This window comes from Streptosporangium sp. NPDC050148 (genome assembly GCF_055586505.1).
Genome location: NZ_JBVJIA010000007.1, coordinates 111,681 through 205,805, shown reverse-complemented (window position 1 = coordinate 205,805; position 94,125 = coordinate 111,681). Strand labels below are relative to the sequence as shown.

The window sequence follows — 94,125 nt, the reverse complement described above, 5'->3', positions numbered from 1 at the left end:
TTCTCCCCCCCCCCTCCCCCCCCCCCCCCCCCCTCCTCCCCCCCCCCCCCCCCCCCCCCCCCCCCCCCCCCCCCCCCCCCCCCCCCCCCCCCCCCCGGTCCCGTCGTTCCGCGCCCGGTGCGGCGGGATACGGTGAGCGGTGCCCGCCGGGCCGGCGTCCCGCGGAACGGGAACCCGCGCGGCGGGACCCGACGGGACAGGGCCGGTCCGGGAGCACGGAGCCGGGTCGCGAGAGGCGGGATGCGATGAGACGGGTGCCGTTCCTGACGTCGGGGATGTGCAGTGTCACCTACCGGCCGCTGAGCGCGGACCGGATCGTCGAGCTGGCCGCCGGTGCCGGGCTCGACCGCGTCGAGTGGGGCCAGGACGCGCACGTCCCGCTGGGCGACGAGGCCGAGGCGCGGCGCGTGGCCGAGGCGACCAGGGCCGCGGGCCTGGAGGTGTCGGCCCTGGGCTCCTACTACCGGGCGGGCGTCGTCACCGACCCGCAGGAGGACCGGCGCGTGTGGCGGCAGGTCCTCGGCGCGGCGCGCGCGCTCGGCGCCCCGCGCATCAGGGTCTGGGCCGGGAACACCGCCTCGGCGGCCGTGGACGCGGCCGGGCGCCGCCGGATCGTGGACGGCCTGAGACGGTGCGTCGACAGCGCGGCGGAGACGACGACGGACGGCGGGACCGGCATCACCGTCGCCACCGAGTTCCACGACGGCACCCTCACCGACGAGATCGTCTCGGCCCGGTCGATGCTGGACGAGGTCCCGGGCCTGCGGACCTACTGGCAGCCGCCGAACGGGATGCCGGACGAGCAGGCCCTGGCGGGGCTGGAGGCCGTACTGGACCGGGTGGACGGGGTGCACGTGTTCAGCTGGTGGCCGACGCCGCGGGAGCGGTGGCCGCTGGAGCACCGGGAGGCGCTGTGGCGCCGCGCCCTGGCCATGGTCGCGGCGACGGGACGGCGGATCGACACGTCCCTGGAGTTCGTCCCGGGCGACGATCCCGCGGTGCTGTCGCGGGAGGCGGCGACCCTGCGGCGCTACCTGCTGGACGTCTCCGCGGGAGACGACGCGGGCCGTCCGGCCTGAGGAGACGACACGGGCACCCCGGCCTGAGGCCGGGGTGCCCGTGTCGTCGAGGTGCGCCGCCAGGGACTCGAACCCCGGACCCGCTGATTAAGAGTCAGCTGCTCTAACCAACTGAGCTAGCGGCGCGTGAAGCCCTTGAAGGATAGCGCACATCGGGCAGGGCTTCGAAATCCGGGACGATCACCCGCTAAGCTAGAACAAAATTCGGTCCTGTACTGGGAGCTCACATGTGGTTCGCCTCGCCCTCCGACGCCGGTGAGCGGCTCGGCGCCGTCGACTACCTCTCCGACGACTCCATCTCGACCTCGGTGTTCCTGGCGGGCGCGCTCGGCAAGCCACTCCTCGCCGAGGGGCCCGCGGGGGTGGGCAAGACCCAGCTCGCCAAGGCCGTGGCCGAGACCACCGGCGCGCGGCTGGTCAGGCTGCAGTGCTACGAGGGCCTGGACGAGGCCAGGGCGCTGTACGAGTGGAACTACAAGAAGCAGCTCCTGCGCATCCAGGCCGGGCAGGGCGAGGACTGGGACTCCACCCACGACGACATCTTCACCGAGGAGTTCCTGCTGGAACGGCCGCTGCTCGCCGCGATCCGGTCCGAGACGCCGGTGGTCCTGCTGATCGACGAGATCGACAAGGCCGACGTGGAGGTCGAGGGGCTGCTGCTGGAGATCCTGTCGGACTACCAGGTCACCATCCCCGAACTCGGCACGATCACCGCCGTGCGCAGGCCGTACGTGGTGCTGAGCTCCAACGCCACCCGGGAGCTGTCCGAGGCGCTCAAGCGGCGCTGCCTCTACCTGCACCTGGAGTATCCGACGCCGGAGCGCGAGCGGGACATCGTGCTGGCCCGGGTGCCCTCGATCGAGGCGAGCCTGGCCGAGCAGCTCGCCCGCACGGTCGCCACCCTGCGCACCCTGGAGCTGAAGAAGGCGCCCTCGATCGCCGAGACGATCGACTGGGCCAACACCCTGCTCGCCCTCGGCAGGACCGAGCTGGACGAGGAGGCGATCGGGGCCACCCTGGGCGTCGTGCTCAAGCACGCCTCCGACCAGACCCGGGCGCGCAAGGAACTCGCGCTGTGACCCTCGGACCGGGACCCGGACCTCGGGTGGAAGCGGGAACGGGGACGGAGCCGGGACCTCGGACGAGGCCGGGGACGGGGGCGGGAACCGGGATGAGGACGGGACCCGGGACGGGAGGGCCGCGATGAGCCTGCTCGACCGGCACGTGGGGTTCGTGCACGCGCTGCGCGAGGCCGGGCTGCCGGTCTCACCGGCCGAGGGCCTGGACGCGGCCAGGGCGCTGGAGGTGATCGACCTGGCCGAGCGGGAGTCGCTGCGCGCCGCGTACGCCGCGACGCTGGTCAAGCGGCCGTCGCACCGGCCGGGCTTCGACACGCTGTTCGACCTGTGGTTCCCCGCCTCCACGACCGGCCTGCAGGCCGCGCGCGAGGGCGGGCCGGACCTGGAGACCGCCGGGGTCCCCGAGTTGCGCGACCGGCTGGCGGAGCTGCTGCTGGAGGCCGAGGGTCAGGGCCAGGGGATGAACGCGTTCGCGCGGGCCATGGTGGGCCGCTTCGGCCGCCAGCCCGCCGGGCCCGGCAGGCAGAACTGGTTCTCCTACCCGGTGATGCGGGCCCTGTCCCCCGAGACGCTCATGGCGCGGCTGCTGGCCGAGGTCCTGGCGGGCCGGGAGCGCGGCGGGCTGGCCGAGAAGGTCGCCCGGCAGCGCATCGGCGAGAACATCGAGCGCTTCACGGAGGCGGTCTCCACCGACGTGCGCCGCCGGATCGCCGAGGACTCCGGGATCGAGCGGATCGCCCGCTCCTCCGTACGCCCGCCGCTGGAGCAGCTCGACTTCCTGCGCATCACCAAGGCCGACCTGGCCAGGCTCCGCCGGGAGGTGCACCCGCTGGCGCGCCGCCTGGCCGCCCGGCTGACCGTCAAGCACCGGCTCGGTCACCGGGGCCGGCTGGACTTCCGCCGGACCGTACGGGCCTCGCTCTCCAGCGGCGGGGTGCCGCTGACCACCTTCAACAGGCCGCGACGGCCGCACAAGCCCGAGCTGGTCGTGCTGTGCGACGCCAGCGACTCGGTCGCCTCCTTCGCGCACTTCACCCTGCTGCTGACGTACGCGCTGCGCGAGCAGTTCGCCAAGGTGCGGGCGTTCGGGTTCGTGGACACCGTCGACGAGATCACCCGGTTCTTCGTGCCGGGCGCCGACGTGGTGGAGGCGATGACCCGGCTGACGAAGGAGGCCGACATGGTGCGGTTCGGCCGGACCGACTACGGCCACGCGCTGGAGGCGTTCGCCGAACGCTACGGCGACAGCGTCGGGCCCAAGACGTCCCTGCTGATCCTGGGCGACGCCCGGTCCAACTACCAGCCTCCCGCCCTGGACACGCTGAAGCGCCTGGCCCGGGACGCCCGGCACGCCTACTGGCTCAACCCGGAACCGACCGCCCAGTGGGACACCGGCGACTCGCTGGCCACGGCGTACGGCGGGGTCGTGCCGATGTACGAGTGCCGCAACGTCGCGCAGCTCGCGGCCTTCATCGAGGAGCTCGCCTGAGCGGGTCCGCGCGGGACGCCGTCCTCCCGAAAGGACGCATCGGCTGACGCGAACGGCACCGGCCGGTCCGGGGCGCCCTCGCGGGCGGGCGGTGTCAGCTCATCCGGCGCAGCACCCGGGCGGCGGTCCTGGCCAGCAGCTCCACCTGGGTCTCGTCGAACTCGGCCCGCGGGCCGTTGCGGATCCAGCGCGCGACCAGGCGGGGCTTGAGCAGGGTGATCCCCTCCGCGGTGACCGACCGCCGAAGCCGGCCGCCGTGCACGGCGATCAGCGGCTCGATGGTCACCGGGACGCCCGACTCGCGGGAGAGCACCTCGGCCAGCGCCTCGGACACCTCGACGAGCGCCTTGGCCGTCTTCGTGCCGTACCTCTCGCCCAGGAACAACCGATCGCCGTACCGGGCGATCTCGGTGTCGGGGTCCCACGCCTCGTTGTCGACCACCCAGACGCCGCCGGGGCCGATGACGAGGTGGTCGATCGAGGCCTTGCCCGGGACGGAGCGGCCGTCCAGGATCCGGTACCCGGCCCTGCGCAGCCTGCGGCGGAGCAGCTTGCCGGTGATCGTCGCCCCCCTGCGCCTGCCGCGCCAGACCGCGGTGGCGTCGTACTGCCTCCAGGCCCACAGCGCGTCCCCCGCGGCGACGAGCAGGCCGCAGAGCAGGCCGACGACCGGCATGGACAGGTCGAACCGGTAGGCCAGCGCGACGCCTGCGACCAGTCCGGCCACGGCCTTGACCGCGCGCATCTTCCTGCGCTCGCCGGCCTCTTTGATCCAGAACTGTTCGTACATGACCTGGGGCGACAGGCCGTGGACCTGGTCGACCGGGGTGACGTAGATAGATCCGCCGGGCATAGCGAACCCCCATGATTGAACGGTCAAGAAAGAAAGAAGGCGGATCTGCCACGCTGAAGATCCCTGCGCTATGAAATACCCAAATTGGAGCTCCAGCTATCCCCGGCCCGCGAAGGTGACGCAACTAACACGCATTCGCCAGAGACCCACGGTGGAACCGACCAGTCGGTATGCTTTCCCTCACCACATCATGGGGGACGTATGACTCAGGACCAGGAGCCGGTACGGCAGCGACTGCTCGGCGAGGCCACCCGCCTGTTCGCCGAGCAGGGCTTCGAGAGCACCTCCGTGCAGGAGGTCGTCTCGGCGGCCGGCGTCACCAAGGGCGCGATGTACCACTACTTCGACTCCAAGGACGACCTGCTCCACGAGATCTACGGGCGCGTGCTCCGCATGCAGATGGAGCGGCTGACCCACATCGCCGACGGCCCCGGGTCGGTGTCCGAGCGCCTGCACGCCGCCGCCGCGGACGTCGTGACGACCACCGTGGACAACCTGGACGACTCCAAGATCTTCTTCCGCTCGATGCACCTGCTCGCCCCGGACACGCGCAAGGTCGTCCGGGCCGAACGGCGCAACTACCACGAGCGTTTCCGCGACCTGGTCACCGAGGGGCAGCGCGAGGGCACCTTCAGGAACGACGTGCCCGCCGACATCGTCGTGGACTTCTTCTTCGGGTCCGTGCACCACCTGGGCACCTGGTACAGCCCCGACGGCCCCCTCTCGGGCGCCGAGCTGGGAGCCCACTTCGCCGACCTGCTCCTCACCTCGCTCCGGCCGCAGTAGCCGGTCGCGGTGACCGGCCGGGGCCGCCCCGGGCGGGACGGCCCCGGAACGAACCGGTCAGGCCGGCGCGGGCAGGTCCGCCAGGGTCGCCAGCGCCTCCCGGTGGGCCCCGGGGGTGCCGAGCGCGATCTCGGTGGCCTTGGCGCGCTTGAGGTAGAGGTGCACCGGGTGCTCCCAGGTCATCCCGATCCCGCCGTGCAGCTGGACGCTCTCCTCGGCGACGTGCACCGCCACCTCCGAGCACCACGACGCGGCCACCGCGGCCGCCGGCTCGCGGTCCTCGGGCGTTTGGGCCACGTCCGCGTCCTCGGCCAGCAGGTCGGCGGCGTTCCTCGCGGCGGCGCGGGCGCGCACCACGTCCAGCCAGAGGTCGGCCATGCGGTGCTTGATCGCCTGGAAGGACCCCACCGGCCGGGCGAACTGGTGGCGCTCCTTGATGTAGGAGAGCGTGGTGTTCAGGCACCACTCGGCGACGCCGAGCTGCTCCGAGGCGAGCAGGCCCGCGCCGAAGCTCAGCAGCCGGCGCGTGTCGAGCGCGCCGACCTCCTCCCCGGCCACGCCGGAGAACGTGAGGGTGGAGACCGGCCTCGTCAGGTCGAGCGACGGCACCGTCTCGATCCGGACGTCCGCGGCCCTGACCCGGTAGAGCGCCGTCCCGACGGGCACGAGCAGCACGTCCGCCACCTCCGCGCCCGCCACCGCCCCGACCTTCCCGTTCAGGGCACCGTCCGTGACGGTGACGGTCCCGGGCAGCGGCCGGTACGGCGAGGCCGCCAGCGACACCGCGAGGGCCGCCGTCGTCTCCCCCGAGGCGAGCTCCTGGATCAGCTCCCCCTCGCCCGCCAGCAGCAGGGCCTTGGTGGCGAGCACGGAGCTGGTGAGGAACGGCAGCGGCGCCACGGCCCGTCCCAGCTCCTCCAGCACCACCGCGACCTCCCGGGCCGACGCCCCGGCGCCGCCGTGCTCCTCCGGCACGAGCAGTCCCGCCACCCCGATCTCCCGGGACAGCGTCTTCCACAGGTCAATGTCGTACGGCGTCCCGGACTCGACGCGCCTCAGCACCGCGTCGGGCCCGCAGCGGTCCGCGAGGAGGTCGCGCACGGAGGCCCGGAGCTCCTCCTCGACCTCGGTGTACAACAGCGTCATAGGTCGCTCCCCGCTCCTCGTCCATCACGCCGGCCGTTTCCACCGGTCGCACCCGATCCGCTCGTCACCGAACCCCGCGCGTCCCGCGCGCCCGTTCCGCCCGCCGTCACCGCGGCAGGTCCTTCCAGGGCACGTCCTTGTCGACGCGGGGTTCCGAGGGCAGCCCGAGCACGCGCTCGGCCACGATGTTGCGCAGGATCTCCGAGGTGCCGCCCTCGATGGAGTTGCCCTTGGCGCGCAGGTAGCGGTACCCCGCGCCCCGGCCGAAGAAGTCGACGGTGTCGGAGCGGCGGAAGGTCCAGTCGTCGTAGGTCAGCCCCTCCTCGCCGCGCAGCTCCACGTCCAGCCCGGACAGGGCCTGGTTGAGGGAGGCGAAGGCGAGCTTCATCCCCGAGCCCTCGGGGCCCGGCTGCCCGGCGGAGAGCTGCTCGCGCAGGCGCGTCCCGGCCAGGCGGGTCACCTCGGCCTCCACCCAGAGGCGGAGCAGCCGCTGGTGCAGGTCGTGGGTACGCAGCTCGGGCCGGGAACGCCAGGTCTCCGACACCAGGCCGACCACGCCGCCGCCCCGCTTGACCGGCGCGCCGCCGATCGCGACCCGCTCGTTCATCAGCGTGGTCTGCGCGACCCGCCAGCCGTCACCGACCTCACCCAGCCGCAGGTCGTCACCGAGCCGTACGCCGGTGAGGAAGACCTCGTTGAACTCGGCCTCGCCGGTGATCTGCCGCAGCGGCCTGACCTCGACCCCCGGGGCCTGCATGTCGCACACGAAGTAGGTCATGCCGCGGTGCTTGGGCACGTCCACGTCGGTCCTGGCCACCAGGATCGCCCACCGGGAGTGGTGCGCGCCCGAGGTCCACACCTTCTGCCCGTCCACCACCCACTCGTCGCCGTCCCTGACCGCGCGGGTGCCGAGCGTGGCCAGGTCCGACCCGGCGCCGGGCTCGCTGAAGAGCTGGCACCAGATCTCCTCGCCGGTCCACAGCGGGCGCAGGAACCGCCTGCGCTGCTCCTCGGTGCCGAACGCCAGGATCGTCGGCGCCGCCATGCCCAGCCCGATCGTCTGCAGTCCCGGGTTGATCTGCGGCGTCCCGGCGAGCTCCTGCTCGACGACGTTCTGCAGCTCGCGGGCGGCCCCGAGCCCGCCCAGGCCCTCGGGGAAGTGCACCCAGGCGAGCCCGGCGTCGAACCGGGCCCGCAGGAACTCCAGCCGGTCCCCGGCCGGGTCGTGCTCGGCCAGGAACGCGGCGACGCGCTCCCTGACCGCCTTCTCGTCCAGCGCCACGGGCGCTCCCTTCGTCGATCTCCGTCGATTCGCGCGCCCCGCGGCCCCGGGACGCCCTGCCGTCACCGCCCCCGCCTCACCGCCCCGGTTCCCGTACGGCCGGGGGAGGCGAGGCGGTCAGGGCATGTACTTCTTGAGCTCCCGGTAGGCCAGGGAGCGCTTGTGGACCTCGTCGGGCCCGTCCGCGAGCCGCAGCGAGCGCGCGCCCGCCCACAGGCCGGCCAGCGGGAAGTCCTGGCTGACCCCTCCTGCGCCGTGCGCCTGGATGGCCTTGTCCAGGATCCACTCCACGTCGCGCGGGGTGGCGATCTTGATGGCCTGGATCTCGGTGTGGGCCCCCCGGTTGCCGACGGTGTCCATCAGCCAGGCGGTCTTCAGCACGAGCAGCCGCAGCTGCTCGATCCTCACCCTCGACTCGGCGATCCAGTCCTGGACGACGCCCTGCTGGGCGATCGGCCTGCCGAACGCGGTCCGCTCCAGGGTGCGGGTGCACATCAGCTCGACCGCCCGCTCGGCCATCCCGATCAGCCGCATGCAGTGGTGGATGCGTCCCGGGCCGAGGCGGGCCTGGGCGATCGCGAAGCCGCCGCCCTCCTCGCCGATCAGGTTGTCGACCGGCACCCGGGCGTCCTCGAAGACGATCTCGGCGTGCCCGCCGTGGTCGGAGTCGGAGTAGCCGAAGACGTGCATGCCCCGCCTGACGTGCATCCCTGGCGTGTCACGCGGGACGAGGATCATCGACTGCTGCCGGTGCGAGGACGCCTCGGGGTCGGTCTTGCCCATCACGATGAAGATCCTGCAGTTGGGGTTCATCGCGCCGGAGGCGAACCACTTGCGGCCGTTGACGACGTACTCGGAGCCGTCCCTGACGATCGACAGGGCGATGTTCGTGGCGTCGGAGGAGGCGGTGTCCGGCTCGGTCATGGCGAACGCCGACCGGATCTCACCGCGCAGCAGCGGCTCCAGCCACTGCTCGCGCTGCCACCGGTTTCCGAACATGGAGAGGACCTCCATGTTGCCGGTGTCGGGGGCGGCGCAGTTCGTCGCGGCCGGGGCGATCCTGGGCGAGCGGCCCATGATCTCGGCCAGCGGCGCGTACTGGAGGTTCGTCAGACCCGCGCCGTGCTCGCCGGGCAGGAACAGGTTCCACAGGTCCCGTTTGCGCGCCTCCTCCTTGAGGTCCTCCAGCAGCGGCGGGGCGGCCCACCCGCTCTCGGCGGCCTGGGCCTCGAACGCCTCCTCCGCCGGGTAGACGCACTCGTCCATGAAGGCGAGCAGCCGTTCCCTCAGCTTCTCGGTCTGGGCGTCGAACGCGAAATCCATGGGGTCTCCTCACGGTCTCCCGTGAGCGTACCGACCGGACGGTATGAGTGTCGACAGGTCGCGAGGCCGAACCCGGCCGGTCCGTCCGCCGAGTGGTCCTCGCGAACGTGCTGCGAGTGGACCTACGGACAGGTCCACTCGGGATCCTAGAGTCGCCCCATGACCGCGAAGATGCCCGACCCCGTCGTTCTCGAGGGCGACACCGTACGACTGGAGCCGCTGACCACCGGCCACCTTCCCGACCTGTTCCTGGCCGGGGGCGGCGACGAGGAGATCTGGCGCTGGGTGACCTACGCCCCCCCTCGCACCGAGGCGGAGCTGGCCGAGATCGCGACCGGCCTGATCGAGGCGCCGGACCACGTCCCGTTCGCCGTGATCCTGCGCGGGACCGGCCGCGCGGTCGGCTGGACCACCTACATGGACACCCCCGGGTACGCCGAGAGCATCGAGATCGGCTGGACCTGGTACGCCAGGTCCGTGTGGCGCTCCGCGGTGAACACCGAGTGCAAGGTCCTGCTGATCGACCACGCCTTCGACGTGCTGGGCATGAGCCGGGTGCAGCTCAAGACCGACAACCTCAACGTCCGCTCGCAGAACGCCATCGGGCGCATCGGCGGCGTCCACGAGGGCACGTTGCGCCGCCACCGCCGCCGCGCCGACGGCACCTGGCGCGACACCGTCTACTTCGGCATCCTCGACGACGAATGGCCCGCCCACCGCGCCCGCCTCACCGGCCGCCGAGGCCGTGGGGTCGCGGGGTCGTGAAGCCGACGGTTCCCGATCGTCGATCCCCGATCCGTCCGGCCTGCGGCTTCCGGCCACCGGGGCCCGTCAGGTCGGCGGTTCCCGGCCGAGCACGCCGCGCAGCAGTTCCCCGACCCCCAGCCGCAGGTCGTCCAGGCTCGGCTCGACACCGGCACCGACGACGGCGTCGAACATCACCCCTTCGCTGAAGGCGACCAGCAGGCGGGCGTGCCGTACCGGATCGGACGATCCCGCGGCGGCCAGGATCGCGACCGCGGGATCGCGGAACCGCTGCCCGGCCAGGTCGTAGATCGTGCGCAGCTCGGGACGCCGGGTGGCCTCCAGGGCCAGCTCGTAGCGGGCGATCAGCATCTCGCGGCCGACGGTCAGCTGCGTCCGCAGCGCCTGGGCCGTCATCTCCACCAGGACGTCCACGACGTCCGTCTCCGGGGCGTTCAGCAACGGCGCGAACGCGCCGGCCTCCAGCCGGGCGAGCCGCGCGAGGGTCAGCTCCAGCAGGGCGGACCGGGTGCGGGCCAGGTTCGAGGTCGACCCCGGCGGCAGGCCCGCCGCCTCGTCCACGGCCCGGTGGGTCAGACCGCGCATGCCTCGCTCCGCCAGCAGGGTGATGGCGGTGTCGGCGACCAGGTCGGCACGCGATGACGTCACCCTTCCATACTACATTTGTAGTTGAACTACGGATGTAGTAAATTTCACTACATCCGTAGTGAGGGGATGGGTCATGGCACACGCAGTGGTCATCGGGGCGGGCATCGGCGGGCTGACGGCGGCGGTCGCGTTACGCCGCCGGGGCTGGGAGGTGACGGTGTTCGAGCGGGCGGCGTCCCTGGAGCCGGTCGGCTCCGGCCTGGGCATCGCCGCCAACGCGCTCAGGGCGCTGGACACGATCGGCGCCGGCGACGACATCCGCGCGCTGTCGGCGGTCCAGGGCACGGGCGGCTTCCGCCGTTCCGACGGCCGGTGGCTGCTGAGGACCACCGTGGAGGCGACCGCCGCGCGCAACGGCGGCGACTCGCTGGTGCTGCTGCGCCGCTCGGACCTGGTCGACGTGCTCTTCTCCCGGCTGGAGGCGGGCACGGTCCGGCTGGGCACGCCCGTTCTCCGGGTCGATCCGGACAACGGGCTGGTGGTCCTCGCGCGGGAGCAGGTGACGGCGGACCTGGTGGTGGCGGCCGACGGCATCCACTCCCCCGTCCGGTCCGCGCTGTTCCCCGGCCACCCCGGCCCGCGCTACGCGGGCGTCACCAGCTGGCGGCTGCTCGTCCCGGCGGACCACGTCCCGGGCCGGGCCCACGAGAGCTGGGGACGCGGGAGGGTCTTCGGCGTCATGCCGCTGGCCGCGGGAAGGGTCTACTGCTACGCCACCGACACCGTCCCGGCGGGCGGCGGCCGCGCGAACGGTGACGCGAACGGTGACGCGAACGGTGACGGCGGGGATCAGCTGGCCGAGCTGCGGCGGCTGTTCGGGGACTGGCACTCCCCGATCCCGGAGCTCCTGGCCGCGGCCTCGCCGCGGGACGTGCTGAGGAACGACGTGTACCACCTGGCCACCCCGCTGCCCGCCATGCACCGGGGCAGGGTCGTCCTGCTGGGCGACGCCGCGCACGCCATGACCCCCAACATGGGACAGGGCGCCTGCCAGGCGATCGAGGACGCGGTGGTCCTGGCCCACGCGATGGGCTCCCCCGGACACGCCGTGCCGGACGGCTCGCACGGCGGGCGGGAGGGGACCCTGGGCGGGGAGAACGGCGGGCCGGCCGCCTACACCGCCGCCCGGCTGGAGCGCACCACGAAGATCATGAACAGCTCCGCGAGGATCTGCCGCGTCAGCCGGATGCGCAACCCCCTGGCCGTACGGCTGCGTGACACCGCGATGGCGGTCGGCTGGCGGCTCGCCCCGTCGCGTGTGAACGGCGCCATGGACGAGGTGCTCGGCTGGACGCCGCCCGCGGGCTGACCCCGATCGGGAGTACCCGGGGCGAGAGGGACGCCTTCGGAAGGGAGACGTCCACGGCGGGACGGGCGTGCCTTCACCGCGGGTTCGCACGGGTTCGGCACGGGGGCGGCTACGGGGAGACGGGCTCCTTCTCGCGGACCGCGGCGGGGACGCCGTGGTCCGGCGAGAGCCTTCCCAGGGTGACCGTCCCCCAGACCAGCAGCGCGGCGGCGCCCAGCGCGGGGATCACGTTCGCCCAGCCGCGGGGGACGGCCTCGTCGAGCAGGAGCGTGCCCGCCAGGATCGAGGTGACCGGGTCCACCACCTGAACGGCCGCGTACGAGATCCCAAAATATCCCACCTCGTACGTCTTCTGCAGCAGCACGACCGCGACGATGAGCAGCACCGGGATCGCCAGGGCGAACCAGTGGACCAGCATGGACAGGTCACCCTCGAAGGTGCCGCCCACCACCCGGACGAAGGTGGAGACGCTGGCCGTCACCGCTCCCGCGCCGACCGACAGCACGAGCGCCTGGGGGGAGCCGGTCATCCTCCGTCCCAGCAGGTGCGTGACCAGCACGACCAGCCCGACACAGCCCAGGAAGCCCAGCGCCTCCTGGTTCGTCATGTGCGGCCTCACCGGATGGGACGGGACCAGCAGCATCAGGACGAGCAGTCCCACGGCCACCGCCAGCGAGCCGAGGATCTCCGCCCGGTGCGGGCGCCTGCCGTGCAGCAACGCCGCCAGCGGCACCGCGAACACCAGCGTCGCCACGCTGATCGGCTGCACCGCGATCAGCGGCGCGAAACTGAGGGCGACGGCGTGCAGGGAGGCCCCGGTGAAGCCGATGACGCCGCCGAGCCACCAGCGGGGCCGCTTCATCAGCTTGAGCGAGGCGCCCTCGGAGACGGCCTCGAACTGCTGGAGCGCGGCCCCGAGCGCGTAACCCAGCGCACCGACCAGCGCGATCGATATCCCGACCCAGGTCATCGCCACCCCCCAGAGCGGACAGGGCATACGGAAAGAAGCGATTCTCGGGTCATCCCGCAAGCTTAGGGCGCCGGAGGAACGGGTACGGACCCCCCTTCCACCAATCGTGCGATGTCCGAGCCGTCGTCGACGGCCTCGCCCCACCCGCCCGGCCAGGACCGCTGCGTACCGGGCACCGTGCGGGCCCTCGCCTCCGCGAAGGAGGGGCCGGTACGGAACGTGGCCGTGCCGAAGAACGCCGCCCCCTCGAACGTGACCTGGCGGAAGACGGCCTCACCGGTGAAGGCGGCACCGCCGAACAGCGCGGCCTCCGCGAAGACGGCCCCGCGGAAGGTCGCCCGGTCCTCGAAGCCCGCGCCGCCGAACAGCGCCGCCCCCTCGAACGTCGTGCCCGCGAAGTTCGCCCGCACCGCGAACACCGCGTCCCGGAACACCGCCTCCCGGGCGAACCGCGCGTTCCTGAAGGTCGCCGCGCGGTCGCCGTACCCTGCCGGGCCGGAGACGGCGAAGCCGGCTCCCCCGAACACCGCCCGTTCCGCGAAGAGGGCCCCTTCGAAGCGGGCACCCCCCTCGAAGACGGCCCCGCCGAACCCCGCCCGGCGCATCCGGCAGTCGCCGAGGTCGAACTTCACCAGCCGCGCGCCGGTGAGGTCGAGGTCGATGCCGGGCCAGAACCGGGCGGGCGGCACCGGTTCCGATCCGCTCCAGCGCAGGTGCTCGCCGAGGATCCGCTGTGCCGTGACGCGGACCTGGAGCTCCTGCGGGTCGACGGACGGGTCGGTCTCCCGCTCCTCGCCGGCCGGTTCCGCCGGTCCGGCCCAGGGAGGCATCCGCAGGTAGCCGCAGATCACGTCGACGACCGTCTGGCGATGCTCGGGGTTGTCCTGGGCGACCCGCTCCAGCGCGTACAGCCCGGCCAGCCGCACCGCGGCCCGCTCGTGGCCGAGCTGGCCGGTCGCCCCGATGTAGAGCTCGGTCACGCGCTTCTCGGCGGCGTCGTACTCCTGGTGGGCCTGCGTCCGCTCCCCGAGCCACTGCCGGCGTACGCCGAGCAGGAGCGCCACCAGCCCGGCCGCTCCCGCGCCGACGGTCAGGCCGGTCTTCACCGCGTCCAGCCGCAGTTCGACGCGCCTGGCCGCGTCCGGCGCCGTGTCGGCGAGGGAGAGCAGGAGGGCCGTGGTCCCCCAGACGGACACGGCGACGAGCACGGCTCCGGCGAGGACCCACCATCGGGACAGGACGCGCAGCACCGCGCGCCCCTGTTCGCCGGGTCGCCTCACCAGGCCCGCTCCCGCGGCCGCGAGCACCACGGCCGTCAGGGCGAGCACACCGGGCAGCGGCACGTAGGCCGCCACGTCCGGCGCCCCGGCCAGGGCCGCCACCGGCGTGGCCGTCGCCGCCGCCCCCGCCGCGACGAGCATCCCCACGCCGGCCGCCCGGCGCCCCGGCCGCCACCCCCATCGCCTCATGAGGGAAACTTCACCGCATCCCACCGGAAACGTCCACGGGAACGCCCCGGCCCGGTCATCGCGGGGACGTCCGGAAGAGCGGCCCGGTCATCCCGGGAGATCTGTCCGGCCACCGCGCGAGACGTCCGGAGGAGCGGTGCGCGGGCGGGCCGGCTACTCGGCGGCGGGCGGGCAGATGCAGAACAGATGCCCCTCCGGGTCGGCCAGGACGATCCAGTTCCCCTCGCCGGGCTGGTAGTCGGGCTTGGTGGCGCCGAGCACCAGGTAGTCCTTGACGGCCTGGTCCACGTCGGGGACGCGCACGTCGAGGTGGAACTGCTTGTCGGGGCCGGGCCAGGCGGACGGCTTGCGGTCGAGGTTCTGCTGGAAGTAGATGGTCATCGTGCCGTCGCCGATGCCGGCGTAGGTGTCCTCGGCGTACTGGACCTCGTAACCGAGGACCGTCGCGTAGAACTCGGCCAGCCGCCTGGGGTCGGCGCAGTCGATGTTCACCGCGACGAATTGCGCTTTCGTGGTCATGTGCCGATCGTCCCGCCCGTACCTGTCACCTGATGTCAGGTTCCCGGAGGGGAACGGCGGGCGGACGGCCCCCTCCCCCGCGACCCCGGCCGTCCGGCGGACCCGGTGGCCCGGCGCGGGCGGTGGCCGGATACCTCCTGGCTCCGGGGAGGCGGACCCGGTTATGGTGGCCCCGTGTTCCTGATCGTCTCTCCGCCCCCCGCCCGCTAGCGGGCGGCCCTCTCCTGACAGACCGGACCCGGGCGGTCCGGTGGGTGCTTGCCGTCCGCATACGTGCGACCTGACGACGAACACCTCATCTGGAGAGACCCTCATGACGCATGTCTCCGTACGCCGGGGCCTGCTGTACGTTTCCATCGCGGCGACCGCCTGGGGCACCGGCGGTGCCGCCGGCGCGCTGCTCGACCTGAGCGGCGGGATCGGTCCCGTCGCCGTCTCCTTCTGGCGGTTCGCCGCGGGGGCGGCCATGCTCCTGCTCGCCACCCGCCTGTTCGGCCTGGGGGGAACCCCGGAGCGCCCCTCCGGCCGGCCCCGCAACCTCGGCGGGATCCTGCTCACCGGCGCCGGGATGGCCGTCTACCAGACCGCGTACTTCGCGGCGATCGCGGACTCGGGCCTGGCCGTGGCGACCGTGGTCACCATCGGCGCCACCCCCGTCCTGGTGGCCGCCGGGGGCCGGCTGCTGCTGGGCGAACGGCTCGGCGCGGCCGGGCTGGGTTCGGTCGCGGTCGCGCTGGCCGGTCTGGTCCTGCTGACCCTGGACGACGGGTCGGGGTCCTTCTCGGCGTCCGGCACCTGGTGGGCCCTGCTGTCGGCGGCGGGCTACGCGGGGGTGACGCTGCTCAACCGGGCCTTCGCGACGGAGCCGTACGCCACCGCGACGGGCGGCTTCGTCGTCGGCGGGCTCTGCCTGCTGCCGATCGCGCTCGTCCAGGGCCTGCTGCCCTCCGGTGACCCGCTCGTCTTCTGGACGATCATCGTCTATCTCGGCGCGGTCCCGACGGCCCTGGCCTACGGCCTGTTCTTCATCGGCCTGGGCGCGGTACGCGCCACCACCGCCTCGGTGATCACGCTGGTGGAGCCGGTGGGCGCGGCGCTGCTGGGGGTCCTGCTGCTCGGTGAGCGGCTCACCCCGGCGGCGGTGTGCGGCGGGTGCCTGCTGCTCGGCGCGGTGGCCCTGCCGGCCCTGAACGAGAGGGCGCGCACGGGCGTCCCGGCCTGAGGACCGGCCCTGCCGGGCCTCGGCCGAGGCCCGGCAGGGACACCGGCCGCACGGGACCTCAGCCGAACAGGTCGGGCTCGGCGGCGGTGATCTGGTCGTACAGCGGCTGGAAGTTGATCCAGCCGACCGTGTCGTTGCCGATCTGGCCGTGGGTGAGCTTGGCGTTCTCGTGGCTGATCGGGACCGTCGGGCCCGCCGCCTTGGCCAGGAGCTGGGCCTGGCACGAGCGCTCCAGCGTGATGAACCACCAGGCGGCGGCGTCCACGCTAGTGCCGACCGTCAGCAGACCGTGGTTGCGCAGGATGACCGCCTTGTTGGAGCCGAGGGCCTGGGCGATGCGGCGCCCCTCCTCGGTCTCCAGCACGACGCCGGTGTAGTCGTCGAACAGGGCGATGTCCTCGTAGAAGGCGCACGCGTCCTGGGTGAGGGGTTCCAGCAGGGTGCCCAGCGAGGACAGCGCCTTGCCGTACACCGAGTGGCTGTGCGCGGCGGCGACCACGTCCGGCCGGGCCTGGTGGACCATCGAGTGGATCGCGAACGCGGCCTGGTTGACGTGGTAGCGCCCCTCGACCACCTGGCCCTCGTGGTTGACCAGGATCAGGTCGGCGATCGTGATGTGCTTGAACGACATGCCGAACGGGTTCACCCAGAAGTGGTCGGTGTGCTCGGGGTCGCGGACGGTGATGTGACCGGCCACGCCCTCCTCGAAGCCGAACCTGCCGAACAGCCGCAGTGCCGCGACCAGGCGCTCCTGCCGGTGGCGGCGCTCCTGGTCGGCGGTCGCGAACGTCTGCGGCGACCGGAAGATCAGCTGGTCGCCGGGGATCGGCTGCAGGTCGGACAGGCTCATGATGCCTCCAGGGCGGAAGGGTCGAGGCCGGCGGGGCCGTCGTGGCCCGCCAGGCCGAGGGTGAGGTCGAGTTCGGCGAGCAGTGAGCGCAGGACGTGGCGGACGCCGTCCTCCCCGCCGACCGCCAGCCCCCACCCGTACGGGCGGCCCAGCAGGACGGCCCGCGCGCCGAGGGCCAGGGCCTTGACGACGTCGGAGCCGGTGCGCACCCCCGAGTCGAACAGCACGGTCAGCCGGTCGCCCACGGCCGCCGCGATCGCGGGGAGCGCGTCCAGCGACGCCGTGGCGCCGTCGACCTGGCGGCCTCCGTGGTTGGAGACGACCACGCCGTCCATGCCCGCGTCGGCGGCGCGCAGCGCGTCGTCGGCGTGCTGCACGCCCTTGAGGACGATCGGCCCGTCCCAGTTGTCGCGCAGCAGCGACAGCCGCTCCCAGGTGTGGGAGCGGCCGTTGAACATCGGCGCCCACTGGATGATCGCGGCGTTCAGGTCCTCCTCGACCGGCCGCTCCAGCCGGGAGCGGAACACCGGGTCGGAGAACGGGATCGCCAGGCCGGTGCCGCGCAGGAACGGCAGGTAGGCGAGGTCGAGGTCGCGCGGGCGCCAGGCCAGCGTCCAGGTGTCGAGGGTGACGACCAGGGTGTCGTAACCGCTCCTGGCGGCCCGTTGCAGCAGGCTGAGCGTCACCTCGTCGTCGTGCGGCCAGTAGAGCTGGAACCAGCGGGGCCCTCCGGCCTCGGCCACCTCCTCGATGGTGTGCGAGGCGGCGGTGCTGAGCACCATGGGGACGCCGAGCGAGGCGGCGGCCCTGGCGGTGGCCATCTCCCCGTCGGGGTGGACGATCGACTGCGCCCCGATCGGCGCCAGCAGCAGCGGCGCGGGGTACCTCCTGCCGAACAGCTCCACGCCCAGGTCCCGGACCGAGACGTCGCGCAGCATCCGGGGCACGATCCGCCGCCGGTCGAACGCCTCGCGGTTGGCGCGCTGGGTCGCGCCGATGCCGGCCGACCCCGCCACGTACCAGTACGGTCCCGGCTCCAGCCGCTCGCGCGCCACCCGCTCCAGTTCCGCGAACGAGGTCGAGTACGGGGGCTGCCGCCCGGCGAGGCCGTCGAGGTAGATCTCGTACTGGTAATCGGAGAACGACATGTCCCAACCTTTGTGCCGATCGAGGAGAATGTCCACGCCTGGGGGACAGGTCCGGCTTCCGATCCGTTCCCGGGCGGGCGGGCCTCGGCGTGTCCGGGTCCCGTCCCCGCGCGGGCGGGGATTCGGCTCGCGCGGGCGAGCCTCCACTCTGTACACGACCGATCTTTACACCACAATGTCCCAAGAGACGGAACGCGAGCCCGGGAAAGGGCGTTGGAGGGAACGTGGCCTCGATAACTCAGCTCTTCCGGCGTTTTCTGGAACGCCCCGGCACCGTGGACCTGTCGAAGTTCGAGCGGGTGGTGGCGGAGGCGGGGGCCCGCGAGGAGCGGATCCGCGCGCTCGACGAGCTCCCCCGCGCCTCGGTCGACGACCTGGCCGAGTTCTGCGCGATCGTGCGGGAGGCCGCGCGCCGCTCCCTGGACCTGCGTCCGTACGACGTGCAGCTGGTCGGCATGCTCGCGATGCTCTCGGGCAACGTCGCGGAGATGGCCACCGGCGAGGGCAAGACCCTGGCCGGCGCGATGGCCGCGGCCGGGCACGCCCTGCAGGGCAAGCGCGTCCACGTCATCTCGGTCAACGACTACCTGGCCCGGCGCGACGCCGAGTGGATGGGCCCGCTGTACGAGACGCTCAGCGTCTCCTGCGGCTGGATCGGGCAGACCTCCACCCCCGAGGAGCGCCGCGCGGCCTACGCGGCCGACGTGACGTACGGCTCGGTCAGCGAGATCGGCTTCGACGTGCTGCGCGACCGGCTCGCCACGGACGTGGACGACCTCATCGTCCCGGCCCCGGCCGTGGCGCTGGTCGACGAGGCCGACTCGGTGCTGGTCGACGAGGCCCGGGTGCCGCTGGTGCTGGCCGGGGCCGCCGACCCCGGTGACGCGGTGCCGGAGATGGCCGCGCTGGTCAGGCAGCTCGTCAAGGGCTACCACTACGAGCTCGACGACCAGGCGCGCAACGTGCACCTGACGGGCAAGGGCATCGACACCGTCGAGCAGGCGCTCGGCGTGCAGCTCTACGACACCCCCGCCACCCTCACCGAGGTCAACCTCGCCCTGCACGCCCACGCGCTGCTGACCAAGGACGTCGACTACATCGTCCGCGACGGCCGGGTGCACCTGATCAACCCGTCCCGGGGCCGGGTGGCGCTGCTGCAGCGCTGGCCGGACGGCCTGCAGGCGGCGGTGGAGGCCAAGGAGGCGCTGTCGCCGTCGGAGACCGGCGAGATCCTCGACTCGATCACCGTCCAGGCGCTGATCACCCGCTACCCGGAGAAGTGCGGCATGACCGGCACGGCCGTCGCGGTCGGCGACCAGCTCCGGGAGTTCTACGACCTCAAGGTCGCGGTGATCCCGTCCAACCGGCCGTGCGTGCGGACCGACGAGCCCGACCGGCTCTTCGAGTACCGGATGGAGAAGGACCTCGCGCTGGTCGACGAGATCGCCGAGGTGCACGCGACCGGCAGGCCGATCCTGGTCGGCACGCTGGACGTGGCCGAGTCCGAGCGCCTGGCGCTGACGCTGAGCGGCCGGGGGCTGGAGTGCGTGGTCCTCAACGCCAAGAACGACGCCGAGGAGGCGGCCATCATCTCCCGGGCCGGGGAGCGCGGCGCGCTGACGGTCTCCACCCAGATGGCCGGGCGCGGCACCGACATCCGGCTCGGCGAGGGCGTCGAGGAGCTCGGCGGCCTGTACATCATCGGTTCCGGACGGCACACCAGCAGCCGCCTGGACGACCAGCTCCGCGGGCGCGCGGGCCGTCAGGGCGACCCCGGCGGCTCGGTCTTCTTCGTCAGCGGCGAGGACGAGCTGATCACCCACTACGTCGCCGACGAGTACGCCAAGGGCGTGCCGGAGCGCTCGCTGGTGGGTCACGCCCAGCGGGTCGCCGAGGGCGTCAACATGGAGATCCACCGCAACACCTGGCGCTACACGCGGCTGCTGGAACGCCAGCGCGGCCTGCTGCTGGAACGCCGCGACAGGGTGCTGCGCGAGCGGACGGCCGGGGACGCCCTGGCCGCCGCGGCCCCCGAGCGGTGGGCGGAGCTGTCGGAGAGCGTCGGCGAGGACGTGCTGCACGAGGCCGCCCGCCAGATCGTGCTGTTCCACATCGACCGCTGCTGGGCCGACCACCTGGCCTACCTGGGAGAGCTGCGCGAGGGCATCCACCTGCGGGTGCTGGGCCGGCTCAACCCGATCGACGAGTTCCACAAGGACGCCGTCCCGGCCTACCAGCGGCTGCTGGCCGAGATCGAGACGCGCTCGGTCGAGACGTTCGAGACCGCCGAGGTCACCGCCGAGGGGCTCGACCTGGAGGGCGCGGGGCTCAAGCGTCCCACCGCCACCTGGACCTACCTGGTGCAGGAGAACCCGTTCGGCACCGAGTGGGACCGCATCCTCAACCGCCTCACCAACAAGGTCCGCCGCCGCTGACCGGACCGCCGCTCACCGCGACCGGTAGGCGTCCGCCCGATGGCGAATGGTGATCACCTGGACCACGACGTGGCCTTCGTCGATCAGGTAGAGCACCCTGTAGTCGCCTCGGCGCGCGGACCATTGCGGGGCGAGTGGCTCGTCGAGCGGCTTGCCCACTCGACGAGGGTTGTCCAGAAGCGGACCGGTGATGAACTCCCAGACCGCCGGTACCGCCTTCGCCGGCAACCGCTCGGTGAGGTCCTGCCGGGCGCGGCGGGTGAGGCTGAGCTCGTACCGCTCGCTCACAGGCGACCGGTCCGGCGGAGCTCGGCCTCCACCTCCTCCTGCGAGAAGGTACGTCCCGCCTCCAGATCGGCGAGGCCGTCGCGGATGGCCTCCACGGCCTCCGTGGAGGCGAGAATGTCGATCATCTCGCGCATCGTCTCGTAGTCGTCGGCGGCCAGCAGCACGGCCGCGGGCACACCGTTACGGGTGATCTCGAATCGTTCATGGGTGGTGACGGCGGACTCGATGAGGCCGGAGAGCCGGTTTCGTGCCTCGGCCAGCGGAAGAAGCGTCATGTACATAATTCTAGCCAACTCACCAGGCCGAGACCAGCGATCCAGGCCGTTCCGGAGAGTGCGGAACCTTCCGCGCGACCGACCGGCACACCGCCGTACACGACCTGCGACAGGTCTTCGCCGTGAAGACCGACATCATGATCCTCGTTACGTCTCCGGTAATGGTTTCACCGCCCGGTGACGGTTATCGTGGCGTACGTGACCACCACCAGCGCGTCCCGGCCGGTAGGTGAGCTTCTGCGCCAGTGGCGCGAGCGCCGGCGGATGAGCCAGATGGACCTCGCGATCCAGGCCGACATCTCCACCCGGCACCTGAGCTTCGTGGAGACCGGGCGGTCCAAACCGAGCAGGGACATGATCCTGCACCTCGCCGAGGAGCTGGACCTGCCCCTGCGTGAGCGCAACCACCTTCTCCTGTCCGGCGGGTTCGCCCCGGTGTACTCGGAGACCCCGCTCAACTCCCCGCACATGACCTCCGTGCGGGAGGCCCTGGGGCAGGTGCTCAGGGGGCACGAACCGCACCCGGCGGTGGTCGTGGACCAGCGCTGGAACCTCATCGACCGCAACTACGCCACCGGGGTGATGCTGCGCGGGGTCGCCCCCGAGCTGCTGACCCCCCCGGTCAACGTGCTCCGGCTGAGCCTGCACCCCAAGGGCATGGCGCAGCGGATCATCAACCTGGGCGAGTGGCGGGCCCACCTGCTGCACCGGCTCCGCCGCCAGATGAGCCTGACCGCCGACCCCGAGCTGGCCGCGCTCTGGCGTGAGCTCGACGACTACCCCTGCGACCAGCCCGAACCCGAGATCGACCGGCCGGGTCCCGGTGACATCGTGATCCCGCTCAAGATCCGCCGGGGCTACCGGGAGCTGACCTTCTTCAGCACCATGACGACCTTCGGCACCCCGCTGGACATCACCGTCGCCGAGCTGGCCATCGAGGCGTACTTCCCCGCCAACCCCGAGACCGCCGCCTACCTGCAGCAGCAGCACCACCCGGACTAGAGTCCCGCCGGACGGACGCGGGACGTCCGACGGGGTCATCGCCCCCGGCCGGTGACCCGCGGGACCGGCCCGGCGCGCCCGGAGAGCCGGGCGCGCCGGAGTCCTGGAGCCCTACCCGTCCACCCGGGACCGGCGGGCCCGCAACGCCGCGGTCCTGGCGAGGACGACGTCGACCACGAGGAAGGCGAGCAGCGACAGTCCCAGCAGCGGGAGGAACACCCCCACGGCGATCGCCACCGCCCCCAGGAGCAGGGTCACCCCCACGGGCAGCCGGCGCAGGCCGCCGCGCTCGTAGGGCGCCGCGAAACCGCGGGTCGGACGGCGCAGCCACCACATGCGGTACCCCCACACGATGACCGAGACGAGCGCCAGGGCGAGCACGGCCAGCAGGATCTGGTTGGCCGGGCCGAACAGCACGCCCATGTGCCCGTCGATGCCCCAGCGGGTCAGCTTGGCCGCGAGCGGGTAGTCGTCGAAGCGCAGCTCCGCGGTGACCCGGGCGTCGACGGGATCGACCGCCACCTGGTCGTTGCGCTGCGGCCAGAGCCGGTCGATCTCCTTGACGACGTACGGGCTCCCGGGCTCGGCGGGCCAGACGATCTCCAGGGGGCCGGACAGCCCGCCGCCCGCGGCGGCACGGACGACCTGGTCGGCGTCGGCGGACCTGGCGGCCGCTCCTTCCGCGTCACCGGCGGCGTGACCCCCGTGGTCACCGTGCCCACCGGAGGGGACGGGCAGCGACGGGGTGGACCAGCCGAACGACCTCTGGAGCACGTCCACGTTGGCCCCGGCGTACTTCGACCAGGTCAGGCCGGTGGCCGAGAGCGCGAGCAGGCCCACCAGCGCCCACAGGCCGACCGAACCGTGCCAGGAGAGCGTCCCGCGCAGGCCGCGGACACCGCGTTCGGGGGCGACGATCCGGCGCAGCCGCCGCTCGCCCCGGCGACGGCGGGAGAGCCAGAGCACCAGGCCGCCGAGCCCGACGAGCCAGAGCCAGCTCGCCGCCATCTCGCTGTAGACGCGTCCCGGCTCGCCCAGGTGCAGGTGACGGTGCAGCTGGGAGATCCAGGTCCGCACGGGCAGGGCACCCGAGCTGCCGTAGCTCTCCAGCGCTCCCCGGACCCGGCCGGTGTACGGGTCGACGAACACCGCGAGACGGGTGCTCTCGGCCAGGCCGGGCACGTCGAGCAGCACCTGGGTCGTCACGCCGGGCTCGTCGGAGGTGCGCACGGCCCCGACGGTCCCACCGGGGTGCGCGGCGGTGGCCGCGGCGACCTGCCGTGCCAGCGGCACCCTCTGCGCCCCGGCCGGTACGGGAGCCGTCAGCTCGTGGGAGTGGATCACGTTCTCCAGCTGGAAAGAGGCCGCGTACAGCAGGCCGGTCGTGGCCGCCACCAGCAGGAAGGGGGCGACGAGGATTCCGGCGTAGAAGTGCAGGCGGAGCAGGAGGGCGCGCAGCGTCGCCCAGGGGGAGGTCGCGGGGGGCGGGGCGGGAAGGGACGGCCCGGCCGCCGGTTGGATCTCGACGTCAGAGGTCACGGGGTTCTCCTCGGCAGGGAGCGCGCGTACCGGCAGGTACGCGCCATCGCGATACGGGGTCCGGCCCGGCTCGGGGGTGAGGACCCGGGCCGGGGGTGTGTCGACGACAGGGGAAGGAACGAAAGGACGTACCGGGGCGTACAGGGACGTACAGGGACGTACAGGGACGTCCGGGGACGCGTGAGGACACGGATAAGGTCCGCGCGGCCGGGCACGGTGACACGGGCGCGCGAGCGGGCACGGCGGTACCGGGTCTCACCCGCCGGAACGACGCGGCGTCACCCGGGCACGGCCCGCCCCGGCGACGGCCACGGCGGCGTCCGGGCACAGGTCCCGACGACAGGACCGGGACCGATACCGGTGGCCGGACCGGTGGCGTTACCGGCGACGGTGCCGACGACGGTGCCGGTGACGCGTCCGGTGCCAGGGTCGGTGACGGGACCGGCACCGGTGCCGATGACGGGGCCGATGACGGGGCCGATGACGGGGCCGGGCGGCGGCCGGTGACGCGGCCCCTCGGGGCACGACGGCGTCCGGGCGGAGCGGCCCGATGTCAGATGGCGTACGAGGGCGCGGGCGGGCCGCGGCGGGAGACGGCGGCGGCGAGCAGCCGCGCGACGAGCGGCACCCGGTCGGCGGGTGCGGCGGGCGGGGCGACGGGATGGTGGACGGCGGGCGCGTACCGCCACAGCACGGTGAGGATCGAGGCGAAGAGCAGGTACAGGAGCGTGGCCAGGCCACGCTCCCTCCGCTCCAGCCAGTGCGCCGACAGCAACGCCGTCACGGTGTGCACCAGCAGCATGAACAGGCCGGCGGACAGGCCGCCGTCACCGTGCTCGTGCCCGGTCGTCGGCGGCGGGACGGCGCCCGCGGTGAACCACAGGTGCATGCCGTACTGGGCGGCGAAACCCGCCCCCATCAGAACGCCGAAGCCGCACTTCCTCCGGGCGAGGACGAACGCCCCCGCCGCGGTCGGCAGCACCGCCCAGGCCAGCACGTCCGCCCCCACCGGGGCGCCACCGGCCAGCACGTGCATGGCGAGCGACACCGTCACGCACACGACCGCGAACACCGCGGCGCGAACGGAGCGGAGGACGTACATGCCGTAATGGTGACAGAGAATGGCGAATTCGCCAGCCCCTTGATTGTTTTGACGAACATGGACCGTTGCACGGTGCACGTTTCACATCGACCGGCGGCCGGGCGTTCCTCACCACCACGCCCGGCCGCTCCGTGTCACCGGGGAGACGTGACCGCCAGGGGCTCGTGCCGCCAGGGTCCCGTCGTCGAGATCCTCGCGGCAGGGATCCCCGCTGTCGGGGTCCCTGCTGCAAAGACCGACGCGATCGGGAGTGATTCCGCGGGGATCGGACCGTCAGGGCCGCATCGCCGGGACGTCCTCGGACACGCCGTGGGAGACCTCGGGAACGCCTTCGGAGGCCGTCCCGGGAGCGGTCCCGGGAGCGGTCTCGGGAGCGGTCTCGGGAGCGGTCTCGGGAGCGGTCTCGGGAGCCCTGTCGGCGACCGCCACCTTGAGCAGCGCCGTCGAGGTCAGGACGCTCCCCGCCGGGGCCCCGGCCGTGGCCGCGTCCACCACGACGACGCGTTCCCCCAGGTAGCGGTAGGTGACGGGGTCGAAGATGTACTCGTGCCGTATCCCGCTCTCCGGGTTGGACATGGCCGCCGCGACCCCCCTGCGGCCCGTGGCGTCCTCGACCCCCTCGACGGTCCGGACACCCGGGATCGTCCCGATCGCCCGGAACAGCGCGGCCCGCTGCGCCACCGGCATGTACGCCTGCGTGATCATCGCGCCGGCCCTCCCCCATGCCTCGTAGTGGTCGACGGCCCCCCCGGTCAGGCCGGTGAAGAGGTGCTCACGCATCCCGGCGGGGTCGGCGGGCAGCCGGCTCAGGTAGGCGTAGTCGGTGCGCAGGTGGCCGGGACGGTCGTCGCGGCCGGTGACCCTGGCGGGTTCGGACCGGCTCTCCGCCCGTCGCAGCGCCTCGGCGGGCAGCGACTCCCCCGGGTACGGCTCCGGCGGCAGGTGCCGGACCGACATGACGCCCCCGTCCAGCGGGGAGCCCTCGGCGGGGAGCCAGATCCTGTGCACGCCGCGGTCGAGGTACCGGCGTGTCCGCCCGTCCTCCTCCACCTCGACCGGGAACATGACCTGCGACTCCAGGAAGAGGAACTGGCCGGGCCGCGGGCGCAGGTCGCCCTCGGCGCTCACGGTCTCGGCGGCGCGCCGCAGGACCTCCGTCACCGCCACCGGCGCCATCCGGACGGACGGCGCCACCCGGTCGGGCCCGGCGGACGGGGAACGGACCGCGGTGACGTACACGGTTCCCGCGAGCGCGACGACCGCGGCTCCGGTCCCGACGGCCAGGCTCCGGCGCAGGTTCCCCGGCAGTGCCGCCCGCAGGCCACCGGGCCGCCTCGAACCCTCCGGCCGCTCCCCGAGGCGGCGGGTCGTGCCGGGCCGCTCGGCCGGGGAGCCGGAGGCGCGCCCGGCTCCGGGGGCGGACGCGCCCCTCGCCGCAGCGGACGCGTCCCTCGCCGTACGGGCCGGTGCGCGCGTGGCCGTACGGGCCGACGACGCGACGGTGGCGACGGAGGCGGCGATCTCCGCGAGCAGTCGCGACTCCTCGGCACGCAGTTCCGCCGGGCCGGGCAGCGGCACCTCGGAACGCAGCCGGTTCACCTGGGTCATCTCATCCATGGACGCTCTCCTCGCTGACGGATGTGGGATCGACCCCGCCGAGATGCTCGCGCACCTTGTCCCTGGCCCGGCTGACGCGCGAACGGACCGTGCCCACCGGGACGCCCAGTGCCTGGGCCGCCTCCGGGTAGGTCAGGCCGCCCCACGCCACCAGCAGCAGCACGTCCCGGTGACCGGCGGGCAGCCCCGCCAGGGCCGCCGCCAGGCTCCGCCGTACGGCGCCCGCGCTCACCCGTTCGTCGCTGCGCTCGGTGAACGGCTCGGTCACCGGGTCGACGCCGGTCCGTTCGAGAACGCGCAGCCGCTGCAGCTCGACACGCCTGTGCCGTCTGATCAGGTTGGTCGCGATGCCGTACAGCCACGGGCGCGCGCTGGGCCGGGACGGGTCGTACCCCTCCCGGCCGCGGAACGCCACCAGGAAGGTGTCCGCCACCACGTCCTCGGCCACGTCGGCTCCCAGCCTGCGGGTGACGTAGCGCTTGATCTCCGGCGCGTGCCGGTGGAAGACCGCGGCGAACGCCTCGGGCTCGTACCGGGACCGTTCGATGACGGAGGCGTCGTCGGCCTCCGGCCCGGTCCGGCTCGTGTCGCTCATATCCGGCCTCTCGGCTCTCGGTCAGGTCACCCGTTGTTGCCTTCCCGGGCGGCAACGGTTCCCCGGACCGACACGGCGCCCCTCCGGCCGATCCCGGCCGGTCCCGTCGGCTCGTGCGCGTCCCCCTCTTCCGAACGATCCATTCTCTTCCGGTCGTACGGGCCTCTTCAGGTCGTACCGGCTCTTCCAGTCGTACCGGTCTCTTCGAGTCGTACCGGCGCGCGGGTGTCAGCCGTGGCCGACGGGGGTGGTGCCGAACATCAGCGTGCGACGGCGGACGTCGTAGAAGACGGTCCCCGCGACCGAGAGCAGGTCCTGCAGGTTGTCGGCGTCGTCGGGGTCCAGGGTCAGCACCTCCTCCCAGGCGCCCTGGTCCAGGACGAGCTGCAGGGTGTACGTGCCGGACTGGCCGGGGTCTCCCGCGACCCAGCTGAACTGGTAGTGGCTCAGCTGGCGCACCGCGATGCTGTCGTCGGTGACGGGCTGGCGAACTTTGGCGGCCATCGGGTTCCTCCCAAGGTCGAGGTCGGCGGAGCGTCGTCGAGCCGGTGGCGCGGTCCCCGGAGCCCCAGGGTCCGCACCACCGGCTCCACGTGCCGGGTGACGTGCCCGCTTCCCGCTCCGCCACTCCGGCGAGGCGTCCGCCCGTACGCGAAAACCTCCCCATCACGCTTTACCGGCCCTTGGCGCCGCCCCCTTTCCCACGCGTGGTCTCACCATGGGGTCCGGCGACCTCCGCGACCTCCTTGAGCACGGCAGGCGCGGCGGGCACGGCGCCCGCGGTGACGCCGGGGCCGTCGCGCACGGGCCGGCCGCACAAGGCGGCCGCACAGATCAGCCGCACAGGGCGGTCTCGAAGGCGGCGATCAGGTGCTCGCGCTGCGCGGCCGTGCCTGCGGAGCCCGTGGTGTAGACGGTGACCTGACGTCCCCTCCGGTCGCGTCCGCTGACGACGGACACGCCGGGTACGTCACCGCCGTGGAACCAGGCCCGGCCACAGCTCAGCCGGGCATCGGCGATCCCGAAGCCGTACCGGGCGCCCGCGGGCCAGTCCGCGTTTCCGATGGGCACGGAATCGCCGATCATCGTCCGCAGCGCTCCGCGCGACAGCGTCCTACCGGCGAACACTCCCCGCCAGAACCGGTTGAGGTCGCCGGGCGTGGAGACCAGGCCACCGCCGGCACCGAACTCGTAGCCGGGCAGCCGGGTGAGGTCGACGACCCCGCCCGCGGGATCCGCGGGATGCACGCCGTACGTGCGCGCGTGCTCCCCGCGAACGTCCGTCTCGCCCCTGGCCGGCCAGTAGGTGTCCCGCATGCCCAGCGGCTCGATGACCAGATCGCGGCTGACCTCGCGGAAGTCCCGGCCGGTCACGGCACGCACGACCATGCCGGCCACCAGGTAGTTGGTGTTGGCGTAGGCGAAGCGACCGGCGGGCGTCGGCCTCCGGGTGAGCGCGAGCCCGAGGTAGTCCTGGGGGAGCTTGGACCAGTCGACCGCGTCGACGTACTCCGGCAGGCCGCTGGTCTGCCGGAGGAGATCGCGCACCGTGATCCTCCGCCCGTCGATCGCCGCGCCCGCGCCCTTTCCGCGTACGACGCCGGGCAGGTAGCGGTCGACGGGCACGTTCAACCGGATCCTGCCCTGCTCGACCAGCCGCATCACGGTCACCGCCATGACGGGCTTGGTCATGCTGCCGATCCTGAACCTCCCGTCGGCGCCGACCATCGGCCGCCCGGTGCCGCGCTCCGCGGTACCGGAGACGGTGGTCACGTCCCCGCCCCTGCGATCACGGACGTGGGCGAGTGCGCCCGGCAGCCCGTCTTCGCCGGTGAGCCGGTCCAGCCGTGCCTGGAGGGAGGCGGGGCGAGACGCCTCCGGCTCGGTGCGGGCGGACGCAGGGCTCGACGGGACCAGGGACAGGAGGAGTGCTCCGGCGACCGCGGTCGCGAGCAGCCGACGGGAGTTCTTCTGGGACATGGGTTCGCCTTAGAGATCGAAGCGCGGATGGCGCCTCCGACTCTGGCCGGTGCGGCGGGAGGGGGCAGTGACGCCCGCACCACACTTGGGGGGAGGCCTTCCCTACCGCCCCGGGTGGTGCGGGCCCACGGTGAACCGGCCCGCTCCCCAAACCGGCCTGACCTTCCGGACCGGCCGGACCGCACGACCCGGCCGGACCGCACGACCCGGCTGACACGCCAGAACCGGTTCAACCGGCCGAACCGGCGGCACGACGCCCCGAGCGGACGTTCGTCCCGGCCCGGTCGTTCACATTGCGCAATACTCGATCACGCATCGTAACCGAACGAAGGGGGCCTCCCATGCGTGTTCATCTCGTCCTGGTCGCCGCCGCACTGCTCGCGACCACCTCCCCGGCCCTGGCGATTCCCGCCTCGGCCTCCGCGTCCGACCCGGTCCGGCCCGGCACCTATGTGATCACCAATCCCGAGGGGCGGTGCCTGCACACCGGCGGTGACTTCAACGAGAAGGTCACCATCGGCGCGTGCGACACCAGGTGGAAGGTCGCCCCCGCCGACGACGAAGGGGCCGTCGTGATCCGGCACGCGGACACCGGCAACTGCATGGCCTACGCCCTGGAGCGGATCTATCCCCCCAGGGTCGCCACGGTGCCGTGCGAGGTGGGCGGCACGACCAACAACTGGCTCGTACGCGAGGCCGAGGCCGGGCGGGTCACCATCGCCACCCCGCAGGGAGGCGGCTACGTGACCGATACGGGCGCCGACCGGCCACTGGTGGTGCTGCCCGGCGACGAGGAGGACCGGAGGCTGTGGACGTTCACCCTCGCCTGAGGGTGCCGGTCCCGCTCCGAGAAGCTCCGAGAGCGCCGCCCCCGGGTCGGGCCGCACCCGGGGGCGACCTCGATGTCATCACCGATCCGGTGAAGAGGTGTACAAAGGTCGGCATGCCATGGTGTGACATTTCCGCAGAAGGTGGGCGATCGTGACGGCCGGCCCGCTCGACCGTCGTGACCGGGTGCGCGGCTGCCTGCTGGGCGGCGCGCTCGGCGACGCGCTCGGGGCGCCCGTCGAGTTCGAATCGATCGGAAGGATCCGCGGGCAGTACGGCTCCGGCGGCCTGACCGGCCCGGTCCCGGACTGGCGGGGCAAGGTCGGCCTGATCACCGACGACACGCAGATGACGCTGTTCACCGTGGAGGGACTGCTCCGCGGCGGGGACGTCGACGCGGTCCGGCGGGCCTACCTGCGCTGGCTGGACACCCAGGAGCACCCCTCTCCCCCGCCTCCCGGCACCCCCGCGGGTGCGGCGGACGACGCGTTCCGCACCGGCGCGCTGCGCGAGCAGGGCTGGCTGTACGCGCAGCGGGCCCCGGGGAACGCCTGCCTGTCGGGCCTGCGGGGCCTGAGCCGCCCGCGGGCCGGTGCCCCGGCCTTCGTACCGGCGCCGTTCGGCGAGCCCGGCCCGGTGAATCCGCACTCCAAGGGCTGCGGGACCGTGATGCGCTCGGCCCCCTTCGGCCTGTGCGCGCCCGACGCCCGCCGCGCCTTCGACCTGGCCGCCGACTGCGCCCAGATCACCCACGGCCACCCCACCGGCTACCTCGCCGCCGGAGCCCTCGCCGCCCTCGTCCGTCTCCTGGTGGAGAACGAGACCTCGGGCCGGGACGAGCCACTGGCCCGGGCCGTACGGGAGACGATGGACCTGCTGGCGACGTACCCCGCGCACGAGGAGACCACCGGGGCGCTGCGCGACGCCGTCCGTCTCGCCGCCGAGGGGGACCCGACCCCGGAGAAGGTGGAGTCGCTCGGGGGCGCCTGGGTCGCCGAGGAGGCGCTGGCGATCGCCGTGTACTGCGCCCTGCTGAACCCGGGGCCCGGCGACGTCGGGCGGGCCCTGCTGCTCGCGGTCAACCACTCCGGGGACAGCGACTCCACCGGCGCCGTCTGCGGCAACCTGCTGGGCGCCCTGCACGGCGAGGCCGCCCTTCCCGGTGACTGGCTCGCCCACCTGGAGGGCCGCGACGCCATCGCCGGACTGGCCGACGACCTCGCGGCCCGCTTCGGGGACGGCCACCGGGTCACCGACGCCTGGCTCGCCCGCTACCCGGCCGGCTGACCCCTGGGCCGATCCGGGAGCCGCGTCCCCGGCCGGCCCGGTGCCCCACCGGCCTACCCCGGTTCCGGCCCGCGTGCCTCGCCCCCGGCGCGTCCCGTCCCTCCGGAGCCCTTCGGTCCGCGACAATGGCCGTACCGCCCACGGATCGTCGGCACCGGCCCGCGGAGCGGTGGCACCGACCTGCCCGGCGACGGCACCGGCCCGTGGAACGAGACCGCGGGCCGCTGTGTGCACCAGTACCTTCTCGTTCCTTCCTCCCACGGTCATGGTCGGACACGACCCTGAGGAGATGAGCATGGAGAAGACAACCGAGGAGTTCACCGAGCGGATGTTCGCCTCGGCGCTCGGGACGATCGAGATCCTGTCGATGCACATCGGAGACCGGCTGGGCTGGTACCGGGCGCTCGCCGACCACGGCCCGGCCACACCCGCCGAGCTCGCGGCCCGCACCGGCTGCGCCGAACGCTACGCCCGGGAATGGCTGGAGCAGCAGGCATGCTCGACCGTCCTGACCGTCCGGGACGACGGCCGTTTCGCGTTACCGCCCGCCGCGGCGGAGGTGCTGACCGACACCACCAGCCTGTCCTACCTGGCGCCGGTGGCGCGGATGCTGGCCGGAGCCGCCGTCCAGTTGCCCGCCCTGCTGGAGGCGTACCGGACCGGCGGCGGTGTGGGCTGGTCACGGTTCGGCGCCGACGTGCGCGAGGCGGAGGCCGACATGAACCGCCCCTGGTTCGAGCGGGAGCTGGCCTCCGCCCTGGCGTCGGTCCCGGACCTGGACGCGGTGCTGGCCCGGCCCGGCGCCCGTATCGCCGACATCGGCTGCGGCGCCGGGTGGTCCACCGTCGCGCTGGCCCGCGCCTACCCGGACGCACTGCTCGAAGGCTTGGACGTGGACGCACCCTCGGTGGAGGCGGCCACCGCCAACGCCGCCACGGCCGGGCTCACGGACCGGGTGTCCTTCGCCCTACGTGACGCCGCCTCGCTGGAGGCGGGCCGCTACGACGCGGTCTTCGCGTTCGAGTGCCTGCACGACATGTCCCGTCCGGTGAGCACACTGGAGGCGGCACGCCACGCGCTCCGGCCGGGCGGGCAGGTCGTCATCATGGACGAGGCCGTCGGTGAGACCTTCACCGTGCCCGGAGACCAGACCGACCAGTTGATGTACGGGTTCAGCCTGTTCATCTGCCTGCCCGACGGGATGGCGGAGCAGCCCACGGCCGCGACCGGCACCGTGATGCGGCCGGACACGCTCCGCCGCTACGCCCTGGAGGCCGGGTTCGCCAGCATCGAGATACTACCGATCGAGGGATTCGGCCTCTGGCGCTTCTACCGCCTGCTGCCGTAGACGGCCCCGGCCCGCCCGTCCATCGCTCTGCCGACACGGACGATCCCGGCATCGTCCTCCGCTCACAGCCGTGGACGGCCCCGGCCTACCCGGGATCACCGCCGCGAACGGCCGGGGCGTACCCGGCGGCACGGGTGGTGAAGGTCCCCCGGCCCCGCACCACGCCCTCGCCCGTACGGGTCAGGTCGCGCAGCGCGGGGGCCAGGGTCGGCTCGGAGATCGCCGAGTCCGCGCAGAACTCCTCCAGCGCGAGCGGGTGCAGCTCGGCCACGGCCTCCTCCAGCGACCGGCGGCGCCGGAGCGCCTCGGGCAGCAGGGCGCCGGGCACCGGCCTCTCCTCGAACGTGCCGCCGTCCCCGGCCCAGACCAGCGACCGCAGGCGCAGCAGGTCCATCACCCCGGTGAAGGCGTCCTCGCACCCGATCGGCAGCTGGATCACCAGCGGGACCACGCCCAGCCGCTCGCGGATCGACGCGACCGCCGCGTCGAGGTCGGCGCCGGCGCGGTCCAGCTTGTTGACGAAGGCGATCCGCGGCACGCGGTCAGGTCACGCGGCCGGCCCGGGATCGCCGTGGTCGACGAAGACCAGCCCGTCGGTCCCGTCCAGGTGACCGGGGTCCAGCGGGAAGTAGCCGTGATCCGCCGACGTGTCGGTGCGCGGGGCCGGTCGCGTCCCGGCGGCGCCGAGGGCCGCTGCCAGGCCCGCCGGGTCGATGACGTGGCGGTTGCCCGGGAGCGCGGACAGGATTCCCTCCAGGGTGTCCGGACGCGGAGCCCCGAGCCCCTGGTGCGGCGCGGTTCCCAGGGCCGACGCCACGAAGGCGTACGCGTCGCCCAGCCGCGCGGAGACGATCGCGCCCGCGCTCCACCATCTCAGCGTCCGGCCCTCCAGCGGTCCCCAGCCCGGCGGCAGCCGCCAGACGCTCTCGTCCCGCTGCAGGTGGCGGTTGTGGGCGTGGACCAGCGTCGGCCCGATCCGCGACCGCTGCTCCGCGACGGCCCGCAGGTTGTCGGCCATCATCGCGTCGCGCAGGCCCATGAGCCGCACCATGCGCGTCTCGGACGTGTCGGCCATCGCGGCGTGGTAGCGCAGCAGCCCCGCCGCGCTGCGCCCGTACAGGCACGCCCGCCACCAGTCGTCGTGCGAGGTCGCGTGGATCAGACGCGGTGACTGGGCGGTGAGCGACGCCAGCAGGTCGTCCGCGACGAGACGCAGTGCCCCGGCGTCGGCGGACAGCCCCACGGAGCGGGAGGGGTCCGTGAGGATCGCGGGGTCGGTCCACCGGTCGTCGGAGCCGATCAGGTTCTCGACGACGTCCATGGTGTGCGGGACGAGGTCGGCGTCCAGCCAGGTGGAGAGGTGGTCGTGCAGCGCGACGAGCGCCCGCCGGGGGCCGTCCGGCCCGGTCATCTCGATCGGGGCGTCGAACCCGAAGAACCTGATCCTGTCCGGCACGGGACGGTCGCGGTTGTACTCCCTCATCCACCGCACCAGCTCGCGGTTCTCCGCCGACCCGGCGAACCCGGGGCTGAACCCGCGGGCCATGACGTCGTCGAGCGTTCCCGTCCCCTCCGTGACGTACGCGTCGACGATCAGGCCCGACAGGCAGTCGCTCTCCAGCGCGATCGACCGGTAGCCCTCGTGCTCGACGAGATGCCGGAAGACCTCGTTGCGCAGCCGCGTGAGCGCCTCCTCGCCGTGCATGGGCTTCCCCAGGCCGAGCAGGCGGGGCCTGGCCGGGAGCGACCGGAGCAGTCTCGTGATCGCGGAACCGAGATCGGCGTCGCTCTCGGCGGGGAAGGCCCACGCGCCGTCTCGGATCGGGGGGTCGGCGGCCATGGCGGCTCCTGTCCGTTCGATGGTCCTGGCAGCACCTTCAACCGTATCGCCGAACCTTCTGTTGAGACTTTCGTCGCTCACTGCTTGGTGAAGAGGGGAAGACCTTCAACACCATGGGGAACCCGAGATCGACGGGTGGCCTGCACGGCTCGTCCTCCGCACGGTCTCGATCGCACGGTCTCGATCGCACGGTCTCGGCCGGGCGCTCTCGGCCGGCCGGGCCTTCACGACGGGTTCTACGACGAGGCCGAGGACGCCTCGCGCGCGTCCAGAAGCTCGTCCCAGTGCTCCCGCGTCCAGGCGCACGCCGCGTCCATCGGCCCGATCATGCTGCGGCCGAGCGGCGTCAGCGCGTACTCGACCCTCTGCACGGGAGCGGGATGGGCGGTGCGGACGATCAGGCCGTCGCGCGCGAGCGTCCGGAGCGACCCGGCGAGCACCTTCGCGGTGATGCCGCGCAGCGGGACCCGAAGCTCCGAGAACCGCCGCGGACCGTCCTCGAGGCAGCGGATGATCATGCCTGCCCACTTGTCGCCGAAGCGGATCGGCGCGAGGCCGGACGGGCAGACCGGGTCGAACATGTCCGGATCAAGAGGCTCTGTCACGACTCCACGGTAACCGGTATCCCATCGGTAACCACCTGCTCAGGTACCTTTCCGGCAGTGGCCGGTGATCGGATCCGGCCGGGAACACGGGGTGGTCGAATGAGTGACGTCATCGTCTTCGGAGCGGGCGGCAGGGCGGGCCGGGCGGCCGTCCACGAGGCCCGCCGACGTGGCCACCGGGTCACCGCCGTCGTCCGCGACCCGGCCAAGTACGACGACCTGGCGGCGGGCGACGGTCTGTCGGCGGACGGCGTGCGGGTCGTCGCCGGCGACATCCTGGACGCGGACGACGTCGCGCGGCTCGCCAAGGGCCACGACGCCGCGATCGCCGCCGCCTACGACTTCGGTACGCCGCCCGACGTCTTCTTCACCGGTGCCGCTCGCGCCCTGCTCGACGGGCTGTCCTCGGCGGGCGTCCCCCGGCTGCTGGCGGTCGGCCTGGCGTCGGTGCTGGAGACCGCGTCCGGGATGCTCCTCATGGACACCCCCGGCTACCCGCAGGAGTACCGGTCGTTCTACCTGGGGCACGCGGCCGGGAACGAGGTGCTGCGCACCGCCACCACCGGGCTCGACTGGCTGGTCGTCAGCCCCAGCGGTGACTTCGACCACGGCGGTCCCCGCACCGGCCGCTACCGTACGGCCCCGGCCGAGGCGGGCAGCCGCATCTCCTACGCCGACTTCGCGATCGCGCTGCTCGACGAGATCGACTCCCCCGCCCACCACCGCGTCCACCTGGGCGTCGAGCGCGACCCCGGCACCGAGGAGAACCCTGGCGGGAGGGAATCCGGCACCGGCGAGAACCCCGGCGGCCGGGAGGGCTCCGACGCCGAGGAGAACCCCGGCGCCGGGGAGCGCTGATGGAAGAGGAGATCGTCGACAGCCCGAACGAGTGGGTGGCCCAGCACATCCGCCGTTTCGTCGAGACCGGCGGCCAGGCCCGGCCGGGCATGAACGACCTGCTGCTGACCACACGCGGCCGCAAGTCCGGCAAACTCCGCCGTACCGCCCTGGTCTACGCGCGCGACGGCGACCGCTACGTCCTCGTCGCGTCCAACGCCGGGGCGGACCGTCACCCGGCCTGGTACCTCAACCTGGTCGCCGACCCCGCCGCCACCGTCCAGATCGGCACCGAGACGTTCGCCGTGACCGCGCGGACCGCCACCCCCGAGGAGAAACCCCGCCTGTGGCGGCTCATGGTCGCGACCATGCCGTCCTACGAGAGGTACCGGGAGACCACCGACCGGGACATCCCCGTGGTGATCGTCGAACGCACGGCGTGACGGCCCCTCCGGCTCCCGCCTTGTACCGTGTCCTCCCATGACGGAGCTTGAAGAGCTGGCCGGCAGACTCCGGCGGTTCGCCGAGGCGCGGGAGTGGCAGCGCTTCCACACCCCCAAGAACCTGGCCATGGCGCTGGCCGGTGAGGCCGGTGAGCTGGTCGCGGAGTTCCAGTGGCTGACGCCCGAGGAGTCGGCGGCCGTCATGGGCGACCCCGAGGCCGCCGCGCGCGTCCGCTCCGAGATCGCCGACGTCATGATCTACCTCTCCCGGCTGGCCGACACGCTGGGGATCGACCTCGTCGAGGCGGCCCACGCCAAGCTCGACGAGGGCGACCGGCGCTACGACGTGGAGACCTACCGGGGAACCGTCAAGAAGGCTCCGCCGCTCCCCTGATCTCGCCGCGTCGCTCCGCGGCCGGGCAGGTCTCCCGTCTCCACGCGTAGGACCACCGGGCAAGACGGTGTCGGCGGCCGGTGATGTCCCCGGCGGCGGCACGGTCACCGGCGATCGCGGCGGGCCTGGGCACGGTAGTGATCCAGAATGTCCTGGCGGAGGAGGTGGCCGAAGCCCGCGGCCTCGATGCGCAGGCCGAGCTGGGGCTCGGTCACGCCGAGCGCGACGGCGGTGTCCGCCAGGTTCCAGCCGGTGGCGGCGAGACCGGTCAGCAGGTGACCGCGCCGGACCTGGTTCTCCGACAGGCGGAACGTCTTGAGGTACGCGAGCCGGCCGGCGCCGTCGGTGATGAGCTCGCCGATGTGGTTCTCCCGCCGCCGTTCGAAGGACGGCAGGAAGCGCGACAGGCGGTATCCGCCCATCTCGTAGACGCGCTGGTAGGTGTGGTCCCCGTCCAGCAGCGCGCCCGCCATGACCCGGTCGTGGAAGGCCGCCCACTCGTCCCGCTGCCGGCGTGCCCCCGCGCGCAGGTCGGCGAGCGAGCGCACCGTCGCGCCCTCGATGCGGGCATGGAAATCGGCCACCGGGCCGCCGAACATCGCGTAGTGATAGATCAGCTCGCCGTACAGGTCGTGCACGAGGGTGGTGTGCAGGGCGCGGTAGTCGTCGGGATGCGGCACCACGAACGCGGCGGCGAGCGCGTCCGCGACGTAGACGAGGACGCCGCACTGGCCGGAGTGGATCTCGAAGACGCGAAGGGCGTCCTCCAGGCCGCCGACCTGCGCGCCCGTGTAGGCCTCCTCGGCGCGGGGCGAGAGCCCGTGGCCGACCGCGCGCTGCGACCACTCCTCCCACACGATCTCCGGCCCGCCGAAGTGCAGCGCCAGGTACCCTTCGAGCGCCAGGTGCAGGGGCAGGAAGCGCAGCCGGTTCCTGTCGGCTCGGCGGGCCATCCGGCGGTGGAACCGCAGCGGCATCCGGCCGGGCGGGCGGTCACGCTCCCGCGGGCCCCGCAGCTGGGTCCCGTACGCCGAGGCCGGGGTGCCGTCGTCCGTCCAGGTCGCCACGAACCCGTGCGGGATGTAGGAGACGTACTCGGTCCGCGGGCCCACCTCGACGACGCCGAGCCCGGTGTCGTAGAGGCGGGCGTCGAGCCGCAGGTCCTCGATCGGCTCGGCGCGGACCAGCGGGACGAGCCGTACGCCGCCCCAGGCCTGCGCGGGGTGGGTGGTGAGCCCGGTCAGGGCGAGATCCGTCACGCGTCCTCCCCCGGGAACCCTTCGGCACGGCACGTCAGGTGGGCGGGCCTCGTCACGCGTCCTCCCCCGGGGACCGCTCGGCACGGCGCACCAGGTGAGCGGGGGGCTTCGTCACGCGTCCTCCCGCAGGAACGCCTCGACGCGGCGCGCCAGGTGGGCGCGCAGCTCGGAGATCCCGGTACGCCCCTCCGCGAACCGGGCCAGCTCCACCAGCGCGACCAGGTTCTCGGCGTCCCGGATCCCTGCGGTCGGGACGGTGGGCGCCAGCCGCCGTACGTCGAAGCCTGCCGCGTCGTACACCGGGTTGAGGTGCACGACGCCGCAGGTGTGGTCCGGGTCGAGCCGGGTGCGCCAGATCCGCAGCACCTCTCCCGCGAGCCCCGGCGGTGAGTTGTCCCATCCGTCGGAGACGATGACGAGGCGTCCGGGTCCGCGTTCGAGGGCGTCGAGGATGCGCTCGCCGAGCGGCGTCGCCCCGTACGGACGGACGAGCAACGAGTCCGTACGGCCCGACAGCCACAGCGGCGTGTACTCGGCGGCCAGCGCCTCCAGCAGGAAGTGGCAGGCGAGCGCGACGGCCAGCGGGCGGCGGCGCTTCTGCCCCGAGCCGTACGCGGAGAAGCTGTCGTCGAGGACGGCGGCCACCGAGCCCCAGCTCCCGGCCTGGTCACCCGCGGCCCGCCGGGCCGCCGCGCGCAGTGCCTCCGTCAGCTCGGCGCGGCGGCGTACGCGATCGTCCACCGGGAGGGCGAGCGTGTACGACGCCAGCCGGGTCAGCGGCATCGCGGTGAGGTCGGCCCGCACCGCGTCGGCCTTCAGGTCGCGCGCGGACTCCTGCAGGCGCAGCCGCTCCAGCCGGGTGAGCCGGGGCGCGATGCGCTCCAGGAAGGTGGCGCGGGCGATGCGGTGCTTCGCCGCGAACCCCTCCGCGACCGTGTAGGGCAGCTCGTACAGCGCCGCCTGCTCGTAGTGGGCGCGCCGCCAGGTCTCCAGGATCGGCGTGGCGTAGGCGGCCTTTCGGTGCGGCGTGAACAGGAACGGCCCCAGCTCCCCGGGCGGGCTCAGGTGGGCGTGGCGGACGGCGTCCTTGACGGCGCCCCGGTACTTCACCGCGTCGAACGCGGGGTCGGGGCGGGCCGCCAGCCAGTCCCGCATGATCGCCCTGGTGCGCCGGTTGTTGACCCTGGCGCGGCGCAGCGCGCGGAACAGCCCGTACACCCGCTGCGGCGGGAGCAGGGCCAGCCGCCGGGCGATCAGGCGTCCCTCGGCCCGGCGCTGCTCTGCACTCGCCTCCCTCGCCGTGACCAGCAGGTTCTTGACGATCAGTACGGCGTTGTGGTCGTTGACGTCCAGGGCGAGGGTGGCCGCGTACAGGTCGCGGTAGTTGCCGATCAGGTAGTCGTGCAGGAAGCCCAGCGACAGGCCCTGCTCGTCGGCGCCGGAGTGGAACTCGCGCTGGCCGGTGGAGGTGATCGCCGCGTTCACGAACAGCAGGACGTCCTCGGCGGCGACGAGGTCCGCGCCGGTCTCGATGTGCGCTTCGATCGCCGCCTCCGGGGTTCACGTACGAGGCCGGCCGGGGAATGGGGGAACGAGCTGCGAATCATCGCTTCAAAGACGGGTTCCGGAAGTCGCACCGAAGTCCCGCGGCCGACCTTGGGAAGGCTAGCACCGACATATCGCCTTCTTCTCCCGCTTATTTCCCGCGCTACGGCAGCCGAGACCGGGGAACGCGCCCGCGAGCGCGCTGTGCGGTCCCGGACGAGGGCGAACGGGCCGGCCACGCACACCGCCCGGGGATCCGAGTAAGGCGTGATCATCGGGTCCGATCCCGTCGTCCGGGGGCAGCGGTGGAGGTGGCCGAGTGATCGACCCCACGTCGACACGATGGGCCGCTTCTCCTTCCGGCCTCCGAGACGCCCCGGCGGGCTCCACCCGCTCGTCCCCGTCCCGTGAGAGCCGGTGCCGGTGTTCACGGGACGGGGCCGTCCGGTCTACTTCCTGCCGGCGAGGGTGTGGGCGACCAGGGCGTTGGCGTGACCGTGGCCCAGGCCGTGTTCGGTCTTGAGCCAGGCGACGAGTTCCATGTGCCTGGTCAGGGGTGAGGCGTTGATGAGGTCGATCCACTCTTGGACGGGGCGGCCGTACTTGGCCTCGATCGAGGGGAAGTAGCTGGCGGGATTGCCCTTGGCCGGTGTGGTCATGTCCTGCGGTCCCGTTCTGTCGGTGCTGGTGGGTCGGAGTCGATGGAGATGAGGCCGGAGCCGGTGGTGGCGTCGGCCACCGGGCCCCGGTGGTCGGCGGGGAGGACCGGTGGTGCGGTGCCGGGCCGGTCGGCCGGCATCCGGGCCGACGTGGCCGGGGCTCCGTCACCGGAGTCACCGGAGGTGACTTCGATGCCGACGGTGATCGGGACGGAGCCGAAGCGGGCGCAGCGTATCGGAACACGGTCACCGTCGGAGTGCGGCCCGCTTGTCCGCCGCCGTCACAGCGACCCAGGTCATGGCGGTGATCGCGCCGACGGCCAGGGTCAGCGATCCGGCCCGCCCGCCCGACATGGCCCAGCCGTCGCCGAGAGCGAAGATCAGGCCGCTGAGCCGGGAGGCCGCGGCGAACCCGGGTCGTCCGGCGCGGGAGAAGTGACGGCCCAGGACGAAGCAGGCGGCGATCAGCGCGGTGAAGGCGATGGATCCCGCGACCATGTGCATGAGGGCGTGCCAGCTCAGCGTGCCGGTCTGGCCCAGCGGGGTGCCCGCGGGGAAGCCGTCGCCCGGGTCCATGACGAAGACTCCGGCGGCGATCATCCCGACGCCGTTGACCAGGATCAGCCGGGGTGCCCAGGTGCCGCCGGGCGTACCCCGCATCGCGCGGCGCAACCCGAGCGCTCCGGCGATCGTCAAGGCTCCGCTGACCAGGAAGTTGGCGATCTGGAGCCGGCCTAGGTCACCGGTGGCGAGCATGCTGAGCGGGTGACGCGTCAGGTCGAAGCCCTCCCGGGTGAAGGCCTGCGTCAGCGACACGATCGCGAACAGGGGCGCGGCGGCGACGCCTCCGGCGAGCAGGGCCCGCGTCACCGAGCCCGCGGGGCGGGCGGTGGAGCCGTGGGCAACGGAGTCGTGGGAGGTGGGGGGCTGGGTGACGGTCATGGTCGTTCCTCTCTGCTGCGACGGGGTCCCGTCGCTCTCCTTCGTCCACCGGCCTCGACCGGCGTCGTACTGATGTCCACCGGTCTCGCCCGGCCTCGCTGACGCGTCGAACGAGCCGGGCCGAACTCGACACCGTCACCCGTCAAAGCCGTGACCTGCGGATACGCGTTTTCTTGCGCATTCCCTGTCACATTGCATTCCCTGTCACATCGAGCCACCGCCCTGGTCAGGACGTTCGTGTCGATATGGGGGTGCCCCGGTCGACGCATGGCCGAGGACCGGCGAGGATCGGTCCTGCGAGCACCAGAGGGAGATATGACGATGCGATTCCTGATGACCACCAAGGGCGAGATGGCTCCCCCGGACGAGGCGACGATGGCCGAGATGGGCGCCTTCATCGAGGAGATGACCCGGGCGGGGGTGCTGCTGGCGACCGGCGGCCTGGACCCGGCCGGTACGCGCCTGACCTCCTCGGGAGGCAAGGTCACCGTCACCGACGGGCCGTTCACCGAGGCCAAGGAGGCGATCGTCAGCTTCGCGCTCATCGAGGCCCGATCGAAGGAGGAGGCCATCGAGCTCTCCCGCCGCTTCTGGAAGATCATCGGTGACGGTGAGGGCGCCATCCAGCAGGTCTTCGGCCCCGAGAACTGACCGGGCACCCCCGGGCCGGACGATCACAGGGAGAAGATCTCTCGCCGCCCGGCCCGGCCCCCTGTCCGCACGTCCGGCCGGGCGGCCGTTCCCGCGGACTACCCGGCCGGACGCCCCGGTGAGCGGGTCGCGCAGCATCACCACCCCGCTGAGCGCGACCGTTCCCGCAGGCGATCCGGCCGGACGTCCCGGCCGGGCGCTTGCGTACCCGGTCGGACGGGTGCTCTCATCGAGCGGTGACATCCGGGGACGCCCACCGCGCGGTCGACGCGGTCTGGAAGATGGAGTCGGCGAGAATCGTCGCCGGGCTCGTCCGGATGGTGGGCGACGTGGGGCTGGCCGAGGAGTTCGCGCAGGACGCACTTCTCGCCGCCCTCGAACAGTGGCCCCGGACCGACGTACCGGACAATCCGGGTGCTTGGCTGATGGCCGTCGCCAAGCGCCGCGCCGTCGACCACCTGAGGCGCGGCGAGCGGCTCGACCGCAGGCACGAGCAGCTCGCCCACGAGCTCACCACCCGGCAGGACACCTCCGAGGCCGAGGTCGACGCGGCTCTCGACGACGAGGTGGGCGACGACGTCCTGCGGCTGATGTTCGTCTCCTGTCACCCGGCGCTGCCGGCCGAGGCGCGGGTGGCGCTGACGCTGCGGCTCCTCGGTGGCCTGAGCACCGAGGAGATCGCCCGCGCGTTCCTGGTCTCCGAGTCGGCCGTGGCGCAGCGCGTCGTCCGGGCCAAGCGGACCCTCACCTTCCTCGGCGTCCCCTTCGAGGTTCCCGAGGGTGCCGACCGTGCGGGCCGCCTGTCGTCGGTCCTGGAGGTCGTCTATCTGATCTTCAACGAGGGGTACGCGGCCGGCGCCGGTGACGACTTGATGCGCCACGACCTCTGCCATGAGGCCCTGCGCCTGGGACGCCTGCTGGCCGGGCTCGCGCCCGGAGAGGCCGAGGTGCACGGCCTGGTCGCGTTGATGGAACTCCAGGCGTCGCGATCGGCCGCCCGGACGGATCCGTCGGGCCGTCCCATCGCGCTGCACGAGCAGAACCGCGGGCGCTGGGACCGGCTTCTCGTCCACCGTGGCATCGCGGCCCTGCTGCGCGCCCGGCAGTGCGGCGGCCCCCTCGGCCCGTACGTGCTGCAGGCCGCGATCGCCGTGTGCCACGCCCAGGCCCGTACGGCGGAGGGGACCGACTGGGCGCGGATCGCCGCCCTCTACGAGGCGCTCGCCCGGGTGCTGCCCACCCCGGTCGTGCAGCTCAACCGGGCGGTCGCGCTGGCCATGGCGTACGGTCCCGATCGGGGGCTGGAGCTCGTCGACACGCTGTCCGGCGAACCGGCGCTCCGGACCTACCACCACCTGCCCAGCGTGCGCGGTGACCTGCTGTTCCGGCTCGGCCGCCACGAGGAGGCCCGGCGGGAGTTCGAGCGCGCCGCGGCCCTCACCCTGAACCTGCCCGAACGCACGATCCTGCTGGAACGGGCCGCGGCCTGCGCCGACGAGACCGTGCGGAAGGCGATCCCCCGAAAGGGGAGCGGGCCGGCGGGGCCCGTCACCCTGGCCGAGGCCGCGGAGGCGTTCCTCGCCCGTGACGATCTGGACGCCTCGACCGTCCGGTCCTACACGCAGACGATGAACCGGCTCCGCCGCGATCTCGGCGACGACATCCCGCTGGCCGGGGTGAGCGCCGGTCGGGTCGCCGAGGTGTTCACCTCCGCGTGGGGCGGTGCCGCCGCGGCGACCTGGAACCGGCACCGCGGTGCCGTCCGTTCCTTCTCCGCCTGGACCGTCGCCCGGGGCCTGAGACCCTCCGATCCGGACCACGACCCGGGTCACTCCCTGGAGCACGATCTCGCCGCCGGCCTCGTCCGCCGGTACGAGCCCCGGGGGCGCACCCGTCCCCTCGACCGGTCCCGCGTCGAGGCGCTGTGGGAGCGGCAGGACATCGCCTTGCGCGAGCGGACCCTGTGGCTGCTGCTCCACGAGAGCGCGGCCGGCCCCGGTGCGGCGCTCTCCATCGACGTCGAGGACCTCGACCTGCCCGGGATGCGCGCCAGGACGGCCTCCGGCTGGGTCCGCTGGCACTCCGGCACCGCCGGGCTCCTCCCCCGCCTCGTCGCGGGCCGCCGCCGGGGGCCGCTGTTCCTGTCCGACCGCAGGCCGGGACCGGGCCGTCCCCCCGCCCCGGGCGACCTGTGCCCGGAGACCGGCCGCCGCAGGCTCTCCTATGAGCGGGCCGAGTACCTGTTCAAGCAGGCCACCGGCCACACCCTCGACCAGCTCCGGCCCGGACGGGAGAACGCGCGGGCGGAACGTCCTCGACGAGGAGATCCGCCACCGGTCACGACCACGGACTTCGACACGGACGAGGGCACGGGCGATCATGTCGTCCCCGGGATGGCCGGTTTCCGGTGATCGTCCTGCGGGGCCCCGCGTTTAACCACCGGCGTGGCGCGCAGGGGCCAGGCCGGTGCGACACGGGAACGAGCACGGGGAGCGGTGATCGATGTGACCGACGGGGAGAGCGTGCCCAGGCTGTGCCAGGTGGTGCTCGACTCCACCGACGCCAGGTCTCTGGCGGAGTTCTACCGATCTCTGCTGGGCCTGGTCTACCGGCCCGGTGACGAGCCGCCGGAGGAGGGACACGCGGACGAGCGTGGCCGCGACTGGCTCGTGCTGAGGACCCCGGACGGCGCCCCGCAGATGGCCGTCCAGCAGGTCGACCGCCTGCCGGAGGTGACGTGGCCGGAGGGCGGGGTGCCACAGCAGCTGCACCTGGATCTGACCGTGGAATCGGTCGAGGACCTGCGGGTCCAGCACGAACGCGTCCTGCGTCTCGGTGGCCGGTTGCTGCTGGACCGCATCGACGATCCCGAGGAGCCCCTGCGCGTGTACGCCGACGTGGCCGGTCATCCGTTCTGCGTCTTCGTCACCCGGCGCCGTGACCGGAGAGGGTTCGCCGGGGCGCCGGGACACGGCTCGCGGTGACGGCATTCCGTACGTTGCGACACCTGAACACGAAGCACCCATGCCCAGATTTATGATGAATTTTCCTCAAAGCATCACCATTCTCTAATGGTGCATTAAAGGGATATATCAGATAAGTCACAAAGGCCCGGTTCCATTGAATAACCGCATGTCAACCGGCCGAACGAACATTGCCGATAACGGTCTTTCCATTGACACGGCAGGGCGGAAATGACACGTTTACCAATGTCCGGCGCCATTCATGTGAGATCGGAACCGCGCCCTTTCTCGGCCACCGGACGAGGTTCGCAGAACGACCTCTGCCCACGCTCCACCCAGCTCGGAGGTACGATCATGCGTCGATCACTTCGTACGATCTCCATCACGGCCGGAATCGCAGGCGCGATGTTCCTCGGGGTCTCGCAGCCCGTGGCGCTCGCGGCCCCGGCGCGGTCCTCCCCCGCGCCCCCGCCCACCCCCGCCCCGGCCCCCGGTTCCGAACGGTCCGCCGCGAGAGGCGAGGCGCGCCTGGAGAACAGGGGCCCCTCCTCCTCACGGGACGCCCGGTCGGCGTCCGCGTACTGCGTCTTCCAGACCTACGGGGACTACGTCCACGTCTCCTCGTCCGCCTTCGAGGCCTCCGGACACGGCTGGTGGGTGAACGGTGACTGCAGCGCGACCCTGGCGGTCGTCACCGTGCAGCTCCAGCAGTACTACTCCGACGGTGTCTGGCGGAACGCCGGAGCGGCGGGCAGCCAGACGGTGCGATCCGGCGGTGGCGCGGGCAACCGGGCGACCGGGCGCGCGGCCTGCGTCAACGGCGGCCTGACGGGATGGCGTAGCGTCGTCGACGTGGACCTGGTCGGCCTGGCCGACGACCCGGGCAAGCTCTACACACCGAGCCGCAACATCTACTGCAGGCGATAACGGACGAGGGCGCCGTGAGCATCGGACCCGACGACACCATGTCCGTGGCCCTGCGCGGCGAACCGGTGTCGCATCCGTGGCGAGATCCTCTCGGCGCCTCCCCGGACACCTGCAGCCCGTTCCTCGCCAGATCGTCCGCGCCGAACGGCTCCCCCGGGCGAGGCGGGACGCGTCCGGCGGCGTCCAGGGGACGAACGACGCCGAACGGCGTTCTCACGGTCCCGTGGACCACCGGCCGGCACGGAGGGCAGCGATACGGCGGCAGAGGATCAAAATACTTTCAACTTTTGATATCACTCTATGTGTCATCAATTTCACTATAAGTGAAAATGGGTAGTTTGACGGTGTGACGGACACGATCGACACCGGCGGCTCGACGAGGCTGTCGAGCCGTGCGTGCGGCCACTCCCACTGCGAGCGCCATGCCACCTGCATCGGTGCCGGACCGTTCCGGGAGTACCACGGGCCGCTGGAGCAGATCCGTCCCGACGAGGAGACCTCCGAGCGGGAGGGCCGTCTGGCGGCCGCCGAGCGGAAGGCCACCGACCAGACCGCGTTCGCGACGTACGCCCTGAGCCTGCAGCAGAAGGAACGGCGGCGCGCCGAGAGCCTGGCCACGACCAACCAGAGGTTGCGGGACGCCCACCGCGTCCTGGAGCAGGAGCTGGCCAGCGCGCGCGAGGAGGCCGTGGCCGCGAGGATCCGCGCCCACCAGCTCGACTACCAGGCGGTCGCGCTGCGCGAGCGGTACGTCAGCGAGTTGCGCCAGTTCCACCAGGAGGCCGCCGAACAGGCCCGGGCCCTGCGCGCCGAGCTGACCATCGCCAGAAGGGAGATCGACGACCTGCGCGTCGCCCTGCTGGAGGTCCGCGAGCAGGCTCACGCCGCGAGCGAGCGGACCCGGGTCGCGGGCGAGCCGCCCTGGACCATGGACGAGCCGGCCTGGACCGCGCACGAGCCGGGCTGGACCGCGGACGAGCCACCGCGGGTCACACGGGCGCGGGTCACACGGACGCGGATCCCGCGGACGCGGATCCCGCAGGCGCGGATCGCGCGGGTACGGGTCCCGGTCGCGCGCGGCAGGTCCGGCGTGGCCGCATCACCCCGCGGGCGTCATCGTAAAAGCGCGCCGAGGCACAGGGCACGTGGGCGCGGGCTCTGGCCGGTGTCGCGCCCGGCCGGGTTGTCCTGGATGAGGACACGTCCGGCAGGCGTCCTCGATGCGATGCTGACATCGATCGTGATCTGGCTGGCCCGCATCCGGTAGCCGGACCCGGCCACCGCACCGGCCTGGAGGCGTCGCTCCGGGTCACGTCATCGCCCTGGAGACGACGTCCCGCCGTACCGGGCGAGGTGCCCGATCAGGAGGCGTGCCAGCCCTTCCGGATCCTCCCGGTGCGGGTCGTGCCCGGTGGGCAGGGACACCGCCCGCACCGGCGGCGTCTCCCGCACGGCCGCCTCCAGCTCGTGCTCGACCCACGCGCAGTACGCGTTCCAGGCGGGGACGAGACGGCCGGGGAACACCCCCGCGAAGGCGCGCGCGTCACCGCTGACGACGAGCAGCGGGCAGCGGGCCGCGCGATAGGCGGCGAACCGGTCGAGGGCGTCGATCTCCCGCATGACCTGGAGGAACGACTCCGGAAGCCCTCGCCCCTGACCGTGCTGCCCGACTCCACGGCCTCCTGTACCCGCGCCGACCTGCAGGTGGGCGGCAGCATCCAGGTCACGCTGCGCGGCCCCGAGGTCGCCAATCCGTAGCCCCCCTCACCGGTCCTCGCCGTCGTGACGGCGAGGACCGGCGGGAACCGGGGCCGAGGGACAGGGCTGGAGGCGGGCCGGGGCACCCGCGCAGATCGCCGCCGTCCCCCGGCCCGGCGCTACGTCCGCGACCTCCTCAAAGGGCTCGACCACCCGCACACCGACGACGCCCCGCTCCTGCTCACCGAACTCGTCACCGACTCCGTACACCACTCCGACTCCGGCCGCCGCCCGAGCGGGCGGATCACCATCGCCGTCGCCCACCATGATGGAACACTCCACATCGATGTGACCGACGCAGGCTCGACGGCCGGCACCGCCCCTGGTCTGCGCGGATGTCACCGCCGACAGCGGCGGAGGACGCGGGCTCTGGCCGGTGCGGGAGCCGTCGTCGGCCTGGGGCCGGTACGGGATCCTCACCGGACGCGTCGTCCGGTCCCGGCTGGGCGGAGGCTGATCCCGTGATTCGCTGGGAGTGCCCGCCCCACTGCCTCACCAGGTGGATCGCCCTGCCTTACGGGCTGGTGCGATGAGCCGGACTCCCCCTTGGGCCGCGTCCTGTCCGGTGGCCGATCGCCGGTTCGATCAGGACGACGTTCGCGGGGCCCGCGGGACGGTGACCTCGGGAGAAGGGACGGTGAGTCCCGGAGAAGGACAGCCCGGCCTGGTCAGAGCGTAGTAGGACACGGCAGCGGCGAGCAGGCCGAGGCCCCACACGGTGTAGCCGAACATCTCCATCGACACCTTCCAGAGCGGGGCCTGGGCCAGGTTGCCCCTGCCGAGGAGCCATGCCGTCATCCCGGCCACGCCGAAGTAGCCGGCCATGCTCGCGCCGACGAACAGGGCGGGTCCGAGCACGAGCCATCGCGGCACGTCGCGTCCTGCCAGCGGCACCACCCAGCGTGGCCAGATCCTGCCGAACCGGTGGACCAACGCCAGCGGCAGAAGGGTGCCGGCCAGGATCAGCAGGACGATGAAGACCCCGAAGGAGAAGCCCAGCGTGAACGGCAGCGGTTCACCCGCCGTGATGGATTCGATCACCAGCACGCTCACACGAGCCGCGCAGCCGGTGATCGCGGCGTAGGCGGCGAGACAGGCCCACCGTGGTGCGGGATCGGTGCGCCGCTCCGGCGAACGGCCGTGGACCCGGGCGCAGTGAGGGCAGGCCCGCCGGACCCTGCGCTGCTCGGCGACGGCACACGCCAGCGTCAGCGCTCCCGCGGTCACTCCGGCCGCGCGGGTCAGCAGGCTCCCCCAGTGGCCGGCCTGGCCGAACAGCACGGTGGCGAGGCTGATGGCGAGCATGTACGAATAGGCGATCAGCCCCGCCCCGGCCACCCACGCCAGCGCCACCAGCGTCCACCGCACGGGCGCCCCACGGTGGTGCCCGATCCCGGTGGCGATCACCGAGCACACCGTGGCGGCCGTGAGGGCGAGCGTCACCGCCACCCACCGGCCGGGTGAGAACACCTCCTCGGGAGGAGCCCATGACGCCCCCGGGTCCGCCAGCCACCACACGTGGGCCGCACCGTAGAGCGAACACCAGATCGCCGCCACGCGCGGCCACCCACGCCCGCCGCTCAACGTCTCGGCTCTCATCCGTACTCCTCGGTCCTGCGGCGCGATGACCCGGTGAAGCCTGCTACGCCGGACCTGTGACCTCGCTGAGAGACGCTGAGGATCCGCTCAACCGTTGACCGCCCACCTACGGGACTTCGTCGAGGCCCCGGCGCTCGTCAGGCGACGCGGGAGGCCGGCGCGCTCCAGGTGTTGCACGCGGACGGGGACGCGGCGGCGAAACCCCGCTGCAGCCAGGCGGCCCGGTTCTTGCCCGTGCCGTGGCTGCGTTGGGTGTTGACCTTCTCGTCGCCGCTGCCCCGGTAGTGGTCCACGACCTGCTTCCAGTCTTCATCCCGGTAGTTCTGCGAGGACCAGACGCTGGACAGGAACGCCGCTCCCAGGCAGTCGGCCTGTAGCTCCAAGCGGCGGCTCTGAGCCAGCGCCTGCGATTCGGTGGCGGCCGGCATGTTCTTGTAAGCACTCCACACGCCGGTGAGGTTCTGCACATGGTGGGCGTACTCGTGCGCGATCAACTGCAACATCACCGGATCGGCCGGCGCTTTGACGGCATAGTCGCTGATCATGATGACCAGCCGCCGCTCATCGGTGCAGTAACGGCCGGTGTGATACCTGCCCCACTCCGATCCGCACGCACGACCGGGCTTGGTCATGAACTGGATCGTCGGTTTCCTGAACGTCACGCCGGTCTTCTTCAGTTGCTTGGACCATGAGGCGTTCAAGCAGCTCAGTATCACCGTCAGATGCTTCTTGGTGACGGCGACACTGCCGGAGCCTTCGGGGGCCCGGCCGCAGGGCAAAGTCAGCTTGCCGCTGCGGTACAGCGGATTATGGGTCAGCGCCTTGGTGCCGGTGGGGACCGGCGCGCTGACGACGGCTCCGGTGATGGTGCCGGTGGTGACGTCGGCATGGGCGGTGCCGGTGAGCAGCAGGCCGGCCAGCATCCCGACCGGCAGGGTGATACGGGGGGTACGCATGGAGCAGAACAGTACAGAAGGAACATGGACGCTAAGGATTGACGTCTATCTGTAGCGATACCGCTGCGTGACGATGTTCGCCGCCGGAGGCATGATGCTTCGGAGACGAAGCGGGGACACCTCGACTCCTGCTGGTCGCAAGCTCGACACACACGTCCAGCGGACCGGCAGGAAACCGGTCGACGACCTGATCAATGTCCTGGCCGCCGGCAGGATGCCCCGCGACCGGCCATGAGCGAGCGTCCGTCATGGCGGTCACAGTGGTCAGAGCCGGGTCCGCCTGCGGTGGACGATCACGTCGTCCCCGCCCCGGGTAGGCCATGATCAGCAACCGCTGACCGGCGCGTCTCTCGCCCTTCCACGGCGGTCAGGCGTGGTGGACGCGGATCCGGTAGTCGCCCCTGCCCCGGAAGGCGAGGTTGGGGAACACGGGATATCCCATCGAATCCCCCAGTTCGAGCCTGCCGGTCGGACTGCGGTGGCCGACCTCGACGACGTGACCCCACGCCCTGGTCTCCACGGGCGGGCAGCGGGTGTACGGCTCGGTGGTGGCGCAGATCGAGAAATCGGAGTGGACCTGGATCACCGGGTGCCCGGGCGACGCCGCCACCCTGTTCCCCCGCAAGAGGCCGTCGTCGCCGGTCACCGGCGCGGCGACACCGGCCACGACGACCACGGTCAGGTACCCGGCCGCGGCAGGGGCGGCGGAGCGGCCGAAACGACGGCGACGCACGGGTGCTTCCCCGGGGGAGAGGAATGATCAAGCCGGGGAGGGGTCCATCCTGGTGCGGCGGACCGACAGACGACGCTCACCGGCGCATGTACCGGTAGTGGTGGACGATCAGGGCCGTGGCGCACGCCAGGGCGGCCAGCCCGAACCCGATGCCGGCGAGGACGTCGGTGTCGGTGGACGAGAAGACCACGTTGAGGACCACGCTGACCGCCAGCAGCAGCCACAGCACGGGACGGGCCATGCCGCCCCGGGTGCCGGCCGGGCGTGCCGGACGTCGCGTCCCGGGGGTCCTGAAGGTCTCGGAGGTCTCGGGGGTGTGCCGGAGATCGGTCATGATGCGCTCCTCGCTCGGGGAATCGGCAGGTCGGCTGCCGTACCTCGACGCTACGGACGACCGTCTCCGGCGACGATCCCGTCAGGGGGACGACCGGGGTACAGCAGGCTGTACTTCTCGGGCGGCGACCCCGTGACGGGGCGGTGGGTGCCCTATCGTCTGGCTGAGGAGGGCCGAGGAAGGCCGAGGAGAGCCGGCAAGGGCCGACGAGGGCCGAAGGAGGTGCGGATGCCGATCCCCGATCCCGCGGCCGGCCGCGGGCCGGTTCGCCGATGGGACGTGGTCGCCCGTGCCCGTCTCACCCTGGACGCGTTCGAGCACCTCGCCGGTGGGCTCGGCACCACGCTCCTGGCGCTGCTCGCGTTCCTCATGGTGGCCGCCACCGCGCTGGCCTGCCTGGTCGGCGTGGGCCTGCCGCTGGTGCCCGCCGCGCTGCGCGGGCTGCGTTCCGTCGCGAACCGGGAACGCGCGCGGCTCTCCCGCTGGGGTCCGGAGCTCGTCGAACCGGGGCCGGTGCCGCCCGGCCTGCGTTCCGCCCTCACCGACCCGGCCACGCGCCGGGAGGTGGGCTGGGTGGCCGTGCACGGCACCCTCGGACTGGTCCTCACGCTGGTCGGCCTCACGCTGCCCCTCAGCGCGGTCACCAACCTGACCTTCCCGCTGTGGTGGCGGTTGCTGCCCCCGGAGGAGGCCGCCACCTCGGCCATGGGCCTGTGGATCGTGCGGGACCTGCCCGGCGCCCTCGGGGTCGGGCTGCTGGGGCTGGGATGGGCCGTCGTCTCCATGATCCTCACCCCGGGGATCGCGCGGCTGCAGGCCTGGCCCGGCCGGCGCCTCCTTGGGCCCGAGCCGGGCGGTGACCTCCTGCTGCGGGTCGCGCAGCTGACCGCGACCCGGGCCGCCGCGCTCGACGCGCACGCCGCCGAGCTGCGGCGCATCGAGCGGTCGCTGCACGACGGGACGCAGAACCGCATCGTCGCCGTCAGCGTCCTGCTGGGCGCGGCCCGCCGTGCGCTGGCGCGCGACCCGGCGGGCGCCGGGGAGATCCTGGAGCGCGCGCAGGACGCCGCCGAACAGGCGCTCGCCGAGCTGCGCGGGGTGATCCGCGGCATCCTGCCGCCCGTGCTGACCGACCGGAGCCTCGCCGACGCCCTCACCGGCCTGGCCGCGGCCTGCCCGGTCCCGTGCAGGATCGACGCCGACATTCCCGTACGATGTGCCGCGTCCGTCGAGGCCACGGCCTACTTCGTGGCGGCCGAGGCGCTGACCAACATCGCCAGGCACAGCCGGGCCCGGCACGCCACCGTCAGCGTCCGCCGCGACGAGGACCGGCTCCACCTCCAGATCACCGACGACGGCGACGGCGGGGCGGACGAGCGCACCGGGTCGGGGCTCGTCGGCATCCGCCGCCGTACCGAAGCACACGATGGGACGTTCATGCTGACCAGCCCCGCCGGGGGACCCACCACCCTCACCGTGAGCCTGCCGTGCGGATCGTGATCGCCGAGGACGACCCGCTCCTGCGCGAGGGGCTCGCGCTGCTGCTGCGCGCCGAGGCGCTCGACGTCGTGGCCACCGCCGCCGACGCCGACGGCTTCCTGGAGGCCGTGGACGCCCACGAGCCGGACGTGGCCATCGTCGACGTGCGGATGCCGCCGACCCACACCGACGAGGGGATCGTCGCGGCGGTCGAGGCCAGGCGCCGCCGGCCGGACCTGGCCGTGCTCGTGCTGTCCGCGTACGTCGAGCAGGCGTTCGCCACCGAGTTGCTCGCCCAGGGCGGTTCCGGCCTGGGGTATCTCCTCAAGGAGAGGGTGGGGCGGGTCGAGGAGTTCCTGACCGCGCTGCACCGGGTGGCGGACGGGGGGACGGCCATCGATCCGGACGTGGTCGCGCAGCTGCTGACGCGCTCCCGTCCCGACACGCGGCTGGAACGTCTCAGCCCCCGCGAGCGTGACGTTCTGGCCCTGATGGCCGAGGGACTGGGCAACGCGGCGATCGCCGAACGGCTCTTCGTCACCGACGGCGCGGTGCACAAGCACATCCGCAGCATCTTCGCCAAGCTCGACCTGCCCCCCACCGACCGGGCGGACCGGCGCGTCACCGCCGTCCTGCACTACCTGCAGGACGCCCACCGGCGGGCCTGACCGGCCGCCCGGTGCCGTGTCGTCGCGGCGGCCCTCACCCGTCGCCAGGGCACCACGCCGGAGCGCGCGGGAGCGCCGGAAGGGGCGGGAGGGGCCGCGAGGACATGGCCGGACGGACGGGGATCCGGCGATGTGGGACATGGAGACCGCTCCCGGAGGAGTTTCCAGGGCTTCGTTCTGACCCCTGCGAGCCTCGCGTCCGGATCGCCTCGTGATCGATCCCCCTGCCCGGAGGAGCGAGGTGCCGCAGGCTGTACCTCGGCCCCGGGTGCCGGGACGGCCCGGAACGTTTGCGGCCTTTCCCCCGCGGTAGGGGACATGGCCCGAACAACGTGATCATGACGAGCCCGGCTTCTCGGGGGCGAAGGGGGATTGACATGGAAGATCGTCAAAGGCGTGGGTGGCGAACGGGCGTCCTCGGTCTCGACGAGCCGAAGGACCGCAGAATGCCGCTGTGGCAGGTGAGCCTCCTCGGTCTCGTGGCGGGTCTCGTCGCGGGTCTCCTGGTGACGCTCCTCGTCGCGTGGCTCGACACCTTCGGCTCCGGGTCGCAGGGCTTCGTCTTCGACTGGCGGAGCGCCGTCGGCTACATGATCTTCACCGGTCCGATGACCGCCCTGATGTGGTTCCTCACCGTGCGCAGGCGCCGGGAGGCGGCGGACAGGAAGGCGCAGGGGACGGCGTCCGGCGCGGCGGAGCACGTCCCGACCGGCGGGAGCCGATGAGCGTCCCGACCGGCTAAAGCCGATGAGCATCACGACCGGCGGGAGCCGGTGAAGGTCCCGATCCCACAGGTGGGTCCCGGCCGCGCTCTCCGGGTGGTCCAACGGGGGATCCAAGTATGCGGCCGGGACGGCCCCTCACCGGACCTCGGGAGCGCCTGCCGAGCACGGCGGCCCTGAAATGCCCTTTTGGCGAGACTCGTCACGGAAGCCCGAGAGATCGCTTTTACAGAAATTCACCGAACAACACCATTGCGTAAGGGGAAAAACACCCTCCGGAAAGATCCCCGACCGGGGGGCGGGATCGAATTCCCGAACCCGATCGAGACCGGCCGGAAACTCATAAGCCCCAAAACCGCCGGACCCCTCTCCCCAATGCCGGCGCAGCGGTAACCATGGCCGGAATCTGCCACTCCACCTGGGCCGGAGGCCTTGCGCCCCTCCTGTCGTCAATGGTTAGCTCGCTCCCATGAAGCGCGCGCCACGATATACGGCGGACGAAATTCAGGGTGAATCAATCGTGATTCGGCCACGACGGTTCCCCCTTCTGTCTTGATCGACGGCGACATCGCCACCGGACCGATTCGAACCATGTGACCAGGGCGCGAACGGACGACCGCCCGCCCCCCTCCCTCTCCCCCGGCATCACCGATCGACATCGAATTTCGATGTTGGAACGTTCCACGAACCGGAGCGGCACGAATTCCGTCTCGTTTCCCCGGAGACGGAGGATGTCCTCCCCGCTCGGCGCAATACCCGGATCACGCGTTCATCCGCGAGAGCCCTGACGTGATCGCCCGGGAGTTCGGTTCGCCACATCCGATCTCCCGTCCAGGCGCGACCATATGTGCGTTCCGTACGCCGGATCGTTTGGAGCCCCCCGTGACGAGTTCTCTTTCCGATGTCCACAGTCCCTTTCCCGAGCCCGCGACCGGCGAGGGTCCCCGATCACCCACGCCGGACCTCGCCGCCGCCTTCGACCCCGGACGTTTCCACGACGGCGCCGTGGACATCGTCGGCCGTCTGACGACGTACCTGGGCGACCGGTCGGTCCGGGGGCTCGACCTCCTCGACCCGGCCGTGCTGCTGAAGGCCGCGCGGGGGCTGATGACCCCTGAACGGCAGCGCATCGCCGACTTCGACGCCGACCGGGTGAACCGGATCGTCGACCTGTACACCGAGACCGGCATCCCGGTCTACTCGCCCGGCTACATGGGGCGGCAGTTCTCCGGCGTGGTGCCGCTGGCCGGCCTCATCGACCTGGTCGGCTCGGTGGTCAACCAGCCCTCCTCCTTCTACGAGGCCGGGCAGCTCCCCAGCGTCGCCGAGCGGCTCATGGCCGAGGAGCTCAACCGCTTCATCGGCTGGGACCGCGACCGGTTCGCCATGGTGACGACCTCGGGGGGCTCCCTGGCCAACCTGACCGCGCTGCTGGCCGCCCGCAACCGCGCCTTCCCGCAGATCTGGACGCGCGGGGCCGCGGACATGGCGGGGCGTCCGGCCATCGCGGTCAGCGAGGAGGCCCACTACAGCGTCACCCGGGCGGCCGGGGTGCTCGGCATCGGGGAACGGCAGATCATCCGGCTCCCGGTCGACCGTGCCGGGCGGATCCGCCCCGATCTGGCCGGTCCGGCGCTGGCCGAGGCGCTGCGGCGCGGCCTGCGGCCGTTCTGCCTGGTGGCCTCGGCCGGGACCACGTCGATGGGCGCCTTCGACCCGCTGGAGGAGCTCGCGGCCGTGGCGCACCGGTACGGGCTCTGGCTGCACGTGGACGGGGCGCACGGGGCGAGCCTGCTGCTGTCGGACCGGCACCGGGACAGGCTCCGCGGCATCGAGCGGGCCGACTCGCTGACCTGGGACGCCCACAAGATGCTGTTCATGCCGGCGCCGTGCACGCTGCTCTTCTACCGCGACGGCTCGGCGGCGCGCGACGCGTTCCGGCAGCGCGCCAGCTACGTCTTCGACGAGGAACCGGACGTCTACAGCGCCTACGACAGCGCGGGCAAGAACCTCGAGTGCACGAAGCGCCCCATGATCATGCCGCTCTGGGCGGTCTGGTCGGTCTACGGCCCGGCGCTGTTCGCGCAGAAGATCGACCGGTTGTGCGCGACGGCCCGGCAGGCGTACCGGATGATCGCCGCGGAGCCGGACTTCGCCGTGGCGCACGAGCCGGAGTCCAACATCGTGTGCTTCCGGTACCTGCCGGACGACCTGGACCCGGTGACCGTGCACCGGTTGCAGCTGGAGATCCGCAACCGGGTCCGGGGTGACGGGCGCTTCTTCATCTCCAAGGTCGACATCGAGGGGGTGGCGGCGCTGCGCGTGGTGGTGATGAACCACCTCATCGACGCCGGCCACCTGGCCATGCTCATCGCCGAGATCAGGGACATCGGGCGACGGGTGCTGCGCGCGAGCGCCGGTGCCCGCCACGACCAGCCGAACGGGAGTCATTCATGACCATGACGGGTTTGGACATCGCCGCCTCGGCGGAGCTGGCGGAGCGGCTGATCCCCGAGGAGGAGCTGCGGCCCCGCTCGGTGGACGACGTCGTCCGGCTGCCGTCGTTCGCGGGGAGGCTGGAGGAGTGCGGGCGGCTCACCGGGATCCCGTACTGCGAGTCCCCGCTCGACCTGCAGAACGCGCTGGTGTTCCGGCGTCTGCGGCAGCTCGTCGGCATCGCCCTGCTCAACCCGCTGTGGCGGGAGCGGCTGCACCACTTCGGGATCCGCGACGTCCCCGCCGACATGTCCGAGTGGGAGCGGATCCCCCTGTCGGACAAGACCGTGCAGCGCGACATGTTCATGGGCGCGCGGGCCGGGATGGTCGTGCCGCTGGAGCGCGGCGGGTTCGAGGTGGTGGCCAGTGGCGGCACCGGTGACGGCATGCCCCTGGAGATCGTGTACTCCCTGCGGGAGCTGCGCGACACCTACCGCATCTCCGGGGCGTTCATGGGCGCCTACCAGCTCGGCCGCTACCTGCGCGGCCCCGCGCCGCGCTGGTTGTTCACCACGCTGGCCGACTACCAGATGTGGAGCAGCGGGACCATGGTCGGCGGCGTCCTGTCGCACGTCCCGGGGGTCAACTACATCGGCGCGGGGCCGGTGAGCGCGCCGGTGCTGGAGCACATGTTCTCCTACCCGGGCCACAAGGCGCTGATGGGCATCACCGCCGGCATCGCGCTCCTGCCCGAGCTGGGCGCGGGCCTGCCCCCGCACGCCAGGGCGAGCTTCCGGGTCGCCATGTACGGCAGCGGCTCCCTGCCGCAGCGCAAGCGCGACGAGCTGCAGGCGTTCTTCCCCAACGTGTCGATCCTCAGCTACTTCGCCGCGACCCAGGCCGAGTGCGTCGGGCTCCAGCTCGACCACACCTCGCCTGCGCTGTCGGCCGTTCCGGGGCTGCACCTGGTGGAGATCGTGGACGAGCACGGCCGGGCCGTCGCCGAGGGCGAGGAGGGCGAGCTGGTCGTGACCCGGCTGCACGCCGACGAGACGCCGCTGCTGCGGCTCAAGCTCGGCGACCGGATGATCCGCCGTCCCGCCCTGGACGGGCCCGGGGCGCGTACCGAGCGGTTCGAGTTCGCCGGGCGCAGCGCCGACGTGCTGCACCTCAACGACAGCCAGTACTCGGCGACGCTGGCGTACGCGGCCCTGCGCGGGCGGCTGCGCTCGGCGGCCGGCGTCGACCTGGACCTGATCGCGCACGAGGTCCAGTTCCACAACCACCGCGAGGACCGGATCCTCACCCTGCTGGCGGCGGTGGACGATGCCGAGGGCACGACCGCGGCCGTCGAGCACGCCCTCGGGCCGGGCGGGACGCGGCGGCTGTTCACCCAGGCGCTGCCGGGCTCCCTGTCGCTCTTCAACGACCGGGAGGCCAACGCCGCGGCCATCGAGCAGACCGGGTACGGGTTCCGGCTGGAGTTCGTCCCGCGCTCCTCGTCGCAGATCGAGCGGACCGCCGTCGGCAAGACGCCGCTGGTCCGCGACCGGGGCTGAGCGCCCGGTGGCCCGTGCGCCCGAATGACATCCGACAAGGGAGGATCGATGAAACACAGGATCAGCATCGTCGTGATGGTCGACGCCGTCGGGGCGTTGTCCGACCGGACGTTGCACAACGGCAACCTCTCGCTGGTCGACGACGGCTCGGCGGGGAGCAAGAACCAGGGGACCCCCGACCTCGTCACGGTCGTGTCCCCGGGACAGGTCGTCCAGTGGACCCCCATCCACGTGGACGTGCAGACCCCGGTCGAGATCCAGGCCATCGAGTTCCTGTCCGGCGCGACCGTCCGGGCACCGGCCGACCGGGCCGTGGCGCCGCGCCCGGCGGGGTCCCCCACCGCGGCGGCGGCCGGTGCCGCGCACGGGACGGGCGCAGTGGCGCCCGGTGCCGTGTCCGGGGCGGGGGTCGACGCCACCGGTTCCAACGGGCGCGAGAACTACGACCTGCTGGTGTGGGAGGGGATCGTGCCCCACGACATGACGCCCGGCGTCCCCTACCGGTACCGGCTCTCCCTGCGGCTCCACGAAGGGCCCAACAGCGTGCTGCACATCGACTCGCCCGCACTGCTGTGCGCGTGAGCCACGTTCCCCGAAAGGCGGTTCCATGGCACAGCAACACGGGATCATCGTGCTCTTCGACGTCGAGAACGCGCTCCGGACGCGATCGCTCGAGGGCAACACGTACTGGTTCGACAACATGAAGCTGTTCGGCTCGGAGGGGGTGGGCACCGAGCGGCTGGAGACGATCGTGCCCGGCACCCACTACCTCGACGGGTCGCAGGCGACCGAGCAGGTGCTGAACTGGCTGCCCGCGGCGCTGGGGTCGATCCCCCCGACGGTGCCGCGCAACTACCTGGCCGAGCAGGGACGCGCCGACGACCGGCGCACGCTGGAGGAGCTGGCCGGGCTCGACGCCGCAGGCGGGGTGAACGAGACCGACGTCAGGCGGCTGCAGGGACGGGTCGGCAAGCGGGCCCGCAAGCAGGCGAGCGGGCGCGGCCTGACCGACTCCAAGCTGCTGGACGTCACCGGCAGGACCACGACCAGCTCCGACGCGTACAACTACCCGGCTCCGGTGATCACCGACATCACCGGGCCGGCCGTCACCGAGAAGATCATGTACCCGGCCCAGTACGGGTCGCCCGACATGGTCTACGACGGCTGGTACTGGGCCGCGACCGTGGACACGAGCCGGCCCGGGGTCTACCGGTACACGATGCACGTCCAGCTGCACGAGCTGGTCGAGCGCAACGACGAGCTGGTCTGGGAGTCGGTGGACCTGACCTGCGAGTCCAGCCTGAAGATCATCAACGATCCGAAGCGCAACGGGTTCACCGGTGCCGGACTGGGCGTCCTCCCCCTGCCGCCCGTCCCGGTCACCGGCTGACCCGGTCCGGAGCATCTTCGAGCGAAGGAGCCGCATGCCCCCGAGGAACAGACAGCCCGAACGCCGGTCCACCCGGCCCGCCCGGCCCGTGACGATCACCGCGGTGGTCGACCCGGTGGCCGCGCTGGCGTCGGAGAACCTGGACGGCAACCTCTACCTCTACGACACCAACAGGCCCGCGGGGTCCACCGGTTTCGGCACCCCCGAGCTGCACAGCCGGGTCCGCAAGGGCGACACCCTGCTGTGGAACGTGATCCCGCTGGAGTGCGAGACCTACGTGTCCCTCGCCGACGTCGAGATCGACCCGCAGATCGCTGAACCCACACAAAAGGTGTATCCCGGCACCGACATCGTGTTCTGGACCGCCGAGGTCAAGCAGGACCTCACCGAGCCGGTCCCGTACCGGCTCTCGTTCCTGCTCGGCACCGTCACCACGCCGTTCACCCCCTCCGGCCGACCGGCCCTGTCCGGTCCCGCCGGCGACGGAAAGGAGGCCCGATGACCCAGGCGTACGCGGCCACGGACTTCACCGAGCGCGGCCAGCTCAACTCCGTCCAGCTGAACGTGGTCACCCTCGTCGACATGGAGCGGGCCGCCACGACGAAGTCCCTGGACGGCTGCCTCTACATGATGGACAACAGCGTCGGCGGGGTCGGGCAGGGCACCGACCACCTGGAGACCGTCTGCAAGCAGGGACAGGTGATCAACTGGATCATCCGCCCGATCGACATGCACCGCCGCCCGGACGGCACCTGGCCCCCGATGCCGAAGATCAACAACATCGTCTTCCTCGACATCGAGAAGGGTGACGAGGACGACGTCGCCGAACGCCGGATCATGACCGAGCTCAAGGTCTACGGCGCTCCCGACCGGATGCGCGACCGGTACACCGCCGTCTACTACTACTGGGCCGGGGCGGTGATGAGCGACGCGCGCGCGGGGCTCTACCGCTACCGGTTCGTCCTGGAGCTGGAGAAGGAGCACGGCACCGACAAGCTGTACCTGAACTCGGCCCGCTACCCCGCCCTGCGGGTCCTGCCCGTCTGAAGCCACGGCCCCCGGTCCCGGCCCCGGTTCCCCGTCCCGGGGACCGGGACCGGGGTCGTCGCGTCGATCGCCGTCCGGATCACGATGGGGATGACCCCTCCCGGGCGCGGATCACGTCCGGCCTCCCCCGCGCCATCCCGTACCCGGTCCACGTCCGGCCTCCCCCGCCTCACCCCGGACGTGGACCACCTCCGGCGTCCCACGGTCCCCTCCCCCGCGCGTCAGTGGTCGGTGAGGGATCGCAGGATCGCCCGGACCTTGCCCGCGTCGTCGTGCTGCGGGCCGTACCTGCGTTCCAGGTCGGGCAGCAGCTCTCCCAGCACCCGCTTGGCCCGCACCCGGTTGCCCGCGTCGAGCTCCACCATGCCGATCTTGCGGCGCAGTTCGAGGAGCCGCTCCTCGCTCGCGCCGAACCGCCGCTCGTCGGCCAGGAGCCGCTGGAGCTGGGCCAGGGCGAGTTTCCTGTCACCGGTGGCCGCGTGACAGCCGGCCTCCATCAACCGGCAGCGCAGGGCGAGGTTGTTGTCCGGGCCCTCCACCGCGGCGACGTCGGCGGCCAGCCGGTGGAACTCCGGCGCCGCCCGGCGGTGGTCCCCGGCGAGGAAGAGCAGCTCGGCGAGCTCGATCCGCAGCTCGATCACGGTGGAGGCGGTCGCGCCGAACGAGCTCGCGGCCGGGCCGGCCACCTCCGCCAGCAGGTCCGCCGCCTGGCTGAAACGCCCCTGGACCTTGAGGACCTCGGCGTCCCTGCGGGCACGCTCCAGGTCGGCGCGCTCGATCTGGGCCAGCCCCCCGATGTTCCTGATCCGCGTCGGCCGCTGGTGGTGGGCCGACCGCCGGTGACGCTCCCCCGAGGAGGTGATGCGCCCGACGACGGTGGCGTACATCCGCAGCGGGTGGGGGGTGTCCAGGTTCACGTAGCCGGGCAGGGGCGGCAGGTCGTGGCAGAAGTCCAGCAGCCGCTCGCAGATGACGCCGGCGTCGGCGGGGCGCCGGTCCGGTGACTTGGCGAGCATCCACAGGACGAGCCGTTCCAGCCCTTCGGGAACGTCGGGCCGCCTGGTGCGCAGCGGGCGGGGCGGCACGTCGGTGTGGTTGCGCATCGCCGCCAGCGCGGTGGGCGCGGCGAACTGGTTCTTCCCGGTGAGCATCTCGTCCAGGATCACGCCGAGGGAGTACAGGTCGCTGCGCGGGTCCGCCCCGCCCATCATGGCCTGCTCCGGCGCCATGTAGGCGGGCGTGCCCAGCACCTCGCCCGTCCGGGTGAGGCTCGTCGCGTCGACGGCGGCGAGCGCGGCGGCGATGCCGAAGTCCAGCACCTTGACCGTGCCGTCGGGGCAGAGCATCAGGTTGCTCGGTTTGAGGTCGCGGTGGACCAGCGAGTTCGCGTGGGCGACGGCCAGGACCGAGCAGACCTGGGCGGCGATCGCCACGGCCCACGCCACCGGCAGCTCGGTCTCGTCGATCAGCGTCGAGACCGGGCAGCCCTTGACGAGCTGCATGACCATGTAGAGGTCGTCACCGTGCGGCCCGCAGTCGTAGACGATCGGGACCCCGGGGTGTTCCAGCCGCGCGGTGATCCGCGTCTCGCGGATGAAGCGCCTGGCGAGTTCGTCGTCGGGCCGGCCGTCGGGAAACCTGTCGACTTTGATGAATTTGATAGCGATCTGCCGGTCGAGCCGTTTGTCGTAGCCGAACCAGACCTCCCCCATTCCACCGGTACGGCGGGACAGAGGGTCCAACTCGTAGCGTCCGCCTATGATCGTCCCTCTGCTCAAAACGATCCGCTCCTCCAGAATGCCCGGGTCCCCGGGAAAAATGTAGCGTCCCCCGAGCGTCGCCGTCTTGCCCGGACGTTTACGCAGGCCGGAGCGGTATGATTCACGCCTTTCCCCAGCGGTCGCGTGCGCCGAATGCGCCGCCGCCCGCGCGCCGGGCGGGCCCGCGTTCCCTTCCGGCCGCTAAATCGAATTGGGCCGCGACCGGCCCGGGAACGCGATTCCCGTACGGCCGCAGAGACGCTCCGATTCCCGCTCCGGCGGAAAACCGGGAACGGGACGCATCGTGCGCGGTCATGGCGCACGACCGGCGGGGCGCGACAGAATATGGTTTATGGAAGCCCGAATCGCGATCCTCCCCTCCGAGGAGGCGTGGGCGGCGCACGGCCGCCCCGACTCCCCCCGTCCTGCCGATCTGCGCTCCATGGTGGAGCGGGCCGTGTCCGCCGGTGGCGGTGTCGTCGGCCCGCCGGCCGAGGCCGACGGCCTGGTCTGGCTCGTCCCGGGTGAGCCCGAGGTGCTGCGGGCGACGCTGGAGGCCAATCCCCGGATCCGGTGGGTGCAGTTCCCCTGGGCCGGGGTGGAGAGGTTCATCCCGTCCGGCGTGTTCGGCCTCCCGGTGGTCTTCAGCTGCGCCAAGGGGTCGTTCGCCGGGCAGGTCGGCGAGCACGCGCTCATGCTGATCCTGGCCTGCCTGCGCAGCGTCTCCCGGCAGGCGCGGACGCCCCGCTGGGATCCGGTGGACCCCAGGTCGCTGCACGGCCGGAGCGTGACGATCCTGGGAGGCGGCGGCATAGCCGTCGAGCTGATCCGGCTGCTGAAGCCGTTCGGCTGCCGGATCAGGGTGATCCGGCGCCGCCCGGACGGCGTCGAGGGCGCCGGCGAGACGCTGCCGCCCGCCGCCCTGCACGCCGTGCTGCCCGAGACCGACGTGCTGGTGCTGGCCCTGGCCCTGACGCCGGAGACCACGCACGTCGTCGACGCGGCCGAGCTGGCGCTGCTGCCGGAGCACGCCGTCGTCGTCAACGTCGCCCGCGGCGGGCACATCCGGACCGACGCGCTCGTCGAGGCCCTCCGCGCGGGGTCGATCTCCGCGGCCGGCCTGGACGTGACGGACCCCGAGCCGCTCCCCGAGGGGCACCCGCTCTGGGACGACCCCAGGGTGCTCATCACCTCGCACTGCGCCGACTCCGCCGAGTACGTCGCCCGGATGTTCTGCGAACGGGTCGAGCGGAACGTGCGCAACCTGCGGGCCGGGCTCCCCCTGGAGGGAGTGATCGACCCCGCGACGGGATACTGACCGGGGCCGCCGTCAGCCCGTCCCGGCGCCGATCACCCGGGCCGCGGCCAGGTAGGCGGCGAGCAGGCTCTCGGCGACCGCCGTCACGGTCTCGTCCCCGGGCAGGAAGTACGGGCTGTGCAGGCCGGACACCGTGTCGGTGCCCACGAACAGCATCAGCGACGGCACCACCGAGGCGAAGTGGGCGAAGTCGTCGGCGCCGCAGGAGCGCAGGGTGGCGGGCATGTGGTGGGCGGCCTCGACGAGCATGCAGCCGGTCTCCTCGGCGAGACGGGCGTCGTTGACGAGCACCGGCTCGCCGTGCATGACCCGTACCTCGGCCTGGCAGCCGTGCACCCGGGCGATCCCCTCGGCGATCTCGCGGAACCGGTGGTGCAGCTGGTGGCGCCAGGGCTCGGACATGGTGCGCAGGGTGCCGCGCGCGGTGGCCTCCCCCGGGATGGCGTTGGGCGCGGTGCCCGCCGAGACGGTCCCGAAGGTGACCACGGTCGGCGTCATCGGGTCGGCGTCCCGGCTGACCAGCTGCTGCGCGGCCACGATGATCTGGGCGAGCGCCAGGACCGGGTCGCGGGACAGGTGGGGGTAGGCCGCGTGCCCGCCCTGGCCCCTGACCACGACGGTGAACTCGTCGGCGGAGGCGTTGACCGCGCCGGGGGTGCAGGCCGTCTCCCCCGCGTCGAGCACCGGCTGGACGTGTGCCGCGATCATCGCGCCGACCCGGTTCCTGCGCAGCGCACCGGACTCGACGATGTCCCGGGCGCCCGAGGGGTGGGTCTCCTCGCGCGGCTGCAGCACCGCGACCATCGGCGCCGGTGCCCTGACCCGGTCGACCGCCCGGGTCAGGGCGGCCAGGGCGGCGAGGTGGACGTCGTGGCCGCAGGCGTGCATGGCCCCGTTGCGCGAGGCCCAGGGGACGTCGGTCTCCTCCAGGATCGGCAGGGCGTCCAGCTCTCCCCGTACGCCGACGGCCAGGCCCTCGCCGCCGACGCGCAGCAGCGCGCCGGTGGTCGCCACCCGTTCCATCGCGCCGCCCTCGGGCAGCGCGTCCAGCATCCGCTTGAGCGTCGGCTCCTCCTTGCCGGAGACGTACGGCTCGGCGTGCAGCTCCCGGCGCAGCTCGAAGGCGGCCGGCAGCTCGGCGTGCAGGGCGGCGCGGAGCCGTTCGTGAAGCTCGTTCATCCTTCCTCCCCGGATCTGTGGAGCCCGGGGCGGGGCGTGGGACGAGGCCCTGAGCAGGGCGTGGGACGGGGCGCGGAGGCGGGCAGAGAGCTGAACACATGGCTGGTCATACCCATGTGACCCTTCCGAACCACCGGCACCGGGCGATTCCGCCCTCCGTGTCCCGGTCCGCCGCCCGGCCGGGGTCGTCGGCGCCCCCGCCTTCCGGCCCCTGCGTCACGCACGCGCGCCACTCCCTCACCGCATACGCCAGGTGCACATGACACTATTTTTTCCTATAGCAAGATATAAAAAATCATCAGCCCATCCCAGCTCTGACGGGAATATAATTTGAATGTGCATAGCGACTGGGCGAAAATGATTGCGAATCCAGGCCCCACGAGGTGATGCCGTCATGACGACCGCGAGCTCCGATCACCGGGCGGACGCCCGGGGAGGAGAGGGACGCGTCACGGGACGGCCCGCCTTCCCGCCCCCGGGGTGTGACGTCGTCCCGGCCGCGGATGGTGGCGGGCCCAGAACGGTCCCGACCTGACCCTGGCGCGTCCGGCCGGGGAGACGGACGCGCTGTCACTATAAAAAATCACAGGAAGGCACGAGCGCTTGCTTACGTCCGACAAGCGGCACTACGGGCAGTTCTGTGGGTTGGCCGCCGCACTAGACATCATCGGGGAGCGCTGGACGCTGCTGATCGTCAGGGAGTTGATCATAGCTCCGGCGCGATTTCACGAGATCCAGTCACATCTTCCGGGGATCGGGCCGAACCTGCTCACCGACCGCCTCAAGGCGCTCGGCGCGCGGGGGATCCTGGAGGCCGAGCCCGTCCCGGGGGACGCGCGCGGGAAGCGGTACCGGCTCACCCCCGTCGGGGAGCAGCTCCGCGAGCCCCTGCTGTACTTCTCCCGGTGGGGGATGCGCTTCCTCACCGACGAGGACGCCAAGACGGGGATGACCAGCAGCGCCTGGGGGTTCTTCGCCCTGCAGGCCATGATCCAGGGACGGCCCGTGCCCGACGTGCGGGAGTCCTACGAGTTCCGGATCGACGACGACGTCTTCCACATCGTCGTGGCCGACGGCAAGGCGGCGGCCCGGCGGGGGCCCGGGGAGAAGCCGGTCATCGTGGTGCGGACGAGCGCCGAGACGTTCGTCCGGATCGGCGCCGAGCTGATCAGCCCGTTCGACGCCGTCGTCACCGGCGGCCTGTCGCTCGAGGGCGACCCGGCGGCGGTGCTGCGGTGCACGCAGCTGATGGGGTTGTCGGCCCGGCCGGAACGCGACTCCACCGGCGTCTCCTGACGAGAGCGGCCGCCCGCAGCGGTCACCCTCGTCCCCCGGACGCTCCCCCACCGCGTGCGGCGGTACGGCACCGCACGTGCGGGCGGGAGCGTCGGGGGAATCCTCGTCCGCACGTCCACGACCTCGACCACGACCACGACCTCGTCCACGGCGTCACTCACGACCTCGTTCGCGACCCGTTCACGGCGTCGCTCACGACGCCACTCACGACGCCACTCGCGTCGTCACTCGCGTCGTCACTCGCGTCGTCGCGCGCGGAGCCGGGTGGCGGACCGCCCTCCCAGGACGAGCAGGTCGTCGTTGCCCATCGCGAGTTCCTGCAGCTGGGGCCGGCGGTCGCGCTCGCCCTTGAGGAATCCGGTGGCCTGCAGCATCTCGTCGACGCCGTCGTTGTCGAAGTCGCCGGACTTGACGTCCCAGGCCCAGCCGCTGCGGGCCAGGCCCAGGTCCTCGCTGTCGTCGCGGAAGGCGAGCTCGCCGGGCGGGCCGGTCGGCACGAAGGCGAAGTTGCTCTCCTGCAGCGCGAACTCGTCGGTGATGTTGCTGACCATCATCATCGGCAGGCCGGTCCCGTCCGGGTAGGTGAACGTGACCCCCGTCCCCTTGAACGAGTCGTGGCCGAGCACCTTGGACTTGGGCATGGTCAGGTTCCGGGTGCCGGGCACCGCCCGCAGCCTGACCGCGCCGGGGGTGGACTCGTTGGCGAGCAGGAAGTCGGGGCCGAAGTCGTTGGCCACGTAGATCTCGGGCAGCAGGTCGCCGGTGAGGTCCTGCAGGCCGAAGGCGAGGGTCCACGAGCGGGCGACGTCGTCGCCGAAGACGTCGCTGGCGTCGGTGAACGCCGGGAGGGTGTCGCGGGCGCCGGAGGGGCGGCCGAGCAGGATCCGGTTGACGCCGACGTTGCGCGCCATGCTCATCGAGTGCTGCATCTGCATGCGGCTGTCGCCGGCGGCGGCCGGGTCGAGCACCTTGGCCCCGTCCGGGAAGTAGTTGCCGACCAGGACGTCGAGGTGTCCATCGCCGTCGAGGTCGGCGACGTTGAGGGCGGTGCTGTTCCACACCTGCATGGGCCGGACGAGCTCGGTCGCGGTGAACCCCGCGGCGGACGGGGCGCCGGGTGCGGTGTTGAGGAACACCACCGGCGAGCGGCCCCAGTAGTAGACGAGGATGTCGGTGTCGCCGTCCTCGTCGAGGTCGGCGGGCACGCACCCCATCGGCGCCATCGTCGCGTCGTAGCGCACGGCGCCCGAGGGGCGCAGCTCGACCGGCGCGTAGGAGGTGCCGCCGGACCGGGGCGCGGGCCGGGGCGTCACCTTGTCGTCGCGGGGGTCCACCAGGCAGAGGTCACCGGCGTGGCCGAGGCCGCGCGGGTCGGTCAGGGCGACGGTCGCGCCGACCGCCGAGATCCAGCCCCGGATCCTCTGCAGGCCCGGCGCGACGACGCGTTCGGTGCGGGCTCCGGCCGGGGCGGAGTTGAGCGCCACGCTCTGGAACGCGTAGCGCCCGGCGAGCCGTTCGGCCTCTCCGGCGGCGACGCCCGGCCGTACGGTGAGAAAACCCAGGGTGCCGCAGAGCAGGACCGCGGCCACGGCGGGAGGCTCTTGCGCAGGACGGTGTGGACCATTCCGTTCTCCGATCGGGGCATCAGGCGGCGTGCCGGGCGGCCGTGATGCCGCGTAGCCGGGTCCGCCATTCCTGGTAGGCGGTGATGTCCGGCGAGTGTTCGAGGTCTGCGGCGGTGTCGTCCGCCCAGGAGGCGGCGGTCGCGGGGTCGGTGCCGAGCACCACGCGGCAGGCCAGGACGGTGTGGTCGGGGACGACACCGGAGCGGAACCGGGCGGTGGCGCCGAAGACGACGCCCTGGGCGTAGGCGGGCGCGTCCGGGTCGGCCGCGGTCACCAGGGCCTCCAGGCCGGTCTCGGTGGTGACGCCCGCGTAGGCGGACGCCAGGCCGATCCCGCTCCACAGCTCGGCGCGGGCGGCGACCGGCTGGCGGGCGACGACCCCCGTCACCCCGGTGACGTCGGCGGACTCGGCGAACCAGAGCGCGCGGCCGCAACCGGCCAGGCGGGCGGCCCCTCGCGGGGTGGGTGCGCGGCGGGCACGGCGCTCCAGCGCGCGCGTCCCCCCGAAGAACACCTCGCCGAAGCCGGCGCCGTCCAGGGCCAGCCATCGCAGCAGCGGCGTCCCGGGCAGCCGGAACGGCGCGGGGAGCCGCGCCGGGCTCAGCCCCCATCCCGCGCCGACGTGGATCAGGTGGACGTAGCCCTGTCCTGGACCGTCGAGCAACCGGCGCAGCGCCGTGTCCCGCCCGCGCGCGGTCAGGTCGCGGTAGGCCGCGTACATGCCCGCGCCCTCGTAGGCGAAGCCCCGGTTCTCCTCGGGCACCGTGGCGAGCGCCGCGTGAACGTCCCCCCACCGGGAGAGGGCGAGGTTGAAGCCGTCGAGAAAACTTCTGGCCCGCTCCTCCAGGACCGCCCGCGCCTCCGGGCGATCGGTCCGGAAACCACGTCGCTCGAAGTCCGCCATCCCGTACGGCAGGAGTGCGCGCATCTGCACAGCCCCTCTCGGAGAACCGATTATCGGAGAGCCGTTTCGGCTTCTTGTCTTCTCCAGACTGACTATCAGTATCAATAGCGATCTATAAGACCTTGACTTCCGGCCAAGGCCGCCATAAGCCTCTGACGCGATAAAGCCGCAGTTGACAGTAAATTTACGTTCTGTCCAGACGGGTGCGACGACCGGCCACATCGATGTGAAATCCATAGCGACCCGCGAGGGCCCGCGGCCGTCGACCGACGCCCCGCCGACCGCCCCGGCGGGCGCTCCGCGGGACTTCCTTCAAGGGCCGCACGCGAGCCCGCGGGCGGGGGGCGCGAGCCGGTCCCGCGCCTGTGCGACGGCTTTCACCAGCGATAACATGACCGACACGGACGACGCGGGATCCCCTGCGGATGCGCGCCGTCCCCGCCGTACGGCCCGGTGACCGGCCCCGCCCCCGGGGTCCGCACGGCACCGGGCCGCGGCCCTGCGACGCCGTGGGCGACGGATGGACGGCGCGCGGAAGGCCCCGGGCGGGGGGATTCCCACCCGGGCAGCCGGGCAGCCGGGCAGCCGGGCAGCCGGGCAGCCGGGCAGCCGGGCAGCCGGGCAGCCGACGTGGTATACCGCCGAAGACTCGCGATGGCAACGGCAGAGATGCACAACATTATCGACGAACCATCTACTGCTTATTTTTAATATAGCAAAAAATGGTAGTTTCAAATCTTCGGCGAACCGTGGGGCCCGGTGCCCGGAGAACGACGCCTCCTGCGGCCATTTCCGCCTTCCAGGTCCGGGCTTTATCCGGGAATATGATTCATTAAATTCCAGGAACGGCGCGTGCGTTTCTCCGATGATTCCGGTATCACCTTCACGGGGGTCAACCGGGCCCCGTCCGGGCGCGGCGCGGCCCCGGCGGGCGGGTCCGCGCCGGTCCGGGCCGGTGCGGGCAGGGAGAAACCCCTGCGAGGACCGGAACCCCGGCCCGCGTCGCCGTCACCGGCCGCGCGCTCCCGTCCCCCACCCCGGGGCCGGGCGCGCACGCGCAGACAGGCGGGTCCCGGCGCCTCCCCGCACGCCGCCCGCCAAGGTCACGGACCCGGCGATCCCCGCTGCTCGACAGGAGTGTTTACCCGCTGTCACTAATGCGGTTGATGAGGGCGACGGTCCTGATCATCCCGCCGCGCGCGTACGCCGAGGTGGTCGCACGATTGCGGGCGTCCCCATACTTTCGGATGTAATACGAGAAAGCACGCCTTACGGGCAGGATGGTGGTGACATCGCGTACGGGCTCACCCGTCGAGGTGCTCCCCCGCCCCCGCCCCCGTCCCCGCCCCCGTCCCCGCCCTCGTCGCCGTCCGGGAGGCCGCCGCCGCGTGCCCGGTCGAGGCGCCGTACGCGAGGGTGACGGCGACGACGGCGACCGGGAAGACGATCGCGACGAGGAGCCCGGTGCGCAGTCCCGAACCGCCGTCGTCCGGGAGCAGGGCCGCCAGGCCCCCCAGGAGACCGTCGGCGGAGGCGGTGGCGTCCGCGGCCGCTCCGGCGATCCAGGGGCCGACCGCGCCCCCGGCGTCACCGAAGACGGCCAGCACCCCGAACATGGCCGCGCCCCCGAGGGGGAAGCGGGCGGCGGCGAGGCTGAAGGTGCCCGGCCAGAGCAGGCTGACCGCCAGGCCGCAGACCGCGCAGCCGATCAGGCTCACCAGCGGGTCGGAGGCCAGGCAGGCGACGAGGTAGCAGACCGTCGCCAGCGCGCCGCAGGAGGCCATGGCGGGCACCAGCGGGATCCGCTCCCCCCACAGCCCGTAGACGATCCGGCCGACGCCCATCAGGGCGGCGAACAGGCACGGTCCGGCCAGGTCGCCCCAGACCTTGGAGACGCCCAGTCCCTGTTCGGCGAAGAGCGAGGACCACTGCGACATGGTCAGCTCGGCCGCCCCGGCGCAGAGCATCAGCACCATCGCGGCGGCGAAGGCGGGGGCGGAGAAGAGCGCGCGCAGCGAGGTGCGGTGCTCGTCGGGCACGGTGGCGGGCAGCGGGACCCTCAGAAAGGCCACCATGTTGACCAGCGGGACCAGCGCCCAGGCCAGGGGCAGTACCTGCCAGGCGTCCTGGCCGATCCAGGCCAGCAGCAGCGTGCTGCCCGCCACCACCGCGACCTGCCCCCAGCAGTAGAAGGAGTGCAGCAGGCTCATCGCCGCGGCCTTGCCCTCCTGCGGGCTGGGCAGGGCGTCCACCACGGGGCTGACCAGGACCTCCAGCAGGCCGCCACCGACGGCGTAGACGACGATCGCCACGCACAGCCCGGCGTAGGGGGAGGGCGCGAGCGCCGGGGCCAGCGCCAGCAGCACCAGCCCCGCCACCGAGAGCACGTGGGCCAGCACCAGCGGGACCCGGTAGCCGGTCCGGTCCACGAACCTCACGGCCACGACGTCGGTGACGAGCTGGGTGGCGAAGTTGAGCAGCACCAGCCGGCCCAGCATCTCCAGGGGGAGCTGGTAGCGGGTCTGGAACACGATGAACAGCAGGGGGGCCAGATTGTTGACGATCGCCTGCGTGACGTACCCGGTGTAGCAGGCACGGCGAGTCCGGTCGTACGAGGTCATGAGGGATACGCGTCTTTCGGTGGGAGGCGGCCTCCCGCACACTACGGGCGGGGCCGCGGGCGTCTCCCACCGGCTCCGGGTTCGGGGGCCGCTCCCCGGGCCCTCCCGGCCTTTCGGCGCCCCGGGGCCGGTCGTACGCGACTCGTACGCGGCCTATGCGGACGCCGCCGTCACCTGAGCTGCAGGACGGGCGCGATGGCCGGGCGGGAGGGGGCGGGCGCGATGGCCGGGAGAGGAGGGAGGGGGTCGGTGGGCGCGGGGAGGCCCATCACGAACCAGACGATCTTCCCCCCGGACGGGAGATGGGTCACGCCCCAGTCGTCGGTGAGGGACTCGACGATCTGCAGGCCCCGGCCGCCGGTGGCGTCCATGTCGCGGTCGCACACCCGGGGGGTCCCCTCCCCGTGGTCGAAGAGCTCGCCCTGGACGAGGTCCTCGTTGCCGCGGATCCGCAGCGCGCACGCGGCCCCGCCGTGCTCGACGGCGTTGGTGACCAGCTCGCTGACGACCAGCAGGCAGTCGTCGAGAAGCTCGTCCGCGCCCCACAGGCGAAGCTCCCGGCGGACCATGGAGCGGGCGTCGCGCACGCTCAGGGGTGTGGCGGGCAGCAGGCACTCGGCCGTGTACTCGGGGGCGGCTTCGAGGGACGCCGCGGATGAGTCGTGGTGGAGAGACACTGCGCCTCCTTCAGATGGGAGCGCTCCCACACCAAATGTAGAACATCCGCCTACCAGTTGGGAATTGATCCTCCCTAATTGTTTCCTCCATATATCGTAAAAATGACGAAAAATCACTCCACCACGCCGTCGCCTCCAGGGTCACCGGCACCCTCGCGACCAGGCCCGTTCCCCCGGTGGAACGGGCCTTTCCACGGCCTCCGCAGGATGCGCCTCCCCCCGGGCGCGGGGGTGTTCTCGTCCGCGTCGCCCCGGGTCGCCTCGGGCCCGCTCTCAGCGGAGCTGGGGCAGGACCTTCGCGCCGAAGGCGTCGATGTAGGCGCTCTGCTCCTGGCCCACGTGGTGCAGGTAGATCTCCTCGAACCCCAGGTCGATGTACTCCTTGATCCGGGCGGCGTGCCAGCCCAGGTCGGAGGAGACGTTGACGGACTCGGCGACCTGGGCGGGCGAGACGTTCTCGGAGACCACGTCGAAGAGCTCGGCGGTCTCCAGGTCCCAGGGCACCGGCGGGGAGAAGACGTTGCTCCGCCACTGGTCGTGGGCGATGGCCAGGGCCTCGTCGTCGCTCTCGGCCCAGCTCACGTGGACCTGCAGGGCCACCTTGCCCCTGCCACCGGCGTCCCGGTAGGCGTCGACGACCTCGCGCAGCCGCTCGACGGGCGCGTTCACCGTGATCAGGCCGTCGGCCCACTCGGCGCACCAGCGGGCCGTCTCCGGGCTCACCGCCGCGCCGACCAGGTTCGGGGTGACCTCGGGGCGGGTCCACAGGCGGGCCCGGTCCACGGTCACCAGGCCCTGGTGGCTGACCTCCTCCCCCTCCAGCATCGCGCGGATGACGTCCACGCACTCGCGCAGCCGCTGCATGCGCAGTTCCTTGCGCGGCCAGTGATCACCGGTGATGTGCTCGTTGCTCGCCTCGCCGGAGCCCAGCGCGGCCCAGAAGCGGCCGGGGTACATGGCCCCGAGGGTGCCGATCGCCTGGGCGATGATCGCGGGGTGGTAGCGCTGTCCGGGGGCGTTGACCACCCCGAACGGCAGGTTCGTGGCCTGGAGCGCCGCTCCCAGCCAGGACCAGGCGAATCCCGACTGCCCCTGGCGCTTGCTCCACGGGGAGAAGTGGTCCGACGACATCGCCGCGTCGAAACCCGCCTGCTCGGCTCGCGTGACCGCCTTCAGCAGCTCCGCCGGGTGGATCTGCTCGTGTGAGGAGTGGAAACCAAAAGTCGTCATTGTCTCCGGCTACCCGTACCGGCGGGGTCCATTCGGGAACGCCCCGTCGGACACGTCACACCGGTGACCTGCCGGTCCGCGAGGCCCGCACCGTCCCGCAAGGGCCGGTGCGGGCCTCACGCCCGGTCTCCGGAAAACCCGGTCCCGGAACCCCGCCCCCGAAGGCTCGGCCCCGGAAGCCCGGTCCCGGAAGCCGATCTCAGAAGCGGGAGGTGTAGCTGACCATGGACGCCCGGTCGACGCGGGTCGTGGCGCTGTAGCAGGCGACGTTGCGGACGTAGGCCGAGCCTCCGGAGGTGGTCCACACGGTCTGCAGGTTGCAGTACTCGGGCCCGGGTCCGTACGCGGTGACCTGGACGTGGTCCTGCAGGGCGCCGACGATCGGGAAGGTCACCAGGCGCAGGCCGGGGCCCGCGCTCTGGATGATGTTCGCGGGCCCCCCGGAGTTGTAGTTGACCGAGGGGGGCACCGGAGCGTACGGGCCGGGGTTGGCCGGGACGTTGTCGAAGGTGTACCCGAACCTGCCCGGCGGGAGCGCGCCGCCGGTGATGGCGCGCTCACGCTGGTACGTGAGGGTCCACCCGGTGTTCAGCGGCGCGTTCGTGGCGTTGTGGCAGCGCACCTGGACCGCCTGCCCGTTGACGGACGGCGCCCAGGCGCCCACCTTGCACCGGGCGGGCTGGGCGGGGTTGACCGCGGTGACCTGGAGGTTGCCCGCGAAGCCGGACGAGCCCAGTCCGGGGAGCTGGACGGTCCAGACGCCCCCGCCGCCGGCGACGGTGTTGAGGCCCGCGGCCGAGTTGAACTGGCTCGTGATACCGGCGCCGTTGTAGTGCACGTAGCCGAACGCCTGCGGCGCGGGCAGCGTGCCGCTGCTCGTCTCGAAGACGATGCTGAACGGGGTGAAGACCGGGGCTCCCCCGTAGCGGTAGCACTGCACCGCCACCAGCACGTCGGGGCCCGCGGGGGTCCACTTCTGCGCCTGGCACCAGTGGGCGTTGTCCGACACCGCCGTGACGTGCACCACCCCGCCGGGGGAGGCGATCTGCGGGAACCTCACGTACGTCTGCCCGACGCCTCCGGGGGTGACGCTGACGTTGAACCCGGCCGGCCAGTTGCCGGCCTGGTGGGCCGGGTCGGGGACGCCGGAGGTGATGTTCACCAGGGCGAACCCCCACCGGTCGGGGACGGCCGCCTGCGCGCCGGTGGCCATGGCGGTGAGTCCCGTCATGAGCATCGCGAGTACGCAGAGGATCGTGAAGGTCACTTTTCGTAACCGGGGCATGCCGTTCTCCATCCGTGGGGGGCTGGACGCGGTCGGCGTCGGCGGGTGGGCTGCCGGGAGGCAGCGGACGTTCTGAGCTCTTGATAACCCGGCGGTCCCCCCTTGAGAAGGCCCAACCTCGTGCCGCGGGGACGGCGCGTATCCGCTGATCAGGTCAGCGTTCCGACCAGATGGGAGCGCTCACACGGGAGATCGTGCGAGCATCTCGCCGAGTACCGTATGAACGACGCACAGCCGGATTCCCCTGGATCCACGAGACGGGATGTGAGAACCGTGCCGCTACCCGATCCGAACGTTCCACGAGGCATGTGGGCGCTGCTGGAACCCCTGCACGCCGTCACGTACTTCACCGCCGAGGCGCGGGCCGCGGCCGACGCGGTCGGCATGCGCGGTTTCTGGATGGGGTACTTCGCGACCAGGGCGGCGCCGCTCGGACCGGTCGGGCCGCAGGTCGTCACGGCCGCCTTCCACGGCTTCCCGTCCGCCCACGTCGCCCGCGCCCTGCCGGACGCCTGGACGTTCGCGACCCCGGGGGACGTGCTGCGCGCCCGGCTCGACGGCGCGGGCAACGCGCTGCGGAACCTGCTGGGCGACGCGGCGATCGGATCGGACGGCCTGCGGGCCGCGGCGGAGCTCGCCTGGGAGGCCGCGGGCCTCGCCGACACCGCGGGCCGGGTCCTCGCCGGGGCGAACCAGGCGCTGCCCGCGCCCGACGAGCCGCACCTGGTGCTCTGGCAGGCGGCGTCCACGCTGCGCGAGCACCGCGGTGACGGGCACGTGGCCGCGCTGGTGGCCCACGGCGTCTCGCCGGTCGAGTCCCACCTGCTCAAGGTGGCGGCGGGCGAGACGGACCTGGCCGCGCTGCGGATCGCGCGGCGTTTCACGGACGAGGAGTGGGAGGCGGGCGCCGTCGCCCTGCGCGAGCGCGGGTGGGTGGACGCCTCCGGCGCCCTGACGCCCGAGGCCGTACGGGAGCGCGAGCGGATCGAGAACCTGACCGACGAGGCGGCGGCCGTGCCCTGGCGGGCCCTCGGCCTGGAGCGGACCGCCGAGCTGGCCCGGTTGCTCCGCCCGTTCACCCGGGCCGTGGTGGAGTCGGGGGTCCTGCCCCCGGCGAGCCCGGTCGGCCTGCCGTGGCCGTCGTTCGGCGACGCCCCTGAGGCGAACGGCGCGGGGCGGGACGGGAACCTCTCCGGCGACGGCAAGGGGGACGGCCGGGATCGGGGGCTCCCGGCCGTCCCGTCACAGGTCGGCTGAAGAAGGCGGGGGTGGCCGGTCGAGGACCGCCCACCCGGGGATCAGCCGAACGGCAGCCGTACCGTGGACCGGTTGCCGACGCCGAGGCTGGTGGTGCCGTTGCCGATGGCGTTCCAGACCTCGACCCTCACCCGGCCGTTCGACAGGTTGCCGAGCGTCCCGGAGGCCGAGCGCGGTCCCCCTGCGGCGGTGTAGTGCTCCCAGCCCGTCACCGGGTCGGTCGCGAAGTAGCCGTAGGTCTCCAGGCGGTCCCAGCTTCCGTCGCCGGTCAGGTCGTAGGAGACCCGCACCTGGGTGCCGTTGGCGATCGTGGTGCCCGCGTCCACGAACAGGTCGAACGCGGTGGAGCCGCCGTTGTGCGCGGCGGTGAGGCCGGTCGCCGTGAAGACCTGCGCGTTGGTCGGGTTGCCGTCGTGGTTGCCGTTCGCCGCGGCCAGCGTGACGCTGCCCGCCGCGCCGGCCGTGCCGGGCAGCGTCCCGCCGGACTGCAGGTAGCGCGTCGCCGCGAACGGGCCCGGCGTCGGGGTGGGAGTCGGGGTGGGGGTGGGGGTCGGCGTGGGATCGGGGCCCGTGCCGCCGCCGGTGGCGTTGCCGCCGCTCCAGGTGTGGGCGCCCGAGGTGGCCGTCTTCCCGGCCGGCACGTTGAGCACGGTGCCGTTGGAGAAGGTCACCCGCAGGGGGCTCGCGGTGATGTTGGAGGCGACGTAGGTGCGGGCGCCGTTCTTGCTGAACACCTTGGCCAGCGGGTGGTCGGCGGTGACGGAGGTGTCCACCGTGCCCAGGGCCGCGAGGTTGCGGATCCAGTGGAAGGTGTGCGCCCTGCTCTCCCCCTCCTCGGGGGTGTAGCCGCTGTTCGCCCGCAGGTTCGCCAGCGCCGCGTCGCCGTTGCCCAGGGCGAGGAACTCCCAGATGATGTCCTGCCACACCGTGGGCGGCCCGCCGTTGTTGCGGACCAGCTCGTTGTAGTTGGTGGTCACGTAGCCGGGGTTGTCGCCCATGTAGAAGTGCCCGCCGGTGACCGGGAGCATGTTGATGCCCTGGATCATCTCCGGCTCGGCGCTGAACCAGGTGGCGTAGGCGCCGCCGCTGCCCCAGACCATGCCGACCGTGCTGTGGCCGAAGGCGGCGGGGAAGTTCTGGTCGCGGGAGTCGAACCAGTACTCCTGGATCGCCGCGGCCTGGGTGGTGTAGATGAAGATGCCCGCGTCGCGGACGGCGGTGTTTCCGGTGGCCTGCCCCCACTGGATGAGGGCGTTGGCGAAGTTCATGCCCTCCGAGGACGACTCCTGGTTGTTGCCCGAGCCGAACCCGCCGTGCCCGGACGCCCAGTCGTGACCGGCGTAGATGTCGAAGTCACGCAGGTACGGGAAGCGGCTGTCGGACCGGTCGTAGTTGTTGGCGTCGCGGATCAGCAGGTCCACCATGCCGCCGTACTGGCCGGGCTTGGCCCAGTTGGGGTCGAACTTGGCGAGCGTGGCGGCGGCGGCGATGTAGTAGCCGTAGTGGAAGTGGTGGTCGTTGAGCTCCAGGTCGGAGCCGTAGGAGGCCGGGTAGCCCAGCAGCGTCCCCCAGGAGGGGTTGTAGTAGAAGACCCGGGTGGTCTTGCCGGGCGAGGCGGTGAACCAGTCGTTGAGGCGGCCGCGGATGGCGTTCAGCGCCGCGTCGCGCACCGACGTCAGGTTGAGCTGGTCGGCGATCTCCGCGATGCGCGCGGCCCGGCCCAGGCCCTTGCCGGTCCAGTAGGTGTCGTCGCCGCGGATGTCCATCGGGTTGCCGAGTTCGGCGTTGAGCTGGTTGGTGATCGTGGTGAGGTCGGCGCCGGAGCTGTCCGCCACCGCCGGGACCTCGGGCAGCACGCCGGTGTACCTCATCGACGTCCTGAACTGCGTACCGGTGACGATCTTCATCTGGCCGCGCGCGGAGACGTACGTCTGCGCCAGCGGCGTCGAGCCGGTCAGGTGGTTCCACTGGTGCGGGTAGAGCGCGATGACCGTGCCGCTCTGGCTCCCCTGCCTGGCCGTGGTGGTGAAGGCGTAGGTGGTCTCCAGCCTGCTCGCGCCCTGGTCGTAGGAGTACGAGACGCGGGTGCCGGTGACGTGGGCGTGCGCGTACTGGCCGTAGGTGTTCGCCAGCGCGGCGCGGTCGCCGCCCGCGGGCAGCACCGCCACCGAGAAGAAGCCCCTGCCCGCCAGCGAGGAGCTGATCGTCGTGCCGCTCACCGACCAGGTGGCGCCGGTCGGGGCGTAGGCGACGTAGTCGCGCCCGCCCGCGGTGAACCCGATGGTCGCGCCGTTGTTCGACCACACCGACGGGACGCCCGCCGTGGTGATCTGCGCGTCACCCCCGGTGACCTGGTAGTACGAGAACGGCAGGCCGTGGCCGATGGTGGCCTTCATGGTCCGGCCGTTGCCGCTCCAGTACGGGGTGACCGTCCAGTCGCTCCAGCCGTCGACCTTGACGTCCGGCGAGTTGAGGCCGGAGACGCCGACGCGGATGTTCTCCGTGTAGGGGTAGTGGTACTCCCCCACCCCGGTCGCGGTGCCGCTGATCGCCGGGGTCGTGGTGTAGGACAGGCCCAGGCCGTTGGCGAAGGTGTCGTAGGAGAGTGGGTGGGCGTGCAGCGGCTCGCCGTACGCGCAGTCGGTCTTCTTGAACAGGAGCGACGACCACCAGTCGTTGGTGGGCACGGCCCCGGAGGGGGCGTTGGACGTCACCCACTGGCGGGGGTTGGTGGACACGGAGCCGCAGCCGGTCGGCAGTGAGCGTCCGGCCGGGAGGGTGTCGGCGTAGCTGCCGGCGCCGACCGTGGCGGCCTCGGCGGAGCGGGCGGAGCCCAGGCCGAGCAGCCCGGCCACCATGGCGACGACCACACCGGCGGCGAGACGCCGGCGGCCGGTCCTGGAGCGAAGGGCGGATCGCCCTCCGCGAGGGTGCGTGCTGTCCGGACCGGCGGTCCGGATCGAGAGATCCATTGGGGGGTGCCTCCGGGAGAGGAGTGGCGGATCGAGAGCGGACCGATTTGAGAGAGCGCTCTCTGACCGAAAAGTAACGGCCAGCGTGACGGCAGTCAATGTTTCGCATTGGTAACGAATAGGTAAAGCGCGGAAGTGCAGGCGGGAGACTGGAAACTACAGAAAATAGGGCGTTCTACCGCAACGCACATCGCTTCCGGCACACCCGTCCCGGCCTCGACCGCTGGCCAAGACACCCGTACGGAACCTATCCTGGAGTGAGAGCGCTCTCATAACCGGCCGGTTCCCACCGTCGGCCGGTCATCGCCGACGCCCTTTTCCGGCCCGCCCGCGCCCCCCGCACGGCCCGCGCCCGGCCCCTCGCCCACGTGCCCGGGCCCGTTTCCGGCTCATCGTGGGAGCCGTTTCCGGCTCACCCCCGGAGCCCGCCCCCGTCGGACGCGACACGCCCGCCCGCCCGGAACGCCGGTGACCCCGCGACCCCGCTCCGTGACGGATCGTCACAGATGATAATCAAAAAGTTAGCGTTACATAACGTGCCCATCCAGTTACGGGACCATCCCGGCGCAGTACAACAAGAGGTGAGCCACCACCGTGGCGCCGGTTCCGGAGCCGGTTCTCCCCGCGGGAGAGGGGCGTGGTCCCCGATCCACCACCGAAGCCCGTGTCGTTCTCGTCTCTCGACCTCCGAAGGTAGGTGCCGTGGATTCCGTTCCACACGCTTCGAGCCCGGAGCCCGTGATCTCGGGTGAGGCCCCCCGGCCGGGCAGGCTCCCCGGCCGGCCACTGGGCCGGATGCGGCAGCGGATGGTCGGGCTGATGGGGCCCGCGTTCGTGGCCGCCGTCGCGTACGTCGACCCGGGGAACTTCGCGACCAACGTGGAGAGCGGCGCCCGGTTCGGCTTCCTGCTGCTCTGGGTGGTGCTGAGCGCGAACGTCGTCGCGATGCTGCTGCAGTACCTCTCGGCCAAGCTCGGCATCGCCACCGGGCGCAACCTGCCGGAACTGTGCCGCGACCACTACCGGCGCCCGGTGGTCTGGGGGCTGTGGTTCCAGGCCGAGATCGTCGTGATCATGACGGACCTCGCCGAGTTCATCGGCGGCGCGGTCGCCCTCAACCTGCTCTTCGGCATGCCCATGCTCCAGGGCGGCGTGCTGATCGCGGTCGCCTCCTTCATCGTCCTGGCCATCCGCACGGCCCGTCAGCGGAGGTTCGAGGCGGCCATCACCGCGCTCCTCGCCGTGGTCGTGGGGGCCTTCCTCTACCAGCTGCTCAACGCCCAGGTCCCCTACGGCGAGATGGCCAGGGGGCTGGTCCCGGGGTTCGACGGTTCGGCCAGCGTGCTGCTCGCGGCCGGCATCATCGGCGCCACCGTGATGCCGCACGCGGTCTACCTGCACTCGGCCCTCACCCAGGAGCGCTTCACCGGCGACCAGGAGCCGCGCCGCGAGGTGCTGATCCGCGCCCAGCGGATCGACGTGGTCCTGGCGATGGGCGTGGCCGGGCTGGTCAACATGGCGATGCTGGTCTCGGCGGCGTCGCTGCTGCGGGGCACCGGCGCCGAACCGACCCTGCACGGGGCCTACGCGCAGTTCTCCGAGGGGTCGGGCCCGCTCACCGCGACGCTGTTCGCCGTCGCCCTGCTGGCCTCGGGACTGGCCTCCTCCAGCGTCGGCGTGTACGCGGGCCAGGTCGTCATGCAGGGCTTCCTGCGGCGCCGGATCCCGATCTCGCTGCGCCGGCTGATCGCGGTGGTCCCGGCCCTGGCGGTGCTGGCGTTCGGCGTGGACCCCACCCACGCCCTGGTGCTGAGCCAGGTGGTGCTCTCGTTCGGCATCCCGTTCGCGCTCGTCCCACTGCTGCTGCTCACCCGCCGCCCCGACGTGATGGGCGCCTGGGTGAACCGGCGGGCGACCACGGTGGCCGCCGCCTGCGCCACCACCGTCATCGTCGTCCTCAACCTCGTGCTGATCGCCCTCGTCGTCCCCACCCTGTGAGCCGTCGTCCCCGCCGCCCGCGTGCCGCCCGCGTGTCCCCGCGTGTCCCCGCGCGGACGGCACGACGTGGGGACGCGCGGGTGGGCGTCACGGAGCCGGGGACGCCGGGGCGGCGCTCAGGCGATCCGGCCCAGGTCCGCCGGACGGACGGCGCCGCGCAGCGGGACACCGGCCGCCAGCCGCTCGACCTCGGCGACCGCGAACTCGCCCAGGCGGCGCAGTTCCCTGCCCCTGGCCCCGCTCAGGTGCGGGGTGACCAGGACGTTCGGCAGGCCGAGCAGCGCGTGCCCGGGAGGCAACGGCTCGGGGTCGGTCACGTCGAGGACCGCGCCGATGCGGCCCCCGGCGCAGTGCCGCACCAGGGCCCCGGTGTCGACGATGGAGCCGCGGGCGGTGTTGACCAGTACCGCGCCGTCGCGGAGCAGCGCCAGGCGCCGCTCGTCCAGCAGCCCGCGGGTCTCCGGCAGGGCCGGCGCGTGCACGGTCACCAGGTCGGCCCGGCCGCAGAGCTCGTCGAGCGTCACCGCCTCGGCCCCCAGGGCGGTCGCCTCGGCCGGGCCGACGTAGGGGTCGCTGAGCAGGATGCGCGCGCCGTGACCGCGCAGCCGCTCCATCACCAGCCGCCCCACCCGGGAGGCGCCGATGACGCCGACGACCGCCCCGTTCAGGCCGCCGCCCTCGCCCGGCGTCGCCACGCCGGGCAGCGCGTCGCCCGACCAGCCGTCCGCCGAGTACGCCCGCGCCTTGACGAACACCTGCTTGGCGGCCAGCACCAGCATCGCCAGGGTGAACTCGGCCACCGGCAGCGCGTTGGCCTCGGCCGCCGAGGAGACCGTGACGCCCCGCTCGAACACCGCGGGGGTCACGTGCCCCTTGACGCTCCCGGCCGCGTGCACGATCGCGCGCAACCGGGGGGCGCGCTCCAGCACGTCCTCGCCGATCGGCGGGCAGCCCCAGCCGGTGATCAGGATCTCCACGTCGGGCGGCGGGTCGAAGGAGGAGAGCACCCCCTCGCGCACCCGCGCCACCCGTGACAGCCGGAGCAGCAGGTCGGCGGGGAAGAGTTCGGGCAGCAGGCCGGGCTGCATGGCGAACGCCGCGGACGGGGTCATCGGACGGTGAGGGGTCGGACGGAGTCGCGGACCACGATGTGGGTGCCGAGGACCGTCGGGCCGGTGACGTCTCGGCCCAGCGCCAGCCGTACCGCGGTCCTGCCGAGCTCGTCGTGCGGCAGGTGCACGGTGGTCAGGCCGAGGTCGACCGCGGGCGGCACGTCGTCGTAGCCGACGATCGACATGTCGTCGGGCACCCGCAACCCGTGCTCGCGCAGCGCCTGGATCGCTCCCGCGGCCACCAGGTCGTTGCACGCGAAGATCGCGGTGAAGTCGGGCGGCCCCAGCGACAGCCGCGCGGTCAGCGCGGCGTACCCGGCCTCCCGGGAGAACTCCCCCTCGACCTCCAGCGCGGGGTCGGCGGGGACCCCGTGGGCGGCCAGCGCGTCGCGGTAGCCCGCGACCCTGCTGTCGGAGGTGGAGTGTCCGGGACGCAGCCCCAGGTAGAGGATCCTGCGGTGACCGGCCGAGAGCAGGTGGGCGGTCACCGCGCGGGCGCCGCCGGCGTTGTCGAACCCGACGACCAGGGCCGGCCCGCCCTCCTCCAGCGGCGGGCGCCCGCACAGCACCAGGCGCGAGCCCGCCGCGGCCAGCGAGCGCGCGTACTCGGTCATCCGCTTGCGGTACTCCTCGTCCACCACGACGCTGCCCACCAGGATGACGGCCTCGGCCCGCTGCTCGCGCAGCAGCTGCACGATCGACAGCTCCCGGCCGGGGTCGCCGCCGGTGGTGCAGATCAGCGAGAGCCTGCCCTCGCGCGCCGCCTGCTCCTCCACCCCCTGGGCGATGTAGGCGTAGTACGGCACCGACACGGTGTTGACCACGATGGCGACGGCCCCGGGCCGGGCCGCGGACAGCGCCCTGGCGTGCGCGTTGGGCACGTAGTCCAGCTCGCGGACCGCCCGCATCACCCGGTTGCGGGTGGCGGCCAGCACCGGGTAGTCACCGGCGAGGACGCGGGAGACCGTGGCCACCGAGACGCCGGCGCGACCGGCCACGTCCCTGATGGTGACGCGCTTCACCGTGCTCACTCCGCCTCCCAGGTGACGACGTCTCCGTCCGGGCCGCGCCGGCGGTAGCGGGGCCGGTCGCCGAGCCCGACCTCCACCAGCTCCCCGCCGGGCAGGGCGATCTCCAGGGCGTCCCCGCGTACCCGCAGGTCCAGCGTAGTGGCCTCGCCGTCGTGCGCGGCCGTGGCGTCGTGCGGGACCGGGGCGCCGAGGGTCACCAGGGAGGCGAACAGCGCGGTGCCGCCGGGGTGGACCGCCTCCAGGTACGGCGTGCACGCGTCCGGTCCGAAGGCGGTGCCGGCGGGCGAGCGGGACACGCCCCGGCGCCGCCAGCCGTGCAGGGGGACGATCGAGCTCTCCGGCCCGCCGGGGGGCACGGCGTGTCCCCCGTCCCGGACGACGTGGCCTGCCGGCGCGGTGACCCGGTGCACCCTGATCTCGGAGGGGCCGTGCACGACCGAGGCGGTCTCCACGGTGACGGGACCACCGGGCAGCGTGTCGTCGGTGTACCGCGAGGCGGCGAAGCGGTCGGCCACCCCGATCCGCTCGATGCGCCGGCGCCGGCTCGCGGCGCCGTCCGGTGCGACGACGGCCAGGTGGTTGTCGACGACCACGGCGCGGCCGTCCTCGTCGGCGCCTCCGGTGCCGCCGTCCCCGGTGCCGCCGTCCCCGGTGGTGGCGGGTGCGGCATGGGTGGGCCCGGCGTGCGTGGAGTAGGCGAGCCTGGCGTAGTGCGGGTCGTCGACGGCCCGCGCCGGTGCGGGCGCGTTGTGGTCGCTGCCGTGGTTGAGCAGCCGGACGATCCCGTCGCGCCGGGTGGAGTGCAGCAGCCAGCCGGGCGCGGGCAGCGCCACCACCCGGTCGGCCGTCTCCACCGGGGCGGGCTCCTCGGTCGCCGTCCAGGCCGGATGGCTCGCGGGCAGCAGCAGGCCGATGAAGCCCTTGCTCGCCCAGTACGGCGAGCCGGGACCGGAGTAGGGCTGGGTGACCGGCAGGAACGGACCGTGCCAGCCCAGGCTGAGCAGGCCGTCGTCGCCCACGGCGCCGCGGTCCAGGAAGTGCCGCAGGGTGCCGCCGGCCAGCCGCCGGGTGGTGCCCGGGGAGAGCGGGGTGGCGTCGAAGAGCTCGCCGAGCCACAGCGGCGCCGCCGCCGCGAACCGGTAGGTCAGCGAGCGGCCCTGGTGCACCGGGGCGCCGTCGGCGGCGAAGAAGTGCGCGTACCCCTCCAGGAAGAGCCGGAGCCGGTCGCGGTAGACGTCCGGGGAAGCGCCCGACATGCGCGTCCACCAGAGCGTGTACAGGTGCATGGCCCAGCCGCAGTAGTAGTCGTAGTTCTGGCCGTCGCCGTCGGTGTACCACCCGTCGCCGACGTACCAGCTCTCGACCTGTTCCAGCGCCTCGGCGATCTCCACGGGCTCGTGCGGGGCGCCGACGTTGGCCAGGAACTGCTGGATGACCACCTTGAACAGCACCCAGTTGCACGGCCAGGTCCGAGTGCCGACGATGCCGCCCAGCCAGGCGGCCAGCCGCTCGCGGACGTCCGGGGCGAGGGTGTCGTACAGGCCGCTCTCGTGCAGCGCCAGGGCGATCGACGCGGCTTCGACGATCTGCTGGGAGTTGTCGGTCAGCTCCGGCCAGGCGTACGGGCAGGACGGGTCGGTGCCGCTCGCCAGCCCCTCGGCGTAGCGCTCCAGCACGGCGGCGTCGCCCCGGAACGCGGCGAGCAGGAAGGTGCGGGCGAACCCCTCCAGGCCGTCCGAGTCCGGGCCGGCCCAGCTCTGCCTGCCGGGCAGCCGGATCTGCGCGAACCCGGGCACCGCGTACGGCACGACGGCCTCCAGCAGGCCGTCGGCCGCGGCGAGCCAGTGCTCGCGGGTGTAGCCGGTGTACGGGGAGAGGATCCGGTCGTCGGGCGGCAGTCTCATGACACTCCCGGGAAGGTAACCGGTTACTAGGCGGTGCCCCGACGCTAGAAGATCCCTCGTGGGGGCGTCAAGGGACTCCCGGGGCCTTTGTAACGAAAAGTTAACAGTCGGCGAATGCGTTCTGACAGAGATCCAGGTCAGCACCTGACAACCGGGTACAGGGCTTTGTGCGGTGTTCATCCGAACCTTGACGGCACCCGATTCCCGCGTCTAGCGTCCGCCTCATGACGTCGAAGTAACCGGTTACCTGACATCGGCACCGTTCCGTCCCCCCACGCGAGAGGTGACACCCGATGGACAGCCCTCCCACCCGCCGCGGATTCCTGAAGGGGTCCGTGCTCTTCGTCGCCGGCGCCGCCGTCTCCGCCTGTTCCGGCGGCGACCCCATGGCCAAGGCGAGAGGCGCCTCCCCCGCGGGCGCCCCCAAGATCACGTTGAACCACTGGTACCACGAGTACGGTGAGGCGGGCACCCAGCAGGCGGCCATGCGCTACGCCGCCGACTTCACCAAGGCCAACCCGGACATCGCCGTCAAGGTGTCCTGGATCCCCGGCGACTACGCGACCAAGTGGACGGCCGCGGTGCTCACGCCGGGCGGCCCGGACGTCTACGAGGTCAACGACGTCAGCCCGAACATGGTCAAGGCGAACCAGGTCGCCCCGCTCGACGACGTCCTCGGCGCCGAGAAGGCCGACTTCAACCCCACGGTGCTGGAGCCGTACACCTGGGGCGGCAAGGTCTACGCCGTTCCCATGGTCGTCGACCTGATGCTGCTCTTCTACCGTCCGTCCCTGTTCCAGAAGGCCGGGTTGCCCGTCCCGAACACCTTCGACGAGCTGGCCGGGGCGGCGAAGAAGCTCACCGCGGGCAAGCAGAAGGGCCTGTTCGCCGGGAACGACGGGATCGGCCCGCTGGCCACGGTCGTCCCGTGGTCCAACGGCAACCCGCTGGTCCGGGACCGGAAGATCGTCTATGACGACCCGGCGGTGGTCGAGGTGCTGACCGCGCTGAAGGGTCTCTACGACGCCAAGGCCACCCTGCAGGGCTACTCCACCGACTGGTGGGACCCGGGCGCGCTCGTCACCGGCGCCGCCGCCATGCAGTGGGGCGGCCTGTGGGCCGTGCCCGGCATGACCGAGGCGCTCGGCGACGACGTCGGCGCCTTCCCGCTGCCCGCGTTCAAGGCCGGCGGCAAGCCGGTGGTCAACATGGGCGGCTGGGTGCAGGTCGTCAACGGCAAGAGCGCCAACCTGGAGGCCGCCAAGCGCTACGTCCGCTGGCTGTGGGTGGAGAACACGGCCGCGCAGACCGACTGGAACCTCGCCTACGGCTTCCACCTCCCGCCGCGCACCAGCATCGCCGCCCAGGCCGACAAGCTGCGGACCGGGCTCGCCAAGACCGTGATGGACGCCACCGCCGCCAACGGCGTCAAGCAGCCCGCGCTGTGGACGCCCGAGGTGCGCCAGCCGTACACCGACGCGGTCACCGCGATCGTCAAGAAGGACGCCGACCCGGCCAGGACGCTCGCCGAGGCGGCCGAACGCTCCCAGGACATCCTCGACCGGATGCCCGCGCTGTGAGCCCGGCCTCCGCGACCGGGACGCCCTCCGGCGGGGCGGTCACCGGGCCCGCGCCGCGGCGGCCGTGGCGGGCGGGGCGGGCGGGGCCGGACGGACGGACGGCGGGCCGGGCGGCGGGGGCGCGGCGCTGGCCCGCCTGGCGCGCGTTCCTCCTCCTCACGCTGCCGATGGTGGCCGGGCTGTTCGTGTTCAAGTACGTGGCCATCGGCTGGGGGCTGCTGCTCAGCTTCAACGAGGCGCGCGGCACGATCAGCCTGGGCGCCTGGAACGGCCTGGAGAACTACCGGCGCCTGCTGGCCGATCCCGCGTTCACCAGGTCCCTGGTCACGATCGTGGTGTTCACGCTGCTCATCGTGCCGGTGACGTTCGCGTTCGCGCTGGGCCTGGCCGTGCTGGTGAACCGCCTGCGCGGGGGGCGGGCGTTCTTCCGGACGACCTTCTTCATCCCGGCGGCCGTCTCGTACGTGGTCGGCGCCCTGGTGTGGAAGATGAGCCTGTTCAGCGGCACGCCCTCGGGGGTGGCCAACAGCCTGGCCTACCTGCTGGGGTACGAGGAGTCGATCGGCTGGGTGGCCACCGTGGACCCGCCGCTGTACTGGATCGTGCTGGTCACCGTGCGGCTCTGGCTGCAGACCGGCTTCTACATGATCCTCTTCCTGGCCGGGATCCAGCAGATCCCCGCCCAGCTGTACGAGGCCGCGCGGGTCGACGGGGCCGAGTCGGGGTGGCGGCTGTTCCGCCACATCACCTGGCCCATGCTGCGCAACACCTCGGTCGCGGTCACCCTGCTGCTGATCATCAACGCCTTCCAGGCGTTCGACGAGTTCTACAACATCCTCGCCTCCAACCTGTCGGGGCTGGGCGGCGCGGATGGCAGGACCCCGCTGATCTACCTGTTCCAGACCGCGCTCGGCGAGCAGAACTACGGCGCGGGCTCGGCCGGCGCGTTCGTCGTCACCCTGCTCATCGTGGCCTTCACCCTGCTGCAGGGCCGCTTCGCCGGCTTCGGCAGGACGGCCGAGGAGGAGGCCCGATGACGTCCACGACCCCGGCGGGCCCGGCAGGCCCGGCCAGCGCGGCAGGCCCGACGAGCGCAGCGGGCCCGGCGAGGCCCGCGAACAACGCGAGACCCGCGCGCGAGACGGGCACGGCGAGCACGGCGAGGCCCACGAGGCCGGTGAGAAGGCGCAACCTGGGCACCTACCTGGCGGCCGTGGTGCTCGCGGTGCCGTTCCTGCTCCCGTTCTACCTGCTGGTCCGCAACGCGCTGATGAGCAGGCGGGAACTCGGCTCGCTGGACTGGCACTGGTGGCCCGAGACGGTCAGCCTGCAGGGGTTCGCCGACGCCTTCGGCAACGAGGCCGTGCCGCTCGTCCACGCGCTGTGGAACTCCACGCTGATCTCCGCGATCTCCGCCCCGGTCGCGACGCTGCTGGCCTCCATGGCCGGGTACGGCCTGGCCAGGATCCCGGTTCCCGCCTCCCGGCCGGTGTTCTTCTTCATCATCGCCACGATGATGGTGCCGGGCGCCGCGACGTTCATCCCCACGTTCGTCGTGGTGGGCTCGATGGGCGGGGTGAACACACTGTGGGGGCTCATCGTGCCCGGCCTGTTCAGCGCGTTCGCGGTGCTGCTGTTCCGCGGGTTCTACCTGCGCTTCCCGCGCGAACTGGAGGATGCGGGCCGGGTGGACGGCCTGGGCCACCTGGGCCTGTACCTGCGGCTGGCGCTGCCCAACTCGGGCGCGCTGTTCGCCTCGCTCGGCATCCTGTCCTTCATCGAGCACTGGAACGCCTTCCTGTGGCCGCTGGTCATCGGCCAGGACCCGGCGTACTGGACCGTGCAGGTGGCGCTCTCCACCAACCTCAACCAGCAGGCGGTCAACCTGCCGGCGCTCTTCGCCGGGGCGCTGGTGGCCATCCTGCCCCTGGTCGCCCTGTTCCTCGTCGCCCAGCGCTACATCGTCAGGGGCGTCCTGCTCAGCGGCATCAAAGGCTGAACCCCCTTCGAGAGGAGTCCTCTCATGTCCCGTCCCCGCCTCCTGCCCCTGCTGTCCGTGCTGTCCGTGCTCTGCCTCGTCCTGGCCGGCGCGCCGATCGGCGCCGCGCCCGCCCAGGCCGCGACCGTCCGAACCGCGCCCGCCCAGACCGCGGCCGTTCAGGACGCATCGCTTCAGGCCGCGACCGTGCCGGCCGTGACCGCGTCCGTCCGGGCCGCGCCGGTCACGGTGCCGGTCGGCGCGCCGTTCACCGACACCTCCGGCAACGCGCTGCACGCCCACGGCGGCGGCGTGCTCAAGGTCGGCTCGTACTACTACTGGTTCGGGGAGAACCGCAACGCCAACGGCACGTTCCGCTACGTCTCGGCCTACCGGTCGGCCGACCTGCGGAACTGGGAGTTCCGCAACCACGTGCTGACCCAGTCCAGCGCGGCCGAGCTGCAGGTCGCCAACATCGAGCGGCCGAAGGTCGTCTTCAATGCGAGCACCGGCCAGTACGTCATGTGGATGCACAAGGAGAACGGCAGCGACTACGGCGAGGCGCGGGCGGCCGTGGCGGTCTCCTCCACGGTGGACGGGAACTACACCTACCTGCGCAGCTTCCGGCCGCTCGGGCACATGTCCCGGGACATCACGACATTCGTGGACACCGACGGCACCGGCTACATGATCTCGGCCGCCGACGAGAACTACGACCTGCACGTCTACCGGCTGACCGCGAACTACACCGACGTCGGGGCCCTGGTGCGCGTCTGGGACGGCGACCACCGGGAGGCACCGGCCCTGTTCAAGCGGAACGGCGTCTACTTCATGCTGACCTCCGGCGCGACCGGCTGGAGCCCCAACCAGGCCAAGTACGCCACCGCGACCAGCATCACCGGCACCTGGAGCGCCTGGCAGAACGTGGGCGACGGCCTCACCCACGGCTCCCAACCGGCCTACGTCCTACCGGTCCAGGGCAGCCAGGGCACCTCGTACCTCTACCTGGGCGACCGGTGGGCCGGGGCCTGGGGCGGGCCGGTCAACGACTCCCGGTACGTGTGGCTCCCGGTGCAGTTCTCCGGCAACACCACGATGAGCCTGTCCAACGCCCGGCAGCTGACCATCGACGCGGCGGCCGGCACGATCACCCCGGTCGGATCGGGCTACGACCGGCTCACCGTACGCCACTCCGGCAAGTGCGCCGACGTCAAGGACCAGTCCACCGCCAACAACGCCGCCGTGATCCAGTACACCTGCGGCGGAGGCACCAACCAGCAGTGGCGCATCCAGACGATCGGCGGCGGCCACGTCCAGATCATCGCCCGCCACTCGGGCAGGTGCCTGGACGTCAGCGACGTGAGCACCGCCGACGGCGCCGCGATCCACCAGTACGGCTGCGGCACTGGCACCAACCAGCAGTTCACCCTGGCCGACGCCGGGAGCGGTTACCTGCGGCTGGTCGCCCGCCACTCGGGCAAGTGCGTGGACCTGCCGAGCGGTTCCCAGGACAACATCCAGTTCAAGCAGTATCCCTGCGGCACCGGCACCCACCAGCAGTTCACCCGCACCGCGCTCTGACCCCGCGGCGGGCGATCCGTCCCGTCTCGCGTACCGGGTCCGGCGGTACGCGAGACGGGACTTACTAACGCACTTCACCGCTCAAGACAAGAAAATGTCCAAATGCGGACAGGAGGACAACCGAACACCTTCGCGACTCGTCTCCCCCTTGTCCGACGTGTCGCCACAGGAGTCGCCGTGCGAGCCCCCTCAGTCCTGTCCGTCCTTCTCCTGGCCTGTGGTCCGGCCCTGCTCCCGGCCTCGACCCGGGCAGCCGTCCCCGAGACGCCGCGAAGCCGGGTGGCCGTCGCGCACACGATCACCGACATCGTGGAGTACACCTGCACGACCGACGGTGAGTCCCAGCCGCAGAGCATCAAGGTCCAGGTCGAGCTGACGGTGCCGACCGGTGCCGCGGCGGGCACGCAGACGACCATCGGCTGGCGCGGGACCTACGCGGGCGGCACCGGGCTGAGGGCGCCCGCCACGGGACTGGCGACCGGCGCCTCGCTGTACGCGTACGCGTCCATCAGCGGGATGCCCGGGCTGACCTCCGCCACCGGGACGGGCACGCTCGGCCAGGTCGGCGCGAGCCAGGTCATCCCGCTGCCCACGGCCACGGTGGACCTGAAGACCACCGCCCCCACCTCCGGGACGGCCACGGTGAAGCCGGCCGCCCTGAACTTCGGGACCGCGGCCAACGCTCCGGTGATCGAGTGCGACGTGGTCAACGCCGACCTCCTGACCGCCCGGGACCTCGTGGTCGGCGGGACGAACGGCACGGGGACGGACACGGGCACCGACACCGGGACCGACACGGGCACCGACATGGGAACGGACACCGACACGGGCACCGACACCGGCACGGACACCGACACCGGCACGGACACCGAGGCCGACACCGAGGCGGACACGGGGAACGGCGAGGTGGAGGAGACGCCGGAGGGATCGGCGGCGACCGGGGGCGGCGGCGAGGCCGGGCCCGACGGCCGGCCCCTGGTACTGACCGGCTCCGTGCTCATCCTCACCGCCGTGGGCGGGCTCCTGCTGCGCCGCCGCCGCGTCCCGCGCTGACCCCGGCCGGCGCCCCGAGCCCGGAACGCCGAAAGGCCCGGGCCCGGCTCGATGATCATCGAACCGGGCCCGGGCCTTCGTGCTGGTGCGCCGCCAGGGACTCGAACCCCGGACCCGCTGATTAAGAGTCAGCTGCTCTAACCAACTGAGCTAGCGGCGCCCGACCTGGACAAGACTACCGGACCGGGCGTCATGGTCCGTACATGTGCCGACATGCCGCCATCACCCGGCCCGGCGGCCGCACGGTGGGGCGGGGTCCACCACCTGCGGATCGAGCCGCGACCCACCGGCCATCGCGTGGCCTCCGTGGGGCGTCTCGCATCGCACCCGTTCTGTAATCGCGAATATCCGGCGATATGGTCGCCTGAAATGCGTACGGCGCGCCCTGAACGGCTTTCGGCGCCCGGGAGAGCAGAACCCGCACCGCCCGCGTCATTCGGGGCAGAGTTCATATTCGTTCGGGTCCCGTGTCGAGAAACTCAATCCCCATGCGGCGTACAACGAGGTGGGGACGGGCGGCGCGCAGACCCGCGCGTCGTAATCACCCCGGAAGCGCCACTCACCACGGCCCTCACGCACCCAGAAGTGCAGCCCGTCCAGAAATGCGATCACATAGTAGGTGTCGGTCTTCCGGCTCTCGCCGAAGACCATGCCGTAGTAGATGCCATCCCTGGTGGCCACCTCCGCGGACTTCGCGGAGGGGCCTGCGGCGGCGCGGCTCGCGGCGGCCAGCTTGTCACGGGTGGCCTGGGTTATCGCGAGGGGCACCGCCCTGCCGGCAGGCAGGCGCTCGAGCTCCTCCTCGTACTCGTCGGTGTCCTCGTCCGGGGGTGCCACGGCCGGGGGTTCCTCGGAGGCCGCCGCCGTGTCCGTGCTCGGGACCAAGGCCGGTGGCGAGGAGCGGGACCGCGCGACCTCCGGCGACGGGCCGGCCCCGAACACCATCACCGTGGCCACGACCGCGAGCGCGAGCAGTATTCCCGTGAGCAGCACTACGCCTATCAACGACTTGTGCATTCCCAATGTGTAGCACCGATGGATTCACGCGCCCAACAGGCGTCGGTTCCATTTTCATAAGAATCGCGTTGTCCACCCTCCGCGATCGCCATTCCGGATCCGGCCGGCGGGGATCGGGACGACCGGCTCACGGAAAAGCGCCGGAAGAACGACCCCGGCGTGAGGACGACGCTCCGAGGCGGAATCGGACGCCCGCGCGGCGTTCCCGGCCGCGACCGGGGTGGGGAGCGGTGCCCGTCCGGACGAGAGGCTCACGGCCACCCGGCCGGTGTCGCCGGTCCGCGCCGGCACGTCCGTACCGGGGGTGAGGCACGGTGTTGTATCCCCTCCGACATGGGCAGACGTCGTTTAGGGCCCCTGCCCCGGGTACTGAAGCGGAGCCCAGAGAGTCACGTTCAAGGGAGATGTTCGACCATGCAGCCTGAACTCTGGAACTACCGAGCCGACGTCTACGGCCAGGACAGGACGCTCGACGTCGCCGGCTACCACGTCGAGGCCACCGACGGGAAGATCGGCTCCGTCGACGAGGCGACCTACGAGGTCGGCCAGAGCTACCTGGTCGTCGACACGGGGCCCTGGATCTTCGGCAAGAAGGTCCTCCTGCCGGCGAGCACGGTGACGCAGATCGACCCTCAGGAGCAGAAGATCTACGTCGCGCGGACCAAGCAGGAGATCAAGGACGCCCCCGAGTTCGACGAGGCCAACTTCAAGGAGCCCGCGTACCGCGACCGGGTCGGCGAGTACTACGGCCGCTTCCCCTTCGGCGGTGGACCGGGCACGTTCTGACGAGGACGACCCGGCCGGGAACGCCCTGACGAGGGCGAACCGAACAGGCACGTTCTGACGAGGACGTGCGGCCGGAGAGGTCCCGACCGGGCATGACGATCGACGAGGGCCCCGCCACGGCGGGGCCCTTCCCGTTCCCCGGCCCGTCCCGCTTCCCGTCCTTCTCTTCACGGAGCCGTCCCGCTCCTCCCGAAGGCGGCGCGGGCCCCCTCCCGGAGACGGTTCGGAACTCCCCCTGGAGACGGTACGCGCCCCCTCCCGGAGACGGTGCGAGGTCGTTCATGAAGACGGCGCCGCGGGGGGCGGCGCCGGTCGTTCGATTTCTTCTTCCGAGGGGCCGGAAATTCACACGCGGTTCACACTGTTCAGGGCCAGCTCGGGTCTCCCGAGGAGTCGAGGGGGCCGGGCAGGACGTCGAGGCGTTCGAGAAGGACGAGGAAGGTCGAGGCGTAGGGAGAGTGCTGCACGACGGAGGCGACGCGGTTCCAGTCGACCTGCTCGCGCAGGGCCCGTACCTGCGGAAGCAGCGAGCTGTAGTTGCAGCTGTGCTCCGAGAGCGGCAACAGCCATGAGATGACCAGGTCGGTCGCCTCCAGGACCGGCAGGATCACCGCCGACGCCTTCATCGGCTCGGCTCGTTTCAGCAGCTCCGGGGTCACCGGATGGTCGCAGATGGAGAAGATCAGATCCACCAGCCTGCCCTCGTCGTAGGCCTTGACGAGCCAGTCCTCGGGCGGCTTGGCCGTCTCGAAGCCCAGCTTGCTCAGCGCCTCCAGGGCGGTCGGCACGTCCTCCTGGGGGAGGACGAAATCAACGTCGTGCAGTGAAGGGGCGGCTCCGCGCGCGTACGCGGCACAGCCTCCCGCGAGCGCGAACCTGACGTCGGCGTCCTTCAGACCGCTGCTGGCCCGCTTCAGCGTCTCCAGGATCGCGTCGGTGACCTCGTGACTGTGTCCCATGGGCACTCGCGTACCCCATAACTCCGCAGCTAGGCATGGCAAACCCGACCCTGGGTAAACGCTGTTCATGATTCAGCCCGAACACGTACAAAAAGACGACCCGCATCCGGGAGAGAGTCGTAAGGAACGGGTCGACCGGGAGCTCGGAGAGCTGCTACAGGGGCTGCGCGTCGCGGTCACCGGTGTGCAGGTGCTGTTCGCGTTCCTGCTCACCGTCCCCTTCGCCCCCGGGTTCCAGAAGGTGGACGTGCTGGGACGCTGGTTGTTCTTCATCGCCCTGCTGAGCGCCGCCATCGCCTCCGTCTGCTTCATCACCCCCGCCGCCCAGCACCGCCTGCTGTTCCGCACCGGGTTGAAGGAGAAGATGCTGCACCGCTCCAACGCGCTCGGCATCGCGGGCGCAGGCTGGCTGCTGGTCGCGATGACCAGTGCGGTGGCCCTGGTCGCCGAGACCGTCATCAACGCCTGGCCCGCCGCGCTGTTCGGCGCGGTCGTGGCTCTGACCAGCCTTTGGTTGTGGTTCATCCAACCGATTATTGATCTGTACCGAACCGAGGATGATGAAGATGTTAAGTCGTGAATTGTGAGGGCAGAGGGCGGTTATGGCTACCTTGCTTTGGATCATCGCAGTCGTCCTCGTCATCTCCGGGATCTATGTCATCCTGGCCCGTCGCGACCTCCTGTGGGGGATCGTCCTCATCGTCCTCGGTTTCCTCGTGGGCCCCGGGGGTGTGAGCATCTTCAATGTCTGACGCGGGCCTCGCGCTCGCCGAACGCCAGGTGCGGACGTGGCGTCCGTACCCCGTCCCGTGTCGGCCTGACGCCGGCACACGAGTGAAGACCGGGCCTCGCGGCCCGTGAAAGAGCAGAACCGAAGTCGCCCCGAATTCCCATAGAAGCTTCGCGGGCCGGGTATCCCCCGGCCCGCTTCTTCTTGTCCGGATCCTTCGCCCGCCGAGGCGTGGAAAGCGCCCCGGCGGACGGGGTCCTACAGGCAGTAGACGGCGTACGCCTGGCCGAGCA

Annotated in this window: 85 protein-coding genes, 2 tRNA genes and 1 pseudogene (1 of these 88 cut by a window edge); 41 read left to right on the top strand and 47 right to left on the bottom strand. The window is 72.2% G+C overall.

From position 1 onward, the window contains the following. The first annotated feature begins 245 nt into the window (after positions 1-245). A complete protein-coding gene (locus ACZ6RT_RS10300; protein WP_470152959.1) occupies positions 246-1,079 on the top strand; it encodes a sugar phosphate isomerase/epimerase family protein in 834 nt (277 codons plus the stop codon). A 52-nt stretch (positions 1,080-1,131) separates the two neighbouring features. Here the strand turns inward: ACZ6RT_RS10300 and ACZ6RT_RS10295 are convergent. Continuing rightward, positions 1,132-1,205: transfer RNA gene (locus ACZ6RT_RS10295), tRNA-Lys, on the bottom strand. A gap of 101 nt (positions 1,206-1,306) precedes the next feature. Here ACZ6RT_RS10295 and ACZ6RT_RS10290 point away from each other — a divergent pair. Further along, positions 1,307-2,158 (top strand): AAA family ATPase, encoded by an 852-nt coding sequence (locus ACZ6RT_RS10290; RefSeq protein ID WP_470152958.1) that lies wholly within the window; start codon positions 1,307-1,309, stop codon positions 2,156-2,158. A gap of 124 nt (positions 2,159-2,282) precedes the next feature. Beyond that, positions 2,283-3,647: a vWA domain-containing protein gene (locus tag ACZ6RT_RS10285; protein ID WP_470152957.1), complete on the top strand. Its 1,365-nt coding sequence runs from the start codon at positions 2,283-2,285 to the stop codon at positions 3,645-3,647. Between the two features lie 94 nt (positions 3,648-3,741). Here the strand turns inward: ACZ6RT_RS10285 and ACZ6RT_RS10280 are convergent, their stop codons facing one another. Further along, positions 3,742-4,500: a nuclease-related domain-containing protein gene (locus ACZ6RT_RS10280; protein WP_399186199.1), complete on the bottom strand. Its 759-nt coding sequence runs from the start codon at positions 4,498-4,500 to the stop codon at positions 3,742-3,744. Positions 4,501-4,701: 201 nt separating this feature from the next. Between ACZ6RT_RS10280 and ACZ6RT_RS10275 the strand changes: the two genes are divergently transcribed. Beyond that, on the top strand, positions 4,702-5,286 hold the full coding sequence (locus tag ACZ6RT_RS10275; protein WP_399186200.1) for a TetR/AcrR family transcriptional regulator: 585 nt from the start codon (positions 4,702-4,704) through the stop codon (positions 5,284-5,286). Positions 5,287-5,343: 57 nt separating this feature from the next. On the opposite strand, the gene ACZ6RT_RS10270 is transcribed toward ACZ6RT_RS10275, so the two are convergent. From ACZ6RT_RS10270 to ACZ6RT_RS10260, 3 genes are all read right to left on the bottom strand, one after another. Beyond that, entirely contained in the window at positions 5,344-6,432 is a 1,089-nt protein-coding gene (locus ACZ6RT_RS10270; protein ID WP_470152956.1) for an acyl-CoA dehydrogenase family protein, read from the bottom strand. 106 nt (positions 6,433-6,538) lie between these two features. Further along, positions 6,539-7,714, bottom strand: coding sequence for an acyl-CoA dehydrogenase family protein (locus tag ACZ6RT_RS10265; protein WP_399186202.1), 1,176 nt, complete (start codon positions 7,712-7,714; stop codon positions 6,539-6,541). A gap of 117 nt (positions 7,715-7,831) precedes the next feature. Beyond that, complete coding sequence (locus ACZ6RT_RS10260) at positions 7,832-9,037, bottom strand: acyl-CoA dehydrogenase family protein (RefSeq protein WP_399186203.1); 1,206 nt, start codon at positions 9,035-9,037, stop codon at positions 7,832-7,834. Positions 9,038-9,196: 159 nt separating this feature from the next. On the opposite strand from ACZ6RT_RS10260, the gene ACZ6RT_RS10255 reads away from it, so the two are divergent. After that, positions 9,197-9,802 (top strand): GNAT family N-acetyltransferase, encoded by a 606-nt coding sequence (locus ACZ6RT_RS10255; protein ID WP_470152955.1) that lies wholly within the window; start codon positions 9,197-9,199, stop codon positions 9,800-9,802. 66 nt (positions 9,803-9,868) lie between these two features. On the opposite strand, the gene ACZ6RT_RS10250 is transcribed toward ACZ6RT_RS10255, so the two are convergent. Next, positions 9,869-10,450 (bottom strand): TetR/AcrR family transcriptional regulator, encoded by a 582-nt coding sequence (locus tag ACZ6RT_RS10250; RefSeq protein WP_470152953.1) that lies wholly within the window; start codon positions 10,448-10,450, stop codon positions 9,869-9,871. Between the two features lie 73 nt (positions 10,451-10,523). On the opposite strand from ACZ6RT_RS10250, the gene ACZ6RT_RS10245 reads away from it, so the two are divergent. Then, positions 10,524-11,759, top strand: coding sequence for an FAD-dependent monooxygenase (locus ACZ6RT_RS10245; protein WP_470152952.1), 1,236 nt, complete (start codon positions 10,524-10,526; stop codon positions 11,757-11,759). A 109-nt stretch (positions 11,760-11,868) separates the two neighbouring features. On the opposite strand, the gene ACZ6RT_RS10240 is transcribed toward ACZ6RT_RS10245, so the two are convergent. The 3 genes from ACZ6RT_RS10240 to ACZ6RT_RS10230 form a co-directional block, all read right to left on the bottom strand. After that, the gene (locus tag ACZ6RT_RS10240) at positions 11,869-12,756 is read right to left on the bottom strand and encodes a DMT family transporter (RefSeq protein WP_399186207.1); all 888 of its coding nucleotides are present in this window, start codon (positions 12,754-12,756) and stop codon (positions 11,869-11,871) included. A 35-nt stretch (positions 12,757-12,791) separates the two neighbouring features. Continuing rightward, a complete protein-coding gene (locus tag ACZ6RT_RS10235; protein WP_470152950.1) occupies positions 12,792-14,198 on the bottom strand; it encodes a pentapeptide repeat-containing protein in 1,407 nt (468 codons plus the stop codon). Positions 14,199-14,351: 153 nt separating this feature from the next. Continuing rightward, on the bottom strand, positions 14,352-14,717 hold the full coding sequence (locus ACZ6RT_RS10230; protein WP_470152948.1) for a VOC family protein: 366 nt from the start codon (positions 14,715-14,717) through the stop codon (positions 14,352-14,354). 313 nt (positions 14,718-15,030) lie between these two features. On the opposite strand from ACZ6RT_RS10230, the gene ACZ6RT_RS10225 reads away from it, so the two are divergent. Next, positions 15,031-15,939, top strand: coding sequence for a DMT family transporter (locus ACZ6RT_RS10225; RefSeq protein ID WP_470152946.1), 909 nt, complete (start codon positions 15,031-15,033; stop codon positions 15,937-15,939). 58 nt (positions 15,940-15,997) lie between these two features. Here the strand turns inward: ACZ6RT_RS10225 and ACZ6RT_RS10220 are convergent, their stop codons facing one another. Together ACZ6RT_RS10220 and ACZ6RT_RS10215 are read right to left on the bottom strand one after the other, a co-directional pair. Continuing rightward, on the bottom strand, positions 15,998-16,789 hold the full coding sequence (locus ACZ6RT_RS10220; protein ID WP_470152944.1) for a class II aldolase/adducin family protein: 792 nt from the start codon (positions 16,787-16,789) through the stop codon (positions 15,998-16,000). Further along, positions 16,786-17,937 carry a lactate 2-monooxygenase gene (locus ACZ6RT_RS10215; protein WP_470152942.1) on the bottom strand — a complete coding sequence of 384 codons (1,152 nt, stop codon included), beginning with the start codon at positions 17,935-17,937 and terminating at the stop codon, positions 16,786-16,788. The genes ACZ6RT_RS10220 and ACZ6RT_RS10215 overlap by 4 nt, the downstream gene beginning before the upstream one ends. A 233-nt stretch (positions 17,938-18,170) precedes the next feature. On the opposite strand from ACZ6RT_RS10215, the gene secA2 reads away from it, so the two are divergent. Beyond that, on the top strand, positions 18,171-20,372 hold the full coding sequence (secA2, locus tag ACZ6RT_RS10210; protein ID WP_470153070.1) for an accessory Sec system translocase SecA2: 2,202 nt from the start codon (positions 18,171-18,173) through the stop codon (positions 20,370-20,372). Between the two features lie 12 nt (positions 20,373-20,384). Here secA2 and ACZ6RT_RS10205 read toward each other — a convergent pair whose 3' ends face one another. Both ACZ6RT_RS10205 and ACZ6RT_RS10200 read right to left on the bottom strand, forming a co-directional pair. Continuing rightward, entirely contained in the window at positions 20,385-20,660 is a 276-nt protein-coding gene (locus tag ACZ6RT_RS10205) for a type II toxin-antitoxin system RelE family toxin (RefSeq protein WP_470152940.1), read from the bottom strand. Further along, a complete protein-coding gene (locus ACZ6RT_RS10200; RefSeq protein WP_344894926.1) occupies positions 20,657-20,935 on the bottom strand; it encodes a type II toxin-antitoxin system Phd/YefM family antitoxin in 279 nt (92 codons plus the stop codon). The genes ACZ6RT_RS10205 and ACZ6RT_RS10200 overlap by 4 nt, the downstream gene beginning before the upstream one ends. Positions 20,936-21,133: 198 nt before the next feature. On the opposite strand from ACZ6RT_RS10200, the gene ACZ6RT_RS10195 reads away from it, so the two are divergent. Continuing rightward, positions 21,134-21,937 carry a helix-turn-helix domain-containing protein gene (locus ACZ6RT_RS10195; protein ID WP_399186217.1) on the top strand — a complete coding sequence of 268 codons (804 nt, stop codon included), beginning with the start codon at positions 21,134-21,136 and terminating at the stop codon, positions 21,935-21,937. A 111-nt stretch (positions 21,938-22,048) separates the two neighbouring features. Here ACZ6RT_RS10195 and ACZ6RT_RS10190 read toward each other — a convergent pair whose 3' ends face one another. The 6 genes from ACZ6RT_RS10190 to ACZ6RT_RS10165 form a co-directional block, all read right to left on the bottom strand. Beyond that, a complete protein-coding gene (locus ACZ6RT_RS10190; protein WP_470152938.1) occupies positions 22,049-23,476 on the bottom strand; it encodes a PepSY-associated TM helix domain-containing protein in 1,428 nt (475 codons plus the stop codon). Between the two features lie 553 nt (positions 23,477-24,029). Beyond that, on the bottom strand, positions 24,030-24,578 hold the full coding sequence (locus ACZ6RT_RS10185) for a hypothetical protein (protein WP_470152937.1): 549 nt from the start codon (positions 24,576-24,578) through the stop codon (positions 24,030-24,032). A 273-nt stretch (positions 24,579-24,851) separates the two neighbouring features. Then, a complete protein-coding gene (locus tag ACZ6RT_RS10180; RefSeq protein WP_470152935.1) occupies positions 24,852-26,195 on the bottom strand; it encodes a CU044_5270 family protein in 1,344 nt (447 codons plus the stop codon). Further along, the gene (locus ACZ6RT_RS10175) at positions 26,188-26,790 is read right to left on the bottom strand and encodes an RNA polymerase sigma factor (protein WP_399186221.1); all 603 of its coding nucleotides are present in this window, start codon (positions 26,788-26,790) and stop codon (positions 26,188-26,190) included. The genes ACZ6RT_RS10180 and ACZ6RT_RS10175 overlap by 8 nt, the downstream gene beginning before the upstream one ends. 228 nt (positions 26,791-27,018) lie before the next feature. Next, positions 27,019-27,294 carry a hypothetical protein gene (locus ACZ6RT_RS10170; RefSeq protein WP_399186222.1) on the bottom strand — a complete coding sequence of 92 codons (276 nt, stop codon included), beginning with the start codon at positions 27,292-27,294 and terminating at the stop codon, positions 27,019-27,021. 330 nt (positions 27,295-27,624) lie between these two features. Then, positions 27,625-28,770, bottom strand: coding sequence for a serine hydrolase domain-containing protein (locus ACZ6RT_RS10165; protein ID WP_470152932.1), 1,146 nt, complete (start codon positions 28,768-28,770; stop codon positions 27,625-27,627). 341 nt (positions 28,771-29,111) lie between these two features. Here ACZ6RT_RS10165 and ACZ6RT_RS10160 point away from each other — a divergent pair, with 341 nt between their 5' ends. From ACZ6RT_RS10160 to ACZ6RT_RS10150, 3 genes are all read left to right on the top strand, one after another. Beyond that, a complete protein-coding gene (locus ACZ6RT_RS10160; RefSeq protein WP_470152930.1) occupies positions 29,112-29,600 on the top strand; it encodes a hypothetical protein in 489 nt (162 codons plus the stop codon). 151 nt (positions 29,601-29,751) lie between these two features. Further along, a complete protein-coding gene (locus ACZ6RT_RS10155; protein WP_470152928.1) occupies positions 29,752-30,885 on the top strand; it encodes an ADP-ribosylglycohydrolase family protein in 1,134 nt (377 codons plus the stop codon). Between the two features lie 295 nt (positions 30,886-31,180). Beyond that, complete coding sequence (locus tag ACZ6RT_RS10150) at positions 31,181-32,233, top strand: class I SAM-dependent methyltransferase (RefSeq protein WP_399186226.1); 1,053 nt, start codon at positions 31,181-31,183, stop codon at positions 32,231-32,233. Positions 32,234-32,318: 85 nt separating this feature from the next. On the opposite strand, the gene ACZ6RT_RS10145 is transcribed toward ACZ6RT_RS10150, so the two are convergent. The 3 genes from ACZ6RT_RS10145 to ACZ6RT_RS10135 all read right to left on the bottom strand — a co-directional run bounded on the left by ACZ6RT_RS10145 (position 32,319) and on the right by ACZ6RT_RS10135 (position 34,678). Then, on the bottom strand, positions 32,319-32,771 hold the full coding sequence (locus ACZ6RT_RS10145) for a hypothetical protein (RefSeq protein WP_399186227.1): 453 nt from the start codon (positions 32,769-32,771) through the stop codon (positions 32,319-32,321). A 9-nt stretch (positions 32,772-32,780) separates the two neighbouring features. After that, positions 32,781-34,073, bottom strand: coding sequence for an erythromycin esterase family protein (locus tag ACZ6RT_RS10140; RefSeq protein ID WP_470152926.1), 1,293 nt, complete (start codon positions 34,071-34,073; stop codon positions 32,781-32,783). Between the two features lie 236 nt (positions 34,074-34,309). Next, positions 34,310-34,678, bottom strand: a complete 369-nt coding sequence (locus ACZ6RT_RS10135) for a winged helix-turn-helix transcriptional regulator (protein ID WP_399186229.1) — start codon at positions 34,676-34,678, stop codon at positions 34,310-34,312. 99 nt (positions 34,679-34,777) lie between these two features. Between ACZ6RT_RS10135 and ACZ6RT_RS10130 the strand changes: the two genes are divergently transcribed. The 3 genes from ACZ6RT_RS10130 to ACZ6RT_RS10120 are packed head-to-tail and all read left to right on the top strand — an operon-like array spanning position 34,778 to position 36,352. Further along, complete coding sequence (locus tag ACZ6RT_RS10130) at positions 34,778-35,536, top strand: NAD(P)-dependent oxidoreductase (protein ID WP_470152923.1); 759 nt, start codon at positions 34,778-34,780, stop codon at positions 35,534-35,536. After that, entirely contained in the window at positions 35,536-35,958 is a 423-nt protein-coding gene (locus ACZ6RT_RS10125) for a nitroreductase family deazaflavin-dependent oxidoreductase (RefSeq protein ID WP_470152921.1), read from the top strand. The genes ACZ6RT_RS10130 and ACZ6RT_RS10125 overlap by 1 nt, the downstream gene beginning before the upstream one ends. A gap of 37 nt (positions 35,959-35,995) precedes the next feature. Then, complete coding sequence (locus ACZ6RT_RS10120) at positions 35,996-36,352, top strand: nucleotide pyrophosphohydrolase (protein ID WP_399186232.1); 357 nt, start codon at positions 35,996-35,998, stop codon at positions 36,350-36,352. A 104-nt stretch (positions 36,353-36,456) separates the two neighbouring features. On the opposite strand, the gene ACZ6RT_RS10115 is transcribed toward ACZ6RT_RS10120, so the two are convergent. From ACZ6RT_RS10115 to ACZ6RT_RS10100, 4 genes are all read right to left on the bottom strand, one after another. Next, positions 36,457-37,611, bottom strand: a complete 1,155-nt coding sequence (locus ACZ6RT_RS10115; protein ID WP_470152919.1) for an ARPP-2 domain-containing protein — start codon at positions 37,609-37,611, stop codon at positions 36,457-36,459. Positions 37,612-37,722: 111 nt separating this feature from the next. Beyond that, a complete protein-coding gene (locus ACZ6RT_RS10110; protein ID WP_470152917.1) occupies positions 37,723-39,096 on the bottom strand; it encodes a hypothetical protein in 1,374 nt (457 codons plus the stop codon). A gap of 509 nt (positions 39,097-39,605) precedes the next feature. Next, complete coding sequence (locus ACZ6RT_RS10105) at positions 39,606-39,815, bottom strand: DUF4287 domain-containing protein (protein ID WP_399186235.1); 210 nt, start codon at positions 39,813-39,815, stop codon at positions 39,606-39,608. Between the two features lie 246 nt (positions 39,816-40,061). Further along, positions 40,062-40,757: a DUF998 domain-containing protein gene (locus ACZ6RT_RS10100; RefSeq protein WP_470152915.1), complete on the bottom strand. Its 696-nt coding sequence runs from the start codon at positions 40,755-40,757 to the stop codon at positions 40,062-40,064. Between the two features lie 315 nt (positions 40,758-41,072). On the opposite strand from ACZ6RT_RS10100, the gene ACZ6RT_RS10095 reads away from it, so the two are divergent. From ACZ6RT_RS10095 to ACZ6RT_RS10075, 5 genes and pseudogenes are all read left to right on the top strand, one after another. Beyond that, a complete protein-coding gene (locus ACZ6RT_RS10095; RefSeq protein WP_399186237.1) occupies positions 41,073-41,408 on the top strand; it encodes a YciI family protein in 336 nt (111 codons plus the stop codon). Between the two features lie 236 nt (positions 41,409-41,644). Beyond that, positions 41,645-42,904: pseudogene (locus ACZ6RT_RS10090) on the top strand (RNA polymerase sigma factor); the annotation flags it as partial. A 999-nt stretch (positions 42,905-43,903) separates the two neighbouring features. Continuing rightward, entirely contained in the window at positions 43,904-44,392 is a 489-nt protein-coding gene (locus tag ACZ6RT_RS10085; RefSeq protein WP_399186239.1) for a VOC family protein, read from the top strand. 333 nt (positions 44,393-44,725) lie between these two features. After that, the gene (locus tag ACZ6RT_RS10080) at positions 44,726-45,298 is read left to right on the top strand and encodes a hypothetical protein (RefSeq protein WP_399186240.1); all 573 of its coding nucleotides are present in this window, start codon (positions 44,726-44,728) and stop codon (positions 45,296-45,298) included. A 346-nt stretch (positions 45,299-45,644) separates the two neighbouring features. After that, positions 45,645-46,565, top strand: a complete 921-nt coding sequence (locus ACZ6RT_RS10075; RefSeq protein ID WP_470152912.1) for a hypothetical protein — start codon at positions 45,645-45,647, stop codon at positions 46,563-46,565. Between the two features lie 47 nt (positions 46,566-46,612). On the opposite strand, the gene ACZ6RT_RS10070 is transcribed toward ACZ6RT_RS10075, so the two are convergent. The 5 genes from ACZ6RT_RS10070 to ACZ6RT_RS10050 form a co-directional block, all read right to left on the bottom strand. Further along, on the bottom strand, positions 46,613-46,918 hold the full coding sequence (locus tag ACZ6RT_RS10070) for an alpha/beta fold hydrolase (protein ID WP_470152910.1): 306 nt from the start codon (positions 46,916-46,918) through the stop codon (positions 46,613-46,615). 723 nt (positions 46,919-47,641) lie between these two features. Beyond that, positions 47,642-48,655, bottom strand: coding sequence for a hypothetical protein (locus ACZ6RT_RS10065; protein ID WP_470152908.1), 1,014 nt, complete (start codon positions 48,653-48,655; stop codon positions 47,642-47,644). 137 nt (positions 48,656-48,792) lie between these two features. After that, positions 48,793-49,611 (bottom strand): neutral zinc metallopeptidase, encoded by an 819-nt coding sequence (locus ACZ6RT_RS10060; RefSeq protein ID WP_470152907.1) that lies wholly within the window; start codon positions 49,609-49,611, stop codon positions 48,793-48,795. A gap of 367 nt (positions 49,612-49,978) precedes the next feature. Continuing rightward, positions 49,979-50,344 carry a hypothetical protein gene (locus tag ACZ6RT_RS10055; protein ID WP_399186247.1) on the bottom strand — a complete coding sequence of 122 codons (366 nt, stop codon included), beginning with the start codon at positions 50,342-50,344 and terminating at the stop codon, positions 49,979-49,981. A 76-nt stretch (positions 50,345-50,420) separates the two neighbouring features. Continuing rightward, complete coding sequence (locus ACZ6RT_RS10050) at positions 50,421-50,678, bottom strand: hypothetical protein (protein ID WP_470152905.1); 258 nt, start codon at positions 50,676-50,678, stop codon at positions 50,421-50,423. Between the two features lie 228 nt (positions 50,679-50,906). On the opposite strand from ACZ6RT_RS10050, the gene ACZ6RT_RS10045 reads away from it, so the two are divergent. From ACZ6RT_RS10045 to ACZ6RT_RS10005, 9 genes are all read left to right on the top strand, one after another. Further along, positions 50,907-52,178: a sensor histidine kinase gene (locus ACZ6RT_RS10045; protein ID WP_470152903.1), complete on the top strand. Its 1,272-nt coding sequence runs from the start codon at positions 50,907-50,909 to the stop codon at positions 52,176-52,178. After that, positions 52,166-52,825: a response regulator gene (locus ACZ6RT_RS10040; RefSeq protein WP_399186250.1), complete on the top strand. Its 660-nt coding sequence runs from the start codon at positions 52,166-52,168 to the stop codon at positions 52,823-52,825. The genes ACZ6RT_RS10045 and ACZ6RT_RS10040 overlap by 13 nt, the downstream gene beginning before the upstream one ends. Positions 52,826-53,271: 446 nt before the next feature. Continuing rightward, positions 53,272-53,550 carry a hypothetical protein gene (locus ACZ6RT_RS10035; protein ID WP_470152900.1) on the top strand — a complete coding sequence of 93 codons (279 nt, stop codon included), beginning with the start codon at positions 53,272-53,274 and terminating at the stop codon, positions 53,548-53,550. 879 nt (positions 53,551-54,429) lie between these two features. Further along, on the top strand, positions 54,430-56,004 hold the full coding sequence (locus tag ACZ6RT_RS10030) for a pyridoxal phosphate-dependent decarboxylase family protein (RefSeq protein ID WP_470152898.1): 1,575 nt from the start codon (positions 54,430-54,432) through the stop codon (positions 56,002-56,004). A gap of 2 nt (positions 56,005-56,006) precedes the next feature. Next, positions 56,007-57,542 (top strand): phenylacetate--CoA ligase family protein, encoded by a 1,536-nt coding sequence (locus ACZ6RT_RS10025; protein ID WP_470152897.1) that lies wholly within the window; start codon positions 56,007-56,009, stop codon positions 57,540-57,542. 48 nt (positions 57,543-57,590) lie between these two features. After that, positions 57,591-58,124, top strand: a complete 534-nt coding sequence (locus tag ACZ6RT_RS10020) for a hypothetical protein (RefSeq protein ID WP_470152895.1) — start codon at positions 57,591-57,593, stop codon at positions 58,122-58,124. A gap of 25 nt (positions 58,125-58,149) precedes the next feature. After that, positions 58,150-58,932 (top strand): hypothetical protein, encoded by a 783-nt coding sequence (locus ACZ6RT_RS10015; protein ID WP_399186255.1) that lies wholly within the window; start codon positions 58,150-58,152, stop codon positions 58,930-58,932. A 34-nt stretch (positions 58,933-58,966) separates the two neighbouring features. Beyond that, positions 58,967-59,434 (top strand): hypothetical protein, encoded by a 468-nt coding sequence (locus ACZ6RT_RS10010; RefSeq protein WP_470152893.1) that lies wholly within the window; start codon positions 58,967-58,969, stop codon positions 59,432-59,434. Further along, entirely contained in the window at positions 59,431-59,979 is a 549-nt protein-coding gene (locus ACZ6RT_RS10005) for a hypothetical protein (protein ID WP_399186257.1), read from the top strand. Before ACZ6RT_RS10010 ends, ACZ6RT_RS10005 begins: the two co-directional genes overlap by 4 nt. A 221-nt stretch (positions 59,980-60,200) precedes the next feature. Here ACZ6RT_RS10005 and ACZ6RT_RS10000 read toward each other — a convergent pair whose 3' ends face one another. Then, positions 60,201-61,721 carry a serine/threonine-protein kinase gene (locus tag ACZ6RT_RS10000; protein WP_470152890.1) on the bottom strand — a complete coding sequence of 507 codons (1,521 nt, stop codon included), beginning with the start codon at positions 61,719-61,721 and terminating at the stop codon, positions 60,201-60,203. Between the two features lie 370 nt (positions 61,722-62,091). Here ACZ6RT_RS10000 and ACZ6RT_RS09995 point away from each other — a divergent pair, with 370 nt between their 5' ends. Beyond that, positions 62,092-63,057 (top strand): D-isomer specific 2-hydroxyacid dehydrogenase family protein, encoded by a 966-nt coding sequence (locus ACZ6RT_RS09995; protein WP_470152889.1) that lies wholly within the window; start codon positions 62,092-62,094, stop codon positions 63,055-63,057. 12 nt (positions 63,058-63,069) lie between these two features. Here the strand turns inward: ACZ6RT_RS09995 and ACZ6RT_RS09990 are convergent, their stop codons facing one another. Next, on the bottom strand, positions 63,070-64,236 hold the full coding sequence (locus ACZ6RT_RS09990; protein WP_399186260.1) for a M20 family metallopeptidase: 1,167 nt from the start codon (positions 64,234-64,236) through the stop codon (positions 63,070-63,072). Between the two features lie 645 nt (positions 64,237-64,881). Between ACZ6RT_RS09990 and ACZ6RT_RS09985 the strand changes: the two genes are divergently transcribed. Further along, positions 64,882-65,532: a winged helix-turn-helix transcriptional regulator gene (locus ACZ6RT_RS09985; RefSeq protein ID WP_470152887.1), complete on the top strand. Its 651-nt coding sequence runs from the start codon at positions 64,882-64,884 to the stop codon at positions 65,530-65,532. A gap of 236 nt (positions 65,533-65,768) precedes the next feature. On the opposite strand, the gene ACZ6RT_RS09980 is transcribed toward ACZ6RT_RS09985, so the two are convergent. From ACZ6RT_RS09980 to ACZ6RT_RS09955, 6 genes are all read right to left on the bottom strand, one after another. Continuing rightward, positions 65,769-67,121, bottom strand: coding sequence for an FG-GAP repeat domain-containing protein (locus tag ACZ6RT_RS09980; RefSeq protein ID WP_470152885.1), 1,353 nt, complete (start codon positions 67,119-67,121; stop codon positions 65,769-65,771). A gap of 55 nt (positions 67,122-67,176) precedes the next feature. Next, positions 67,177-68,085 (bottom strand): DUF1702 family protein, encoded by a 909-nt coding sequence (locus ACZ6RT_RS09975; protein ID WP_470152883.1) that lies wholly within the window; start codon positions 68,083-68,085, stop codon positions 67,177-67,179. Between the two features lie 1,280 nt (positions 68,086-69,365). After that, positions 69,366-70,682: an MFS transporter gene (locus tag ACZ6RT_RS09970; protein ID WP_470152881.1), complete on the bottom strand. Its 1,317-nt coding sequence runs from the start codon at positions 70,680-70,682 to the stop codon at positions 69,366-69,368. Between the two features lie 170 nt (positions 70,683-70,852). Next, positions 70,853-71,359: an ATP-binding protein gene (locus tag ACZ6RT_RS09965; RefSeq protein WP_470152880.1), complete on the bottom strand. Its 507-nt coding sequence runs from the start codon at positions 71,357-71,359 to the stop codon at positions 70,853-70,855. Positions 71,360-71,632: 273 nt separating this feature from the next. Beyond that, complete coding sequence (locus tag ACZ6RT_RS09960) at positions 71,633-72,589, bottom strand: TIGR03885 family FMN-dependent LLM class oxidoreductase (RefSeq protein ID WP_399186265.1); 957 nt, start codon at positions 72,587-72,589, stop codon at positions 71,633-71,635. 199 nt (positions 72,590-72,788) lie between these two features. Continuing rightward, a complete protein-coding gene (locus ACZ6RT_RS09955) occupies positions 72,789-73,874 on the bottom strand; it encodes a hypothetical protein (RefSeq protein WP_470152878.1) in 1,086 nt (361 codons plus the stop codon). A gap of 273 nt (positions 73,875-74,147) precedes the next feature. Here ACZ6RT_RS09955 and ACZ6RT_RS09950 point away from each other — a divergent pair, with 273 nt between their 5' ends. Continuing rightward, positions 74,148-75,131 carry an SCO6745 family protein gene (locus tag ACZ6RT_RS09950; RefSeq protein WP_470152876.1) on the top strand — a complete coding sequence of 328 codons (984 nt, stop codon included), beginning with the start codon at positions 74,148-74,150 and terminating at the stop codon, positions 75,129-75,131. A 41-nt stretch (positions 75,132-75,172) separates the two neighbouring features. Here ACZ6RT_RS09950 and ACZ6RT_RS09945 read toward each other — a convergent pair whose 3' ends face one another. Continuing rightward, positions 75,173-78,001, bottom strand: coding sequence for a glycosyl hydrolase (locus tag ACZ6RT_RS09945; RefSeq protein ID WP_470152875.1), 2,829 nt, complete (start codon positions 77,999-78,001; stop codon positions 75,173-75,175). An 840-nt stretch (positions 78,002-78,841) separates the two neighbouring features. Here ACZ6RT_RS09945 and ACZ6RT_RS09940 point away from each other — a divergent pair. After that, the gene (locus ACZ6RT_RS09940) at positions 78,842-80,101 is read left to right on the top strand and encodes an Nramp family divalent metal transporter (protein WP_470152873.1); all 1,260 of its coding nucleotides are present in this window, start codon (positions 78,842-78,844) and stop codon (positions 80,099-80,101) included. A 116-nt stretch (positions 80,102-80,217) separates the two neighbouring features. On the opposite strand, the gene ACZ6RT_RS09935 is transcribed toward ACZ6RT_RS09940, so the two are convergent. Genes ACZ6RT_RS09935 through ACZ6RT_RS09925 form a run of 3 tightly spaced genes read right to left on the bottom strand, consistent with a single transcriptional unit; the run spans position 80,218 to position 84,148 of the window. Continuing rightward, positions 80,218-81,213: a hydroxyacid dehydrogenase gene (locus ACZ6RT_RS09935; protein WP_470152871.1), complete on the bottom strand. Its 996-nt coding sequence runs from the start codon at positions 81,211-81,213 to the stop codon at positions 80,218-80,220. Next, positions 81,210-82,244: a LacI family DNA-binding transcriptional regulator gene (locus ACZ6RT_RS09930; RefSeq protein ID WP_470152870.1), complete on the bottom strand. Its 1,035-nt coding sequence runs from the start codon at positions 82,242-82,244 to the stop codon at positions 81,210-81,212. Before ACZ6RT_RS09930 ends, ACZ6RT_RS09935 begins: the two co-directional genes overlap by 4 nt. Further along, positions 82,241-84,148 (bottom strand): DUF2264 domain-containing protein, encoded by a 1,908-nt coding sequence (locus tag ACZ6RT_RS09925; protein WP_470152868.1) that lies wholly within the window; start codon positions 84,146-84,148, stop codon positions 82,241-82,243. The genes ACZ6RT_RS09930 and ACZ6RT_RS09925 overlap by 4 nt, the downstream gene beginning before the upstream one ends. A gap of 293 nt (positions 84,149-84,441) precedes the next feature. Between ACZ6RT_RS09925 and ACZ6RT_RS09920 the strand changes: the two genes are divergently transcribed. The 5 genes from ACZ6RT_RS09920 (at position 84,442) to ACZ6RT_RS09900 (ending at position 90,340) form a co-directional block, all read left to right on the top strand. After that, a complete protein-coding gene (locus ACZ6RT_RS09920; RefSeq protein ID WP_470152866.1) occupies positions 84,442-85,728 on the top strand; it encodes an ABC transporter substrate-binding protein in 1,287 nt (428 codons plus the stop codon). Next, positions 85,725-86,765 carry a carbohydrate ABC transporter permease gene (locus ACZ6RT_RS09915; protein ID WP_470152864.1) on the top strand — a complete coding sequence of 347 codons (1,041 nt, stop codon included), beginning with the start codon at positions 85,725-85,727 and terminating at the stop codon, positions 86,763-86,765. Before ACZ6RT_RS09920 ends, ACZ6RT_RS09915 begins: the two co-directional genes overlap by 4 nt. Positions 86,766-86,905: 140 nt before the next feature. Then, positions 86,906-87,727, top strand: a complete 822-nt coding sequence (locus ACZ6RT_RS09910; protein WP_470152862.1) for a carbohydrate ABC transporter permease — start codon at positions 86,906-86,908, stop codon at positions 87,725-87,727. A 24-nt stretch (positions 87,728-87,751) separates the two neighbouring features. Further along, positions 87,752-89,287, top strand: coding sequence for an RICIN domain-containing protein (locus ACZ6RT_RS09905; protein WP_470152861.1), 1,536 nt, complete (start codon positions 87,752-87,754; stop codon positions 89,285-89,287). A 177-nt stretch (positions 89,288-89,464) separates the two neighbouring features. Next, entirely contained in the window at positions 89,465-90,340 is an 876-nt protein-coding gene (locus tag ACZ6RT_RS09900) for a hypothetical protein (RefSeq protein WP_470152860.1), read from the top strand. A gap of 83 nt (positions 90,341-90,423) precedes the next feature. On the opposite strand, the gene ACZ6RT_RS09895 is transcribed toward ACZ6RT_RS09900, so the two are convergent. Together ACZ6RT_RS09895 and ACZ6RT_RS09890 are read right to left on the bottom strand one after the other, a co-directional pair. Next, positions 90,424-90,500, bottom strand: a tRNA-Lys gene (locus tag ACZ6RT_RS09895). A 272-nt stretch (positions 90,501-90,772) separates the two neighbouring features. Further along, positions 90,773-91,357: a hypothetical protein gene (locus ACZ6RT_RS09890; RefSeq protein ID WP_470152859.1), complete on the bottom strand. Its 585-nt coding sequence runs from the start codon at positions 91,355-91,357 to the stop codon at positions 90,773-90,775. Positions 91,358-91,771: 414 nt separating this feature from the next. On the opposite strand from ACZ6RT_RS09890, the gene ACZ6RT_RS09885 reads away from it, so the two are divergent. Beyond that, entirely contained in the window at positions 91,772-92,143 is a 372-nt protein-coding gene (locus ACZ6RT_RS09885) for a PRC-barrel domain containing protein (protein WP_399186279.1), read from the top strand. A gap of 365 nt (positions 92,144-92,508) precedes the next feature. Here ACZ6RT_RS09885 and ACZ6RT_RS09880 read toward each other — a convergent pair whose 3' ends face one another. Then, positions 92,509-93,102, bottom strand: a complete 594-nt coding sequence (locus ACZ6RT_RS09880; protein WP_399186280.1) for a nucleotidyltransferase family protein — start codon at positions 93,100-93,102, stop codon at positions 92,509-92,511. A gap of 67 nt (positions 93,103-93,169) precedes the next feature. On the opposite strand from ACZ6RT_RS09880, the gene ACZ6RT_RS09875 reads away from it, so the two are divergent. Together ACZ6RT_RS09875 and ACZ6RT_RS09870 are read left to right on the top strand one after the other, a co-directional pair. Further along, entirely contained in the window at positions 93,170-93,682 is a 513-nt protein-coding gene (locus ACZ6RT_RS09875) for a DUF6328 family protein (RefSeq protein WP_470152857.1), read from the top strand. A gap of 22 nt (positions 93,683-93,704) precedes the next feature. Continuing rightward, on the top strand, positions 93,705-93,854 hold the full coding sequence (locus ACZ6RT_RS09870; protein WP_184719841.1) for a GPGG-motif small membrane protein: 150 nt from the start codon (positions 93,705-93,707) through the stop codon (positions 93,852-93,854). 236 nt (positions 93,855-94,090) lie between these two features. On the opposite strand, the gene ACZ6RT_RS09865 is transcribed toward ACZ6RT_RS09870, so the two are convergent. Continuing rightward, on the bottom strand, positions 94,091-94,125 hold the 3' end of the coding sequence (locus ACZ6RT_RS09865; RefSeq protein ID WP_470152855.1) for a metallophosphoesterase family protein. 679 nt of this gene lie beyond the right edge of the window; the window shows 35 of its 714 coding nt (coding positions 680-714); its start codon lies off the right edge, out of view; the stop codon is at positions 94,091-94,093.

Excerpts from the sequence above, each read along its gene's own strand:
- ACZ6RT_RS10170 (WP_399186222.1), bottom strand. The coding sequence starts at position 27,294 with ATGGCCGCCAAAGTTCGCCAGCCCGTCACCGACGACAGCATCGCGGTG.
- ACZ6RT_RS09925 (WP_470152868.1), bottom strand. The coding sequence starts at position 84,148 with ATGAGACTGCCGCCCGACGACCGGATCCTCTCCCCGTACACCGGCTAC.
- ACZ6RT_RS10200 (WP_344894926.1), bottom strand. The coding sequence starts at position 20,935 with ATGACGCTTCTTCCGCTGGCCGAGGCACGAAACCGGCTCTCCGGCCTC.
- ACZ6RT_RS09905 (WP_470152861.1), top strand. The coding sequence starts at position 87,752 with ATGTCCCGTCCCCGCCTCCTGCCCCTGCTGTCCGTGCTGTCCGTGCTC.
- ACZ6RT_RS10245 (WP_470152952.1), top strand. The coding sequence starts at position 10,524 with ATGGCACACGCAGTGGTCATCGGGGCGGGCATCGGCGGGCTGACGGCG.
- ACZ6RT_RS09990 (WP_399186260.1), bottom strand. The coding sequence starts at position 64,236 with ATGAACGAGCTTCACGAACGGCTCCGCGCCGCCCTGCACGCCGAGCTG.
- ACZ6RT_RS10070 (WP_470152910.1), bottom strand. The coding sequence starts at position 46,918 with ATGCGGGAGATCGACGCCCTCGACCGGTTCGCCGCCTATCGCGCGGCC.
- ACZ6RT_RS09890 (WP_470152859.1), bottom strand. The coding sequence starts at position 91,357 with ATGCACAAGTCGTTGATAGGCGTAGTGCTGCTCACGGGAATACTGCTC.
- ACZ6RT_RS09995 (WP_470152889.1), top strand. The coding sequence starts at position 62,092 with ATGGAAGCCCGAATCGCGATCCTCCCCTCCGAGGAGGCGTGGGCGGCG.
- ACZ6RT_RS10015 (WP_399186255.1), top strand. The coding sequence starts at position 58,150 with ATGGCACAGCAACACGGGATCATCGTGCTCTTCGACGTCGAGAACGCG.
- ACZ6RT_RS10215 (WP_470152942.1), bottom strand. The coding sequence starts at position 17,937 with ATGTCGTTCTCCGATTACCAGTACGAGATCTACCTCGACGGCCTCGCC.
- ACZ6RT_RS09935 (WP_470152871.1), bottom strand. The coding sequence starts at position 81,213 with ATGACCCCGTCCGCGGCGTTCGCCATGCAGCCCGGCCTGCTGCCCGAA.
- ACZ6RT_RS10080 (WP_399186240.1), top strand. The coding sequence starts at position 44,726 with ATGCGTCGATCACTTCGTACGATCTCCATCACGGCCGGAATCGCAGGC.
- ACZ6RT_RS10125 (WP_470152921.1), top strand. The coding sequence starts at position 35,536 with ATGGAAGAGGAGATCGTCGACAGCCCGAACGAGTGGGTGGCCCAGCAC.
- ACZ6RT_RS10300 (WP_470152959.1), top strand. The coding sequence starts at position 246 with ATGAGACGGGTGCCGTTCCTGACGTCGGGGATGTGCAGTGTCACCTAC.
- ACZ6RT_RS10130 (WP_470152923.1), top strand. The coding sequence starts at position 34,778 with ATGAGTGACGTCATCGTCTTCGGAGCGGGCGGCAGGGCGGGCCGGGCG.
- ACZ6RT_RS10240 (WP_399186207.1), bottom strand. The coding sequence starts at position 12,756 with ATGCCCTGTCCGCTCTGGGGGGTGGCGATGACCTGGGTCGGGATATCG.
- ACZ6RT_RS10010 (WP_470152893.1), top strand. The coding sequence starts at position 58,967 with ATGCCCCCGAGGAACAGACAGCCCGAACGCCGGTCCACCCGGCCCGCC.
- ACZ6RT_RS10220 (WP_470152944.1), bottom strand. The coding sequence starts at position 16,789 with ATGAGCCTGTCCGACCTGCAGCCGATCCCCGGCGACCAGCTGATCTTC.
- ACZ6RT_RS10045 (WP_470152903.1), top strand. The coding sequence starts at position 50,907 with ATGCCGATCCCCGATCCCGCGGCCGGCCGCGGGCCGGTTCGCCGATGG.
- ACZ6RT_RS10165 (WP_470152932.1), bottom strand. The coding sequence starts at position 28,770 with ATGTCCCAGAAGAACTCCCGTCGGCTGCTCGCGACCGCGGTCGCCGGA.
- ACZ6RT_RS10140 (WP_470152926.1), bottom strand. The coding sequence starts at position 34,073 with ATGGCCGCCGACCCCCCGATCCGAGACGGCGCGTGGGCCTTCCCCGCC.
- ACZ6RT_RS10230 (WP_470152948.1), bottom strand. The coding sequence starts at position 14,717 with ATGACCACGAAAGCGCAATTCGTCGCGGTGAACATCGACTGCGCCGAC.
- ACZ6RT_RS09960 (WP_399186265.1), bottom strand. The coding sequence starts at position 72,589 with ATGACGACTTTTGGTTTCCACTCCTCACACGAGCAGATCCACCCGGCG.
- ACZ6RT_RS10285 (WP_470152957.1), top strand. The coding sequence starts at position 2,283 with ATGAGCCTGCTCGACCGGCACGTGGGGTTCGTGCACGCGCTGCGCGAG.
- ACZ6RT_RS10120 (WP_399186232.1), top strand. The coding sequence starts at position 35,996 with ATGACGGAGCTTGAAGAGCTGGCCGGCAGACTCCGGCGGTTCGCCGAG.
- ACZ6RT_RS10050 (WP_470152905.1), bottom strand. The coding sequence starts at position 50,678 with ATGACCGATCTCCGGCACACCCCCGAGACCTCCGAGACCTTCAGGACC.
- ACZ6RT_RS10175 (WP_399186221.1), bottom strand. The coding sequence starts at position 26,790 with ATGAGCGACACGAGCCGGACCGGGCCGGAGGCCGACGACGCCTCCGTC.
- ACZ6RT_RS10290 (WP_470152958.1), top strand. The coding sequence starts at position 1,307 with ATGTGGTTCGCCTCGCCCTCCGACGCCGGTGAGCGGCTCGGCGCCGTC.
- ACZ6RT_RS10270 (WP_470152956.1), bottom strand. The coding sequence starts at position 6,432 with ATGACGCTGTTGTACACCGAGGTCGAGGAGGAGCTCCGGGCCTCCGTG.
- ACZ6RT_RS10095 (WP_399186237.1), top strand. The coding sequence starts at position 41,073 with ATGACGATGCGATTCCTGATGACCACCAAGGGCGAGATGGCTCCCCCG.
- ACZ6RT_RS10160 (WP_470152930.1), top strand. The coding sequence starts at position 29,112 with ATGCGTGTTCATCTCGTCCTGGTCGCCGCCGCACTGCTCGCGACCACC.
- ACZ6RT_RS10150 (WP_399186226.1), top strand. The coding sequence starts at position 31,181 with ATGGAGAAGACAACCGAGGAGTTCACCGAGCGGATGTTCGCCTCGGCG.
- ACZ6RT_RS10275 (WP_399186200.1), top strand. The coding sequence starts at position 4,702 with ATGACTCAGGACCAGGAGCCGGTACGGCAGCGACTGCTCGGCGAGGCC.
- ACZ6RT_RS09970 (WP_470152881.1), bottom strand. The coding sequence starts at position 70,682 with ATGACCTCGTACGACCGGACTCGCCGTGCCTGCTACACCGGGTACGTC.
- ACZ6RT_RS10235 (WP_470152950.1), bottom strand. The coding sequence starts at position 14,198 with ATGAGGCGATGGGGGTGGCGGCCGGGGCGCCGGGCGGCCGGCGTGGGG.
- ACZ6RT_RS10180 (WP_470152935.1), bottom strand. The coding sequence starts at position 26,195 with ATGGATGAGATGACCCAGGTGAACCGGCTGCGTTCCGAGGTGCCGCTG.
- ACZ6RT_RS09885 (WP_399186279.1), top strand. The coding sequence starts at position 91,772 with ATGCAGCCTGAACTCTGGAACTACCGAGCCGACGTCTACGGCCAGGAC.
- ACZ6RT_RS10020 (WP_470152895.1), top strand. The coding sequence starts at position 57,591 with ATGAAACACAGGATCAGCATCGTCGTGATGGTCGACGCCGTCGGGGCG.
- ACZ6RT_RS10100 (WP_470152915.1), bottom strand. The coding sequence starts at position 40,757 with ATGACCGTCACCCAGCCCCCCACCTCCCACGACTCCGTTGCCCACGGC.
- ACZ6RT_RS09920 (WP_470152866.1), top strand. The coding sequence starts at position 84,442 with ATGGACAGCCCTCCCACCCGCCGCGGATTCCTGAAGGGGTCCGTGCTC.
- ACZ6RT_RS10225 (WP_470152946.1), top strand. The coding sequence starts at position 15,031 with ATGACGCATGTCTCCGTACGCCGGGGCCTGCTGTACGTTTCCATCGCG.
- ACZ6RT_RS09975 (WP_470152883.1), bottom strand. The coding sequence starts at position 68,085 with ATGCGCGCACTCCTGCCGTACGGGATGGCGGACTTCGAGCGACGTGGT.
- ACZ6RT_RS09870 (WP_184719841.1), top strand. The coding sequence starts at position 93,705 with ATGGCTACCTTGCTTTGGATCATCGCAGTCGTCCTCGTCATCTCCGGG.
- ACZ6RT_RS10185 (WP_470152937.1), bottom strand. The coding sequence starts at position 24,578 with ATGTACGTCCTCCGCTCCGTTCGCGCCGCGGTGTTCGCGGTCGTGTGC.
- ACZ6RT_RS10105 (WP_399186235.1), bottom strand. The coding sequence starts at position 39,815 with ATGACCACACCGGCCAAGGGCAATCCCGCCAGCTACTTCCCCTCGATC.
- ACZ6RT_RS10005 (WP_399186257.1), top strand. The coding sequence starts at position 59,431 with ATGACCCAGGCGTACGCGGCCACGGACTTCACCGAGCGCGGCCAGCTC.
- ACZ6RT_RS09880 (WP_399186280.1), bottom strand. The coding sequence starts at position 93,102 with ATGGGACACAGTCACGAGGTCACCGACGCGATCCTGGAGACGCTGAAG.
- ACZ6RT_RS10060 (WP_470152907.1), bottom strand. The coding sequence starts at position 49,611 with ATGCGTACCCCCCGTATCACCCTGCCGGTCGGGATGCTGGCCGGCCTG.
- ACZ6RT_RS10025 (WP_470152897.1), top strand. The coding sequence starts at position 56,007 with ATGACGGGTTTGGACATCGCCGCCTCGGCGGAGCTGGCGGAGCGGCTG.
- ACZ6RT_RS10260 (WP_399186203.1), bottom strand. The coding sequence starts at position 9,037 with ATGGATTTCGCGTTCGACGCCCAGACCGAGAAGCTGAGGGAACGGCTG.
- ACZ6RT_RS10280 (WP_399186199.1), bottom strand. The coding sequence starts at position 4,500 with ATGCCCGGCGGATCTATCTACGTCACCCCGGTCGACCAGGTCCACGGC.
- ACZ6RT_RS10035 (WP_470152900.1), top strand. The coding sequence starts at position 53,272 with ATGCCGCTGTGGCAGGTGAGCCTCCTCGGTCTCGTGGCGGGTCTCGTC.
- ACZ6RT_RS09875 (WP_470152857.1), top strand. The coding sequence starts at position 93,170 with ATGATTCAGCCCGAACACGTACAAAAAGACGACCCGCATCCGGGAGAG.
- ACZ6RT_RS10065 (WP_470152908.1), bottom strand. The coding sequence starts at position 48,655 with ATGAGAGCCGAGACGTTGAGCGGCGGGCGTGGGTGGCCGCGCGTGGCG.
- ACZ6RT_RS09955 (WP_470152878.1), bottom strand. The coding sequence starts at position 73,874 with ATGCCCCGGTTACGAAAAGTGACCTTCACGATCCTCTGCGTACTCGCG.
- ACZ6RT_RS10255 (WP_470152955.1), top strand. The coding sequence starts at position 9,197 with ATGACCGCGAAGATGCCCGACCCCGTCGTTCTCGAGGGCGACACCGTA.